The following is a 114,648-nucleotide window of genomic DNA, read 5'->3' as shown; positions in this document are numbered from 1 at the left end:
GACCCATTGCAAGGGGCGCAGTCTTTCACGCAGCAGCACCATGCCGAGCATCACGTTGATCAGCGGGTTGATGAAGTAGCCCAGGCTGGCTTCGACCATGTGGTTGTTGTTCACGGCCCAGACGTAGATCAGCCAGTTGGCGGCGATCAGCGTGCCGCTGGAGGCGAGAATGGCAAGTCGTTTGGGATTATCCCGTAGCTCCTGCCACCAGCCGGGGTGTTTCCAGACCAGCAAGAGAAGCGAGCCGGAAATGGCCGACCAGATCGCCCGATTGACGATGATTTCCAGTGAAGGAACGCTGGCCAGCACCTTGAAGTAGATCGGAAACAGTCCCCAGATGATGTAGGCGCTCAGGCCCAGAATGTACCCGCGACGCGGGTTGGCAGCTTGCATGAGTGGTCCTTCGGCAAGTTTTTTGTTGTGGTGATGGTTCTATCTTTTTCGGTAACCGAACGTCGCGCAGGCGTGGGACGTGTGGCTGACGTGTAGGAGCGTGGCTTGTCCCGCGATCGGCTGCGCAGCAGTCGTAAACCGGACGATTTAGCCTCGTCTGGTACATCGAGTGTCCGGATTGCTGCCGCTTCGCGCCAGTTCGCGGGACAAGCCACGCTCCTACAGAGTTTTCTCGCGTTCTCAGAACAGCTTCAGCGGTTCCTCGTTCAGCGCGGACAACTGCTCGCGCAGCGCCAGCACTTGATCGCCCCAATAGCGTTCGGTGCCGAACCAGGAAAAGCTGTGGGGGAACGCCGGATCGTCCCAACGACGCGCCAGCCATGCGCTGTAGTGCAGCAGGCGCAGTGCACGCAACGGTTCGATGAGCGCCAGCTCACGGGGATCGAAGTCGTGAAACTCGTTGTAGCCGTCCATCAATTCCGACAACTGACTCAGGCAATCCTGACGATCACCCGCGAGCATCATCCAGACATCCTGCACCGCCGGGCCCATGCGGCAGTCGTCGAGATCGACGATGTGGAAGATGTCGTCGCGGGTCATCATGTTGCCGGGGTGGCAATCGCCGTGCATGCGGATGTTCTGATGGGGTGTGGCGGCGTATACGTCTTCCACGCGCTTGAGCAGGTCCTTGGCAACGGACTCATAGGCCGGCAGCAGGCTGCGCGGAATCACGTTGTTGTCCAGCAGGTAGTTCAGCGAGTTGTGGCCGAAGTTCTGCACGCCAAGGGCTTCGCGGTGCTGGAATGGACGCGTGGCGCCAACGGCATGGATACGCCCCAGCAACTGGCCGAGGCGGTAGAGCTGTTCGAGATTGCCGGGCTCTGGCGCGCGGCCGCCAAGACGGGGGAAGAGCGTGAAGCGAAAGCCGGCATGCTCGAACAGGGTTTGGCCGTTATGCACGAGGGGCGCGACGACGGGAATTTCGACGTCGGCGAGCTCCGCGGTGAAGCTGTGTTCTTCGAGAATGGCGTCGTTGGTCCAGCGATCAGGCCGATAGAACTTGGCGATCAATGGCTGCTGTTCATCGATGCCAACCTGGTAGACGCGGTTTTCGTAGCTGTTGAGGGCGAGAATACGGGCGTCGGTGACAAAGCCGATGCTCTCGACGGCGTCCAGCACCAAGTCAGGTGTAAGTGTTGCGAACGGGTGGGCCATGCTAACTCCTGCGCGCAGCAGGCTGCCGCGTCGGGCCAGTCATGGTAACTCAGGCGTGTTACGCCTGACACAGTGCGTTACACCCGGTGCCTCTGACTCGCTGGATTCCCCATCCCTCCGATTGCACCCTTTCCGGGATGGGGAAGCGCTCGCGTCAGGCGCCGATCACGCCGCCATCCTCACGCGTGATCACCATTACCGAGGATCTCGGCTTGCCATTCGGCAGGTGCTCGGGGAAGGTCGAGCCGCCGTTTTCGCCGGGGTGCTGAATGCCGACGAACAGCGCTTTCTGGTCGGGCGCGAAGCTGATGCCGGTCACTTCACACCCCACCGGCCCCACCATAAATCGACGGATCTCGCCGCTGGCGGGGTCAGCGCACAGCATCTGGTTGTTGCCCATTCCGGCGAAGTCACCCGCATTGGTAGCGTCGCCATCCGTCAGAATCCACAGCCGCCCGGCAGCATCGAAACCCAGTCCATCCGGGCTGTTGAACATGTTCTGCGGGTTGATGTTGCTTGATCCCCCTTGGGGCGTTCCTGCATGAACATCCGGGTTGCCAGCGACGACAAACAAGTCCCACGCAAACTCCATCGCTGCTGCGTCCGACCCTGTTTCCTGCCAGCGCAGAATCTGCCCGTACTGGTTTTTCGCGCGGGGATTCGGCCCGCCGACCGGCTGCCCGTCATCGCCGCGCTTGATGTTGTTGGTCAGCGTGCAATAGACCTGGCCGTCCTTGGGACTGACGACGATCCACTCGGGCCGGTCCATGCGCGTCGCTTTCACCCGACTTGCCGCCAGGCGCGCATGAATCAGCACTTCAGCCTGATTGGCGAAACCACTGGCCGCATCAATACCGTTCTTGCCGTGGCTCAGCTCAATCCATTTGCCCTGGCCTTTCGGGTGGTCGGGGTTGCTGTCGCCGGCGTCGAAGTGCGCCACGTACAGCGTGCCGTGGTCGAGGATGTCGCGATTGGCTTTCGGGTTCTTGTGATCGACTTTGTCGCGGCTGATGAATTTGTAGATGAACTCGCCACGCTCGTCGTCGCCCATGTACACCACGACGCGGCCGTCTTTGGTTTCGGTCAGCGCAGCGTTTTCATGCTTGAAGCGGCCGAGCGCGGTGCGTTTGACTGGCGTGGATTTCGGGTCGAACGGGTCGATCTCTACCACCCAGCCATGGCGATTGGGTTCGTTGGGGTTTTTGGCGACGTCGAAGCGCGGGTCGTGCAGGTGCCAGTTCACTTCCTTGCTGGCAGCCGTGACGCCATAGCGTTTGGTTGCGGCGTCGAAAGTCTGTGCCGGATCGCTGCTGCCGAAACAGTCGGTGAAGTTCTCTTCGCACGTCAGGTAGGTGCCCCACGGCGTCTTGCCATTGGCGCAGTTCTGGAACGTCCCGAGTACGTTTTTGCCGGTCTTGTCGGCGGCGGTCTTCAACCACTCATGGCCGGCAGCCGGGCCGCTCAGGTGAATCGGCGTGTTGCCGTGGATGCGCCGGTTGTATTTGGAGCCTTGCACGAACGCCCACTGCTGACCTTCGCGCTTGACCTCAATCACCGAAACGCCTTCGCTGGCCTGAGCCTTGTGCACGTCTTCGGCAGACTGCGGGTCTTTGCCGTGATCGAAGAGGTAGCGGTAGTTGGTGTATTCGTTATTGATCGCCATCAGGGCGCGGCTGGCCGTCTCCGGCGTGTCGCCGGGAAAGGTGAACAGGCTCATGCCGTCATTGTTGTCGCCGAATTGCAGTTCCTGCATCTTCGCGGTGCCTTTGCCGCTGGGGTCAAACGCCGGGCCGTTGGTTTGCAGCGGCTGGCCCCAACTGATCAGGACCGAGGAGCGATAACCCGGCGGCAGACTGATGCTGTCGGCGGTGGAGGAGGGGATGCTGTCGAAGCCGAGCAGCGTGCCGTTGGCGGCGCTGACACTGGCGGCCATGGCGCTGCGGCTGAGCAGGTTGCCGCCCAGAAACATCGCCGCGCCGCACAGGGCGCCCGCGCTGATGAACCCGCGTCGGGTCAGGCCAACCATGTTTTCGAGGTCGGTGGATTGGTTATCTTTTAATAGCGTCATCACGGGCTCCCTGCGGTTTAGGGCAAAACCCTATGCAGTTCGGATGACGTTATTGTGTCGGTCAGATGACGAGTCGGGCTTCGGTGTTTCGTGCAAGCGGCGCTTACAGCGGCGTGCCGAGCAGAATATTGGAGGGCGCAAACTGAACCTTCACAGCGCCGCCGGCCTTGAGCTGCAAGGCATGCAGCCCGTCCGCGTCGACCACTGCGCAAAGGATCTGATGGCTGGGGAGGACGATTTTGACCTCGCTCGGGCCGTCATCGGCGGCGAGAATTTCCTCGATTTTACCGGTGAGGCAATTGTGTCCGATTGTTTCAGATTGGTCGGGCGTCAGTAGCTCCAGCCAGCCGGCCTTAATCAAGGCGAACACATCCGTGCCGATTTCGAGCCCCAGTCGCAAGGTGCTGTCGTGGGTGATCTGCGCCTCGATCGACAAACCGCCCGCGAGCTGCAACATGATCATGTCGTTGCGGCCTTGGGAGCGGACGCCGCTGACCTGACCATGTAGCTGATTACGCGCGCTGGTGCGTAGCATCAGGCGGCTGAGCAAGGCGAGGTCATCGGATTCCTCCGACGTTTCCAGCAGTTGGGTCTGCAACGCTTGCAAGCGCTGATAAAGCCGCAGCACGCGCTCGCCTTCGGCCGACAATTTGGCGCCGCCACCCCCTCGACCGCCGACGCTGCGCTCGACCAGCGGTTTTTGCGCCAGATTGTTCAGCTCATCGATGGCGTCCCATGTCGCCTTGTAACTGAGCCCGGCGCTCTTCGCCGCGCGGGTAATCGAACCCTGCTCGGCAATGTGCTGCAACAGTGCGATGCGGTGAGGGCGGCGAACCATGTGCTGGGTGAGGGACGGCGGTAGGGACATAGGAGTCGGATGCACTGAAAGTGATGACGCCGGAGTGTAAGCCAAAATGCCTCGCGCCCAAATGCTGCGAAGTTTTAACGTCTCGGCCGATCAGTCCCCAGGTTTTGGCGTTCTTGCCAGGCAATACACATCCACCGATTGGGCGCCGGCTTTGAGCAACAGTTCTGCCAGTGCGTTGGCCGTCGAGCCGGTGGTGAGTACGTCATCAATCAGCGCGAGGTGCTTGCCGATGATCGCCGTGGCGTCCTTCAGTGCAAACGCGGACGCCAGATTGCGCTTTCTGGCTTTTGCATCCAGACCCTGCTGCGAAGGTGTTTCTTTCACGCGGCGGATCACGCGCTCTTCAACAGGCAGTCCCAGTCGAGCACCGAGCCAGTTCGCCAACATCGCTGCCTGATTGAAGCGGCGCTGACGCAGTCGTTTTTTGGCGAGTGGCACCGGGATAAGACAGTCGGGTCGGCGCAGGCCATCATTAAAGCGATGCTGCAGGGTCTCGCCCAACAGCTCCGCCAGCAGTCGCCCAAGTGGCCATTTCCCTTGATGCTTGAAGCGCGTGACCAGCGCGTCGATCGGGAAGTCGTACAGCCACGGAGCGATGACTTCATTAAAGGCGGGAGGGTGGCGATTGCAGGCGCCGCAGGTGAGGCCGGACATCGGCATGGGCAGTGCGCAGCGATCGCACTGGTCAATCAGCCACGGGAGCTCGCGCTCACAGGGCACGCAGATCGGGGTGCTTGAATCAGTTGTTTCATCGCACAACAAACACGTCTGTACGTTTTCTAACCAGATGTAAACCTTGTGCCCGTTATATGGTTGACAGCGCATGTTGCTTCCTTAAATATGCCGAACATCCGTGTTGCGCCTGTGGGCTTTCCGGTTTTGCCGCTGGGCGAAGCCGCCCGGGTCATCGTCCAGAAAACATCAAGGAGCCGCCCATGAGCGCCAGCATCAATGCCAACCTGCGTCACGACTGGAATCTAGCCGAGGTCAAGGCGCTGTTCACACAGCCATTCAATGACCTGCTGTTTCAGGCGCAAACCGTGCACCGCGCTCACTTCGACGCCAACCGCGTGCAAGTCTCGACCCTGCTGTCGATCAAAACCGGCGCGTGCCCGGAAGACTGCAAGTACTGCCCGCAATCGGGCCACTACAACACCGGTCTGGAAAAAGAAAAGCTGATGCAGGTCCAGCAAGTGCTGGAAGAAGCCGCACGCGCCAAGGCCATTGGTTCGACCCGTTTCTGCATGGGCGCGGCGTGGAAGCACCCGTCGGCCAAAGACATGCCCTACGTGCTGGAGATGGTCAAAGGCGTCAAGGCCATGGGCCTGGAAACCTGCATGACCCTCGGCAAGCTGGATCAGGACCAGACCCGGGCGCTGGCCGACGCTGGCCTCGATTACTACAACCACAACCTCGACACGTCGCCGGATTTCTACACCAGCATCATCACCACCCGCACCTACAGCGATCGTCTGCAGACCTTGGCGTACGTGCGTGATTCAGGGATGAAGATCTGCTCGGGGGGTATTCTGGGCATGGGCGAATCCCTGGACGACCGCGCCAATCTGCTGATCCAGCTCGCCAATCTGCCGGAGCATCCAGAGTCCGTGCCGATCAACATGCTGGTGAAAGTCGCCGGCACGCCGCTGGAAAACGCCGAGGATATCGATCCGTTCGATTTCATCCGCATGCTGGCCGTCGCACGCATCCTGATGCCGCAGTCCCACGTGCGCCTGTCCGCCGGCCGCGAAGCCATGAATGACCAGATGCAGGCCCTGGCGTTCTTCGCTGGCGCCAACTCGATCTTCTACGGCGACAAACTGCTGACCACTGCCAACCCGCAGTCCGACAAGGACATGCAGCTGTTCTCGCGTCTGGGCATCCAGCCTGAAGCGCGCGAAGAGCACTCGGACGAGGTGCATCAGGCCGCTATCGAGCAGGCGCTGATCGAGCAGAAAAGCAGCGAGCTGTTTTACGACGCGGCGGTTTGAGCTTCCATAGTGGCTTGACTCGAGGCCTGCATGTCTTTTGATCTGAACGCGCGTCTCGCTGCCCGTCGTGCCGAGCACCTTTATCGTCAGCGGCCTCTGCTGCAAAGCCCGCAGGGGCCTGAAGTGATTGTCGACGGCAAGCCGCTGCTGGCGTTCTGCAACAACGATTACATGGGGCTGGCGAGTCATCCTGAGGTCATCGCTGCCTGGCAAGCCGGCGCCGAGCGTTGGGGCGTCGGCGGTGGCGCTTCGCATTTGGTGATTGGCCACAGCACGCCCCATCACGCGCTCGAAGAGGCCCTCGCCGAGTTCACCGGACGGCCCCGCGCGCTGTTGTTTTCCAACGGCTACATGGCCAATCTCGGCACGGTCACCGCGTTGGTGGGGCAGGGCGACACGGTGCTGGAAGATCGTCTCAATCACGCTTCGTTGCTCGACGCCGGCCTGCTCAGCGGTGCGCGTTTTTCCCGCTACCTGCACAACAATTGCGACAGCCTCGCCGGCCGGTTGGACAAGGCGGTCGGAGACACGCTGGTGGTCACCGACGGTGTGTTCAGCATGGACGGCGACGTCGCTGACCTGCCCGCGCTGGCCAAGGCGGCGAAAGCCAAAAACGCCTGGCTAATGGTCGACGATGCCCACGGCTTCGGCCCGCTGGGGGCGAACGGTGCAGGCATTGTCGAGCACTTCGGCCTCGGCATCGATGAGGTCCCTGTGCTGATCGGCACGCTGGGTAAATCCTTCGGCACGGCGGGCGCGTTCGTTGCGGGCAGCGAAGAACTGATCGAAACGCTGATCCAGTTTGCCCGCCCCTACATCTACACCACCAGTCAGCCGCCGGCGCTGGCGTGCGCGACGCTGAAAAGCCTCGAACTGCTGCGCACCGAACACTGGCGGCGTGAGCACCTGGCGGCACTCATCAAACAGTTTCGCGCCGGCGCTCAAGCCCTCGGCCTGGAGCTGATGGACAGTTTCACGCCCATTCAGCCGATCCTGATTGGCGACAGCGGGCGCGCGTTGCGGCTGTCGCAGTTGCTGCGAGAACGGGGCGTGATGGTCACCGCCATTCGGCCACCAACGGTGCCTGCGGGCAGCGCGCGTCTACGCGTGACATTGTCCGCCGCCCACAGCGAAGCACAGGTGCAGCTATTGTTGCAGGCACTGGAGCAGTGTTATCCGCTGCTGGGCGTAGACGAATCTTCGGAGCTGGACCATGCGTGATCAGTTGATCCTGTTGCCGGGCTGGGGCCTCGGCGTCTCGCCCCTTGAACCGCTGGCTGCAGCGCTGCGAGGGCTCGACGAACATTTGCGGGTGGTGATCGAACCCTTGCCGGACATGGACACCGACAACCTCGATGACTGGCTCGACGAGCTGGATTCGACGTTGCCCGACAACGTCTGGCTGGGCGGTTGGTCGCTGGGCGGCATGCTGGCCGCCGAACTGGCCGCGCGCCGGGGCGAGCGCTGCTGCGGACTGGCGACGTTCGCCAGCAACGCCTGCTTCGTGGCCCGCAGCGAGTGGCCCAACGCGATGCCGCAAACGGATTTCGATGCGTTCATTGCCGGTTGCAAAGCCGATCTGGACGCAACGCTCAAGCGCTTCAGTCTGCTGTGCGTGCAAGGGGCCGAGGAGCCGCGCGCGCTGTCGAGACAGCTCAAAGCCTGCGCGCCCCACGGCACCAGTGCCGGTTTGATCGAAGGCCTCAAGCTGCTCGAGCAAATGGACACGCGCAAAGCGCTGCAGGCGTTTCGCGGTCCTCAAATGCACCTGTTCGGCGGGCTTGATACGTTGGTGCCGGCAGAGGCGTCGGCGGACCTGCTGACCCTCCAGCCTGACATCGAAGTCGGCGTGATCGAGCAGGCCAGTCATGCCTTCATTCTGGAAAACCCGCACGGCGTCGCCGCTGCAGTTCATGCGTTTTTACACGAGTCCGGTGATGACTGATCTTTCCCACTGCGCGGTGCTGAAGGCCGTGAAACAGCAACAGGCATCCGGGCAGCAGGCGCTGCCGGACAAGCGTCAAGTGGCGGCGTCCTTCTCCAGGGCGGCGACCAGCTACGACAGCGTGGCCGATTTGCAGCGCGCCGTTGGTACCGAACTGATGACGCGACTGCCTGATCTGGCACCGTCCCGCTGGCTGGACCTGGGCAGCGGCACCGGTTGTTTCAGCCGCGCGCTGGCGCAGACGTTTCCGCACAGCGAAGGCATTGCGCTCGACCTTGCCGAAGGCATGCTGCGCTATGCACGGCCTTCAGGGGGTGCCGCGCATTATGTGGCAGGCGACGCGGAGAACGTGCCGCTGCGTGACGCGAGCGTCGATCTGATGTTCTCCAGCCTGGCAGTGCAATGGTGCCCGGATTTTTCTGCAGTGCTGAGCGAAGCGGGTCGCGTGCTGAAACCGGGCGGCGTGTTCGCTTTTGCCAGCCTCTGCGTCGGGACGCTGTTTGAGCTGCGCGACAGCTGGCAGGCTGTGGACGGCATGGTCCACGTCAATCGTTTCCGCGAGCGGGAAGAGTATCAACGCCTCTGCGCCGCCAGTGGTTTGAACGTGCGCAGCCTCGAAGTCCTGCCCCACGTGTTGCACTATCCCGACGTGCGCAGCCTGACCCACGAACTCAAGGCATTGGGTGCGCACAACATCAATCCGGGTCGCCCGGGAGGCCTGACCGGTCGCGCGCGAATTCAGGCTTTGATGGAGGCGTACGAAAGGTTTCGTCAGGAAAAAGGCCTGCCCGCCACGTATCAGGTGGTGTACGCCATCCTGACTAAACCCGGCATTGATTAAAGAATGATCATTTAGTCGGCGTTTTTCACACGAACGCTATAGTAAGCAGGGAATAGTTTGAAATATCTGAACGGATGGTCGCCACGATGAGCGCTGCGTATTTCATCACGGGAACCGACACCGACGTCGGCAAGACCACCATCGCCACGGGGCTTCTGTACGCGGCGCGGCAGTCGGGGTTGAGCACGGCGGCGGGCAAGCCGGTGGCTTCCGGTTGTGACGTCAAACCCAAGGGGTTGCGCAACTCGGACGCCGTCGCCTTGCGTGCCGAGTGCTCGATCCAGCTGACCTACAACGAGGTCAATCCTGTGGCCTTCGAGCCGGCAATCGCGCCCCATCTGGCCGCGCGGGAAGCGGGAGTCGCCCTGACTGTGCAGTCTCTGCTCGGGCCGATGCAGCACATCCTCGCCAAGCAGGCTGATTTCACGCTGATCGAAGGCGCTGGCGGCTGGCGTGTTCCCCTGGCCGATCAAGCCAATCTGTCCGATCTGGCCATCGCGCTGAAGCTGCCGGTGATTCTCGTGGTGGGCGTGCGCCTGGGCTGTATCAGCCATGCGTTGCTGTCAGCCGAAGCGATCGCCAACGACGGTCTGCAACTGGCGGGCTGGGTGGCGAATATTATTGATCCCAAAACGTCACGGCTTGAGGAAAACCTCGCCACGCTGGCAGAGCGTCTGCCGGCGCCGTGCTTGGGCCGCGTGCCGTTCATGAAGAAGGCAACTGCGGAAATGATTGCCGAGCATCTGCATCTGGAACTGCTGGACTAGCGGGCGACGAGTCGCCGAGTGTGAGGCCCGTCACAAGGCGCAATGCCACTAGTCGCTCTGCGAAGTAATCCAGGCGCTTTGCTGCTTTAATCGCTGTGTTCGCTATGAACAGAGGATCGTGCTCATGCAAATCTCACTGAACAACACGCTGTACCCGGGCCTCAGCGCCATGCAGGTCGGGCAGAACCGTGTCGATCAGGCTGCGACGCAACTGGCCAGCCCCGCGACCGAGGTGTCAGGGCGCAGTCAGTCTTCGGATTTCCAGCTTGAGCGTCTGCGCTCCGTCGATCGTCCGCAACGTTCCGACATGGCCACTAATGTGGTGGAACTGACCCAAGGCCGGATTCAAGTCCAGGCAGGCGTCAAAGTTGAAAAAGCCAGCGATGAAATGCTCGGCACGCTGATCGATACCTTCGCCTGATTCTCTTCGCTTCGTGCGCTACGGCGCACGTTGCTGGATGCTACGCCTCTCCTGAATAACACCTCATTCACGTGCCCATTCTCCGGGCGCTTTCGCGTTTTTTATCCCGACGTTTTCTAGACTCAACGCTGCGGTCTCAACCGCCTGGCGTCGCAACCGCGCGCCTGCGGTTTGCCCGCGTCAGGTGATGAAAGGTGCCGGGCGTCGCTTGACAAGGTATAGGCGTAAACGTATGTTTCAAACACCTGTTTGATCGCCGCGTGATCCCAAATGCCGGCGCCGGGGCAACGCCCCACAGTGACCACACGGTCATCCAATTCCAGGATTCACCAGCAGAGGTTTATCGCTATGCCTGACTACAAGGCCCCCTTGCGTGATATTCGCTTCGTCCGTGACGAGCTGCTCGGCTACGAAGCGCACTATCAGAGTCTGCCAGCATGCCAGGACGCCACGCCTGACATGGTTGACGCCATTCTCGAGGAAGGCGCCAAGTTTTGTGAGCAGGTCCTGGCCCCGCTGAACCGTGTGGGTGACACCGAAGGCTGTACCTGGAGCGAGTCCGGCGTAAAAACGCCGACCGGTTTCAAGGAAGCCTACAAACAGTTCGTCGAAGGCGGCTGGCCGAGCCTGGCCCACGACGTCGCTCATGGCGGTCAGGGTCTGCCCGAGTCGCTGGGTCTGGCGGTCAGTGAAATGGTCGGCGAAGCCAACTGGTCGTGGGGCATGTACCCAGGCCTGTCGCACGGTGCGATGAACACCATCTCCGAGCACGGCACCCCTGAGCAGCAAGACGCTTACCTGACCAAACTGGTTTCCGGCGAGTGGACCGGCACCATGTGCCTGACCGAACCTCACTGCGGTACCGACCTGGGCATGCTGCGCACCAAGGCCGAGCCTCAGGCTGACGGGTCGTACAAAGTATCCGGTACCAAGATCTTCATTTCCGCTGGCGAACACGACATGGCCGATAACATCGTCCACATCGTGCTGGCCCGCCTGCCCGATGCGCCTGCCGGCACCAAAGGCATTTCCCTGTTCATCGTGCCGAAGTTCGTGCCGGCCGCTGATGGCAGCGTCGGCGAGCGCAACGCAGTCAACTGCGGCTCGCTCGAACACAAGATGGGCATTCACGGCAACGCCACCTGCGTGATGAACTTCGACGGGGCAACCGGTTTCCTGATCGGCCCGCCGAACAAAGGCCTGAACTGCATGTTCACGTTCATGAACACCGCACGTCTGGGCACGGCGCTGCAAGGTCTGGCCCACGCCGAGATCGGTTTCCAGGGAGGCCTGAAATACGCCCGTGAGCGTCTGCAGATGCGTTCCCTGACTGGCCCGAAAGCGCCGGAGAAAGCCGCTGACCCGATCATCGTTCACCCTGACGTACGTCGCATGCTGCTGACCATGAAGGCCTTCGCCGAGGGGACTCGCGCGATGGTGTACTTCACCGCCAAGCAGGTCGACATCGCCAAGTACAGCGACGACGCCGAAGCCAAGAAGCAAGCTGACGGCCTGCTGGCCTTCATGACGCCGATCGCCAAGGCGTTCATGACCGAAGTCGGTTTTGAATCTGCCAACCACGGCGTGCAGGTCTACGGCGGCCACGGCTTCATCGCCGAGTGGGGCATGGAGCAGAACGTTCGCGACGCCCGTATCGCCATGCTGTACGAAGGCACCACGGGTATTCAGGCGCTCGACCTGCTGGGTCGTAAAGTGCTGATGACTCAGGGCGAGGCGCTCAAGGGCTTCACCAAGATCGTCCACAAGTTCTGCCAGTCGCAGGAAGGCAATGAAGCGATCAGCGAATTCGTGGCGCCGCTCGCTGCGCTGAATAAGGAGTGGGGTGAGCTGACCATGAAGGTCGGTATGGCGGCCATGAAAGACCGTGAAGAAGTCGGCGCCGCATCGGTGGACTACCTGATGTATTCCGGTTATGCCTGCCTGGCGTATTTCTGGGCTGACATGGCCCGTGTTGCAGCCGAGAAACTCGCGTCTGGCACCGGCGAAGAAGCCTTTTACACCGCCAAGCTGCAGACGGCGCGCTTCTACTTCCAGCGCATCCTGCCGCGCACTCGCACTCACGTGGCAACCATGCTGTCGGGCGCGAGCAACCTGATGGACATGAACGAAGAACACTTCGGTCTGGCTTACTAAGTCAGCCCAAGCGTTTCCCTCAAGCCGCTTGCCCCCAGGGGCAAGCGGCTTTTTTGTGCCTGGCTGATTTTTGTATCAGGGCCACGCACATTCTCTCTCATCCTATGCATGACGCGGCCGATACAGGCACAATGCCATTTAATCAGCGCTCACATCGTTCGGTGAGGAGATAGTCCTTTTGCTGCGCCCCTCTGCCGCACGGCTCAGTCATTTTTTACCCTCTCTGGCCTTGCTGGTTGCCGGACTGGCGGCCGCGTATGTGAAAGACCTCAACGTCTTCTTCACCTCACTTTTCAACGTGCTGCCCACCCTGGTGCTGTTGCTGGGTGGTGCGTACTGCGGGGTGTACAAGCGACAGCGTGAGCTGTTCCTGATGATCACCGTGTACATCGCCTATTTCCTCCTCGACACACAGACCGACTACTACCGCGATTACGGCAAGGTCCGAGAAGACGCCGCCGTGGTGTTTCATCTGTGTTGCCTCTTGCTCCCGGTCATGTTTGGTCTGTTTGCGGCCTGGGAAGAGCGGACCCATCTGTTTCAGGACTTGATTGCACGGTTGGCCGTTCTGGTCGCGGTAGGCAGCGTTGCCCTGGGTCTCGAACAGAGCTTTCCCGCCGGGCTGCTGGCCTGGCTCGCCGACATCCGCTGGCCAGCGCTTCACGGTGAATGGATGAGCCTGATCCAGCTGTCCTACGTGACGTTTTTCATCGCTTTTGCCGCATTGATCACCCAGTACCTCTATAAGCCGCGGCCGCTGCATGCGGCCCAATTGGTGGGATTGCTCGGGATGTTCTGGGCGTTACCGAAAACCTTCATCCTGCCGTTCACCCTGAACATCATGTGCAGCCAGGTGATGTTGATGATTGCGGCGGCAGTCGCCCACGAGGCCTATCAAATGGCTTTCCGCGACGAGCTGACCGGGCTGCCAGGTCGGCGTGCGCTGAATGAGCGGATGCAGCGACTGGGCCGTAATTATGTGCTGGCGATGAGCGACGTCGATCATTTCAAGAAATTCAACGACACCCATGGCCACGATGTCGGCGATCAGGTGCTGCGGCTGGTGGCGAGCAAGCTGTCGAAGATCACCAATGGCGGCGGGCGCGCCTATCGCTATGGCGGCGAAGAGTTTGCCATCGTGTTTGCCGGCAAAACCCTCGAAGAATGCATGCCGCACCTTGAGGTCATCCGCGAAACCATTGCCAGTTATCAGATTCAGTTGCGCAATCAGGACAATCGTCCGAATGATGATCTGCAAGGGCGTCAGCGTCGGGCGGGGTCCCAGGCTTCAGCGGTGTCGGTCACGGTCAGCATCGGCGTGGCGGAGCGTCTGCCGGAGCACCGCAACCCGGAAGAAGTCCTCAAATCCGCCGATCAGGCGCTCTATGCCGCCAAAGGGGCCGGGCGTAACTGCGTCATTAGTCATGCGCAAACCAGCAAGCGCGGCGCTGTGCGCATGGCTGCCGCCGGCTAGAACCGACTCTTTTCCACCCCAGGACCAACGCACACGCGGCTGTGCGCGGGCATCAGCATGACTGCCTACTGGGTGTGACCAAATCTTTGATAATAGTCACGTGTTGACCCTATGTGTCGCAAATGGTGTTCATGTACACTCGTTCCATTGACACATCGGCGCCGCACTTTCTCTGCTGTGCCGCTCCTCCCCCGAGATCTTTGCCGCTGAAACGAGGTTTGCCATGGCTGACTACAAAGCGCCCTTGCGCGATATGCGCTTCGTCCTCAATGAAGTGTTCGAGGTCTCCCGACTTTGGGCCACGCTGCCCGAATTGTCCGAAACCGTGGACGCCGAGACCGTCGAGGCGATTCTCGAAGAAGCGGGCAAAGTCACTGGCCGGTCCGTTGCACCCCTGAGTCGCGCGGCCGATGAGGAAGGCTGTCACTGGAACGACACCGTCGTCACTACCCCGGCAGGCTTCGTTCAGGCTTACAAAACGTACGCTGAAGGTGGCTGGGTTGGCGTCGGTGGCAATCCGGAGTTCGGCGGCATGGGCATGCCCAAAGCGGTGTCTGCTCAGGTCGAGGAAATGGTCAATTCCGCAAGCCTGGCGTTCGGGCTGTACCCGATGCTGACGTCCGGCGCCTGCGTCTCGATCAACACCCACGCCAGCGAGGCGTTGAAGACCAAATATCTGCCGAACATGTACGCCGGGGTATGGGCCGGTTCGATGTGCCTGACCGAAGCCCACGCCGGCACGGACCTCGGGATTATCCGCACAAAGGCGGAGCCCCAGACCGACGGGTCTTACAAGATCAGCGGCACGAAAATCTTTATCACCGGCGGCGAGCACGATCTCACCGAGAACATCATTCATCTCGTGCTGGCCAAACTGCCTGACGCACCGGCAGGGCCGAAGGGTATTTCGCTGTTCCTCGTGCCGAAGATCATGGTCAACGACGATGGCAGCCTCGGTGAGCGCAACACGGTGTTCTGCGGCTCCATTGAACACAAGATGGGCATTCAGGCCTCCGCCACCTGCGTGATGAATTTCGATCAAGCCGCAGGCTATCTGATCGGCGAGCCTAATAAAGGCCTCGCGGCGATGTTTACCATGATGAATTACGAGCGTCTGGGCGTCGGCATTCAGGGCCTGGCGTCCGGCGAGCGTTCGTATCAGAACGCGATCGAGTACGCCCGAGACCGACTGCAGAGCCGGGCTCCGACGGGCGCGCAGTCCAAAGACACCATCGCTGACCCGATCATCGTTCACCCCGATGTGCGTCGCATGCTGCTGACCATGAAGGCATTGAACGAAGGCGGTCGCGCGTTCTCCACGTACGTGGCCATGCAGCTGGACACCGCCAAGTACAGCGAAGACGCCGATGTGCGTCAGCGCGCCGATGCATTGGTCGCGCTGCTGACGCCGGTCGCCAAGGCCTTCCTCACCGACATGGGGCTGGACACCACCGTGCACGGTCAGCAGGTGTTCGGCGGTCACGGCTACATTCGCGAGTGGGGTCAGGAACAACTGGTACGTGACGTGCGCATCACCCAGATCTACGAAGGCACCAACGGCATTCAGGCACTGGACTTGATGGGCCGTAAGGTGGTCGCCAGCGGAGGGGCTTACTACAAGCTGTTCTCCGACGAAATCCGTCAATTCATCGCTTCGTCTGACAGCTCGCAGGCAGAATTCACCAAGCCGTTGGCCGCAGCCCTGACCACACTGGACGAATTGACCGACTGGGTACTGGACCGGGCTCGCAGCAACCCGAATGAAATCGGTGCTGCGTCCGTCGAGTATCTGCATGCGTTCGGATACACGGCGTACGCCTACATGTGGGCGATGATGGCAAAAGCCGCATGGGGTAAAGAGGCTCAGGAAGATTTCTACGCCAGCAAGCTGGGCACTGCGCGGTTCTATTTCGCGCGTCTGCTGCCACGCATTCAGTCCCTTTCGGCTTCCGTTAGAGCGGGCAGCGAGTCGCTGTACCTGTTGGAGGCGTCACAGTTCTGACACCCGGAAAAGGATGTAAGCATTTGCTTACATGACGTGATGGCAATCGGCTCTATCGCTCCAGTGGATCCAAGTTTAATCTACACACATGGACGTCGCGCAGGATGCGCAAACAGATAACAGGGACACGTAAGGGATTGCCTGCCAGGATGGCGGGAAGAAATGGAAGTCATGGGAAACAGTCTGGAAAACCTCGCTTAGGCGGGGTTTTCTTTTTTCTGCGTTCCGAAAAAATGCATTGCCGTCCGCCGCTTCGCTTGATGTGGCTGCAGGGAGGTCATGGCTTGATGATAGGCGCTGCGGAACCCCTATAGCGACCCAGGGTCGATTAGCTGTGCGGCCCCCATTGGGCCATTAATCAGGAGCTCCACCCATGGACATCATTCGCATCATCATCGCCATCCTGCTGCCACCCCTGGGCGTGTTCCTGCAAGTCGGCTTCGCCGGCGCTTTCTGGCTGAACATTCTGCTGACCCTGCTGGGCTACATCCCGGGGATCATCCACGCGATCTACATCATTGTCAGTCGCAAGTAACCCGACCCCGGCCAACACCACGCTTCCTGTCTCAGGTCAGCTGACATAGAGTCCGACGTTGGACTTTATGATCAGGAAGCTCAGGGATGGACGTTGTTTTGGGATTGCTCGCCGCTCTGTTCTGGGGCGGCACAGATGTTCGGGTAGGGCTCAACGCCTTCCTGCGACTTGTAGGACCGGCTTTAGCCGGGAAGGCTTCAATCGCCACACCGCAAATTGATCGTTGCATCCACCGACCTCTTCCCGGCTGAAGCCGGTCCTACCAGGCGACTGCCTACACCTGTGAAGCTGGCGATGCCCCACAGAAATGTAGCGTGTATCGCAATACCCCGTGGGAGCGAGCTTGCTCGCGAAGCGGCCAGGACTTTTTGAAGGGGACTGATTTATTTACAACGCTTGACGACTTTTTGAAGGGGACTGATTTATTTACAACGCTTCACCGTAAATTAATCTGTCCCCGTATCAGCTCACTGGCCAATTCCCGGCTAAAGCCCGTCCTACCGGAATCCGCGGGAGCTGAACAACCTCAAATCACCCATCAATAACCTTCCGGTAAAACGCCCACTCGGTTTCCAGTGCATGGGCCAGGTTGGCGGCTTTGCGGAAGCCGTGGCGTTCGTCGGGGTAGAAGTGCCCTTCCGCCGGGATGCCGTTTTCCAGTAGCGCATTGAGCATGTCGCGGGTCTGGGCGGGGACGACGACTGCGTCGAGTTCGCCCTGAAAAAAGATCACCGGGACCTTTATCTGGTCGGCATGCAGCAGCGGCGTGCGCTCCCGGTAGCGCGCCATGTCGACGTCGGGGTCACCGATCAGCCAGTCCAGATAATCCGCCTCGAACTTGTGCGTGGCTTCCGCCAGCGCCAGCGGGTCGCTGACTCCGTAAAGGCTTGCCCCTGCGCGGAACACATCCTTGAATGCCAGTGCGCACAGCGTCGTATAGCCACCTGCACTGCCGCCTCGGATGAACGCATTTGCCGGATCGACCAGGCCCTGATTGCCTAGGTATTCAACCACTGCACAGGCGTCTTCGACATCGACGACGCCCCATTCCAGAAACAGTGCCTGGCGATAGGCGCGGCCATAACCGGTGCTGCCGCGATAGTTGAGGTCGGCTACGGCGAAGCCCCGCTGCGTCCAGAACTGAATGCGCGGGTCCAGCGCGGGGTAGCAGGCGGAGGTCGGGCCGCCGTGTATAAACACCACGAGCGGCGGCTTGTCGTCGCCATTCATGGCCGGGTAGAAATACCCGTGCGCCTCGCCGGCCCCACTTGGATAACGCAAGGTCTGCGGCTGGCTGATGCGCTCGACGGGAAGGGGGCTGACCCCGCCGGCCAGCACCTGAACGCACTTGTCAGCACGACCGATGGCAATGACAGCAGAAGGGCTGACGGGCGACGCCGCGATGCAATAGATATAGTTCGCGTCAACCGCCAGGCTTCTGAAACGGCTGTAATCGCCGCTGAAATCTTCAACTGAACCCTGTGCCGAACGCACGCCGAGCAGGCCTTTACCGTCCTCGAACCAGGCGGCGAGGTACGCGCCCTCGCTCAGCGGCGCCCAGGTCGACGCGCCCAGTTGCCACGGCGCCGAAGCGTGGTCGGCAGCGGCGGCGGGCAGCGCTTCAAAACCGTCCGGCGTCTCAACCCACGGCTGCCAGAACCCGGCGCGGTCAGTCAGGCAATACAAGCGGCCCGCGTCATCGAAGCGGGGTTGCTGCAACGATTCCAGTCCCAACCCGCCCGCGAGACAGTGCGGCCGGCCCCACGCGAGATCGGCCTGGCGTTCGACGCTCATCAGTCGTGAGGACGTCCAGGGCTGATGGGGCCGCCACCACTCGATCCACACCAGGCGATTGCCATCCGGACTGATGGAGGGCGATGCGTAAAAATCCGCGCCTTCGGCCAGTACGTGGCGGCGACCGTCGGCGACGTCGATCGCGACCAGCCGGTGAGTGCTCTTATCCTCCTCAACCGCCAGAATCTGCCCACGCGCAGAACGGACATCTCCGAAGAGCTTGTCGCCCTGGGTCAGGGGGTGAGGGGTTTGGGAGTCGAAGGACTGGAGGTAAATCTGCTGGTCCGCTTCGTTGACGAACACCACGGCATCGTCAGTCAGGCAGAACGAACCGCCGCCGTATTCATACACCCGGCTGCGCACGCTGAAACCCTCGGGGGTCAGGCAAGCGGCCGCGCCGTCGTGCCAGCGCCATATGCGCGTCGCGGCATCCTGCGGGCGGAATTCACTCCAGAAAAGCCCCGCAGGGCTCACGGCGAGTTCGGCGAAATCGGTGCCTGCCGCCACAGCCTGGGCGGCGGAAAGGAGGTCAGGACTTGGCGATGAGGCGTGAGTTTCGTTCATTGCGGAAGGCCAGTTGCTCGATAGTCTGGCTAGCATACTCGGCTTCATCACGGGCCTGGGTGATCAAGTGATGCTGCGGCGACTTGCTGCACACCGGGTCCGTGTTGCTCGCATCGCCGGTCAGCATGAACGCCTGACAACGGCAGCCCCCGAAGTCTTTTTCCTTCTCGTCGCAGGAGCGGCAAGGCTCTGGCATCCACTCGTAACCGCGAAAGCGATTGAAGCCGAACGACTCATACCAGATGTGCTGCATCGTGTGATCGCGCACATTGGGGAACTGGATCGGCATCTGCCGCGCCCCATGGCACGGCAGCGCAGTGCCATCCGGCGTCACGGTCAGGAACAGATTGCCCCAGCCGTTCATGCAGGCTTTTGGACGATCTTCGTAGTAATCGGGGGTGACGAAGATCAGCTTCACCGGGTGATTTTCAGCGGCGAGCTTGGCCCGATACTCGTTGGTGATGCGTTCGGCGCGCACAAGTTGGTCTTTGGTCGGCAGCAAGCCCACCCGATTCAAGTGTGCCCAGCCGTAGAACTGACAGGTCGCCAGCTCCACGAAATCCGCTTCCAGTGCCACGCAGAGCTCGATGATCTTGTCGATCTTGTCGATGTTGTGCCGGTGGGTCACGAAGTTGAGGACCATTGGATAGCCATGCTTTTTCACGGCGCGGGCCATTTCCAGCTTCTGCGCGAAGGCCTTTTTCGAGCCGGCGAGCATGTTGTTCACTTGCTCGTCGCTGGCCTGGAAACTGATCTGGATGTGGTCCAGCCCGGCTTCCTTGAAGTCGATAATCTTCTGCTCGGTCAGGCCGATGCCGGAGGTAATCAGGTTGGTGTAGAAGCCCAGCCGTCGCGCTTCGGCGATCAGCTCGGCCAGATCCTGACGCACCAATGGCTCGCCACCCGAGAAGCCGATCTGCGCCGCGCCCATTTGCCGGGCTTCGGCCATGACTTTGAACCACTGCTCGGTGCTCAATTCCTGACCCTGCTTGGCGAAATCCAGCGGGTTGGAGCAATACGGGCATTGCAACGGGCAGCGATAGGTCAGCTCGGCGAGCAGCCACAGCGGCAGCCCGACCGGGGGCGTGGGCGGGATGTAGACATCGGACTGAGCGTTCACTGAGTCAGGCAAATTCGATCCAGAGCTCTGCACGGGCGACCTCCATGAATTGCTCGACGTCAGTGCCGAGCTCGGGAACGCCGGGGAATTTTTCGTCAAGCAGCGCAATGATGGCGCCGACGCTGCGCTGACCGTCAATCAGGCCGCCAATCGCGCTTGCGCTGTCGTTGAGCTTGATCATGCCCTCGGGGTAGAGCAGCACGTGACCGTTTTGCGCGGGTTCGAACTGGAAACGATAACCGCGGCGCCAGCTGGGCACCTGCTCACGATTGAAGCTCATAGGGCGATTCCTTTGTGCCAGACGCGTTGGTCGGTCACGCTGTGATAGGGCGGGCGGTTCAGCTCGTAGGCCATGCTCATGGCATCAAGCATGCTCCACAAAATATCGAGTTTGAACTGCAGAATTTCCAGCATGCGCTCCTGGCCTTCCCGCGTGGTGTAGTGCTGCAGCGTGATCGCCAGACCATGCTCGACGTCGCGGCGCGCCTGACCCAGGCGGGTGCGGAAGTATTCGTAACCGGTCGGGTCGATCCATGGGTAGTGCTGCGGCCAGCTGTCCAAACGCGACTGATGGATCTGCGGCGCGAACAGCTCGGTCAGCGAACTGCTCGCCGCTTCCTGCCAATTGGCGCGACGGGCGAAGTTGACGTAGGCATCGACGGCAAATCGTACGCCGGGCAGAACGAGTTCCTGCGAGCGCAGCTGGTCAGGATCCAGGCCCACGGCTTGACCCAGACGCAACCAGGCTTCGATGCCGCCGTCTTCGCCGGGTGCGCCGTCATGGTCGAGCAAGCGCTGAATCCACTCGCGGCGGATTTCCCGGTCCGGGCAGTTGGCCAGGATCGCAGCGTCCTTCAGCGGGATGTTCACCTGATAGTAAAACCGGTTGGCGACCCAGCCCTGAATCTGCTCGCGGGTCGCGCGCCCTTCGTACATCGCCACATGGAAAGGGTGATAGATGTGGTAATACGCGCCCTTGGCGCGCAGGGCCTGTTCGAATTCAGCAGGGGACAGCGGCGTTGCATCGTTCATGTCGGCAGTTCTCGTCAAGAATTTCCGCAGATCCCGTGGGAGTGAGCTTGCTCACGAGTGCGATCTACCTGTGCCGGATAGGCTGGCTGACCTGACACCTTCATGAGCAAACCTGGCCCCACAGTCGGCTAATTAGCGTTTTAAAGCTCGATGCTCATCCCATCGAACGCCACTTCAACGTTCCGCCGCGCCAGTTCAGCGCGCTCGGGCGAGTCTTCGTCGAGGATCGGGTTGGTGTTGTTGATGTGGATAAGCACCTTGCGCTGATGCGGCAGCTTTTCCAGCACTTCGAGCATGCCGCCGGGGCCGTTTTGCGCCAGATGACCCATCTCCGTGCCTTTACGGGTGCCGACGCCACGACGCTGCATTTCATCGTCATCCCACATTGTGCCGTCAACCAAAAGGCAGTCGGCGCCACTCATTTTCTCCATGAGGGCATCATCGACTTTGCCCAGGCCCGGCGCGTAGAACAGTTTGCCGCCCGTGCTCAGGTCCTCGACCATCAAGCCGATGTTATCGCCCGGGTGTGGGTCGAATCGGTGAGGCGAGTAGGGCGGTGCCGCACTGCGCAGTGGAAATGGCGTAAAGCGCAGATTCGGGCAGGCCGGAATCACAAAGCTGCCTTCCAGCTCGATGCGATTCCAGGCCAGGCCGCCGTTCCAGTGTTTGAGCATGTTGAACAGTGGGAAACCCGTGCTCAGGTCCTCGTGGACCATGTCCGTGCACCAGACCTGATGCGGGCAGCCTTCACGCAGGCTCAGCAGACCGGTGGTGTGGTCGATCTGGCTGTCCATCAGAATGATCGCGCTGATCCCGGTATCGCGCAGGCCGCGATTGGGCTGCATCGGCGCGAACCCCTGGAGCTGGGCGCGGATGTCGGGAGAGGCGTTGCACAAGATCCAGTTCACGCCGTCGTCCGACAGCGCGATGGACGACTGGGTGCGCGCGTGGGCCCGCAAGCTGCCATCGCGAAAGCCAGCGCAATTGGCGCAGTTGCAGTTCCACTGAGGGAAACCACCGCCGGCGGCGGAACCGAGAATCTGGATGTGCATGTAAACCCCGTAGCGACGGGCCAGGCCGGCCCTGAAATCAGAATCGCGTTAATAAAAAAGCCCCGGCGAACCGAGGCTTCTCACCGCGCAACAATCAACGGCTTGCGAAGTACATGGTGACTTCAAAGCCGATACGCAGATCAGTGTAAGCAGGTTTAGTCCACATAATTGACTCCTTCTGGGTTAGTGCAGCGGTGGGTGAGTACATTCTTTAGTGCTCCTGCGAGCGGAGACGTTCAAATGCTTAGGGGGCTATGTTACTAAAATTATCGGAAGGCCAATGATGAAATATCCGATAAAGATCCTTGCACCGCAGGCAATGATCAACTGTTTGCAGCCCGCGGCCGGGGCGGGCTAGAACGGGCCAGGGCGGTTGGAGAGGCAGAGCCGGGCGCTGTCTGGTTGTGCCAGCCGATGAGCGGCTTCGAGCAAAGCAACGTGTTGAAGATGTGCAAGCGAATGTTGCAGGCGTGCACTGTAGTCGCTGCCGTGTCCTGCCAGATGCGCTTGCCAGAGCTGCTCGGCGGCTTGTGAGTGTTCCATGTCAGCCGTTTCAAGTTGCGCCTGCAGGTTTTTTACCTGCGCGGGTAAGTCTGCGGCGTTGATGAGAGTCGGCAGATCCTCGATGAACGCCTCGATATGCGCCACGAGCTGTGTCGCGTTCGCACTGGGCGATTGCACACCGAATAGAAGACCGGCCGCGCCTGCGACGTGTCTGAAACCGCTGAAAACGGCGTAGCCCAACTGCATTTCGACCCGTAGGCGCTGGTAGAACGGCGCCTGCATCAGCTGTGCGAACAGTCGCCACGTAGCTTCGTCATCGAGAGCGTGGGAGGGTGTTGGATAGAACATCAGTAGCGCAACTTCGGCAGACTCCGACGGCTCGATTTCCCACCGTGTGCCCGTAGCCAGAGGTGTTGCGTGCGCTGAAAGCTCCGGGAGACCGGGGATGCGCCGAGCGGCGTGACTCAACACGTTTCGCGCTGAGGGTGTGAAGCCCGTGGCAAACCCCGTCCAGAGCGCCTCTGCCCAGACCTGCGGCAGATCGTCAGTCTGCTGGGTGACGACGTTGTTCAAATAATGATCAGGTAACGTCTTCAGCAGCTGACGTATCGGGATGAGGGCCGGATCGTTAGCGGGTGCACCGTAGCGCGCCAGGGTTTGCGCATCCGGCTGGACGAAAAGGCTCAGCGCCTGTTCCAGCACGATGGGCAACGGCTCCGCCAAGCCGGAGATCTTTAGCTGCCAGAATCTGCCGTATGCACTGAAGGCCAGCGTGACCCCCGCTTGACTGGCTTGGGCCATCAGCGGTTTCAGGCTGTCTTCCAGCATCCGGGCAAGCATTGGTTGCGCAGCGGCGAGCGTCCATCGCAGGCATAAGGTCGCCTCGCCGTGTGCTGGCAGCGCCTCGCTGAATGTCAGCCCAGGCAGGTCCGAGCTCGTCGCCGCAACTGGCGTTGTCTGCTTCAAAAACGGATTGGCTTCGGGCAGGCGCCAATCGACGCTTGAAGCGTTGTACGGCGGGGACTCGGCCTCTGCCTGCAACATCGTCAACGGCGTAAATTGGTTCAGCAGCGCATCGACTGTGTCGTTAGGCAGGCCTGCCTGATCAGTTTCAGCGCTGAAATGCCTGGCCAGCGACAGCGCACCACTGACGGCCAGGCGCCGCTGTTCAAGCCGCGAGTATTCGTCGAACAACGGGCGGTAACGGGAGTTGAAGAAGGCGAGCCAACTGAACACCATTGATGACACGTGGGATGACGCGACGGGTGTCATCGTGGCCAATGCGATCTCAATGTCGATGACTGCCTGGCCGGCAAACTCATACATCACCTCGGCCTTCAGCGATTCAATCAATCTTCGTTCACGAAGCTCCGCCACCAGACCGCCCGCTTGCCCGTCATTCATCCAGGTACAAAGGAACGCCGCGGCCTGCTCCTGCCCTGGCGGTAAGCCTTCGCACGCGAACGTCAGATGCATCCGACGCTGGTCAGGTTCGCCGACTGGCTTCGGTGCATCAGTGAGCAGCGCAGGCGGACGATGCTGTTCGACACGGCTGCCTCGAGCGAAATACCCGCCAGACTGCGTTGCCAGCTCCTCCAGTTCCTCCAGCGACTGAGGCCCTGCGAGGCTCAGCGTCATCTGCCCGGCCTGATAAAACCGTCGATAGAAATTCTGCAGCGCATCCTGAAATGCCTGACGCGGAACCGGAAGACTGAAGCGATTCCCTGCATGAAACCCGCGCAGGGGATGCAAATCCGACAAGGGCTGCAGGCGTTTCAGCCGATCACGGGAGGCATTGTCCCGCGACCAGGCAATGAATTCCGCGTGCAGCACCTCTCGTTCTCGCAGCTGATCGGGAATCGTCATGCGTGGATGGGCGAGCATTTCGCACAGCCGCTCAAGACCGTCGGGAAACACGGCGCGGGGCAGTTCGATGAAGAAGTCGGTGGTGCGCTCGCGTGTGCTGGCGTTCACTTGCCCGCCATGGCGCTGCACGAACGCCATCAGTTTTTCGTCGGCCGTAAAGCGCTCGGTGCCGAGGAAGAACAGGTGCTCGAGAAAATGCGCCAGCCCCGGCCAGCGGGCCGACACATCATGACTGCCTGCCGCCACCCGCAATGCCGCAGCGCAACGCTTCAAACGTGGTGCCGAAACAAGCACCACGTTCAAGCCATTGGGCAGGGTCAGGGATCGCTGGCGGATGGGGTTGGGCATGGCGCTTGTGATGTTTGCTGACTGAGCGGCCATGCTAGCGGATAACGGGCGCTCAGGTGTGGGACGTGCGCAGTGGCGACGCTGGGCAATTACCCTACGGTTTACCCAGACCGGCATAGAACCCCGGCCGGCGATCCTTGAAATACGTATTGATCGCCTGCGATTCGCTCATCGCTTCCCGATCCAGGTCCGCGATCACCAGCGCCTCATCCCGACCGGCAAGCCCGATTTGCCGACCGTCTGGCGCGCTGATGCTGCTCAAACCGCAGTAATGGATCTGGTCCTCACTGCCGCAGTAATTGGCATAAACCAGGTAGCACTGGTTCTCGAAGGCGCGGGCCCGCACGGTGACTTCCGCGACGAAATCGTAGGGCGCCATGTTTGCTGTCGGTACCAGAATCAGGTCTGCGCCGGCCAGGGCCAGACGCCGCGTGTTCTCGGGAAACTCGACGTCGTAGCAGATCAAAAAGCCGAGCCTCCAGCCGCCGAAGTCCACCACCGGGAAGTGCTCATCGCCCGCGCTGAACATCGCGTTGTCCAGGTCGCCATACAGATGGGTCTTACGGTAATTGCAGAGCCGAACACCTTGCGCGTCGATTAACTGCACGGCGTTGTAAACCTGATCGTCGCCGCTTAACTCCGGGTAGCCGTACAGAATCGCGACGCCCGTGGCCTGGGCTATCTCGGCGATCTTCAGCGCAGCCGGGCCGTCGCTCGTTTGCGCCAACTCCCGCGCCGCCTGGGCACCGATGTTGTAGCCGCTGAGAAACATCTCGGGGAAGACCAGCAGCGCCGCCCCCTGCGCCGATGCCTCGATCGCTTGGGCTTCCAGTCGCATGAGGTTGGCGCTGACGTCCAGCGGCAGCGGCGGGCATTGGTAGAGGGCGACGCGCATTTGTGGCTTCCTTATTCCGGCAAAACGATCGGGCCGATCTCGTGAAACACGTCACCCGGGCCCGGGTTCTCGGCGTGAGTCTTGCCGCCGAAGTGGGTCATGATGCCCCACACCGCGTTCAGCGAGGTCTGTACTGCGCCTTCGACCCAGGCGGGTGTCCAGGACACATCGTCACCGGCGATGAAAATGCCGCGTTGCTCGTCAGGCATTTCTTTCTGCATGAAGTGCGCGTACATCCGCTGGTTGTAGCGGTAGTGGCCCGGCAGCGCGCCTTTGAAAGCTCCGAGGAAGTGCGGGTCCGATTCCCACGACACGGTGATCGGGTCTCCGATGACGCGCGCGGCGATATCGACCTTTGGGTAGATCTTTTTCAGCGCGCCGAGCGCCAGGCTGACGCGCTTTTCCACGGGATGCGGCAGCATTTTCAGCGCGTCGCTCATCCACGAGTACGACAGGCAAATCACCCCCGGTTTCTCGACGCCGTTGGAATAGGTGCCGTTGTCGAACAGATAAGTGCCACGGGTCAGGCGATCCGTCAGGGTCATGCTCATGAGGTCGCGGCCGGTCTCAGGGTCTTTGTCCTTCCAGAACGGCCGGTCGACCATGACGAAGGTTTTCGACGACTGCATGTAGCGCGTGCGGTCCAGCGCCATCCACATCTTCTGTGAGAACAGCGACTCTTCGCACTCGATCTGGGTGGTCAGCAGCCAGCTCTGGCACGTGGCCAGAACCGCATCGTAATGGCGGACGTCGCCCAAGTTGTCGGTGACCGCGAACTGACCGTTGGCGGCGCGGCTGATGCCCTTGACGCCCGTGCGCGGGGCGCCCCGGTGCAGCGTCGACAGGCTGGTGCCTTCTGGCCAATGGGCGCAACGTTCAGGGGCATGGCGCCAGATGCCGATAGGGACTTGCGCGACGCCGCCGACGATCAGGTGTTGGTGATCATCGCAGTTGGTCATGACCACGCGGAAGATCTCCAGCATCGAGTTCGGGAAGTCCGAGTCCCAGCCACCGGTGCCAAAGCCGACCTGACCAAACACTTCGCGGTGATAGAACGACAGCTTGGCGAAGGCTTTGGAGGTGGCGACAAAATCATAGAACGTGCGGTCGTCCCACAGCGGCACCAGCTTGTCCCACAGCTCCTTGAGCCGAGGCACGTCGCGGTCGCGGATGGCTTGTTGAATGTCGGCGAACTGCGAGCCGTCCTCCAGCGCGTCGGCCCAGGCGTCGGCGACTTCCTGAAACAGCGCAGGCAAGTCCGACAGTTTCTGTGCGTAGTGAGTGCTGCCTTCCAGGTCAATCACCGTGCTGCCGGACGCCGCCGTGAGCGGGTTGGGGAAGGGCTTGGATTCCAGGCCGAGCTTGTCGACGTAGTGATAAAAAGCGGTGGATGACACCGGGAAGCGCATGCCGCCCAGCTCGGCAATGATGCCTTCGGCGCCTTCGAACTGTTGTGAGCGCAGACGGCCGCCCATTTTGGAGGCTTCATAAACGACGGGCTTGAGGCCCAGCTTCATCAGCTCATATGCCGCCACCAGCCCCGCGATGCCGGCGCCGACGATGGCCACCTCTTTTCCAAGGTTTTCCGTAGGAATGCTGCCCAGGCCTGCCGGGTGCTCAATCCAGTCATCGAAGGCGAACGGGAAGTCCGGGCCGAAAATCGTGATCGGTTTTTTTCCGTCGGCGGGGTGGCGATTGTTCTTCATGACTGACCTTGTTCGACTGGGGCGAGAAAGTGGACAAGTCTAGATAACAGTTGGGACGTTAATAAGACGCAGAGTGTCGTCGTTGTGTCGAGAATGCCGTCAAAGTGACGGGTTAGCTCGTCACATTGTTATAAGTTGCTCATTCAGGATGGCTGCCCGCGGTCGATCTTGCTGCTCAGGATGATCGATGTGGTGGTCTTCTCGACGCCATCGACACTCCCGATCAGATCGAGCAACTGGTCCAGCTGCTCCGGCGAGTCCGTGCGCAGCCACGCGACGTAATCGAACTCGCCACTCACGGCGCACAACTGTTGCACCTGCGCGAGCGCACTCAGCCGCCGCAACACTTCCTTGCCAGAGCGAGGCTGCACGGTGATCCCGACATAGGCCTGCAGCCCGCCATCCACCAGCCGCTGACCCAGACGCACGCCATAGCCGGTGATGATTTTGGCTTTCTCCAGGCGCGCCAGTCGCGAGGTCACGGTCGTGCGCGCGATGCCCAATTGCCGGGCCAGATTTGCGACCGGTTCCCGGGCATTGATTTGCAGCGCTGCGATCAGTTTGCGATCGATGTCATCGAGCGCTGGGGGGCGGGTGTCAGGCAAGGCGGATCTCCTTCGGCAAGCGGGGCATGTTAGGAGATTCCTTAGGGGTTTGGGTGATATTCGAATCCCAAAGCGACGCGAAACCCTAGGCATTCTGCGTCGATCGTCCATCGGGGATGGGCGTCAGAGAACCTGCGTCGGTCATGTAGGACTTTTCTGCGCTGTAAGGCTTTTGTCATTCTTCTGTCACCCCCGGCATGCCTAAATTCTCTCCCCATCCCTTTGAATCAACGCCGGGAGCCTCGTCATGACTCTGGATTTCTCCGAAACCGCCCGCTACATCCAGGCCGATATCCTCGACAGCTTCGACGAAGAACTGGAAATGGAGTACGACGACGCGCGCCTGGACGGCTTGTTGGCTGACTTGGGTGAGGAGGTGCCCAAAGGGATTGATCGCCGCCTGTACTTCCGTGAACTGCTGCGCCTGCAAGGCGAGTTGGTGAAACTGCAGGACTGGGTGGTGAGCCAGAAGCTCAAGGTGGTCGTGCTGTTCGAAGGCCGGGATGCGGCAGGCAAGGGCGGTGCGATCAAGCGCATCACTCAGCGCCTCAACCCGCGGGTCTGTCGCGTGGCTGCACTGACCGCGCCAAGTGAACGCGAGCGCACGCAGTGGTACTTCCAGCGCTATGTCGCGCACCTCCCAGCCGCTGGCGAAATGGTGCTGTTCGACCGCAGTTGGTACAACCGGGCCGGGGTCGAGCGGGTCATGGGCTTCTGCAATGACGAGGAGTACGAAGAGTTTTTCCGCACCGTCCCCGAGTTCGAAAAAATGCTGGTGCGCTCGGGCATCATCCTGATCAAGTACTGGTTCTCCATCACCGACGACGAGCAGTACCGGCGCTTTCTGATGCGCATTCATGACCCGCTGAAACAGTGGAAGCTCTCGCCTATGGACCTTGAGTCCCGGCGTCGCTGGGAGGACTACACCAACGCGAAAGAAGAAATGCTCACCCGTTCCCACACTGACGTCGCGCCATGGTGGATCGTCGAGGCCGACGACAAGAAACGCGCCCGCCTGAACTGTATTCATCACCTGCTGGAGCAGATCCCGCGCGGGGATACCGAGACACCGCAAGTGGTGCTGCCGGAGCGCGAGTACAACGCCAATTACCTGCGCGCCCCAGTACCGCGTGAGATGGTTGTTCCGCCGGTTTATTGATCCTCCACCGGTTTTTGATCACCGTGCTGGCGTGGTTCAGATTTTCCACGCCGGCGCAGTTTTCGCCAGTCGTTGCTGCAGGCTTTCAAGATTCTGCGTGAACTGGCGGGTCATCAGCTGATAACCGAGCACCTCGGTAGAGGCGGTTGGAACGTCGGGCCCGACGGTCAAGCTCTCGGTCGGGCGCTGCAAACGCTCGGTCGCACCGGTCTGCAGCGCGCGGGCCATGCCGATCAACATGCGACGAATCCGCCGTTGCTCCGCCGTCACGCCCGTGCTGCCAGCATCTGCCGGACGCAGATTCGACAGAATCTCGAGGATGCTCAGGCACATGCGGAAATGGCTCTGAATGGCGTCCAACTCAACGATCGAAATTTTCACTTCCTTGGACACCGACGGCATCAGCGAACGCAACTGCAACAGCGTTGCGCCCATTCGCGCGGTCAGCTTCACATGCTCATCTGCGGTCATGGACTGCCCGCTGGCGATCCGGTCGTAGGCCAGGGCACAGTCACGCAATCCATTCGCCAAGTTGTAGCGCCACGAATACACGGCGTACAGCGGGAGTGCGAACGAGAACGCCAGGGCGAGGGCGATGCCGATCAGGATGTCCACTGTTCGCCACAACCCGTCCGTGATCGGGTTGTCACCGTGGCCCGCCACGATGAACAGCGTGATCGCCGACAACAGCGCCGTGTAACCGCCCTTGCCGATGGCGTGATACGCAAAAAAGCCGCAGATCAGCGACATAACCACGTACGTCAGCAACGGCATGCCCAGATAGCTTTCCTGCGCCACCATCGCCAGGCCCAGCGCCGCGCCAATTAATGTCCCGTACGCGCGCTCCACCGATTTTTTGCCGATATTGCCGTGGTGCTGCAACCCGCCAATCACGATCAGCATGGTCACCGACGCCCACTCACCGTGGGGCAGATGAAAACCTGTCGTCAGAAGAATCGACACCAGCAGTCCGACCACGATTCGGCCGGCGTGAATGTAGCGCGCATGGCGATAGCGGCGGTATGGATCCAGAAGCGGACGCAGGGCGCGGCGAAGCCAGGAGGGTAGGGAGGCTGAGTTCATGGGATTACTGACCATGGAGAAGATGAATATATCCGAAGCCTGGCAAATGCTGCGCGTCACCTCCGGTGTGCACTCATTCACAAAGTCATCACATGTGAGATGTTGCGTATCCGGATGCTTGCGCGTAGGGTGCGTTGCTATCACATGTGATGTTCGGGAAGACTTCAATGGCTCGGAAAACTTCAACCGACTACATGCGCGAGATGCGCGCTCGGCTGACAGCTGCCGGGTACGTGAAACGAGAGCTGTACGTGCTTCCCGAAAACGCGGAAGTATTGAGAGATATCGAAAAAGTGCTGCGCCAGCCCTACTTGGGTAACCGGATCAAACTGGAGGGATTCATGACTGAGAACACCAATTGGACGATCAACACACTTCACTCGGCGTTCGCCGAGCTGGACGTTGTGAAAGACAAAGATATCGAGCTGACCCTCATTCAAGGCGCCGAGCCAAGTCTGAGCCTGGTGATGAACCAGTTCGGCGGCTTGCCCATCATCATTGCCATTGCGGGCGACCAGATCCTGGTTGATTCCGTGCTGGTGTACGCCTCCGAGGTGAAAGACCCGGCGGCTTTTAACGACGCCGTGTTGCGTAGCCGGGAGCTGTTCCCGCTGTCGTCGATCGGCATCGAGACCCTGCCGAACGGCGAAACCTTCTACAACATGTTTGGCGCACTGAGCGCAGCCTCTTCGTTGACGGTCGTCGTCCATGAGGTGCTCACCCTGGCAGAAAACGTGATTCATGCGGCCGACGCCTACGAAGATTTTCTTAAAGTTGATTCACAGTAATCGGGAGACACATCAATGAGCCTTTGGAAAAAAATGGTCACAGCGTTGCGTGGTGGGGCTTCCGAGGTGGGTGAAGCCATCGTCGATGCCCAGGCACTGCGAATCCTCGATCAGGAAATCCGTGACGCCGACGCCTCCATGCTCGCGGCGCGCAACCAACTGATCCAGATCAAAGCCAAGCACAAGCTCTCGCTCCAGCGCGTTGAAGAGCACGACAAGAACATCGCCAACTGGGAGCAGAAAGCGCTCGCGGCGATGAACAAAGGCGAAGAAGCCCTTGCCCTCGAGTGTGCCGAGAAAGTGGCCGAGCTGACGGCTCTGCGCGATCAGGAGAAACTGGCGGCCGATCAGTTTGGCGTCCACGTGGCGAAACTGACCGCACAGGTCATCAAAGCCGAAAGCCAGATCAAAGGCCTGCGTCAGCAGACCGACATGGCCAAGGCCCGCGACAGCGTGCAAAAGGCACAGATCAACGCGGCGGCTGCGACCGGTGGTGCCAATGGCCGACTCGAAACCGCAGTGGGTTCGCTGGCACGTATCAAGCAGCGTCAGGATGAACAGGACGCGAGACTTGAAGCGGCCGATGAGCTGGCCGAGGCTGCCAATGGCGGCGATCTGGAGCGTCGTCTTCAGGATGCCGGGATCGGCGCTAAAACAGGCGGCGCAGCGGACGTCTTGGCCCGCTTGAAAGCGCAAAGCCAGAGCGGTAACGCTGGGCAATAATCACCGTTAAACAGAGGCAGCCGGGTATCCGGCTGCCTTTTTTCGGTTTCGATTTTTCGGGTTTCAGCGGTGTGCGGATGAATATCGGAAACGGACTACGGACGATATTCTGCCTTGCCGCTTTGATGATCGTTGTGCAGATGGTTAACTCCCTGACCGCCAACAGCCTGCTGTCCCACGGCCTGGTGCCTAGAACGTTTTCCGGACTGCAAGGCATCCTGTTTTCTCCGTTTCTGCATGGTTCGGTCCGTCACCTGCTGAGCAATCTCCTGCCTTTTGTGGTGCTGAGCTGGCTGGTCGCAACCGAGGGGCTTCAGCGTTACATTCGCGTTGCACTGCTCATCACTGTGCTGGGAGGCCTGATGGTTTGGGTGATTGGCAGACCTGTCATCCATGTGGGCGCCAGCGGCCTGATATTTGGCTTGTGGGCTTATTTGCTGGCCCGCGGCTGGTATCAGCGCAGTCTGGCGAGTTTCGCGATCGCACTGGTGACCCTGCTGGGCTACAGCGGATTGATTTTCGGCTTCATTCCGGTGCCGGGCGTATCGATTGAGTCACACCTGTGTGGCGCGCTTGCCGGTATCGTGACGGCCTGGTTAATGCACTCACGGCAGCTTCTTGAGCGAAGCCCCGTGAAGTGAAGGGCAGAACTTTTTCAGATCGCCTCGGCGCGAATTCAAGGAGATGAAACATGAGCTGGATCAAACGCGCATTAGGCCTGGAGTCGCCCATTCCACCGGCCGGCTCCAATCCCCTCGGCAATTCGGCCTTGGCTAATCCGTTCGGGCTGGCTACCGGGCGGATGATGGACCTCGACGACTCGCTCAAGCTGATGCTCGACGGCCATTCGGAGCTGGTGGTCCCCAACGAAGAAGTGGTCTGGTCAGTGGGGCAGGTAGACCTGGGGCAATCGGTCCGTCTGGTGCGCTTCTACTTCGAGGACGAAGATTACTGGCTGCAGGTCATGATGAACGGGCCTGCCGCTGAAGACGTCCAGGACATCATCCTGTTCGGCTACAGCAGCGCCGTCACGATCAACAGCGAGGCGGAGCTCAAGCGTCTGGTGGGGCCTGCGTCCAAAGTCGGTCTGCCGATATTCGAGCATGACGGCTGGGAATACGGACGTCAGTGGGGCACGGAAGAGGGTCAGACCGAGCTCACGCCCATGGACGAGCAGGTTGTCAGTCCTGACGGTGCTTACCGGATCAAGCACCTGAGCATGTTGTACGCGCGGGACACCGGGTTGGTGGATCGTCGCGAGTTTCTGCTGCTGTCGGTCGAGGAAGACGAGGAGGGCGTTGTTTCCTTCACCACGTCGGTCGGCGTGACCCTGCAGTCCACTGATTTCACCGTCATTTAAAAGGAAGTAAAAAATGCTTGAAGCGCTTCGTATGTCCGTCAGCGTCCAGTCGTTGCTGAGTTTTGTGGTCTACATCATTGTGGCCGGCGGGTTGTTCGCGTTGTTTCAGATGGCCTACACGCGTCTGACCCCGCACAAGGAATTCGCCCTGATTCGTGAGGGCAATGTTGCCGCGGCGGTCGCCCTCGGCGGTGCGCTGATCGGTTTTGCCCTGCCTGCCAGCAACGTCATCACCTACAGCATCAGCGTACTGGACGTGGTGATCTGGGCAGTAATCGCAGCAGTCGTACAGCTGCTGGCCTTCACCGCCACCAGCATGGTGCTCAAGGATCTTTCCGCACGCATTACCCGAGGCGAGCTAGCCGCGGCCATCTACGCCGCCAGCGTCTCGATCAGTGTCGGTTTTCTCAACTCGGCCTGCATGACGCCGTCGACCTGATCGCCCGTTATCGAAAGGAGTTATCGATGAGACGTAGTTCCCTCAAGCTGGTCCTGGCCAGCACCCTGCCGCTGGCGATCAGCGCGTGCAGCAAATCCGACACCGTCGAAGTTTCCGCGCAGCAGACCTATCCATCGGTTCAAGCCTGTGTGGATCAGAAAGTCCCGGTCGACATCTGCTCGGACGCCTACATGAGCGCGCTGGCGGAGCACCGCCGCGTAGCCCCGACCTATGACGACAAGACGGCTTGCGAAGCAGATTTCGTCCCTGATTACTGCCAGCAGAATGCCGATGGCAAGTTCACGCCCAAGCTCGGCGGTTTCCAGCTGGAAGTTTCCGGGGAGCTTCCCAAGTCTCAGGTCGACGCAGCGAAGGCACAGGCTGACCAGTCCGGCGGCGGCGGTGGCGGTGGCGGTGGCGGCGGCTTTGGTTCCGGGGTGAACGGATTCCTGATGGGCATGCTGGTCAGCAACATGGTTAACGGATTCACCGGTGGCGGCGGTCGTTACTACGCCCAGCCCATCTATCAGGAGCGTGACTCGCGGGGTGGATATGGGTATTCCACACTGTCGCGCCAGATCGAACGGGGCAAAACCTTCGGCAACTCTACCCAGGCGCGAAGCAGCTCGACCGGGACTTACAGCAAAAGCACCCTTGGTCGTAACTCCTCCGTCTCGTCGTCGGTTTCCCGTGGCGGTTTCGGCAGCCAGGCCACTGCTCGCAGCGGTTGGGGTGGCAAAAGCAGCGGCTCAAGCTTCGGCGGATAACAGGGACGTTACCCATGAAAAGGATCAGCATCCAGGAACGTCCTGACTGGCGCCAGACAGCCGAGCGTGAAGGGTTCAACTTTCACACCATCGACGGTGAGCGCTATTGGGATGAGCGGGCCTACTACCAGTTCACCGAAGCGCAGATCACGCGCGACATCGAAGCGCCGACCCAGGAGCTTCATGCCATGTGCCTGGACGTCGTGGAAAAGGTCGTCGAGAGTGAAGAACTGCTGACCCGGCTGGCCATTCCACAGGCGTTCTTCGATCTGGTCCGCACCTCGTGGAAGGAAGGCCACCCGCATTTATACGGACGTTTTGATTTCAGCTATGACGGTGTGAACTCGGCCAAGCTGCTGGAAGCCAACATGGACACCCCTACGTCAGCATATGAAGCGGGCGCGTTCCAGCTCATCTGGCTTGAAGAGCAGATCCAGCGCGGCGTATTGCCAGCCCACGCTTCGCAGTTCAACTCGATGGCGGAGGACCTGGTACGGGCGTTTGCGGCGATCAGGGAGGGCGGGCCTTTCTACTTTTCCTGCATGTCAGGCTCTATCGAAGACAGGGGCACGACTGAGTTCCTGCGCAAAATGGCCGAGCACGCCGGCATCGAAACCCGCCACATCGACATCGAAGACATCGGCCTGAACGCCAACGGCCGATTTGTCGACCTTGACGGCCGCTGGATCGAACGCATCTTCAAGCTGCATGCCTGGGAGCATGTCTTCCATGAGCCCCACGGCCAGGCCATCCCGCAGTGCGACACACAGTTCATCGAACCGGCCTGGAAGGCGATCATTTCGAACAAAGGCATCCTGCCGTTGCTGTGGGAATTCAACGAAGGGCACCCCAATCTGCTGCCGTCTTTCGTCGACCAGAACCCGCAATCCGCAGTGCCGAAGGGCTGGGTGCGCAAGCCGTACTTTTCCCGCGAAGGCGCCAACATCGAAATCCGCACCCCGACAAACCAGGTCATTTTCGAAGACGGCCCTTACAACGATGCCCCCTACATCCTGCAGGCGTTCGCGCCGTTGCCTCGTTTTGGCGACAGCTACACGCTGATCGGATCGTGGGTGGTGGGGGATACGGCTTCGGGGATTGGGATTCGTGAAGATGACAGTTTGATCACCAAGGACAGCAGCCGGTTTTTGCCGCATGTGGTGATTGATTGAGGTTTTGATGAGCCCGGCGGTGGGTGCCGCGCCAGAACGAAAAAAGCCGCGCAATGCGCGGCTTTCTATTTGGTGGGCCCACACGGACTCGAACCGTGGACCAAGGGATTATGAGTTGCTGGGCGACACTATAAGTCCAGCAAAAGCAAGCATAGCTTTCCGTAGGTGCAGGAAGCTTTAAGTGTTTCAATATCATGGGTTTAGCGTAATTCTGCGAAGTCTATGAAACATCGGCATTGTACTGCTACTGTACCGTTTCCTTCCACCATCACGATAGTTGTGGCGCTTCATGCGGTGGCGCAGCTCGGCAGTAGATACTTTCCGCCGGTATCTGTCCGCAGACTTCTCAGGTAGCCCCAAAGCGCCTCATTCACAGTCTCCAATGGGTTCGCCGCTGTGCGGCCAAACGAGATGCTGATAGCCATGTCGACATCCGGCCGGGCCCGGACCTTGTCCGAGACATGCTGAAAATCTATATGCTTCAAAACAAGCCACATTGCCTCTTCCAGGCAGATTAAATGGGCCCAAAGAGCATCCACTGTTGGCACGTCATCAACCTTGGAAAGAGCCACATAGGCCCGTTTGTCTCCGCTCAGCAGTTCTGCCTCGTTGCCGTATAACGCAGCGAACAATGTTGCCTCTCCGCTATCAATATCGGGCCGATTGAGTAGCAATAGTGGATTTGCTGATTGGGCCACGACCTGAACCTCGCATGCCGCTGCCACCAGTTGTCGTGCGAGATCAACTGCTTCCTGGGTGCCAAGCTTTGCGAGGGCCTTGTCATCTTTGGTTAGCTTCAGCTGGAATTTGAGCTGCGGTAGCACCGCGAAATCGCATAAGGCGCAATTTAGCGCTCCGGCCAGTTCGTGGAGAAGGTGGTATTGGCAGATCTTTTTGGCGGCATCACTATCTAGCAGATACAAGAACGGGTTACCTCGCAAATCCCTGCATGGTGAAAAGGTGGTCAGCACCTTCCTCGGTTATCGCTGACAGGTCAGCATTTTTTATGAACCTGTCTCGCAGTAACTCAATTGCTCCAATGTCTTGCGGCACGAAACCCATCGCTTGGTTCGCCCTGATCCAGTCATCATGCTCCTTTGCATAGGACATGATCAGATGCCCGAGATCTATACCGTGAGTTAGGCCAAGCTTCATTGCTGCGGCGGCGAGTGTCGCAGCAGATGCTTGGCGGGGGATCTGCCGGATGATATCTATTTGGCCGTGCCTGATTAGACTGAGCGCAAAAGCATCTGCCTCCCGTTCTTGCGCATCGCGCCGGACCTGAGCCCGCCCCTCAAGTCCCTCGCTGACGTCCGCTATATCCTCATCGACCAGCGCACCATTTGTTTGGACGTGCTCGCACAAGATGTGCGCTAGCTCATGAGCCAGCACAAACAACTGCTTTGAGTGCACTGCATAGTTGAAGCCAAGTAATATCGAGGGGCGGCCATCCAACATGACAGCCATGCCGGTCATTCGTTTGGTGTTTTTAGGCATGTCCTTTAAGAACAGGACTGGAATGCCATGCATCCAGCACAAGTCCAACAAACCTTCGAAATCAACACATGCTTTGCCAGTGCTTTTGCGTACCAATTCATAAATTGCCAGTGGATCTGCAGGCAACGCACGGTAAGCTTCGCGAGTGGCAAAAACCGCTACGCGCGCCAATGCGATGCCGAGGCTCGCCGCGACATTTAATTCATCGGCATCAGTTCCTGCCCGATGCTTGAAATTGGCACGAGCTGCCCGTGGCTCGATCGCCAGATCACCGTCGTGCCCAAAACTTACGTCCAGGCCTAACCGCTGCTTCAGGATCAGGGCGAACTGGAACGCCCCTGCACTGGTTTTCAGAAGGCTGTTGTCCCACCAATCAGGCAGGAGTTTCGTGACATACGCACGCGGGTAGCCAGCAGCCTTGAGGCTTTCGAACGCAGTTTTAACGGTTATCGGAGTCTTTGCGTCATGCATATGCAACCTCCTATAACGCTGTTCCTAGGTACATGTTCCCACGCTGGCGCGGCTATGTGCAAAGAGTAAGTCAGCAAGTCTGCGCGCGTGATCATCAGAGCCATCCCAGATAGTGGCTAGCGCTTCCATCAGGATTTCGCTTGAGCGAGGGTCGAGTGTTTCTTCGCGTGCATCGATATTCGCAAATTTGCATAAGCGCAAATGTGTTTTTGTCACTTTTTTCGGTGCGGCAAATAAATTTCGATAGACCTGCGATTGGTTTATGCCTGTAGCCTTTGCTATAGATGAGCTCGTTCCAATGCCGTTCGCAGTGAAAAACTGCAGCAGCTCCGAGATAAGTTGATGCAGCGGTTTTGGTCGATCCATGCATTATTTATAGCATATATGCATATGTTTCGTCATCAGCTAAAATTCCTTCGTTGTGTCGGAAAAGGGACGCAGCTGACGTCTCTTTCCGGCATGATTGATGCCCCCTTGAGGAACGACCATGCGCGAAGCCGAAATAAAACTCGCTCTCACATACCATCTGGCAGCTGCGATGCCTAACGACGTCTTCCATTTCTTGGAGGAGGTTGAAATCAACGGTGGTGAGATTCGGGCGGATCTCGTGCAGGTCATGGACATGCATTGCTATGAGATAAAAAGCGCCAGTGATTCACTGAACAGACTTATTGGTCAGGGATCTCGGTATGCTCGGGCTTTCGATCAGGTGACTCTCGTTACCGCTGAATGCCACCTCAAAAAGGCAATGCCTATGCTCCCTCCTTGGTGGGGGGTAATGGTGGTGCCTAATGAGTCAGGAATGGGCTTCAAGCAGGTTCGGAAGGCTAAGGCAAACACCCGCCACAAGCCTGATGTGCTGGTAACTTTAATTAAGCGCGAAGAAGGTCTGCAGATTCTAGAAGAGCTGGGCATCACGCGTGGCTTCAAAAGCAAGAGCCTGTACGTCATACAGGCCAAGGTCGCTGAACTACTCCCCTTGAAAGATCTCAAGGAGAGGGTTCGCAAATGCCTAATCGAGCGTGCTATGGGCTGTCTCAGTACTGCTCTTTAAGTACGTACGCGATGTGGTGACTCCAGCCTTCAGTGATGTGGTAATGACCGCAGCGCTTCTTTTTCACCGGCACGGTAGGGTCTGCTCGCTCAGAAAGGATCTGATCGCCAAATGAATATGGAGCGCCTTTGAAGTCCTTGGGATAAGTGTTTACCAAGATCTCGGAAATTGCGACAGAGTCGTTGGTGGTTTTTCCATCAGCCCTCAGGATGAGCCAGTCAACACCTCTGGTGTATCGAATAGCAATGCGATTGCTGCGCCGCTCCAGAATCTCCTCAGTCCACTCCGGGGATAGAGTTCCGTAATCACCGAACCCTAACCCCAGATTCGGCACATTAGCATTCACGTCGTACCAGAATCGCCAATCGGACCGTTGGAATGTCGCGCTGCCTGTTTTGACCGAGGCTAAGCTCGCGGGGTAGGCGCCAGAGACAAGATGCATCGATTGGTAGCCGATAGCGGCTAAAGAATTCAGGTCGTGGCCAAAGCTAGTGACCTGCGCGGGCGACCACTCCTTTGGGCTTACGCCCAGATCGACAATCAAAGTCGTGTTGATGCCTGCGGCTTTAAGGTACGCGTAGGCCCCTTTAGCAAGTTGCAGCTTATCGTTAGGGACTGCTAGCGCCCCTAAGCGCAAGCGAATACCCACACCTGGCAACGATGCGGCCAGTTTCAGGAACTTCGCTCCCATATTTGAAACGTAGGCTGGCCCGATTACCGGGGAAGCGGGGATTTTCTGCTGAACCGCATGTTGCATGAAGTCCAGGAGCTCGCTCTGTCGGACGTGGCTCAAAAGTCCACTGGGGTTTGAGTAGTCAACAAGTACGTCGTGTGGCCAGACAGTCTGAAGTTTGCTTAGAAGATTCAGGTGCTGCTTGGAAGTACGTACCTCAATACAGGGGCGCATACGAGGTCTGAGTTCGGCATCTACCTTTTCGAGGGCGCGCTGCTCCCAAGATTGCCATTTTATGACCGGGATATACTGCGGATGCTTCGGAAATTTAGCCATGGACCCTCCTTGGTGTTCTTGATATGAGCATCTATAGCACTTTGCCATGAGCGCGCGCAATCCGACCTGCGTCCCATTGCCGTGAGCACCACATCTATTACGACGCCTGCTGGTGTTGGTGTATGCGGGAGTAATGATGCGCTGGCAGGCCCCTAACTCAGCATTCATGCTCCACCGGAGGTGCATTCACTCCCGGCCCCTCTGGTGGGTATGTTCCAGCCCATCCTCAGGCGTCTGCCTGAGGTTCCAGCGTTCAATGCTGGCGCGAATTGCCCGACTAACCTTTTCTGTATGGTTGTCGATGATTCTGCTCAGCGCCTCAATCCGCTCGGCTGTAACCGGCTCATATCCGCCTTCGTTCATGCGGCGGGCGATCTGGTTGAGATTTCGTCCTAGAGCCAAAAGCTGATAGTTCGATTCACCTAATGCATCAATTTCATCCATGCCGAACTGTGGCTCGAGGGTCAAACCGATCCGGATGGCGTCGACGATCCAACGCCTCATGGAACACCGCTCTATCTGAGCTCGCTCGTTGATAGCTGCTTTTTCCGAAGCAGTCAGCAGGATTTCAAAGCGTTGCATGGGACCGCGTGTCGTCGTCTCTTCGACCTGCTGGTAAGGTTTTAGCGCTGGGTTCGCTGCTGATTGCGCCAGTTGTTGCTCAATCGCAGCTTTGATTGCTGCTCCAGGAGATTTACCCAAAGCGAGGCAATAATCCGCCCAGCGGGCTTTTAGGTCTGCTCCAAGGTGAACGTTCAAGGCTCGGCTTGAGCTCTCCATAAACACTCCAGTCAACGATAACGAAACTTGCAAAGCCATGCTCTGCTAAATGTGTGCGCACATTAGCCGGCGGTTAGCCTATCCTGCACTAGTATTTCGCGACAATGAAAACTTCGTCATGACGAAGAATTAGGAGCTTATTATTCGACGGTTGAGCCAAAGTTATATAGTTGGTCTGCCAATATATAGTGTTTTGGTTTTAGCTGATGCGTCACTAGCTTTTGGGCAGAGAAAAACTTCGTCATGACGAAATTTCCTGGACGGTCGGTACTTCAGGTCATAGCACCATAATGAGATAATTGTTTCGCCAAAATACTGTTTTTTGGTTTCTGAAACGAACGCTGAAACCGCCTCGCTGATGCTGCTTGCATTATGGGCGCGGCCCTTAAAAGACGGGGCCTACACCGGGTAAGACTGGCGCATAGTCACCCCAAGAACGGCAACGCCGTGCCGGGTGCGATTCCTAAACAGATCGACAGGCCGGACAGACGGTCCAGCGCTCACCATTTCTAATGGAGAGGTGACTATGGATCTGTTTAAGTTTCTGGCTCGTATGGGCGTGCAGCCGCTTCGTATTGCAGCCGCATTTTCATCGTTGATGTGCGCACAGCAGTGCTTTGCACAAATTCCTGTAACGGTTACCAGCCAGGTAACCGAATCCCCGATGACCATCGCTGAGTTTGCTTCTAACTCCACCCGTTGGAGTCAGCAGGTCCAACAGATGGCTTCTCAGATTGACCAGATGAAGCAGCAGTACGGGGCGATCACTGGCTCGCGAGGGCTCGGAAGAGTGTTCGATGATCCCCAGCTCCGAGAGTATCTGCCTCAAGAATGGCAATCGGTCTATGACTCAGTGAAACGCGGCGGATATTCAGGCCTGGATGGCCGTGCCGAGATGATCTATGCAGATAACAAGGTGTTCGATGCATGCCAAAGTTTCGCTCAGGATGAGCAACGGGCTGCCTGTCAGGCGCAGGCTGTAAAGCCATCGCAGGACAAAGCGTTCGCATTGGACGCCTACGATCAAGCCAAGGGTAGGCTGCGTCAGCTTGATCAGCTCATGGGGCAAATTGATAAAACCCAAGATCCCAAAGGCATCGCCGAGCTACAGGGGCGCATTGCTGCAGAGCAAGCAATGATTCAAAACGAGCAGACCAAGTTGCAGATGTTCCAAATGGTGGCTCAGGCAGAGGACAAGGTACAGGAGCAGAGGCAGCGTGAATTGAATGCCCAGATTCTTGATAAGCGAGGATTCAAAACTCGCACCATGCTGAACCTGGGGGGAAATTGAAATGGTTTCGTACGCTCACATCCTCCCGATCATCGTTTGCTTCTTCATTCTCACGTCATTGCGTAGATTCTGGTTGTGTATCGGCCGGTTCGGCGCTCTGAAAGAGGTATCGCGGCGTGCCCCAGAACTGATTCAGAGTGATCTGCTCGCCGCCGCTACGGCAGTGATGCCATTCCTCTTGGCGCTTGCTGATTGGCTCCAGATAGTCCCGCCTCGAGCAACAGTCCCGATTTCATCAACGCTTGCAGTTTTGATTTCATTCGCCTGCGCCCTTGCCTCGGCTTTTTTGGTTTCGAAGGCCGAAGCTCGCATTGCTGGTAGTTGGGCTGGCACAAGAGAAAGTGCCCTGCGCACGCTTGCCGCTTTGCAGATTATCGATGCTGCCGAACTCGCTTATTCCCTTAAATACGCAGAACAGTTTCGAGCTAAGGCGCGTTGCGCATCGCCCCGGAAGCTGAGCATTGTCGAGCGGGAGGATCAGGAATGATTACCTCTCGTTGGTTGGTTTTGTTTCCCGTACTGCTCGCAGGGTGCGGAGCGGATGAAGCTGTCCGCTCTGTCGATTGGTACAAGGCTCATAACGCGGAAAGGGCGATTCATATTTCGGAATGTGAGCGTGATCCGGGAAGGCTTGCGTTGACGCCGAATTGCGTCAATGCCAAGCAGGCCGAGAATGAGCTGCGGCTTGCCGAGCGAGGGTTCCGTAAGCGCGAGACTTTAGATTTGAAGGAGCCGTGACCATGGAATCCAATTTCTACGAATGGGTAGGTGGATCTATCGATGTCGTATTGAACGACTACGTCCAGCTCATGGCGCAGACTGTCATTGGCGATTTCTCCGTTTTGCTCGCTTTGGGTGGCGCGCTATTTTTCATGACGATGGGACTATTGTCTGTCGGCGGCTTTATTGAGCAACCTCTACCACATCTCTTCAAAATCGCAATTAAATGGGCGTTCATTGGCGCTCTGGCATTAAACGCGAACACATACCTTGGGTGGGTTGTGGAAGCGATTCGTGGCCTGGAAGTTGGGTTGGCTGATGCGTTTTCCCCCAATGGTAAGGGTGCTACGGCGACGTCTGTCTATCAGGTAATCGACAGGGCTATGACTGATGGTTTCAAAATTGCCTCTGATCTCCTTGCCCGCGCAGGGAGGCGAGGTGTAACGGAGATAGGCATGATGTGCTATGACTTGCTCATGGCTGGCACGATGCTCGTCGCAACATTTCTGATCACGCTGCCTGCTGGTGCCATGATCATTACCGCCAAGGTGCTGATGTCGTTTCTGCTGGGGTGTGGCCCGATCTTCATCGCAATGCTGCTCTTCGGCCAAATGACCGGCAAGTGGTTCGACCAATGGTTTGCGCAGGTGATGAACTACATTATGCAGAGCGCGGCGATAACGTCCGTGCTGACGCTAGGTATGAAGTTTTTCACTACGATGTTGACGGACATCCAGCCGACTGCGGGGAATGGCCCCGCGACCGATATGTTGGAGGTCTTGGCGCTGAGTGGGATAGTTCTCTACATGGTCTATCAAGCCAGCTCCTTGGGAAGTCAACTTGCGGGTGGTTTATCGTCCAGCGCGATTACACTGAGGCAGATGGCCCAAGCCGCGATAAATCCCGCGAAGGCGGTTTATAACGCTGTTAATCCCATGACAACACGGCGCGATCTTCAGTCAGGCATGATGACCAGCGCGAGGGCTGCCAATCACTGGGTCGCGGGCAACACTGCTTGGAACCCGGCTTATCGGCAGCACGTGATGCAAAACCTTGGACGTAACTGGGGTAAGGCAAGGGGAGGGAAGGTAAGTAGCTAGCAGATCAAAACGGCAGTGCAGTGAATCGCGCTGCGCGCCCTCGCGGGCTTACCCAAAGGGGCTCTGCCCCTCTGGACTTCCCGCCCTCGCCGGTAGCAGGGGCCGCTGGGAAAAGCGCCCAGCAGCCCCCGCAGATAGGATGTGGATTGCATTGCGTCAAGGGTTCGCTTCGCCGTCATCCTCGCCCGGTCCCGCTTCGCGTGCTGCGGCCTCCGGTGACGCCCTTGACCCTCCCTCTGCCGATGTAGCGCTGAAATTGTCTTGTTTTTAATCATTGAATACTTGGAGGGCCCATGAATACTCCAGACATCATCGACGTTTCGGATGCGGAAATGCTTCGTCGTCAAAAAGCAGTTGATTACGCTCGCGCGTCGCTTGCGCTTGAGGGTTTTGTAATCTGCAACGATGAAGAGCAACGTGCCCAGGCCTTCGTGAACGGCAAGCTGACCCTTGCTGAGTTTATCTCTGTAGAAATCGCTCAATAGGTGGAAGCTGGGTCAAGGGCATCACCGCAGGCCGCAGCGGAGCGGAGCCCGAAGGGCGAGCACCGAACGGGTGAGGATGATGGGCAAAGCCTTTACCCTTGATGCAGCTGTAAGCGACCAAGCCTAGCGACAGGGGGAGGAACAAGGCGAAGCCGCCGGACCTGCCCCTGCCGCCCGTCCGGCAAGGATAGGACGCGGAATGCAACCGAAGGGGTTGCCCAAGCGAAGCGCGGAGTTTTGATAAAATATTCGACATACTTGCTTGGAATGAGCAACGCTTTGGAAATGAGGGATAGATTTCGACCAATAGCGGCCTCTGAAGAGCGTCTGCGTCTGCAATCGAGCTGGCACTGCCGATTGAGTCTCCGAGCAACGAGTGGTGGCGTCAGGCGTCACTCAGTGGTGAATCGCAAACCCCAGGACTCATAAGCGCAATCCGCGCAATTATCGCTCGGGTATCCTCACCTCCGAGCGCGTGGTCTGTTACCCAAGTCATTCCCACGGGAGGTGCGCGTTGCATGTCCATGAAAATTAGGGCCAGCCTGCAACGCTGGACGAATGTGAATGCAAGCATCAGGCAATCTGCTACTGTCGAACCTCGCGACTCGCTTGCCAAGGACTGCATGTATGCACCTCTCTAAGGTTTCCCTCGTCAACTACCGGAATTTCGAGTTCGCGAAATTCGTATTCAAGCCGGGCGTGAATACGATTATCGGGGAAAACGGTTCAGGAAAGAGCAATCTGTTTAGAGCTATTAGACTGCTCCTTGACTCCAATATTTACAGGGCAGCACACGAACTCTCTGAAGGCGACTTCTTTAGAAAAAAGACCTCATGGAAGGGACACTGGATAGTTATCAGTCTCGAGTTTGACGACATTAGCACCGACGAATCCATTCAATCGTTGTTTGTCCATCACGGGGCAATTGTCTCCGGCAGCGCGGTCAACAAGGCCACATACAATCTGATTTTTCGCCCGAATTCGCACATCAGAAGCAAGTTGGCAGCTCTCTCAGCGGGTGACAAAGCTGGACTCGTCACGTTGCAAGAGTCAATGACCGTTGACGACTATGAAGTGTGGTTTACAGGACGAAGCGACGTTGACTTCACCGACCCTGCGCGTTACCAGGAGATTGTCGGTGACTTTGACAGCGTCTGGTTTCCTGCTCTCGATTCCAAGCTGATCGGCAGCAAGATTCCTCACCAGCTTTCGGTCGCCAAGGAGGTGTCGTTCACTTTCGTCAAGGCGTTGAGGGATGTAGTGTCCGACTTCAATGGTAACCGTCAAAACCCGCTTCTCAACCTGCTGACACGCAAAAGCCAAGAAATTGATAAATCCAAATATGAGACAATTACCAATACCGTCAAATCATTGAACTTAGATATTGAGGCCCTCCAAGATGTACAAGATGTGAGGGGTGATATCAGGACGACAATAAGCGAAACCGCCGGTGACGCTTACGCACCGACTAGCCTGCATATTAGATCGGATTTACCAAGCGAAGCAGAGAAACTACTTCAGTCATTGAAGCTTTTTGTCGGCGAAGCAGATGAAAACTATGCCGGGGACATTTCAGAGCTGAGCCTAGGCGGCGCCAACCTGATCTATCTGACCCTAAAACTACTGGAGTTCAAATATCAGAAGCAGCGTGAAACCGCCGCCAATTTTCTACTGGTTGAAGAGCCGGAAGCCCATATTCATACACACATTCAGAAAACCCTTTTTGACAACATAAACTACAGCAACACCCAAATCATCTACTCTACTCACTCCACCCAAATATCTGAAGTCAGTAACATCGAAAGTGTGAATATCTTGGCCCGTAAGGGCGTTCGTTGCGAATCCTACCAGCCTTCAGTTTCACTCACTCGCCCAGAAATTGTCCATCTTCAACGTTATCTTGACGCTACGCGTAGCAGCCTCCTTTTTGCCCGCGGGGTGATATTGATTGAGGGCGATGCCGAGGAGTTTATGATTCCGGCTTTAGTGAAGAAGGTCATCGGCATCAGCCTCGACGAGCTGGGCATAAGCTTGATTAACATCCGCAGCACAGGCTTTGAAAATATTGCCTGCGTGTTTCACCCCTCACGGATCCGGCGCAAATGCAGCATAGTTACTGATCTAGACATGGCTATCACTAGGACTGACATCCTTGAGACCGACAGTGACATTGTTAGGGCATACAAATCGAAGATAGCGGGATCAGCAGAATCAGGTCGCGCGAGAAGGACACGTCTAGAAAATTTCTGCCGATGCAATCCCTACGTCAACACATACTACGCACAACACACCTTTGAAGTCGATTTACTGATGGCTGACAACACCCACGAGATTAAAAGTGTTGTCGATAGTGTGTATACCGACTTGCCTACGCGTCGCACTGCGAAAGCCGAGCTTGAGGATGCCGACATTGGGGTGGCGGGCAAAAGAATCCTGACGATGGCCAATCACCTTGGCAAAGGTTGGTTCGCCATATTGTTAGCGGACAATATTAGCCGGGCAACGAATATTCCTGAGTATATTCTCGAGTCTGTGTTGGGTGCGTGTGAAGAACTGCCGCGCAAGACAAAGCTCAAGATCCTCAGGCACCGAATCGTCACCTTAACCACAGAAGAGTGCTACGAGGAGTTTTATAACCATGCCCTTCAAGCTCAGGATCTACTAGTCAATTATGAAAACGCCAGTCTGTCGTTTTCTACTTTGATGGACTCACTTGGCGATCTGCTGAGTGAGGATTCAGTCTTGGCAACTTTCTTGGGCATTTAACATGGTGGATCTTTCAACGGCGGGCCTTGATGACAAACAGCTTGCGGCCATTAACCACCCTGGAAGCGTCTTTTTAACCGCATGCCCAGGTAGCGGAAAGACCAAAACACTTACCTATAAGGTTGCCGCAGAACTATGGAAAATTGAAGACCATCGCAAATTCGTAGTGGCCATCACCTATACCCACCGAGCTGCAGACGAGATCTTGGAGCGCGTGGAGCGGCTGGGCCTACCGACTGCGCAACTCTGGATTGGGACAATACACTCGTTTTGCCTAGAATGGATTATCCGGCCTTATGCGATCTATGAACCCCGGCTGGAGAGTGGATTCACAATCATCAACCAGCCCGACACAGAGGCCTTGTTGGAGGAGCTGTGTAAGTCTACAAGCTATCCAAAAATCAAACCGTATGACTGTGGTTACCACTTCATTAACGGAAAAATATCGCTTTTATGCTCTGATAGCAAAAAGCACGCCAACATACGCGGCGTGCTAAAACGTTACTTTGCAACTTTGAAGCAAGAAAGAAAAATTGATTTTGAGCTAATTTTGTTTTTTGCGCATAAGTTAATTTCAAACTTCCCTGTAATCGCCAAGCACTTGAGCAACTTATTCAGCATTGTATTGCTCGATGAGTACCAAGACACTAAAGAAATACAATATCTCATTTTGTTCTGTATTTTCTCTTCTCACCCTGACCACACACGAGCGTTTATTGTGGGCGATCAAGATCAAGCCATTTTCAATAGTCTCGGCGGATACGCCATTTCTTTCGATGAGTTTAAAACTAAATCGCACCTCTCAATTGAGAGTCTTTCGCTTTCCTACAATTACCGTTCATCGACAAGAATCGTTGAGTATTTTGGCAATTACAGATTGCACCCTAGCCCGATAACTACCTATTCGGAGCACAAGGAGTATCAAAGCTTAATCTGCTATGACCGCAATACACCAGCGAACCATCTGGAGGACGAGGTTGAGCGGTTGATTCGTCATAGCCTGTATGTGCAAGGGATTCGCCCCGAGGAAATCTGTATTATCGGTCCGCAATGGCCTTCATTGGCAGCCCTCACCCGCCGGTTGATGAGCAGGCTTCCGGAGTGTAGTTTCGATGGTCCGGGCATGATTCCGTTCGGTAGGGAGCTTGACAACTTTTGGTACAAAGTGAGCCGTTTATGTTTGTCAGACCCGGCACCGGATATGTATCTAAGAAGGGTCCGTTGGGCCACAGAAGTTATAGAGGCCCTCGATGACGGTGGAATCAAGTGCAATCACACTCCGAAAAGCCTGCTAAAGGAGCTGAACGCTATTCAGTTGACAGAGCAGAATGGGATGCAATATCTCGAGCTGTATTTCAGTAAATTTCTTCAGCTTATACGAATACCTACAATTGATACCTATCCAAGTCTGCACAATCATTATCTGTGTTTTTTTGAAACAGCCCATAGAAAGATAGCACGTGCCAAAAATGACGGCTTACAGTTGATTGAGGGTATTGATAACTTCAAACGTGCTTTCCGACCTAGATCGGGCATTACAATTTCAACGATCCATGGTATCAAAGGCGCTGAATTTGACAACGTCATCGCCTTTTCCTTACTTGATGGAATGGTTCCCCATTGGGCAGATCCCAAGCCGCTTGACAGCGCAAAAAAGCTGCTTTATGTAATATGTTCTAGGGCTCGGAAGAATCTATTTTTAATATCTGAGACAGCACGAGGAAAAGCAGCCACTGGCGAACTGGCAAGGACTAATTACTTATATGATACCGTGCCCGAACGTTGAACTTATCGATCGCTGATCGTTGTCGGCATCGCTATAGAAAAGGGTCGTATGGGTGGCGGAATTTCCACTGGGTTCTTTGACGGGCTGACCGGCAGCTTTGAGTTGAGAGTAGTCTTTCACTACTAGCATCTTTTGGCCGATTCTTTCCCCTTCTTGGCCACGTCAAGAAATTGCTTTCAGACGGCAGTTTAGCTTGCCCCGCCGCCGAATACTTTCAATCTTGCCATCTGTGGCAGGAAGGCTGCCACCTTAGGTCGCTCGCTCTCGAATATTTGAGTTCGTTGATTTTTGGCTGGAACGTCTGCCAAGCTAACCACACACCGCTATTAGCATGGACAGGAACGTCTTGTGGACTCCGAAGAAAATACTCCATCTCAAAGTACCTCTATTCCTGAGAGCACGTTCAAAGTAACGAGCGAAATGTGCGAACGTTTAGTGCGTTCTGAACGTAAGCACAGACGGAGAGAGCGTTGGATTCGTAGATGGGAACTCAATCGATTTTTCTGGTTTCTGGATGAATTTCCAAGCCAAGAAATTTACAGGCCGTTCAGCGAAGACCGCAGGAACACGCGCCAGGAGATGGCTTACCATCGCCTCCGCCAAGTAACGAGCTGGACGTATTGGTCTCATATGAAGTCCGTCACAGGCCTTAAATTTGCGGCTGCTGGCGGATTGATAAGTGCTTTTTTCCAGGCAGCACTGGGCTTGAAGCCAGCACAAGCAGCGTCTGAACCTTTGGGATGGCTACTTATCGCTGCCTTGCTATACGTAATGGCTGTGTTGTGGTTCGAATTTCGTTGCCCAAATCTGCTCAAGCGGACGCTGAACAAGGATGAAGGCTACTTGGGTATTGAGGGGCGTCGTTGGCTGCTGGCACTCGTGGAGGACGAGCTGAGACGATGGTGGGCGGTTACGCCTTATTGGCCGAACGTAAGAGATTTAGACCCTGATTCGAGTGCCGACCAAACGGTGCTTGGGATTATGGGGGGATACGGAGTACCCGCATTCTCAGGCTTCAGCGTACAAGCCTGTGCCCATATCGAAAAAGCGCTTTATGAATATGCCCTAGTGACTAGTTCAACTATATGGCGCCGGGACGACTTCCCAACTCGGTTTGCCCGCTTGTCACCCAGCTATATCATGCCGTCAGGTAGAAGACCGTTGATGCATCGGTTACACATCAGTCGTCTTTCTGACCTAGATGTAAATGACGTTGAAGGTGCGAAAGAGGGGGAGTTGGTTCTTAGGTGGTTCAAGTCCTCTGTAGGAATCCAGCATAAGTTACGCAAGCCTAAGAATGTGGATATGAGATGGGAGGCAGAGGGCATAGCACGTCTGTTCGAGAGAGATGAGTCGGCATTGGCATTCACAAAGATAATTGCGTCATGGCAGAACACGATGCGTCCTTGGAGCCGGCTGCTTCTGATGCTTCTGTTCCTTGCCAGTGCAGGATCGTTTTGTTGGTTCGTCTATCTTCAGGTGCGTTTCATGATTCCCACGCTGATGTAGGTGAGTGACCAAAACAATACTGCAACTGATCGTACTGTTAACCAGCGGAGCGGGTATTCCCTTCTGCGGTTGCTGCTCTATCGCGAGCACAAGCTAGACTGCACTCTTGGGTGAAGGGTCGCTAATAGCATTCAGCGCAAATCCACTGACATAGGCGCACCGACAGCGCTAGGGAGAGTCGTCCACCCTTGAATCTTTAAAGTTCAACGGCACCGCATTGCGTGCTGTTATCTGATGTGCAGCATGCTTAACATTTCTACCGACGATATGCTCGCCTTCAAACTGACAGCAGTTCGAGCCTGACCATCTCGCGCCAGACCTGATTTTTGCTAAGGAGCCTTGGTTGTCGATTTCCAAGGCCCTGGCTTCTGATCGAAGGGGCTCGGCGATAACTGATGAAGCGGCCGTTACCTCATGAAATACATGCTTATAGTTAGCCGTGGTCTGACGTGTCACGCCCGCTTCTTTCGCAACAGTACCCACACGCAGCTGGTCGCCCCGCTCGTGAAGAACGCGGCAGGCATCACGAATCTTGGACTCCGTTGCCTTTTGGCGAACTGCGTGAGTGCGTGCCGCTGCAAGGCTTTGTCGCCGTTTTAGGGGCAACAATCTGTCTAGCGCCATCACTCCACGACAGGCACTCGCGGTCCCCCGATATTTGTCCCACGTCCAGCGGCTGACAGACCTAACAGTGGCACGGAGTGAAGACAAGGGTAGGTTTCCAGTCTTGAACCCCTGACGGCTGAAATTGTTGATGTTTGCGGCATAGGTATCGAGCAACCGACAGAACGACTCGAAATTTCCTTCCTCACGCTGTCGGCCGACCACGCTGTATGCGTAGTAGCGCAACTTCTCAAATAAAATTACGTGCCTGGATTCAGGCAGGTCTTCAAGTCTCGATGCCTTGCTCCAAGACGAAACCTGCGTGTCCACATAATCAGCCAGATCAGCAAGCTCGTAGATGCTGTCATGTAGCTCCGTCGTAAGCCACCAAGGGTGGCCTGGTGTCTTGGCTACTGGTCCGCTGCTGTAGTCCGGGTCTGCCTTGAGAAGCAACGCAAAGGCAGAGTAAACCGCTTTCATATACTGAATCGGTTTGTCTCTGGCCTTCTCTGACGTGCATACGGGGGAGATGGCATAGTACAGATGGGAATGCCCGTTTACGCGGTTACGCACTATCAGATTGGGTTGCGGGAGGCCTAGATCATCCCAGATCAAGGAGTTCGCGTGATCGAGGTCAAAGATCAACCACGACACCATTTCGCGCCGGTTGATCTGCATGTAGGGGAATCGAATCGCATGCTCACGAGGTCGAACCAGCGCGGCGGTTTTGTTATCACTACAACGCGCGAGGTAAGGCGATTCAGTAAGAATTCTGTTGAGGGCGGTCCCCTCTTCAAAGTAGCGGCTTGGGGCCGCTTTAGCCTTGCTTGTTTGTTTTTTGCTTTGTGCGCTATCGGTAACGGATGCCGAGGTCAAAGCATTTGAAAATGCGTCCATGTTCCCGCCATTCGGCGGTAAGATGATTAAAACTGGTTTCTTCGACTTGTGCGAAGTCGAGGTGCCAGCCATAATCAGCTCACCTTCTTATGTAAATCGAGGGGGATTAGAAGCAGGTTTCTACCGTCGAAAGAGAAAACCTGTTCTAACTACTCCAAAAGGCCCGGCTACACGCCGGGCCTTTTGGTTTCTGCTTTTTGATTACTGCACCATGGGGCATGCTGCCTAGGTCTTTAACGGCAAGCCTGATAGTTCTCTAGTGGAAGTAACTTGGCGTAACCCTTTCCGAAACCTCCGATTTGACTGGCTAGGGCTGTCCAGATCTAGTCGTCGGCGCGGATAGTCACTCCACTATTGCATCTAAGCCTAGGGCGTCATTGACTTGGATCGTGCGGAAAAATACCCGGCGTCCAACCCTTACCACGGTCGGCTTTAGCTTTCGAGACAAGTCTGAGTCCGTGTACATTGCGACCCTGAAGCCGTCTGGAGACCTATCCAGCAAGTCCGCGACTTGGGCCATGCTCATCAAAGGACCGAATCGGTCCAGAAGATATTCTTCAGCGGTCATGAAGTCTCCGTACTGGTCGTCTGTCATTGTGACCATGTTGGTAGCAGTTGAGCGTATCTTTGAGTAGTTATAGGCACCCGTCAAATAGGTAAGTCTTGATTCTCGACCAAGGTGTATTAGTTTGGATTAGCGGAGTTACTTATCTGCATTTGCCAATTTATATAGTCTTGGTCGTGCTTTTTGGTGTTAGGTCTAGGATTTATAGGGTGTTGATTGAAATCTATTGATTTTGAGCATTTGATATAATTTATTTTCACTTATTTTTTTCCTTCAAGCGGTCAAGCCTCTCAACCAGATCTTCCGCCCGAAGATGCGTGTAACGCTTGAGCATCTGCATCGACTTATGACCACTGATGGCGGAAACCTCTTGATCAGATAACCCGCCTTCCACGAGCCTACTCACTGCCTCATGACGCAGATCGTGAAACCTAAAGTCAGGTAGATCGAGCTTCTTCTTGAGCTGTCCCCAAATCTTGGTGAAGGTATACGGCCGACGCTTCCCGTCCTTTCCAGGCTCGCCGAAAAACACCAGATTGCAGTCAATTGGTCGCACCGGGTTGTCCATCGCAGCTTTGAAAACTTCAGTGGCGTGCTTGCTGAGAGGCACGGTGCGCGAGCCGTCGTTCTTTGTGTCTGAGAGGCGTATGACGCGCTTTGCCAAATCCACTTGCGAGCGACGTAGGGATGAGATCTCAGACGAGCGCATACCTGTTTCCAGAGCGATGCAAACAATCCAGCCCAGCATAGGGTTGCTATGTCGATTCACTGCCGCGAGCAGAAGGCGTTCTTCCTCCGGCGATAACCTTCGGTCACGGCCATCCCCAGGGCTCGGCTTACGGATGTTCAGCACTGGGTTGAACGTCAGACCTAAACCCCACTCTTGAATCGCTACCGTGTACAGGTGGCTCAACAGTGCCAGTTCAAGGCGCACGGTGTTGTTGCTGATGGTCCCACCACGGCTGGGCTCGTTCAGGCGCTTGTCGCGATAGCCAGCGATGATTTCAGCGGAGAGGGCAGCCAGTGAGTATTTGCCCAGGTGCTCAATGAGCTTCTTGGCTTTCGAGGTTTCGCCACGCTGAGTGGTGGGCTTCTTGGTGGGGGTGATGTCGCTCAAGTAGCGCTTGAGGGCCGCTTTCAGCGTCATGCGCTCGGAGCCGCTGCGCTGGATATACACACCTCTGACCATTTCGTCTTCGGTACGTCGCGACCAGTCCTCCGCATCACGCTTGGTGCGGAAGGTTTTGGCGACTGTTGGCCAGCCGGTTTTGCGGATCAAAGCCTTCCAGGTGCCGGAAGGAGTTTTGACTAATGTTGCCATCTGAAAGGACTCCAAAGGTGTACTGGCTAACCAGCACTGTACCGATTTTGTACCTTTGGACCATAGGACTGTATTTGTGGAGAACCACCCAGAAACACGAAAGCCGCGCAATGCGCGGCTTTGAGTATGGTGGGCCCACACGGACTCGAACCGTGGACCAAAGGATTATGAGTCCCCTGCTCTAACCAACTGAGCTATAGGCCCTCAGTAGGCCGCGGATTATAACGACGGTTTACGCGCTGTGCTATCCGAAACGTCTGAAACCGTTGCACGAAGAAACGTCTTGCAGAATTCCTCCGCGCGCAGGGGCAGGCTGACGAGGTAGCCCTGGATTTGTTCGCAGCCTTCTTCCGCCAGAAATTGCTGTTGCTCAAGCGTCTCGACGCCTTCTGCGATGACTGTCAGTTGCATGCTGCGGCCCAGCGCGATGATGGCGCGTACAATCGCCGCATCATGGGGGTCATCAGGCAAGCCGCGCACAAACGATTGATCGATCTTGAGGATGTCCAGCGGCAGGCGTTTGAGGTAACTGAGCGAGGAGTAGCCGGTGCCGAAGTCGTCGATCGCCAGCTGCACGCCGAGTTTCTTCAGGCGATGCAGCACTGATAGCGCTTCTTCGGTCTGCGACATGATGAAGTTCTCGGTGATCTCCAGCTGCAGGCAGCCTGGCTGTAACTGGTGCTGGAGCAGCAGACGCTCGATCCTGTTGACCAGGTTGGGCTGACGCAGCTGTGCACCGGCAAGGTTCACTGACAAGGGCCCAAACACGTCGTAGCGCTGGTTCCACTCGTGCAACTGCTGGCAGGCCGTATCGAGCACCCATTCGCCGATCTGCAGGATCATGCCGTTTTCTTCTGCCAGCGGAATAAACCGCTCGGGTGGGATGTGGCCGAAAGTGGGGTGGAACCAGCGTATCAGCGCCTCGGCCCCGACCAGGCGTTGTGTCAGCAAGCTGATCTTGGGCTGGTAGGACAGGGTGAACTCGTTACGCTCGATGGCGCGCCGCAGCTCGTGCTCCAGGGCAATCCGCTCGCTGGCCTGAGCGGTCAGATCGCGCGTGTAATGCTCTACGCGGTTGCGCCCCTTGGCCTTCGAGCGATACATCGCTGCGTCAGCATTCTTGATCAGCGTGGCCACATCTGCGCCATCGGTGGGAAACAGCGCGCTGCCGATGCTGGTGCTCATGAAGAATTCGTGTTCGCCCGCCTGGAACGGCGACGAAAAACTGTTGAGCAGCTTGGTGGCGACCGCTTCGGCGTCGCTCGGGTTTTGCAGGCCGGGCAACAGAATGATGAATTCATCACCGCCGAGTCGCGCGACGGTGTCGATGTCGCGCAGGTTCTCCTTCAGGCGTACCGCTATGCTTTTCAGCAGCAGGTCACCGACCGGGTGGCCGAGGCTGTCGTTGATGTGCTTGAAGCGGTCCAGGTCCAGAAACAACACCGCGCCAAGGCTGTAAGCCGCTCTGGAGTGAGCCAGCGCGGCGTGCAGTCGGCTTTCGAACAGCGTGCGGTTGGGCAGACCGGTCAGCGGGTCGTGGTGTGCCTGGTAATCCAGCCGGGCCTGAGCCTGCTTCAGGCTGGAAATATCAGCGAACACTGCAACGAAGTGGGTGATGAATTTATCGCGATTGCGCACGGCACTGATGGTCAGCCAGCTCGGATAGATCTCGCCATTTTTGCGCCGGTTGCTGATCTCGCCCTGCCAATGACCCTCTGCCGTCAGTTGGTACCACATGGCGGCGTAGAACGCGCTGTCGTGGAGTCCGGACGCCAACAAGCTTGGCGTGTTACCGAGCGCTTCGAGTTCGCTGTAGCCAGTGATCTCGCTGAAGGCGCGGTTCACGGCATTGATTCGCTGCCGGGTGTCGGTGATCAGTACGCCTTCCGCTGTGCTCTCGAATACCGTTGCGGCCAGTTGCAGCTTTTCCTGCATCTGGTGGCGGTCGGTGATGTCGCGCGCGATGGTGAGCATGCAGTCTTCACCGGCAATCAGAAGCGGTCGCGCGGAAATCTCGCACAGACGGATCTGACCATCCCTGCGACGGATGTGGCTGGTAAAGTCCTTCACGAAACCGTCACGTCTTAGTTGCTCAAGCAGTTGCTGTCGCTCGTTCAAGTCTACCCAGATGCCCAGGTCAAGGGTGGTGCGGTCCAGCGACAACGAGCTGTGATAGCCGGTGATGCGGCTGAAGCCGTCGTTCACCTCCACCAGCAGCCCGTCGTTTTGCCGCGTAATCAGCAGGCCGTCAGGGGAGGAGTGGAACGCTTTGGCAAATTTCTCTTCGGACATCTGCAGCTGTTGCTGGGCCTCCTTGAGTGGCGTGATGTCCCTCACCACCAGAACCACTGCCGCCGTGGAGTCCAGATCAAAAGGCTCGGCTGACAGAAGCCCGGTGAACAGCCGACCATCACTGCGCCGAAACGGCATTTCCAGATTGCGGATGCTACCCTTCTGAAGGCGTTGCAGCAGGCTGTGGCCGATGTCGGGAATACCCCAGATGTTCAGCTCGGCAGGCACGCGCCCAACGACTTCAGCAGGGCTGACGCCGATCTGCTCCAGAAATGCTGGATTCGCCTCCAGAAAGCAGCCGTCCGAAAGACGCGCGATGACCAGCATGTCAGGACACTGCGCAAACACCGAGGCGAACTTCCCTTCCGAAAGACGCAGCGCCTCTTCGGTTTGCTTGGCTTCGCTGATGTCGATCATCAGCCCCCGCATCACAGGCTCTCGGCCATAGCCGATCATGCTTACGATGTCTCGAATCCAGACCACCCTGCCGTCGGCGCTCAGGACTCGATAATCGACGCTGTGATCGTTGCCTTCCGCCACCTCCCGGTCGCAATAGGCCTGGGCGTAGTCGACGTCCTCCGGATGAACGATACTCCGCCAGAATCCGGGCCTTCGCCATTGGTGCAGCGGATACCCCAACAAATCCTGCGCGTGGGGCGAGACATAGTTGTAGGAATAGTCGTGGGTATTGGCTTCCCACGCGATGGCCGAGAGGCTCTCGATCATCCCGCGATAGTGATACTCGCTGCTGCGCAGTTCTTGTTCCAGGGCGATTCGGCGGGAGATCTCCGAACTGAGACGACGGTTGATCCGCACCACGATGGCCAGTACCGTCGTCAGAAACAGCAATCCGGGCAGTCCGATGAGCAGAAATTCGTGCCAGAGCTTGCTGCGCTCACTGGAGTGAGTGGCCGCCTGCGAGGCGGAGGGCGAATCGTCCAGTCCGCTGAATTGTTCGGGTTGGCGACTTTGATCGATACCCGCAAATCGGTCGCTGATCAAGTCAGTGGGCAGATGAAGACTTATACCGGGTGCATTCCCGGGTGCATTCCCGGGTTCAGTATCCTCGCTGGGCAGCCACTCCTGATGCATCCCTTGCCCGTTTTCCCCGTCGTGAAGCGATGCCTGGGCGGTGACAGCAGCGGGGGCGAGCACGCATAAGAGAGCAATGGCCGGCATCCAAATCATGGCAGCCTCGGTGATTCATGGGTGAGAATCAACCGAGTGTAGTCGGGCTGGACAACAGTGGCACTCTGCCGGAAATTTATTCCTTAAAACGCAAAACCCCCAGCAATGCCGGGGGTTTTGGTACGACGTGTCGCTTACTCGTCGAGGAACGAGCGCAGGTGTTCGCTTCGCGTCGGGTGACGCAGCTTGCGCAACGCCTTGGCTTCTATCTGACGGATACGTTCACGGGTAACATCGAACTGCTTACCGACTTCCTCGAGGGTGTGGTCGGTGTTCATGTCGATACCGAAACGCATACGCAGGACCTTGGCTTCACGAGCGGTGAGGCCCGACAGCACTTCGCGCGTCGCTTCTTTCAAGCTCTCTACCGTGGCGACATCGATTGGCGACTGCATGGTCGAGTCTTCGATGAAGTCACCCAGGTGCGAGTCTTCGTCGTCACCGATCGGGGTTTCCATGGAGATCGGCTCTTTAGCGATCTTCAATACCTTGCGGATCTTGTCCTCGGGCATTTCCATGCGTTCGCCCAGCTCTTCCGGCGTCGGTTCGCGACCCATTTCCTGCAACATCTGACGGGAAATGCGGTTGAGCTTGTTGATCGTCTCGATCATGTGCACCGGGATACGGATGGTGCGTGCCTGGTCAGCGATCGAGCGAGTGATTGCCTGACGAATCCACCAGGTGGCGTACGTCGAGAACTTGTAACCGCGACGGTATTCGAACTTGTCCACCGCCTTCATCAGACCGATGTTGCCTTCCTGGATCAGATCGAGGAATTGCAGGCCACGGTTGGTGTACTTCTTGGCGATCGAGATCACCAGACGCAGGTTGGCTTCAACCATTTCTTTCTTCGCGCGGCGGGCCTTGGCCTCACCGATCGACATCCGACGGTTGATGTCCTTGATTTCCAGGATGGTCAGGCCGGTTTCTTCTTCCAGCGCGGTCAGCTTTTGCTGGCAACGTTGAATGTCGGCCTGAAGGCGACCAATGGCTTCAGCGTATTTGCTTTTGCCTTTGGCCAGCCCGTCTGTCCAGCTCTGGTCAACTTCATTGCCCGGGAACTGGCGAAGGAAGTCGGCGCGCGGCATGCGTGCATCACGAACACACAGCTGCATGATGGCGCGCTCTTGCGCACGCAGACGCTCAAGGGCACCGCGAACACGCTCAACCAGACCTTCAAACTGTTTCGGAACCAGCTTGATCGGCATGAACAGCTCGGCCAGAGCCAGCAGTTCAGCGTTGGCCTGCTTGCTGCCGCGGCCGTGCTTTTTCAGGGCCTTGAGGGCAATGGCCATCTGGTCTGAAACGGCACCGAAGCGCTGGGCGGCGATGACTGGGTCCGGTCCGCTTTCGACCTCGTCCTCTTCATCGTCGGAAGCGTCTTCTTCTTCGTCGTCAGCACCTTCGGCTTTCTCGGCCTTCGGGTCGACTGGCGGCGGGACTTCGGCTGGCGGCGCGATGCCGTCGTCCGGGTCGATATAGCCGCTCAGGACGTCGGACAGTCGACCGCCTTCGGTAGTGACGCGAGTGTACTCGGAGAGAATATGCTCAACCGTGCCAGGGAAGTGCGCGATCGCGCCCATCACTTCACGGATGCCTTCTTCGATACGCTTGGCGATTTCGATTTCGCCTTCACGCGTCAGAAGCTCGACCGTACCCATTTCACGCATGTACATGCGCACTGGGTCAGTCGTGCGACCGATGTCGGTCTCGACCGCAGCCAACGCTGCAGCGGCTTCTTCAGCGGCTGCCTCGTCAGTGTCGGCGTCGGCCAACATAAGGGCGTCCGCATCCGGAGCACTCTCGTGTACGGGGATCCCCATGTCGTTGATCATGCGGATGATGTCTTCCACCTGCTCAGGATCTGAAATATCCTCAGGCAGGTGGTCGTTGACCTCTGCGTAAGTCAGATACTTCTGCTCACGACCCAGGGTGATCAACTCTTTGATACGAGACTGCTGTTGCGCTTTTCCGGACATAACACCCTATCCACTGAAGGTCTTGGCGGGCAAAAAACAAGCCGGGGATTATACCCGAGCTATGACCTCACACGCCAGTTGAGGTCGGGGTTTGTGCAGGAACTTTGCGATTTAACAGGTTGAGCAGCTGAACTTTTTCTTCTGCGCTCAGGCCTGACTGCCGTTCCTTCCTGATCAATTGCTCCAGATGTCGCTCGCGTTGGCGGGCAGACAAGCTAGTTATAGTGTCGAAAAACTGTTGTTCAAGGTTATCGGCCGATATCAGCCATTCCTTTTCCGCCAGTTGACGCAATAATCGTCCTTGATCGGTGCCATGCCAGCGGGCGATCAACTGCATCGTGCGCAGCTTCGGATTTTTCTGTGTAGCGTCAATCAGTGCCACGAGAAGCTGCGAATAAACGTTTTCTTCATCGGCGAACGTACTGGCGTTGGCGACCTGTGCCGACAGCTCAGGGTGGTGCAGTAGCGTTCTGAGTGCTGTCAGCGCCGGTGGCTCTACCGTCGCCGGTGTGCGTGGACCGCGAGGTTCGACATCAGGACGCTTGCCGTTCTTGTCCCATTTCTTGCCTTTGTCCCACGGCTTCTTGTCCCATTTCTTCTGCTGACCGCCCGGCGCGTTCGGTGTCCATTCCTGCTGCGCCTGATAGTCGTGCTGCTGGTAATCGCCGTAATCCGGCACGGCCTCGTAATCGAAGCCGGGATCGTAGCTGGGCTGAGCTTCCGCCGGCGCAGACTGCATCAACTGGTTGACCGCAGCGGTGTCCAGCCCGGTGATTTCTTTCAGGCGCCGACGCATCAATTCGCGCAAATTGGCGCCCGGCACTTTTTCGATCAGCGGCGCGGCCAGCGTCACCATATGCGCCTTGCCTTCCAGGGAGCGCGGATCGGCCTCCTTGGTCAGTTGCTCGAAAAAATAGTCGGCCAGCGGTTGTGCGTGCTGGTTGATTCGCGCCTTGAACGCGTCAGTGCCTTCGGCGCGCACCAAGGTGTCGGGATCTTCCCCTTCGGGCAGAAACAGAAACCTCGCGCGCCTGCCATCCTGCAAGCCGGGAATCGTTGCTTCCAGTGCACGCCAGGCGGCATTTCGGCCAGCCTGGTCGCCGTCGAAGCAGAACAGCACGTTCGGTACCACACGAAACAGCCGCTTCAAATGCTCTTCACTGGTCGCCGTACCCAGTGTCGCAACGGCATTGCGCAAGCCTTGTTGGGCCAGTGCAATGACGTCCATGTAACCTTCGACGACGATAATCTCGTCCAGGTTACGGTTAAATTTGCGAGCTTCGAATAAACCGTACAACTCCTGACCCTTATGAAACACCGGGGTTTCAGGAGAGTTCAGGTATTTGGGCTTGTCGTCGCCCAGTACCCGCCCGCCAAATGCGATCACACGGCCGCGGCTGTCGCGAATGGGGAACATCACCCGGTCGCGAAAACGGTCGTAGCGTTTGCCGGTTTCGGCGTTTTCGATCAGCAAGCCAGCGTCGATCATCGCCTTCTGCTGAAGGGTGTCGCTGCTTAAGTGCTTGTAGAGGTTATCCCAGCCAGGAGGGGCGAAGCCCAGTCCGAAGTCGCGGGCGATCTCGCCTGACAGGCCACGGCCTTTCAGGTATTCCACCGCGGATTTTCGCGTTGGATGGCTTTTCAGCGCAGCCCGGTAAAAGTCGGCGGCGGCGGTTAGCAGAGGGTAAAGCGGCGAATCAGTAGGCTGGCGGGGCTTTTGCCCTTTTACGCCTTGTTCGCGAGGGACTTCCATCCCGGCGGCTTTGGCCAGGTCTTCGACGGCCTGGGGGAAATCCAAGTTGTCGTGGTCCATGATGAAGCCGAGGGCATTGCCACCCGCGCCACAACCGAAGCAGTAATAAAACTGTTTGTCCGGGCTGACGCTGAACGACGGTGTCTTCTCTTTATGGAAAGGACAACAGGCGCTGAAGTTCTTGCCGGTCTTTTTTAATTGAACGCGTGAGCTGACAACATCGACGATGTCGGTGCGGTTCAGGAGGTCGTCAATAAAACCTTGGGGAATCAGTCCGGCCATGGCGTTCTCATCATCAGGCGCCCCGCCAGAAAGATCGTGGCGAATCCAAACCGTAACGACGGTTGCTTGGTCAGTGTAGACGGGTCAACGCGGCCTGAATCAGGCTGGAAGAAATCGACGGGGTTTGTCTCGGTCGCATCTGCGGCGTCAACAGCCTCTGTCTTGTGTTGCTTGAACGGTGTTGCTTGAGGCTAGAACTGCAACTGCCGACAGCCCGGCTTTGAAGGCCGGGCAAGGCAGAAGCTTGCGTCAGACGTCTGTATTAATACAGACGAACGGCGCGGCGCTGTTCGCGCTGTACTTTCTTGGCGTGACGCTTAACAGCAGCTGCTGCTTTACGCTTACGCTCAGAAGTCGGCTTCTCGTAAAATTCGCGGCTACGAACTTCAGCCAGAACACCGGCTTTTTCGCAGGAGCGCTTGAAACGACGCAGAGCTACGTCGAAGGGTTCGTTCTCTTTAACTTTGACGGCTGGCATCCAGAGCTACCTTCATTCATTACCGGGGTCAACGCTTACTGCAACGCTTGCACTAAGTACGTCGGTTTTTAAGGGTTGCGGATGTTAACCCCTTGCTTCGCGGAATGCAAAGCCTCTGATCGAAAAGCACTGGTCGCAGGCATGAGCGGCGACTATTATGCGCGCCTTCGAATTCAGCCTCCACAAGGCGTACCCCATGCTAGTACTGGGAATGGAAACTTCCTGCGATGAGACCGGTGTCGCGCTGTACGACAGCGAACGCGGGCTGCTTGCCGATGCATTATTCAGCCAGATTGACCTGCACCGCGTCTATGGCGGCGTGGTCCCGGAGCTTGCCTCGCGTGACCACGTAAAACGCATGCTGCCCTTGATTCGTCAGGTGTTGGCCGAGGCCGGCTGCGCCGTGACCGAGATCGATGCCATTGCCTATACCGCTGGCCCCGGGCTGGTCGGGGCCCTGCTGGTGGGTGCCTCGTGCGCACAGGCTCTGGCGTTCGCGTGGGACATCCCGGCACTGGGTGTTCACCACATGGAAGGGCATTTGCTCGCACCGATGCTGGAGGAAAATCCTCCTGAGTTTCCGTTCGTCGCTTTGTTGGTTTCCGGCGGCCATACGCAGCTGGTTCGCGTCGATGGCATTGGTCTTTATGAGCTGCTGGGTGAGACCCTGGACGACGCCGCCGGCGAAGCCTTCGACAAAACCGCGAAAATGATGGGCCTGAATTACCCTGGCGGTCCGGAGATTTCCCGTCTGGCGCAATCCGGTGTGGCCGGGCGTTTTGTCTTTCCGCGTCCGATGACGGATCGTCCCGGGCTGGATTTCAGCTTCAGCGGCCTGAAAACCTTCTCCCTGAACACCTGGCAGCAGTGCCAGAGCGCCGGGGACGACAGCGAGCAAACCCGTTGCGACATCTCACTGGCCTTCCAGCAGGCGGTGGTGGACACTTTGACCATCAAGTGCAAACGCGCGCTGAAGCAGACCGGGTTGAAACGTCTGGTCATTGCCGGCGGCGTGAGCGCAAACAAGGCGTTGCGCCTGTCGCTGGAACAGATGCTCGAAGGCCTGGGCGGAAATGTCTATTACGCGAGGCCCGAGTTCTGCACCGACAACGGCGCGATGATCGCCTTTGCCGGCTGCCAGCGATTGCAGGCAGGGCAGAGGGAAAGTCTGAGCATTACCGTGCAGGCGCGCTGGCCAATGGAGCAGCTGCCAGGTCTTGAATGGCAAGGCAGCGCAAGCCACGGGTTGGGCCTCTGACAGGTGTCGTTTCAGAAATGCCGTTCGCGCCCCGCAAACAGGTCGCGTAGATTGCCCCGATGGCGCCAGACGATGAGCAGCGTCAGTACGCTCATCGGCAGCAAGGCGTGGGGTTCCTGCCAGGCAAGCAGCGGCAGCGTCAGCGGCGTGGCGATCAACGACGCCAGTGAGCTGGTGCGAGTGAGGTAGAACGTCAGCAGCCAGGCGCCGATGGCGAGCAGGGCAGCTGGCGGATACAAGGCCAGCAACATGCCGGCGGCCGTGGCCACGCCCTTGCCGCCGCGGAAACGAAAGTAAAGCGGGAACAGATGCCCCAGGACGGCGCACAGACCGATCCAGGCTTGCAGGCGTGGGTCGAGGCTCAGAGCTCTGGCGATCAGCACCGGGATCATGCCTTTGCAGACGTCGCCAACCAAGGTCAGCACCGCGAGCTTCTTGCCGGCCACGCGCAGCATGTTGGTGGCGCCGGCGTTGCCCGACCCACTGGCGCGCGGGTCCGGGCGACCGGTTATGCGGCTGATCAGGATGGCGAAGGACAGTGAGCCGAGCAGGTAGGCGAGGACCGCCAGTAACCAAAACATGCTAACCATTCCGGGCGAGGTTGCCTTGATTCTAACGGCGCATTGCGCCCTTGTCGTGCAGCGGAGAGATAGGCTTGGACAGAGTTTTCATTGAAGGTCTGGAGGTCGATACCGTCATCGGCGCCTACGACTGGGAGCGTGGCATTCGCCAGTGCCTGCGTCTGGACCTGAGTTTTGCCTGGGACAATCGGCCTGCAGCCGCAGGCGATGACCTGAGCAAAGCGCTCGATTACGCCAGTGTGTCCGCGCGGATTCAGGCGTTCGCCGAAGTCTCTCAATTCCAACTGGTTGAAACCTTTGCCGAGCGTCTGGCCGAAGTGCTCATGAGCGAGTTCAACATTCCTTGGCTGCACCTCAAATTGACCAAGCCGGGAGCCGTGCCAGCGGCGAAGGGCGTTGGGGTGGAGATCGAGCGCGGATGTCGCTGACACGGATTTTTCTGGGACTGGGCAGCAATATCGAGCGGGAGCGCCATCTGTGCGCCGGCCTCGACGCCCTTGCCGGCTTCCTCACCGAGATGACCTGCTCGCCGGTGTTCGAAAGTCATCCGGTGGGGATCAAGAGCGGGCCGTTTTTCAATCTGGTGGTTTCGGCACTGACGGATCTGCCGCTGACTGAACTGGACCGCCGCCTCAAATTCATCGAAGCCGATAACGGGCGTTATGCCCCTGATCGCAAAGGTTTGCCGCTGGATATTGATGTCTTGCTGTATGGCGAACAGGTCGGCAACTTCGACGGCCTGATTCTGCCCCGCGCCGAAATCCTCAAAAATGCGTTCGTGCTGTGGCCGTTGTCGCTGATCGCGCCGCAACGCCTGCACCCTGAGGCCGGCGTCTCGTTTGCCCAGCTTTGGGCCGACGCGAACATCGATCAGAAACTCTGGCCGGTTGCCTTCGAATGGCGTGGCGAGCCACTCACCCCGGCCCTCCTGCTGGCTGCGGTGTAAACAGGCGGCTGAGAGGGCGCCGACTGAGCCGCAGCCAGCTCAGCGGCTTAGCGCTGATAAGACGCCTTGTACACTTTCAGCGTATCCAGCCGCTCTCGCTTGAGCGCTTCGCCTAATTGCTGGCCCTGAAAACCTTTCTCCAGCAGCGGCTGTACGGCCACTTGCCGGGCCGCCTCAGCCGCGCCGCGCAGATATTCGGCCTGCGGGTACGTGCGCTCCTCGAAACCCTTGCGGCCTCGGGCGTCCATTTCGCAGGCGGCGATGAATTCCTCGAAACGCTGCGGTCGGCGATACACGTCAAAGCTCTGCAGCAAATCCAGCAATGTCGACGGCTTCAGCTCCAGCGCGCGATGGCCATGGGTGTGATACTCGCCCACTAGCAGCGCCAGTTCCTGACAGTCCCTTGGCACTTTGAAACGCTGGTTCACCGCCTTGATCGCTTTGAGCCCTTTGTGCTCGTGGGCGATGTGGCGGGGCCATTCCTCTTGCGGCGTGAGTCCCTTGCCCAAATCGTGCAGCAAGCACGCCCAGCGCACGCTTAGCGGCTGCCGGTGCACGGCAGACTGATGCAACACGCTGAGGACGTGCACGCCGGTGTCGATCTCAGGGTGATGGGCTTCCGGCTGAGGCACGCCAAACAGCGCGTCGACTTCTGGCATGAGTATTTTCAGGGCACCACATTCACGCAGGACCTCGATGAACACCTGGGGCTCTTTTTCCATCAGCGCGCGGGAAATTTCCTTCCAGCTGCGTTCCGGTGTCAGCGCTTCCAGTTCACCCGAACCGCTCAGCTGACCCATGAGTTCGAGGGTTTCCGGAGCAATGGTGAAACCGTCGGGGGCATAGCGCGCGGCGAAACGGGCCACACGCAGGACGCGCAAGGGATCTTCGGCGAACGCGGGGGAAACGTGACGCAACACTCGGGCTTCGAGGTCCTGCTGGCCATGATAGGGATCAGTCAGCTGGCCGTTCTTGTCTTCGGCAATAGCATTGATGGTCAGGTCGCGGCGGATCAGATCTTGCTCCAGCGTGACGTCCGGGTGGGCGTGAAAAACAAAGCCGCCGTATCCCTTGCCGGTCTTGCGCTCGGTGCGAGCCAGTGCGTATTCCTCACCGGTGAGCGGATGCAGGAAGACGGGAAAATCCGTTCCCACCGGGCGGTAGCCCTTCACCAGCATCTCTTCAGTCGATGCACCCACTACCACCCAGTCGATGTCAGTGACCGGTTTGCCAAGCAGGCGATCGCGTACTGCGCCGCCAACTTTATAAATCTGCATAAAAAAGCCTCCGTGAGGGCGACAGGATAAACCTTAAGTCGCGATCGCGGAGGCTGGAAACGCTCATGGTTTATAAGTGGACGACCGCCAGGTCCAGCCGGGGATATTCACTTTCAGCGTGTTCGCTTCTCGGCGGCACATGGTGGACTTTCATGACCTGGTCGCCCTGCAGCGTCTCCAGATGGATATCAAAACCCCACAGCCGGTGCAGGTGCTTCAGCACTTCGTCCGTCGAATCGCCAAGGGGTTTGCGGTCGTGCTGTTGATGACGCAGGGTCAGGGAGCGGTCGCCGCGACGGTCGATGCTGTAGATCTGCACGTTGGGTTCGCGGTTGCCGAGGTTGTATTGCGCGGCGAGGGTTTCACGAATCACCTTGTAGCCGGTTTCATCGTGGATGGCGGGCACTAGGAGATCGTCCTTCTGATCATCGTCCAGGATGCTGAACAGCTTCAGGTCACGAATCACCTTGGGCGACAGGTACTGCAGGATGAAGCTCTCGTCCTTGAAGCTGCTCATCGCAAACTTCACCGCCGTCAGCCAGTCGGTGCCGGCCAGATCAGGAAACCAGTGACGGTCTTCTTCGGTCGGGTGCTCGCACATGCGCCGGATGTCCTGATACATCGCAAACCCCAGCGTGTAGGGATTGATACCGCTGTAGTAAGGACTGTCGAAGCCCGGCTGATAGACAACACTGGTGTGGGAAGTCAGGAATTCCAGCATGAAGCCATCAGTCACCAGCCCTTCGTCGTACAGATCATTCATCAGCGTGTAATGCCAAAACGTCGCCCATCCCTCGTTCATCACCTGGGTCTGACGCTGCGGGTAAAAATACTGGGCGATTTTGCGCACGATGCGCACGACTTCACGCTGCCAGGGCTCCAGCAACGGCGCGTGTTTTTCGATGAAGTAAAGGATGTTTTCCTGAGGTTCGGCGGGGAAACGCGAGAAATCCTCTTTGTCGTTCTTGCTCGCGCTTTTCGGAATCGTGCGCCACAGATCGTTGATCTGTTTCTGCAGGTGCTCCTCCCGGTCCTTCATGCGGCGCCGTTCTTCCTCAGCCGAAATGGGGTAGGGCCGCTTGTAGCGATCCACGCCGTAGTTCATCAGCGCGTGGCAGGAATCGAGCAGATCCTCGACCGCATCGATCCCGTGGCGCTCTTCACACTGCATGATGTACTGCTTGGCGAAGACCAGGTAATCAATGATCGAGCTGGCGTCGGTCCAGGTGCGGAACAGGTAGTTGCCTTTGAAAAAGCTGTTATGCCCGTAGCAGGCATGGGCCACCACCAGCGCCTGCATGCAGATGGTGTTCTCTTCCATCAGATAGGCGATACACGGGTCGGAGTTGATGACGATCTCGTACGCCAGACCCATCTGCCCGCGCGAGTAGGATTTCTCCGTGCTGAGGAAGTGCTTGCCGTAGGACCAATGGTGATAACCCAGCGGCATGCCGACGGACGCATAGGCGTCCATCATTTGCTCGGCGGTGATCACCTCGATCTGATTGGGGTAAGTGTCCAGCGCGTACCGTTCGGCGATGCGGCTGATCTCCCGGTCGTATGCCTGGATCAGTTCGAACGTCCACTCTGAACCCGTGGAGAGGGGTTGGCGCTTCTGCTCTCTAGCGGTCATGTCACTAACCTGCGCTGGAAGAGTTCACGGAACACCGGATAGATATCACCGGCAGAGACCAGCTGCTGCTGGGCGAACGTGTCGGCGAAGGCTTCGCCGATGCGCTCGTATTCGAACCACAGCGCCTGATGTTCGCGCGGGGTGATTTCGACGTAGGTGTAGTACTGCACGAACGGCATGATCTGTTTGATCAGGATGTCGCGGCAAATGGGTGAGTCGTCGTTCCAGTTGTCGCCGTCCGAGGCCTGGGCTGCGTAAATATTCCATTCATTGGTGGGGTAGCGCTCGGCCATGATCTCCTGCATCAGCTTCAATGCGCTGGACACGATGGTGCCGCCGGTTTCCCGAGAATAGAAAAACTCCTCTTCGTCGACTTCGCGCGCGCTCGTGTGGTGGCGGATGAAGACCACTTCGATCTTGTCGTAGTTACGTTTGAGGAACAGGTACAGCAGGATGAAAAAGCGCTTGGCAATGTCCTTGGTCGCCTGGGTCATCGACCCGGAAACGTCCATCAGGCAGAACATCACGGCTTTGGAGCTGGGGTTGGGCTGTTTGACCAGCAGGTTGTATTTGAGGTCGAAGGTGTCCAGGTACGGGACACGGCGGATGCGTGCCTGAAGTTTCGCGGCCTCGATTTCCAGTTCCTGAATGTCACCGAAGTTATCCGGCTCCTCGATCCTCAGGCGCTCCAGTTCGGCCTGCACCTGCCGCAGCTTGGCCCGGCTGCTGCCGGACAGCGCGATACGCCGCGCATGTGCCGAGCGCAACGTGCGGATGATGTTAATCCGTGAAGGGTTGCCTTCGTTGCTGATGCCGGCGCGAACGGTTTTGAAAGTGTCAGTGCCACTCAGGTTGCGCTTGACCAGATTGGGCAGCTCCAGGTCCTCGAACATGAATTCGAGAAACTCTTCCTGGGTGATCTGGAACACGAACTCATCCATGCCGTCGCCGGAATTGCCCGCCTTGCCAGGCCCTTTGCCACCGCCACCCCCTTGGGGGCGTGCGATGTGCTCACCAGTGGTGAACTCCTTGTTACCCGGATGAACCACCGTTTGCTTGCCGCCGCGACCATGGTGAAGCACCGGCTCGTCGATATCCCGCCCCGGGATACTGATCTGTTCGCCGTGCTCCATGTCAGTAATGGAGCGCCGGCTGACGGCTTCTTCAACTGCCTTCTTGATGTGATCACGGTAACGACGCAGAAACCGCTGCCGATTTACCGTGCTCTTGTTCTTGCCATTGAGACGTCGGTCGATCACATAGCTCATAGGCCCCTCCGGGGAGCTTCAAGTGGTGAGCTGCAAGCTGCAAGTAGAAGCGGCTATCCGGGTAGCAGATTTGACGCGCTTTCTTCCTGCAGCTTGTTGCTTGACGCTTGCAGCTGCCTTACTGCGATTTCCGGACCCGCAGGTACCATTCGGAAAGAAGCCTTACCTGTTTATCGGTGTAGCCCCGCTCGACCATTCGTGTGACGAAGTCGTTGTGCTTCTGCTGATCCTCTTTACTGGCCTTCGCGTTGAAACTGATGACCGGCAGCAGGTCTTCGGTATTCGAGAACATCTTCTTCTCGATCACCACCCGCAGCTTCTCGTAGCTCAGCCAAGTCGGGTTCTTGCCATTGTTGTTGGCGCGGGCGCGCAGCACGAAGTTGACGATCTCGTTGCGGAAGTCTTTCGGGTTGCTGATACCTGCCGGTTTCTCGATCTTTTCCAGTTCCTCGTTCAACGCGACGCGATTGAGGATCTCGCCGGTTTCCGGATCGCGATATTCCTGGTCCTGAATCCAGAAGTCTGCGTACAGCACATAGCGGTCGAAAATGTTCTGACCGTACTCGCTGTAGGACTCGAGGTAGGCGGTCTGGATTTCCTTGCCGATGAACTCGATGTAGCGCGGCGCCAGGTATTCCTTGATGAAGCGCAGATAACGCTCGCGGGTTTCGGCCTGAAACTGCTCCTGCTCGATCTGCTGCTCCAGGACGTACAGCAAGTGAACCGGGTTGGCGGCGATTTCGTGAGGATCGAAGTTGAAGACCTTCGACAGGATCTTGAACGCGAATCGGGTAGAGAGACCGTTCATGCCTTCGTCGACACCGGCGCTGTCGCGGTACTCCTGAATCGACTTGGCTTTCGGGTCGGTGTCCTTGAGGTTCTCGCCGTCGTACACCCTCATCTTCGAATAGATGTTGGAGTTGTCCGGCTCCTTGAGCCGCGACAGCACGGTGAACTGCGCGAGCATTTTCAGGGTATCCGGCGCGCAATGGGCTTTGGCCAGGGAGCTGTTGAACAGCAACTTGTCGTAAATCTTGATCTCGTCATTAACGCGCAGGCAGTACGGCACCTTCACGATGTAAATCCGGTCGATGAACGCTTCGTTGTTCTTGTTGTTGCGGAAGCTGTGCCATTCCGATTCGTTGGAGTGGGCCAGCAAAATACCGGTGAACGGAATCGCGCCCAGGCCTTCGGTACTGTTGTAGTTACCTTCCTGAGTGGCGGTCAGCAGCGGGTGGAGCACCTTGATTGGCGCCTTGAACATTTCCACGAATTCCATCAGGCCCTGGTTGGCCCGGCACAGTGCGCCCGAATAGCTGTAAGCGTCGGCGTCGTTCTGCGGGTATTCCTCGAGCTTGCGGATATCGACCTTACCCACCAGCGCCGAAATGTCCTGGTTGTTCTCGTCACCGGGCTCGGTTTTGGCGACGGCAATCTGGTTAAGGATGGAAGGGTAGAGCTTCACCACTTTGAATTGACTGATGTCGCCGCCGAACTCGGCCAGCCGTTTGGTCGCCCATGGCGACATGATGGTGTTCAGGTAGCGGCGCGGGATGCCGTAGTCCTCTTCGAGGATCGTCCCGTCTTCGGTGGGTTTGAACAGGCCCAAAGGGGATTCGAAAACCGGTGACCCTTTGATGGCGTAGAACGGTACTTTTTCAACCAGAGATTTGAGTTTTTCAGCCAGGGACGATTTACCACCGCCTACCGGGCCGAGCAGGTAAAGGATCTGTTTCTTCTCTTCAAGGCCTTGGGCGGCGTGGCGGAAGTACGAGACGATTTGCTCGATGCAGTCTTCCATGCCGTGGAATTCTTCGAACGCGGGATAGCGCCGAATGACCTTGTTGGAGAAGATTCTGGACAGCCTGGAATTGGTCGACGTGTCGAACAACTCAGGCTCACCGATGGCCATCAGCAGACGTTCTGCGGCGGAAGCGTATGCGCTGCGGTCGGTTTTGCAGAGCTCCAGATACTCCTGTAGCGAGAGCTCTTCCTGCCGTGTCGATTCAAAGCGTTGTTGGAAGTGGCTAAAAATACTCATGACGTCACCTCGCTCGATACGTGGAGCCGGCGGCGGATCGTCAGTTGATGCTGGATGGCAGCCGATCACGCGGCTGCCATTACCCCCCAAACACCATAAAAGTAGCGACCGATGACCCACGCGCCGGTGTACCGGCTCTCCCCTGATTCGGATGGCCTGAGGCTAAGAGTAGTTCGGATTCGGGCACAGAAAGAAGCGATGGGTATGAAGAGGGCATACCCGTTCGTCAGAAGAGGGCGCGAGCCCGCGTAGGACGCGGGATAGCGGCCAGCAAAAATATTTTTCGATCAGCCTTGTGCGGTTTCTTCGGGAAATTTGGTTTTCCACAACTCGAAACCGCCATCCATGCTGTAGACCTCGGAGAAGCCCTGACCTACAAGATAGGCTGCTGCGCTCTGGCTCGAATTGCCGTGATAGCAGAGGACGACCAACGGTTTGTCCAGATCGGCCTGACGGATGAAGTCGGCGATGGAATGGTTGTCGAGGTGATGGGAGTCCGGAATGTGCTGGGTCGCGTAGGTCTGCGCGTCCCGTACGTCCACCAGCACCGCGCCTTGTTCGCGCAGGGCATGGACTTGTTCGGGTGAAATGCGTTTGAAGTCAGTCATGGCTCGGGCTCCTGGGCCGTCGGGTCCTCGAACGGTCGAGAACGTAGGGGAAATTACTGGTGCAGCGGAATTGGCTCGTTGACGGAGGATGTCGCAGGAGCGGGTGCCTTTGCGTTGCCACGCTCGTCGCATTCGCAACGAATCAGCACGCGGGTGTCGACGTTGAGCAGCGTCATCGCGCCGCCCCAGACACAGCCCGTGTCCAGCGCATAAACCCCGGGCTCGTCACATTGGCCTTCAAGTGCGGCCCAGTGGCCGAAAATGATACCCACGCCTTTGGTCTTGCGCTCTTTGTGCTTGAACCACGGCGCGTAGCCCGCCGGCGCACTGTCGAGACCTTCCTTGCTTTTGAGATCAAGCTTGCCGTCGCTGGTGCAAAAACGCATGCGCGTGAAGTAGTTGGTAATGACCCGCAGCCGGGTGACGCCCTGCAAATCCTTGTCCCACTTCGCAGGTTCATTGCCATACATGCCGTCGAGAAAAGGCTCGAAGCGATTGTCATCGCGCAGCGCCTGCTCGACTTCTTCGGCGCAGCGCAGCGCTTTTTTCAGCGTCCATTGCGGCGGGATTCCGGCATGCACCAGTGCGATATCGCGTTCGGCGTCGTAATGCATCAGCTTCTGTTGGCGCAGCCAGTCGAGCAGCACGACGGCGTCCGGCGCTTCCAGAATCTCCCGCAGCGTGTCGCCTTTCTTCAGGCGCTCTATATTGCGGCCGGCAGCCAGCAGGTGCAGGTCATGATTGCCCAGCACGCAGACGACCGAGTCGCGCATGGCATAGAGATAACGCAGGGTTTCCAGTGACTGCGGGCCTCGGTTGACGAGGTCGCCGACCAGCCAGAGCGTGTCTTTGCCGGGCTCGAATGCAACGCGTTCGAGCAGGCACTTCAGCGGTTCAAGGCAGCCTTGCAGGTCACCGACTGCGTAGACCGCCATCAGTGAAGCGCCCCCGGTACGGCCAGACGGAAGGGAGCGATGACAGCGTCGAAGCGCTTGCCGTCTTCTCCGAGCATTTGATAAGTGCCCTGCATGTTGCCCACCTTGGTGGTCATCACGGTGCCGCTGGTGTAGGTGTGGCTTTGTCCTGGCTGGATCAGCGGTTGCTGGCCCACGACGCCGTCGCCGCGAACCTCTTCAACCTGACCGTCACCGTCGGTGATCACCCAGTGGCGTGACAGCAGCTTGGCTGGCAGTTCGCCGTTGTTGTGCACGGTGATGGTGTAGGCGAAGGCGAAGCGGTTGTGCTCAGGCTGCGATTGTTCCGCCAGGAAACGGGTCTCGACGCTGACGTCGACCTGGTAACGAGAATCAGACATGCAAGAGGCCTTAAAAGCGAAAGCGGAGAAAGCCGGAAGTGGCCAGGTTGGAAATCAGTCTAGGACATGTCACGGATAAGCAAGTACTCAGGCTTTGACCGGACATGTCCCCAGAAGGTCAGGCGACGACAGGCTTTTCGCTGAGCGTGTCGGCCAGGCGAACAAACGCCGCCAGGTCCAGCTGCTCTGGACGCAGGCTGCCATCGACGCCGGCTTCAGTGATTTCCTCGCTGGTCAGCAGGGCCTTCAACGTGTTGCGCAGGGTCTTGCGGCGCTGGTTGAACGCTTCGCGGACGACCCGCTCAAGGACGCGGTGATCCTTGGCCGGGTGCGGCAGGGTCTCGTGCGGCACAAGACGAACGATGGCCGAATCCACTTTCGGCGGCGGGTTGAACGCGCCCGGGCCGACGTTGAACAGATGCTCCACGCGGCAGTGGTACTGAACCATGATCGACAGGCGACCCCAATCCCCGCCGCCAGGACCTGCCGCGAGACGCTCGACCACTTCTTTCTGCAGCATGAAATGCATGTCGCGGATCAGGTGGGCGTTCTGCAGCAGATGGAAAATCAGCGGCGTCGAGATGTTGTACGGCAGGTTGCCGACGACGCGCAGGCTGTTGGGTGCGGCATTCAGGCTGGTGAAGTCGAATTTCAGCGCGTCACCCTGATGCAGGCTGAAATTTGGCTTGCTGCCGAACTGATGCATGAGGATCGGCACGAGGTCTTTGTCGAGCTCGACGACGTCCAGTTGCGCGCCGCTGTTCAGCAGGCCTTGGGTCAGGGCGCCTTGTCCCGGGCCGATTTCCAGCATGCGGTCTTCGGCCTTGGCACGGATGGAGCGCAGGATCTTGTCGATCACGCCAGCGTCATGCAGGAAGTTTTGGCCAAAACGCTTGCGCGCCTTGTGTTGGTATTGCTCGTTCATGAATGGGTCTCGGCCATCTGATAGGCGGTTTCCAGAGCGACCCTGAGGCTGCCGGTGTCAATCTTGCCGGTGCCCGCCAGATCCAGCGCCGTGCCGTGGTCCACGGAGGTGCGAATGATCGGCAGGCCCAGCGTGATGTTGACGGCGGCGCCGAAGCCTTTGTACTTCAGCACGGGCAGGCCCTGGTCGTGGTACATCGCCAGCACTGCGTCGCAGTGCTCCAGATATTTGGGGGTAAAGAGCGTGTCGGCGGGCAGCGGGCCATATAGATCCAGGCCCTCGCTGCGCAGAAGCGCCAGAGTAGGTTCGATGATGTCGATTTCTTCGCGGCCCAGATGCCCGCTTTCGCCGGCATGGGGGTTGAGGCCACAGACCAGAATCCGCGGGTGGGCGATGCCGAATTTGTTGACCAGATCCGCGTGCAGGATGCGTGTTACACGCTCCAGCCGTTCAGCAGTGATCGCATCGGCAACGTCACGCAGGGGCAGGTGAGTGGTCACCAGCGCCACGCGCAGATCTCCGGTCGCCAGCATCATCACCACCTGTTCGGTGTGGGTCAGCTCAGCAAGGAATTCAGTATGGCCGGAGAACGGGATGCCACTGTCGTTGATCACGCCCTTGTGCACCGGCGCTGTGATCATGCCCGCGAAGTGGCCATCGATGCAGCCCTGGCCTGCCCGGATCAGGGTTTCGAGCACGAAACCACCGTTGGCCTTGTCGAGCTGGCCGGCAACGACTGGCGCCTGAATCGGCGTGTCCCAGACATACAGACTGCCAGCGGGGGCGGGGGCATCAGGCCATGCGGCGGGTGTGACGGGGATCAGGCTGACAGCCACGCCCAGCTGGGCGGCCCGCTCGGTGAGCAGGTCGCAGCTGGTAATGGCAATCAGGGGATGGGGCTGGGACTGCGCGGCGAGGAGCAGGCAAAGGTCAGGGCCTATGCCGGCCGGCTCGCCGGGTGTCAGGGCGAAACGCTGTGGTTTCACTTGGCCGCCTGATCAGCTCCGGGGAGCTTGATCTCGACGTAGGCTTCATCACGGATCTGACGCAACCAGGTTTGCAGTTCTTCGTCGTACTTGCGGTTACGCAGCACGGTCATCGCCTGTTGCTCACGCGCCTGACTGGTACTGTCAGTCGAGCGACGGCCGAGGACTTCCAGAACGTGCCAGCCGAATTGGGTCTCGAACGGCTTGGACACGACACCCTGAGCGGTCTCGTTCATGACGTCGCGGAACTCCGGAACCAGCGAGCGCGGGTCAACCCAGTTCATGTCGCCGCCGTTAAGCGCCGAACCCGGGTCTTCGGAGAAGGCCTTCGCCAGTTCGCCGAAGTCTTCGCCATTCTGGATGCGGTCGTAGATACGTTGAGCCAGCAACTTGGTTTCAGCCGGGCTGCGGATTTCGCTTGGCTTGATCAGGATGTGACGAACGTGAACCTCGTCGCGCATCTGGGTCTGAGTCTCGCCACCGCGTTTTTCCACCAGTTTGAGAATGATGAAGCCGCCCGGTGTACGCGCAGGAGGGGTAACCTCTCCCGGACGCATCGACGACAGCATGTCGCCGAACGGAGGCGGCAGCTGAGCGGCTTTACGCCAGCCCATGTCACCACCGTCCAGAGCACTTTCACTGGCCGATGACGCGATCGCCATCTGCTCGAAGTTCGCGCCTTGTTGCAGCTTGCCGTAGAGGTCCTTGGCTTTGGCTGCAGCGGCCTGAATCTGGTCCGACGTCGCGCTGTCCGGCGTCGGGATCAAGATGTTGGCCAGGTGGAACTCTTCGGAGAACTGAGCTTTGCCCAGATCGGAGGCCAGAAAGTTCTTCACTTCCTGCTCCGAGACCTGGATGCGTTCGGCAACCCGGCGCTGACGCACACGGCTGATGATCATTTCCCGACGGATCTGCTCACGTGCGCTGGTATAGGACAGCCCGTCGTGGGTCAGTGCAGCCTTGAACTGGTCAACACTCATGTTGTTGCGTTGAGCGATGGTGGCAACTGCCTGGTTCAGCTCTTCATCGCTGATGCGAATGCCGGAGCGTTCGCCGATCTGGATCTGCAGGTTTTCCAGGATCAGACGATCCAGGACCTGAGACTCCAGTGCGCTGGCAGGCGGAACACCTTGCCCGCGCTTGGCGATGGTTTGCTGAACCTCACGGGTGCGCTGGTCGAGCTGGCTTTGCATGACCACGTCGTTGTCGACGATGGCAACTACCTTGTCGATGGTGCGCACTTCAGCGTGCGCAACAGTACCGATAAGCAGCGCGCCCAGCATCAGCGGGCGCAGACAATCAGAAAGCTTGGTCTTCACGTTCACGATAACCTTGGATGCCTTTGTCGAGGAAGCTTTCAACTTTTTGGCCAACGACGCCGCCAAGTCCCTTCAACACGATTTGTAGGAAGACGCCGCGGTCGCCTTTCTCGTTCTGCGGTATCTCTTGGGTGGACTCGTCATAGTCGACCCAGTACCGGTTGATCAGACGCAGCTTCCAGCAGCAGTTGTCATATTCAAAACCACCAAAGGCTTCGAGGGTACGGTCACGGTTGTAGTCGTACTGCCAGCGGGCGATTGCGCTCCACTGCGGAACCACAGGCCAGATGACCGAGAAGTCATGTTGCTGAATCTTGTAGTAGTCCTTGATGACCCTGCCATCCGGGTAGGTGTAATCACCCCCGCCTACGCTCCAGCGACCTGTAGTCTGGTCGTAACGGACCTGGTCGTTGCGATAGCGATACCCGGCGTTGATGACCTTGCCCGGCTCGTCTTCAGGCTGGTAGTGGAACATTGCGCTGCCGGAGCGTGTGCTGCGGCTGTCCGGGTCCCAGTTGAAGTCCGACGTGGCACGCCAGTCGCGGTTGAAGCGGTATTCGTACTCAAGCGCATACGGAGACACGTCGGACTGCGCGTCCTTGCGGTCTTCGTAGGCGATGCCCGGCAGTTGCACCTTGCGATCTGCGAAGTACACCGCCTGACCGATGCTCACGCGCTGACGTTCGAAACCGTTGTCTTCGATCCAGCGGTTGGTCACGCCCAGCGACAGTTTGTTTTCGTCACCGATACGGTCGGAGCCGACGAAGCGGTTGTCGCGGAACAGTGAGCTGTAGTTAAACGTCGTTTCCGCACTGTCGAAGATCGGGATGTCGTTCTGATCTTTCTCAGGGACATAGAGGTAGTACAGGCGTGGTTCCAGTGTCTGACGGTAGTCTTTACCGAACCAGTTGGTGTTGCGATCAAAATACAGGCCGCTGTCGACGTTGAAGATCGGGACGGCGCGGTTTTCGCTGCTGTGGTAGGACTCATCAGCCAATAACGTGCGCTTGCCTTGGGCATCCAAGTCAAGATCGTACTGGGTGTAAACATACTTTAACTTGGGCGTCACATAACCGTAGCTGGCAGTCAGCGGCAGGCTGATGGACGGTGCGAGGTTTAGGCGATCGCCGTTGGCGCGCGCCAGACCCGACACGTTCTGGTCAAGACGTCGAGAAGCAATGCCGTCTTCATCGACGAAGTTTCCGGTTCTCAGATCGCGATCAAAGCGAACCAGCTCAGTGTCGTAGTCAAACTTCAAACCTGCTGGTTGGAACGGCAGCGTGCCAGTCAACGTCAGTTGAGGCAGGCGTGCATACGGCGTGATCTGAGTGACCGTGGTCAGCTGATACTTCTGCGCATTAAGCGTCGCGGTGTAATTGTCACCGCGGTAGTAAACAGCGCCCTGCTGGTTCAGGAAGTCATGAGTACTGACGCCTTCCTGGCCGCTTTTCAGATCTTTGAAGTAATACGGATCACTGACCTTGGTGTAGTCGATCCTGCTGCTCAGACGCGAATCCAGGCCACTGCGATCCTGCCAGTTGACCAGCCAGCGGGTGTCTTTGTAGTCCGACTGCAGCTTGCGATCGTCGTCGTCGTCGTTCAGGTAGGCCGCACCGAACTGACCTTCGCTGGTCTTGGTCAGGTAGCGGAACTCGCCTTCCAGCAACATGCCACGCTTGGCCATGTAGGTCGGATACAGCGTGGCGTCGTAGTTCGGCGCCAGGTTGAAATAGTACGGGGTGAGCAACGAGAAGCCGGTTTCTGTGCCGGTACCGATGGTCGGTGGCAGGAAGCCGGACTGGCGACGGTCGTCGATCGGGAAATAGATGTAAGGCGTGTACAGGATCGGAATGTCATGAACGCGCAGTGTGGCGTTGGTGGCAGTACCGAAACCGGTGGCCGGATTCAGGGTGATGTTGTTGCCCTTCACGGCCCACGCGTTGCTGTTCGGTTCGCACGTGGTGTACGTGCCGTCCTTCAAGCGGATGATCGCGTTCTCGGCACGACGAGCGTACAGGGCGTTACCGCGAACGTTGTTTTTGTGCAGCACGTACTCGGCGTTTTCGACTTTGGCTTCGCCGGTGTCGAGCTGGACTTCAGCGTGGTCACCGACGATCAGGGCGCCGTTGTCGCGCAGACGGACATCGCCGTTCAGCTCGCCACGGTTCTCGGCCTGGTGCAGGCTGGCTTCGTCAGCCTCGACCTGCATGCTGCCCTGACGCAGGACAACGTCACCGGCCAGGGTCGCAACCTGCTCTTCCTGCTGATAACGCGAAGCCTTGGCGCCGATGAACGTCGGTGCGTCGCTCTTCGGCGTCTTGTCGTCCATGCCCGGACGGATCGGTTCGATGTAGGCGCCCGAGCAGTACGGACCGGTCTCAGCCAGTTGGGCTGCGGTCAGTTTCTCGCGCGGAACCCAGTCCAGGTGGCTGTAATCGGCGCTGCGCGATTTCAGGCCACGGCCCTTGGCCTCGGTGACCAGCATCGTTTTGGGCACGACTTCGCCGTCGGAAGTGGTGGTCGTCTGAGCGCCATCTGCCGTGCTGCTGTTGGACGAAACACTGTTGGCGTCGTGCACGGGGCGCGGAGGCAACTGGGCTGCGTTGGTTTTCGGAGAGCAATCCCATGCACCTGTTGCAGACACCGAGCAGTCATACTGTTCGGCGGCAACCACGTACGGGACGGCCAGGGGTTGCATCGCCAGCAAACTGCCGGTTACGAGCAACGGAAATTTTTTACGAAACGCGGGGGATTTCAATGCCATCTTATTAGTCCGGGCTTCCTGCGCGCCATCTGCCCGCGGGGGGGCCGCACGCCTCTCGATGGGCTGAAAAAGATGTCGGATAATAAAGCATGACCCGCTTGACGGCTAGCGCCGTCGGAGACCCTTGCAATGCCAGATCAAGATGTACGCCTGCAACACCTGAAAGTTTGGCTCGATGAGCAGCTCCCGCGTTTATTTGAGGCCCAGGGCTGGGGGCCAATCCCCCCGGCCACGTTGACTGCCGCCAGTAGCGATGCCAGTTTCCGGCGCTACTTCCGCTGGGAGGGGGAGGGCCGCACTTTTATTGTCATGGACGCGCCGCCCCCCCAGGAAAACTGCAAACCCTTCGTGGATATCGCTCATTTATTGAGCGGGTCGGGCATTAATGTTCCGAAAATTTATGCCGAAGACCTGAGTCAGGGCTTCCTTTTGTTGAATGACCTGGGTCGTCAGACCTACCTGGATGTGATCGACGAGCGAAACGCCGATCAGCTGTTCATTGACGCAATCGACGCACTGCTCGCCTACCAGCAACTGCCGATGGACGCGCCGTTGCCGAGTTACGACGTGGCACTTCTGCGCCGCGAGCTGGAACTGTTCCCCGAGTGGTACGTGAAGCGTCATCTGGGCGTGGAGTTCGATCAGGCGCAGCAGGCCAGTTGGCAGGCCGTCAGCGATCTGCTGATCGAGAGCGCGCTGGCCCAGCCGAAGGTGCTGGTGCACCGCGATTACATGCCGCGCAACTTGATGCTCAGCGAACCGAACCCTGGCGTGCTGGATTTTCAGGACGCGGTGTACGGCCCGGTTACCTACGACATCACCTGCCTGTTCAAGGATGCATTCCTGAGCTGGCCGGAGGCGCGCGTAGCCGGCTGGCTTGAGCTGTATTGGAACAAGGCCGTCGCGGCGGGCATCCCGGTGCAGGACGAATTCGATGAATTCCGTCGTGCCAGTGATTTGATGGGCGTGCAGCGGCATTTGAAAGTGATCGGTATTTTCGCCCGTATCTGCCACCGTGACGGCAAACCACGCTACCTAGCCGATGTGCCGCGCTTCTTCTCCTATATAGAAGCGGTGTTGGCGCGACGCCCGGAGTTGGTTGAGTTGAGTAATCTGTTGACCAGCCTTGGCCATACAAAACCGACACAGGCAAAACCAGCATCTGTCGGGTAATGGGATGGACTGCCATTGAAGAGGGACTGCACGTGAAGATTGTCTTGATGAGGGCCGCATGAAAGCGATGATTCTGGCGGCGGGCAAAGGCGAGCGCCTGCGCCCGTTGACCCTGCACACGCCCAAACCGCTGGTGCGAGCCGGCGGCGTTCCACTGATTGAATACCACTTGCGCGCGATCAAAGCGGCCGGCGTTGAAGACGTTGTGATCAACCATGCGTGGTTGGGCCAGCACATCGAAGATCATCTCGGCGACGGTCGCCTGTGGGGTTTGAATATCCGTTACTCCCCTGAGGGCGAGCCCCTTGAGACGGGCGGCGGGATCTTCCGTGCGCTGCCGCTGCTGGGCGACGAGCCTTTTATCGTCGTCAACGGTGACATCTGGGTCGACTTCGATTTCAGTTCATTGACGAAACCGCTCAAAGGGCTTGCCCATCTGGTGCTGGTGGACAATCCGCCGCATCACCCCGCGGGCGATTTCGCGTTGGTCGACGGGCAGGTGCACGACGACGCAGCTCGGCCGCGCCTGACCTACAGCGGCATCGCGGTCCTGCACCCGCAACTCTTCGCGAAATGCAGCGGGGGCGCATTCAAGCTGGCGCCCTTATTGCGTGACGCCATGGCGATAGGCCTGGTGACCGGCGAACGTTTTGCCGGCCGCTGGGTGGATGTCGGTACCCATGAGCGACTGGCCGAAGTCGAGCAGATGCTTGCGGTGAAGCCCTAGATGCTGTGGCCATTCACGGTGGTCGGCGGTGGCGTCGGGTATCTGATTGCCAGCATTCCGGGTGCCATGCTCGGTGCACTTCTGGGACAGGCGCTTGATCGGCGGCTGCATTTCCGGAGCTGGGCGGAGATGCGCGAGCGTGCCAGCGGCCGCACCGTACCGCGCGATGACGAGCTCATTTTCATTCTGCTGGGTCGTCTGGCGAAGAGCGAAGGTCGGGTGGTCGACGGGCATATACAGCAGGCGCGCGTTGAAATGCGCCGACTGGACCTCAGCGACGCGGCGCAACGGCGGGCGATTCAGGCGTTCAATCGGGGCAAGGACGGGCGCGACAATTTGCGCGTCCACCTCACGCGCCTGAAAAGCCAGCCCCACGCGGCAGAAGGTTTGTTGCGCGCCTGTTGGCGCATGGCGTGGGCGGATGGCAGGGCGTCGCGCACCGAACGCGAGTTGATCGTGCTGTGGGGCAAATGGCTGGGCTGGGCTGCGGGCAAAGTCGAAGGGTTGTCATCGACCGAAGACGAACAACGTTCGAGGGGCGCTCCCGCCAGCAGTGGCGGCGAGTTTCAGGACGCGTTGCGTCTGTTGGGGGTGAAAGCGGATGCCGAACCTGCGCAGATCAAGCGCGCCTACCGTCGATTGCTGAGTCGTCACCACCCGGACAAGATCGCCGGCAGTGGCGCCAATCAACTACAGGTCCGTGATGCCACCGAGAAAACCCGCGAGCTGCATCATGCCTATGCAGTGATTCGCGATCGGCGCGGGTTCCGCTGACGCTTCCTTTTGAAGGCTGCCCCGCCCACGGGCAGCGTCGAAGGCGGTAATCGCTACTTTGCTGCGTCCCCTTCCAGCCAACCCCGGACGCGGCGAAACAGTTGATCCTGCTCCATCGCCGGATTCCCGGGAATCGCACTCAACGCCACTTGGGTAAATCGAGCGTTTTTAGTTCGTTTGCTAACGTCCAGTCGGTCTTGTGCCTGCTGACGTGGCACCGGACGATCCTTGTTGACGAAGTCTGCTGTCGGGACTTTCAGCGTCGGCAGCAGCTCCATCAGCCCTGGCGTTTCCTTTCCGGTGTCCACGGCCGTGACCATGACCAAGCGTTGAATAGCCGGCGAGGGGCGCTCGCTCATGTATCGCGCTGCCCAGTAAGCGCCGCTGCCATGGCCGAGGAGGACGATGCTGCGGGCCTTGTTCTGCTGGGCGAACGCCACGGCGCTGTCGATCCTGGCGAAGATTTTCTCGGCGTTGGCCTTGGCCACTTCCGCCTGGGCAGATGCCTGCTCGGCAGCCGCTGCAGCTTCCGCTTCGGCTGTGGCCGCAGGGTCGGGGGCTTTCACCGCAGCGTCTTTGGCTTTATCGCCGCCACCCGCCGCTGCCGGGGCATCCGCCGCACGGGCAAAAATACCGTCGTTGTGAGCGTCCGGCATGCTCAGACTGAGGCTGGACCACCCGACGTCCGGCAGCTTGCGCCGCAGCGGTGCGACCGCAATCGGCCAATCCGCTGACTCATCGGCGCCCGGCACGATGATCACTGCGCCTTTGGGCTCATCGACGTTCGCCGGTTTCCACAACGCCAGAAAGGTCTCGTCGCCCGCCTGCAATTGCTGTTGCTCGACCTGCGGCACCTGACGCTCAAGCGCCAGGGTGTCTTCTTCGGTGCGTGACGGCAATGCGGCCCGCTCGACCGGCGCTTCAGCCGACTTGGCGTCTTTATCCGGCGCCGGGTCCGCGGCCATGACGAGCGGCGAGCAAGGTAGTATCAGTGTCAGGCACAGCGCAGGAAATAGTGCGCGAAGGGTGTAGGGCATCGAGTATTCCAAAGGCCGGAAACAATTCCGGCAGACTAATGGGTTGACGGCTGTTTGTCAGGCCAGGCAATCGCCGCGCTTCAGCGAGCGACAGGCACAGCGCATGATCGGCATGGAATTCAGAGAAATGGAGACGACAGTTTGAGAATCCGTGCGCTGTGCCTTCGGGTTATCGGCGATACCCGCGCGCTCTTGATCGGCCTGATGCTGATCGTGCTGCCGATGTCGCACCATGCCGTCGCCTCACCCACCCAGGCCGACCCCTTGAGCCGCGAGCAGCGGGAATGGCTGACCCAGCGCGGGCCATTGCGCGTCGGGCTCGTCCTGCAAACACCCTACGCCCAGCTCGATCGTCGCGCCCAGCAGTTATCCGGCGCCAACGTCGACCTCATCAATCTCATGGCAAAGACCCTCCGGGTGGAGCTGCTGTGGCGCAGCTATGCCGATCAGGCCGAGCTTGAAAAAGCCCTCGCCGATGGGCAGATCGACTTCGCCCCGGGCCTGACCCAGACGCCTGCCGGCTTGCGCCTGTGGCTGTATTCCGATCCGTACATGCGCGTGCCGCAGTTGATCGTCGGCGAACGTGACGGCGCCGGCGCGGTGGATCTGGAAAAGCTCGACAGCCAGGTGCGCGTTGCCGTGCGCATGCCTAGCACCACGGCTGACTACCTGCGCAGCAATTACACTCACCTCAATCTGCAAGGCGTGCCTCTGGAACGTCAGGCTTTGCAGCTCTTGCTCAGCCAGCAGGCGCGCTACGCGGTCATTGATGAAGCGCAGCTCAGCCGTTTGTCCCGCGAGGCCGAGTTTGTCGGGCTTGCCGTGGTCGGTGACATCGGCTTTCCGCAGTTGCTGCGCGTGGCATCCCGAAGGGACACGCCGCAGCTCGCCGAAATCATCAGCCAGGCATTGAGCTCCATTCCGGCCCGGGATCTCGAGCAGTTGCACACACAGTGGCTGCAGCCCAAATACCCGCAGATCAGTGAATCGCCGGGGCTGTGGAAGAACATCGCGCTGCTGCTGTTGGTCCTGCTCCTGGCCAGCGCGGCGATTGTTTACTGGCAGCGCAAACAACAGCAGCAACTGGAGAAGCAGCTGCTCACTGCGCGGGATGACATTGCCAAGCGACTGGCAGGGGAGGAGGCATTGCGGCTGGCGCAGTTCTCCATCGATCAGAGCACCGTCGGCATTCTCTGGGTCAACTGGGACAGCCATGTGCGCTACGCCAATCAGGCCGCCGAAACCATGCTGGGTTATGCGCCGGGTGGGGTGGTGGACCGGCCGCTGATTGATTTCGAGCCGGGGCTGAACATGGATCGCTGGCTCAATCTGTGGAAAACCGCTCGCTCCAGCGAGGAAGGGCCGCAGAACTACGAAAGCAATTGCGTGCGCGCCGATGGCAGCATCCTGCCTGCCGATGTGTCGCTGAGCTTTCTGCGCTTTCGCGATTCCGAGTATCTGGTGGTGTTCATCACCGATGTGACCGACCGGCGCCGTTCCCTGGCCGCGCTGCAAGAAAGTGAAGCGCGCTTGCAGGTGCTGGCCGAGCAGTTGCGCGAGCTGTCGGCGCACCTTGAAACCGTGCGCGAAGAAGAAAAGGCGCGCATCGCCAGGGAGGTTCACGACGAGCTGGGTCAGATGCTGACCGTGCTCAAGCTCGAAACGTCCATGTGTGAACTGGCCTACGCTGATCTCGACCCTGGCCTGCGGGATCGCTTGAACAGCATGAAGCGCCTGATTGCTCAGTTGTTCCAGTTGGTGAGGGACGTGGCGACCGCGCTGCGACCACCGATTCTCGATGCAGGCATTGCCTCGGCCATTGAGTGGCAGGCCCGACGCTTTGAAGCGCGCACCCAGATCCCCTGCCTGGTGCAGGTGCCGGACAATCTGCCGAGCCTTCCGGATGCAACGGCCATCGGGCTGTTCCGCATCCTTCAGGAGTCGCTGACCAACGTCATGCGCCACGCCGAAGCGCACACGGTCGAGCTGAGCCTGACGCTGAGCGACAGCGTGCTGTGCCTGCGCATCGCCGATGACGGCAAGGGCTTCGATCTGGGCGCCGAGCGTCCGGCCTCGTTCGGACTGGTGGGCATGCGCGAGCGGGTTCTGATCATGGGCGGGCAATTGCATCTGGACACCTTGCCCGGAGAAGGCACAACCTTGCGCATCCACATTCCGCTGGACCCGATCGCTGAGGAGCACGTGCATTGATTCGCGTATTGGTTGCCGAAGATCACACGATTGTCCGAGAGGGCATCAAACAGCTGATCGGCCTGGCAAAGGATCTGCAAGTGGTCGGGGAGGCCGGCAATGGCGAGCAGTTGCTGGAGGCGTTGCGTCACATCCCGTGCGAAGTCGTGCTGCTGGATATCTCCATGCCAGGGGTCAACGGCCTGGAGGCGATCCCGCGAATCCGCGCGCTGAGCAATCCCCCTGCCATTCTGGTGCTGTCGATGCACGATGAGGCGCAAATGGCCGCGCGGGCCCTGAAGGTCGGCGCCGCCGGGTACGCCACCAAAGACAGCGACCCCGCGTTGCTGCTGACAGCGATCCGGCGAGTGGCCGCAGGCGGGCGCTATATCGACCCGGACCTGGCTGATCGCATGGTGTTTGAAGTCGGGCTCACGGACAGCCGGCCGTTGCACTCATTGTTGTCCGAACGCGAGTTTTCAGTGTTCGAACGCCTGGCCCAGGGCGCCAACGTCAACGACATCGCCCAGCAACTGGCGCTGAGCAGTAAGACCATCAGTACCCACAAGGCGCGCCTGATGCAAAAGCTGAAAATCAACTCGCTGGCCGAGCTGGTGAAGTATGCGATGGAGCACAAGCTGGTCTGAGATCACCGGTCTGAAAACGACCAGTCAGAAGACCTTTATTAACGCCCTCGTGGCCAGGTGCGCTCCGGCAAAATGACCGCAATCCCTTGTAGGAGCGAGCTCGCTCGCGAAGACGCTATTTCAAGCGCCGAATTACTTTCAGGCAGCGTACCTATCCCCGCCATCCCTGTAGGGCAATCCCTACCCGAAACCTTCCATCCCACCTAGGCCATTCTCTCTCACGCCCCGATTTGCGTGGCCTTCAGCCTCATCTAGGCTTGATCCCTACGGTGGATCAAACAAAGGTGTGGGCAATGAGCAACGTCGATTCAAGCGCTGGGGCGAGTGATGTTCTGGTCAGCTTTCGCGGTGTGCAAAAGAGCTACGACGGCGAAGCCCTGATCGTCAAAGACCTCAACCTGGATATTTGCAAAGGCGAATTCCTCACCCTGCTCGGGCCATCCGGTTCCGGCAAAACCACCAGCCTGATGATGCTCGCCGGCTTCGAGACACCGACTGCTGGCGAGATCCTGCTGGCCGGCCGTTCGATCAACAACGTGCCGCCGCACAAGCGCGACATCGGCATGGTGTTCCAGAATTACGCGCTGTTCCCGCACATGACCGTCGCTGAAAACCTGGCGTTTCCGCTGTCGGTGCGCGGCATGAGCAAGACCGACGTGGCCGAAAAGGTCAAACGCGCCCTCGACATGGTGCAGCTCGGCACCTTCGCCCATCGTTACCCCGCGCAGCTGTCGGGTGGTCAGCAGCAACGTGTCGCGCTGGCCCGGGCGCTGGTGTTCGAACCGCAGCTGGTGCTGATGGACGAACCCCTCGGGGCACTCGACAAACAGCTGCGCGAACACATGCAGATGGAGATCAAGCACCTGCACCAGCGCCTGGGCGTGACCGTCGTCTACGTCACCCACGATCAGGGCGAAGCGCTGACGATGTCGGACCGCGTCGCGGTGTTCCATCAGGGCGAAATCCAGCAGATCGCCCCACCGCGCACCCTCTACGAAGAGCCGAAAAACACCTTCGTCGCCAACTTCATCGGCGAGAACAACCGCATCAGCGGCACCTTGCTCAGCCAGAGCGGCGACCGCTGCGTGGTGGGCCTGGCGCGCGGCGAAAAAGTCGAAGCGCTGGCGATCAACGTCGGTGCCACCGGGAGCCCGGTCACGCTTTCCATTCGTCCCGAGCGCGTGAACCTCAACGGCCGCAGCGAGAGTTGCGTCAACCGCTTCTCCGGCCGCGTTGCCGAATTCATCTACCTGGGCGACCACGTGCGGGTGCGTCTGGAAGTGGCCGGGAAAACCGATTTCTTCGTCAAGCAGCCCATCGCCGAGCTTGATCCGGCGTTGAGCGTTGGCGATGTCGTGCCCATTGGATGGCAGGTCGAGCACGCGCGCGCCCTGGACCCGTTGCTGGATGCACATTGATACACCCGCGTGACGCGTCAACCGAAGAACCCAGAGGCGAGCCAATCGCCCCCATCGCTTAACCAACATTGTTCGTGGAGAGAAAAACTGATGCTCAAGACATTGAAGCTCACCGCCTTATCGGTCGGCATGATGTGCGCCGCGCAAGCCATGGCAGCGGACCTGACGGTCATTTCCTTCGGTGGCGCGAACAAGGCGGCCCAGGAAAAGGCCTTCTACGCGCCGTGGGAAAAGGCCGGCAACGGCAAGATCATCGCGGGCGAGTACAACGGTGAGATGGCCAAGGTCAAAGCCATGGTCGACACCAAGAGCGTGACCTGGGATCTGGTTGAAGTGGAATCGCCAGAGCTGTCCCGCGGCTGTGACGAAGACATGTTCGAGTCGCTGGCGTCGGTCGATCTCGGCAACAAAGACAACTACGTAAAGGGCGCAATTTCCGAGTGCGGCGTGGGCTTTTTCGTCTGGTCCACCGTGCTGGCCTACAACGCCGACAAGCTGAAATCCGCACCGACCGGCTGGGCTGATTTCTGGGACACCGAGAAATTCCCGGGCAAGCGTGGCCTGCGCAAGGGCGCCAAATACACCCTGGAATTCGCGCTGATGGCTGACGGCGTTGCGCCGAAAGACGTCTACAAGGTGCTAGGGACCAAGGAAGGCCAGGATCGCGCCTTCAAGATGCTCGACAAGCTCAAGCCAAGCATTCAGTGGTGGGAAGCAGGCGCACAGCCGCCTCAGTATCTGCAGTCGGGCGACGTCGTGATGAGCTCGGCCTACAACGGTCGGATCGCTGCCGTGCAGAAAGAGAGCAACTTGAAAGTGGTCTGGACCGGCGGCGTGTATGACTTCGACGCATGGGCCATTCCGAAGGGCGCGAAAAACGCTGAAGAAGCGAAGAAGTTCATCGCTTACTCCCTCAAGCCAGAGCAGCAAAAAACCTATTCCGAAAACATCGCTTACGGCCCGGCCAACACCGGTGCGGTCCCGTTGCTGAGTGCTGAAACCCTGAAAAATATGCCGACCACCCCTGAGAACATCAAGGATCAGGTGCAGATCGACGTGAAATTCTGGGCCGACTTCGGTGAGTCGCTGGAACAGCGCTTCAACTCTTGGGCCGCCAAATAAGCGCACTGCCCAGTAAGCACTTGGTTGTGAGTTAGATCCGGGTGCGTCGTCTGAACTGTCTGAAAGCAGAGCAGGGGACGCGCTCTTTGTTGAGAGATTTCGGAGTTCACTATGGCCACCGCCGTGCCCCTGACTGAAGGCGCCAGCCCGACCCTGAAGCAACGCCTGGCCCGTGCCGAGCGCGTCAATCGTTGGAAGGCTCAGGCGTTGATCGCGCCATTGGTGATCTTCCTGCTGCTGGTGTTTCTCGTGCCGATTGCGGCGCTGCTCTACAAAAGCGTCAGTAACCCGGAAGTGGTGGGTGGCATGCCGCTCACGGTGGTGGAAGTGGCGAAATGGGACGGCAAGGGGCTGCCGCCTGACGCGGTCTACAAAGCCGCGAGCCAGGACCTGGCCGAAGCGCGCAAGAATCAGACCCTGGGCGATCTGTCCAAACGCTTGAACCAAGAGCTGGCGGGCTACCGCAGCCTGTTGGCGAAAACGGCCCGCGCCATGCCATTCAAGGAAGAGCCGGCTTCTTATAAAGAGGCCCTGGAAGCCATCGATGAACGCTGGGGCGATCCCGCGTATTGGCAGGCGATCCGCCGCAACACCTCAAGTTTCACCCCCTATTACCTGCTGGCCGCTGTCGACCACCGCATCGATGACCTCGGTGAACTGGCACCGGCCACACCCGATCAGGCGATTTACATGGACATCTTTGCCCGCACCTTCTGGATGGGCCTGGTGATCACCGTGATCTGCCTGCTGCTGGCCTACCCGCTGGCGTACCTGTTGGCCAATCTGCCTGCGCGGCAGAGCAACCTGTTGATGATTCTGGTCCTGCTGCCGTTCTGGACGTCGATCCTGGTGCGAGTCGCCGCCTGGATCGTGTTGCTGCAATCGAGCGGCCTGATCAATGGCGCGCTGATGGCCATGGGCATCATCGATAAACCGCTGGAACTGGTGTTCAACCGGGTCGGTGTTTACATCTCGATGGTGCACATCATGCTGCCGTTCATGATCCTGCCTATCTACAGCGTGATGAAAGGCATCTCGCCGACCTACATGCGCGCGGCGATCTCCCTGGGCTGCAACCCGTTCGCCAGTTTCTGGCGCGTGTACTTCCCGCAGACCTACGCCGGTGTGGGCGCGGGCTGTCTGTTGGTGTTCATCCTTGCCATCGGCTACTACATCACCCCGGCGCTGCTCGGCAGCCCGAACGATCAGATGGTCAGTTATTTCGTGGCGTTCTACACCAATACCAGCATCAACTGGGGCATGGCGACGGCGCTGGGCGGGTTGCTGCTGCTGGCGACCGTTGTGCTGTACCTGATCTACAACTGGCTGGTCGGCGCCAGCCGCCTGCGTCTGAGCTGAGGAGAACGACCATGTTGAGCCCTTATTCCTCGCCGATCGAGCGGGTCTGGCATTACACGCTGCGCACGTTATGCGGGTTGATTTTGTTGTTTCTGGTGCTGCCGGTGCTGGTGATCGTGCCGCTGTCGTTCAACTCCGGGAGTTTTCTGGTCTACCCGCTGCAGGGCTTTTCGCTGCACTGGTATCAGGACTTTTTCGGCTCGGCCGAGTGGATGCGCGCGCTGAAGAACAGCCTGATTGTCGCTCCGGCTGCCACGGTGCTGGCGATGGGTTTCGGGACGTTGGCGGCCATCGGGCTGACGCGCAGTAACTTCCCTGGCAAGGCGCTGGTGATGGCGCTGGTGATTTCGCCGATGGTGGTCCCGGTGGTGATTGTCGGGGTGGCGAGTTACCTGTTTTTTGCCCCGCTGGGTCTGGGCAATAGCTATATCTCGCTGATCCTGGTGCACGCCGTATTGGGTGTGCCGTTTGTGATCATCACCGTGTCTGCCACGTTGCAGGGCTTCAATTACAACCTGGTGCGCGCAGCGGCCAGCCTGGGTGCTTCGCCGACGACGGCGTTTCGGCGTGTGACCCTGCCGCTGATTGCGCCGGGGGTGATCTCCGGAGCGCTGTTTGCTTTCGCGACCTCGTTCGATGAAGTGGTCGTCACGCTGTTTCTCGCCGGTCCGGGCCAGGCGACCTTGCCCCGGCAGATGTTCAGCGGCATCCGCGAAAACCTCAGCCCGACCATCGCAGCCGCGGCAACCCTGCTCATCGGATTCTCCGTGGTGCTGCTGCTGGTGCTGGAATGGCTGCGCGGCCGGAGCGAGAAACTGCGCACGGCGGTGGAGTGATCAAAACCCACCGGAGGAACTGGCTGAAACGAGAATGGTAGGACCGGCTTTAGCCGGGAAGACGTCAGGTGGCACACCGCAGATTGATAGCGCACACCGAGGGATCTTCCCGCACCACAAAACTGACGCCCCGCACGATCCGGTCTATGTTTGACTCAGCGCATGCCAATCCTGCCTTGTAAAAGAGCCACGGCTCCAACAGCAACATAAAGGACGAGCCCGATGAGTGTTTCTGCTTTCAAGATCGCCAACAAACTGATCACCGGCCCCGCCGCGATTGAGCAGTTGTCCGCCGAGCTGACCCGGCTCAACGTCCAAAACCCGCTCATCGTCACCGACGCGATACTGGTTAAGTCCGGAACGGTCGACCTCGCACTGGCGCAATTGGGCGGCCGTCGTTATGGCCTGTTTGATCGGGTCAAACCCGAGCCCGAAATCTCTATCGTCGAGGACTGCACCCGGGCCTACCGAGAGGGCGGTCACGACGGCCTGATCGGTGTGGGCGGCGGCAGTGCCATCGACATCGCCAAAGGCGTCGCCGCGTTCGCGAGTCACGAAGGGCCTCTGGCCGAGTTGTTCGGCGTTGATCTGGTCAAACGCAAAGGCCCCCCGCTGATTGCCATCCCGACCACCGCAGGCACCGGTTCGGAAGTCACCAACGTGGCGATCTTTTCAGACAAGCAGGCACAGCTGAAAAAAGGCATCGTCAGCGATTACCTGTTACCCGACGTTGCGCTGGTCAGCCCATTGATGACTCTGACCTGTCCGCGCAGCGTCACGGCAGCCAGTGGGGTGGACGCCCTGGTTCATGCCATCGAAGCCTACCTTTCAGTCAATGCCTCGCCGATCACCGACGCCATCGCGCTGGGCGCCATCAAACTGATCGTCAAGGCGTTGCCCAAGGCCTACGCCAATCCTTCAAGCCTGCAAGCGCGAGAAGACATGGCCACCGCCAGCCTCATGGCCGGCATGGCGTTCGGTAATGCCGGGGTTGGCGCAGTGCATGCGTTGGCGTATCCATTGGGAGGGCGGTTCAACATCGCTCATGGCGTGAGCAACGCGCTGTTGCTGCCGTATGTGATGGAGTGGAACAAGCTGGCCTGCGTCGAACGGATGCGCGACATCGCCGATGCGATGGGGATTCGCGTCGCGCACTTGAGCGACAGGGACGCCGCAGACCTGGCAGTCAAAGCAATGGTCGACTTGTGCGCAGCGGTGGAAATCCCGTCCGGGCTGCGCAGCTTCAACGTGCCCGAAGACGCCATTCCCGCGATGGCCGAGGAGGCCAGCAGGATCGAACGCCTGATGCGCAACAATCCACGGAAGCTGACCGCCGCCGACATCGAGAAAATCTACCGCGCGGCGTATTGATCAGGCTGGTCAGGCCATGAACCTCTCTTGCCCCTAGGGCTGAGTTTCAGTGATTCTCGCTGACCCGTATGGGTCAGCCACACCCCTAGCGTAAAACCCGGCCGTCACCCCATGAAGGTGACTACGCCCCCGCCCCACTGGCGCACCACTCAGCGTTTGCTGTTGCCCTGACTGGCGAACAGGTTTCGCTCCCTCGCCCAGACGATGGCTTCCGCCCGGCTGTGCACGTCGAGCTTTGAATACACCGTCGCGACGTGGTTACGAATGGTGTTGAGCGCCAGGTTCAATCGCGCAGCGATTTCCTTGTCCGCCAGCCCTTCACAGATCAGCCCCAGTACATCCCGCTCGCGAGCGGTGAGGTCGGTGAACGAGGCGCTGGGCAGATGCCGGGCATTGACACGCTTGGCATTGGCCAGCTTTTCGATCAGCGTCTGACTGAACCACGAGGCGTCCTGCATCACCGTCTCAATGGCCTCGACCAGCTCAAGCTCGGATCGCTTGCGCTCGGTGATGTCCATCAGCACGAAGAGGTAGCAGGCATTGTCTTGAATGGTCACGGTGTCAGCGGCCAGCACGCAATCCATCGACTCGCTGCCTTTCTTGCGGACCTTCAGATCGAGCCCGTCGACGCGACCGTTGGTTTCCAGAACGTTGAACAGCCCGTCCATCACAGCGCCATCTTCGATGAAGCCCAGCTCGGCAACTGTCCGGCCGATCAGCTCCTGGGGTGTGTAGCCCAAGGTGTTGAAGAAAGCCTCGTTGGCTTCGACGATCTGTTGCCGATCCGCCGTGCACACCAGCGTGGGCACCGGTGTCAGCCTGAATGCCTTGGCAAACCGCTCTTCGCTCTGGCGCAGTGCGGTTTCGGCTTTGCGTCTGGGCTCAAGGTCAGTGAACGAGAACAGCATGCAATCTTCTTCGTTCATGTCCAGCGGCTGCCCGGCGACGATGACCAGTTTGGTACCGCCCTCCGGCAGCTTCAGCTCGGCCTGCATCTGCGGGATGGTCGCGCCCTGATTCAGTCGCTCGATGGCGAGGTCCTTGCGCTCGGCGTTTTCCAGCACGTCCACCTCGTAGACCGAGCGGCCAATGACGTCCTCCCGCGAGTGCCCGGTCATTTCCAGAAAGCCCTGATTGACCTTGATGAAGCGCAGGTCGCTCAGGCGGCAAATGACGGCGGGAGCGGGATTGGCATTGAAGGTTTTCTCGAAACGCTGCTCGGCGCCGGCCCACTCCGTGGCGTCGGCCAGAATCAGCACCAGCGATTCAGGTGAGCCGGTGCTGTCTTCGAGCACCATGCTGCGAACGCGATGCACCCAGCTGCGCTCATCTGCTTCGCCGGTCCTGCTGATCTCGATGAGCACATCGCTGAACACCTCACCTGCCGCCACGCGGCTGATCGGATATTGATCAACGTCTAGCGGGTGATTATTGCGATAACGCAGGGAGAACTTCTCCCGATAAGCCTCGCCGTTGGCGCCCAGTTCGCTAATCTCCTCGACCCCGTGCATCAGCAGCGCCGCTTCGTTGGCCCAGATGATGGTCTGATCGACCTCCACCAGCATCACCCCGTCCGACAGACCCGAGATGATCTGCTGCAACTGGCGGCGGTTGGTTTCTCTGGCGAGGATGGCCTCTGACATGCTTGCTCTCCTGACGTCTCAATGCGGTCGGGCTTCGGTCAGCCGGGCGCTCCACGCTATCCGACCGGCTGGCAAAAGCTTAGTGCTGCAGCTTAGTGCAGCCGTGTCGGCGAGGGTCGGTGCGAATGCACCAGATGAAGCGGTGCAAATGCGCCATCACAGCCCTTCGCGCGCTGATCAAACTGATGCCACGTCGCATGAGACGCGGCGAGTCAGCCCTCGCAGGCTCGCCCTTATCAACGCAGGTGGTGCATTTGCACTGACACCTCGATTGCACGCTTGATCTGCATCCCCTGCACCAGAGGAAATTTTCATGGCTTCGACTTACGCAACATCTGCCGCATTGGGCAACGCTTCGCCATTCCGTGTGTCGTGGGGATCGGTGTTTGCCGGTGCGGCAATCACGTTGGTGACCTACCTGGTGCTGAGCGTGCTTGGCACGGCGATCGGCGCGGGCGCGCTGGATCCGATGGCCCAGGGCAACCCGCTGAGCGGCTTCGGCAGGGGCGCCGGCGCCTGGTTGTTCATCAGTACCCTGGTGGCCATTGCCGCCGGTGCCTGGGTGTCGGGGCGCACCGCGCCGGACCGCGGCGGTCTGCATGGTTTGCTCAGCTGGACGGTCAGCACGTTGCTGACCACCTGGCTCATCGCGTCGCTGGCGGGATCGCTGGTCGGCACTGCCGGCAACATCGCAGGCAAGGGCCTTTCCCTGGCGGCCGATGGCGTGGCCGCTGCCGCACCGGGTGTGGGTCAGAGCATCAAGCAACAGCTGGATAAGAACGGCATCAGCCTGGATTGGGACAGCCTGAAATCACAGCTGGACACCACCCTGAAGCAGTCCGGCAAGCCAGAGCTGGATCCCTCGAAGCTGGATCAGAAAGCTGACGTGGCGGGCGCCGATGCCAGGCAAACGGCAGAGCAGGCCTCCACCGATCCAACCCAGGCCGGCGATCAGTTGAAGCAATGGTTTGATCGCGTCCAGAAAGCGGGCGAACCGGCTTTGAATGCCGCCGACAAAGACGCGCTGGTCAACATCGTGGCGGCCCGCACCGGTAAGAGCAAAGCTGAGGCGCAGCAGATCGTCGACAACTATGCCCAGGCCTATCAGCAAGCAGCTGCGAAAGTCGCAGAGCTGAAGGTGCAGGCTGAGCAACAAGCCCGTGAAGCGGCGGATGTCGCGGCCAAACAGGTCTCCAAAGCGGCGTGGGGCACGTTCTTCATGCTGATCATCGGTGCTGCGTTGAGCTTTGGTCTGGCTCGGTACGCCCTGAGCTCACGTCCTCGTCTGCTGCTCGAGACCGTTTAAGGGGGCAGCAATCGGCTGGCGTTGCCGATTCTCAACCGCTGAACCAAGCCAAGGCCCGGTGCGCAATGCTGTGGCACCGGGCGTTGTGCCTTTAACGGCGCCGTTCACGCCACCGGAATCGAGCCTCTCGACCAACACGCTTGCGACCCAACGCACGTTTCAAACTCTTGGAGTACAATGCGCGCCACCGTGATTTCGCTCATAAAAGGTGCGTCATGCAGCCCTTCGCTATTGCTCCTTCGATTCTGTCCGCCGATTTCGCCCGTCTGGGAGAGGAAGTCGACAACGTCCTGGCCGCTGGCGCCGACATCGTCCACTTCGACGTCATGGACAACCACTACGTCCCCAACCTGACGATCGGACCTATGGTCTGTGCGGCATTGCGCAAATACGGCATCACCGCGCCTATCGACGTTCACCTGATGGTCAGCCCGGTGGATCGCATCATCGGCGACTTCATCGAAGCCGGCGCCACTTACATCACCTTCCACCCGGAAGCGACCCAGCACATCGACCGCTCCCTGCAACTGATCCGCGAAGGCGGCTGCAAGGCAGGTCTGGTGTTCAACCCGGCGACCCCGCTGAACCTGCTCGAATACGTCATGGACAAGGTCGACATGATCCTGCTCATGAGCGTCAACCCAGGCTTCGGTGGCCAGAAATTCATCCCCGGCACGCTCAACAAGCTGCGCGAGGCTCGTGCGCTGATCGATGCGTCCGGTCGCGACATCCGTCTGGAGATCGACGGCGGCGTCAACGTCAACAACATCCGTGAGATCGCCGCAGCCGGTGCTGACACCTTCGTCGCGGGCTCGGCCATTTTCAATGCGCCTGATTACCGCGAAGTCATTGCGAAGATGCACGCAGAACTGGCGTTGGCCCGTTGACCAGCGGCTTCGAACAGCTGTTTCCGGGACGTCTGCCCAGGCTGATCATGTTCGACCTCGACGGCACACTGATCGACTCGGTGCCGGATCTGGCCGCAGCGGTGGACAAGACCCTGATCCAGCTCGGCCGGCCGCCGGCGGGCATCGAACGGGTACGTGACTGGATCGGCAACGGCGTACGCGTGCTGGTTCGCCGCGCCTTGGCGAACGGCATGGATCACACCGCCGTGGACGAAGAGTCCACCGAGGCTGCGCTGGCGATTTTCATGGAGGCCTACAGCGGCAGCCATGCCCTGACCAAGGTCTACCCCGGCGTGCGCGAAACCCTGAAATGGCTGCAGAAGATGGGCGTCGAGATGGCGCTGATCACCAACAAGCCGGAACGCTTCGTTGCCCCCTTGCTGGATGACCTCAAGCTCGGGCGATTCTTTCGCTGGATCGTCGGCGGCGACACGCTGCCGCAGCAGAAGCCCGACCCGGCCGCGCTGTTTTTTGTCATGAAAATGGCCGGTATACCGGGGTCTCAGTCGCTGTTCGTGGGTGACTCGCGCAACGACGTGCTGGCGGCCAAAGCGGCGGGTGTCGCCTGTGTGGCATTGAGTTACGGCTACAACCACGGCCGTCCTATCGCAGAAGAGTCACCGGCGCTGGTGATCGATGATTTGCGCATGCTGATTCCGGGCAGTTCTGCCGGTTGCTTAGCGCAGGGCGCTGAGATAACGTTGCCCGACATCAAGTCTCCCTCCTTTAGAGAATCCATCGTGGTGGTCACTCGCAAACTCTGGATGAAAGTCATCAAGGCCCTGGCCCGCTGGCGTTGGCGCGCCTGACTTGAACCTGGCCGGAGCCCCGGCGCGTTTGCATCCCTGACCGTTTTCCCTCAGACCACGAGGCTGATATGACCCGCGAAGAATTCCTGCGTTTGGCCGCTGAAGGCTACAACCGCATTCCCCTTGCCTACGAAACCCTGGCTGACTTCGACACGCCGCTGTCGATCTATCTGAAGCTTGCTGACGAGCCCAATTCCTACCTGCTTGAGTCCGTGCAGGGCGGGGAGAAGTGGGGGCGTTACTCGATCATCGGACTGCCGTGCCGCACGGTCATGCGTGTGCATGACCACACCGTCAGCGTGACCCACGACGGTGTCGAGATCGAGCGCCTGGAAGCCGAAGACCCGCTGGACTTCGTCGAGACCTTCAAGGCCCGCTACAACGTCCCGACCATCGCCGGTCTGCCACGCTTCAACGGCGGTCTGGTGGGGTATTTCGGTTATGACTGCGTGCGTTATGTAGAGCCGCGTCTGGGCGCATGCCCGAATCCTGATCCACTGGGCGTGCCGGATATTCTGTTGATGGTGTCGGATGCCGTCGTGGTGTTCGATAACCTGGCCGGCAAGATGCACGCGATCGTGCTGGTCGATCCGGCTCAGCCTGAAGCCTATGAAGGTGGCCTGGCGCGACTCGAAGCGTTGATGGAGAAACTGCGTCAGCCGATCACGCCCCGCCGCGGTCTGGACCTGACCCGTCCGCAGGCGGCGGACCCGGTGTTCCGTTCAAGCTTCACCCAGTCGGATTATGAAAAAGCCGTCGACACGATCAAGGAATACATCCTCGCAGGCGACTGCATGCAGGTCGTGCCGTCGCAGCGCATGTCCATCGACTTCAAGGCCGCACCGATCGACCTGTACCGCGCGTTGCGGTGTTTCAATCCGACGCCTTATATGTACTTCTTCAACTTCGGCGACTTCCACGTCGTCGGCAGTTCGCCGGAAGTGCTGGTGCGGGTCGAAGACAATCTGATCACCGTCCGCCCGATTGCCGGGACGCGTCCCCGTGGCGCCACCGAGGAAGAAGACCACGCGCTGGAAGTCGACTTGCTCTCTGACGACAAAGAGATTGCCGAGCACCTGATGCTCATCGATCTGGGACGAAACGACACCGGGCGGGTTTCGGAAGTCGGTTCGGTGAAGCTCACCGAGAAGATGGTCATCGAGCGTTATTCAAACGTCATGCACATCGTGTCGAACGTCACCGGCCAGCTGAAGAGTGGCCTGACGGCGATGGATGCGCTGCGGGCCATCCTGCCGGCGGGCACTTTGTCGGGCGCGCCGAAGATTCGTGCGATGGAAATCATCGACGAACTGGAGCCGGTCAAGCGCGGTGTGTACGGCGGCGCAGTGGGCTACTTTGCCTGGAACGGCAACATGGACACCGCGATCGCTATTCGTACCGCGGTGATCAAGAACGGCGAGCTGCACGTGCAGGCTGGTGGCGGCATTGTCGCGGATTCTGTGCCGGCGCTGGAGTGGGAAGAAACCCTCAACAAGCGCCGCGCGATGTTCCGCGCCGTGGCGCTGGCGCAGCAGACGCCAGAGGCTTGAAGATTTAGAAGTCCCTGTGGGAGCGCCACCCCGGTCGCTCCCACATGCCTGGTAGCTTCAGAAATCCAGACTCACCGCCAGATTCACCCCTTGCTGGGTCACGTCATCATTCTTGCGCCAGTTATAGCCGGCACGCAGTGTGAGGTCGGGCGCCAGCTTCTGGCTCAGGCCCACGCTTGCGCGATTCAAACTGCGCTGGGGGTCATAGCCTTTCAGATCAAAATCCAGGCCGGGCACGCTGTTCAGCGCGATGGTCACGTCCTGCTGGTCGGTCTCGAACTCACGCTCATGGGCCACTTCGCCAAACACCTGGGTCTGCGGCGTGACGTCCAACTTCCCTTGAAGCCCCGCGCCTAGCCGCTTTGACTTGCGCGTCTGGTCGTCGTAATTGAGTGCGGTCGCGCGAGCACTGTCCTCCGAGTAGCCATCGACGTTGACGTGGGAATAGTCGGCGCTGATGAACGGCGAGAAATGCCAGCGACTGCGCTGTTCGGCCAGGTCGAAGCCCACGCGCCCACTGACCGCCCACAGGTCGCCGTCGGTGTCGCCTTTCTCCGCGCCTTCGCTGATGCCCAGCGCGAACTTGCGCTTGAGGTTGTCGTAGTCGAGTTTTCCGCCTGAGGCCGCCAGTTCTGCCCACCAGTGCTGCGCCTGATACTGCACGAATGCGGTCGCGATATAGCTGTTGAGTTTGTAGTCCGAATCCTTGGCGCCGGCTTCGAGTGTTTGCCGGTAAGCACCTGCAACCAGCCCGGCTCTCCAGTCTTCAGCGAAGCGATAGCTGCCGCCCACCGTGAGGTTGTAGCCGTGACCGTCGCCGCTGGCGGAATTGCCTTGCGCGTCGAAATCCAGTTTCTGACCGCCACCGGCGACGATGGCGCGCCATTCACCGACGTTCTGCCAATTGCCCCAATCCGCCAGCCACTGACTGCGCAGTTCATCCTGCTGCGCGCGCAACGTTCCGTTGGCCATTTCCGGCAGCAGCGTGATTTCCCACGGTGCGGACAGAATCGAATACCCGTAGTCGGCGATCAGACGCTGACCCGCGACGGTCGGGTGCACGCCGTCGTTGAACAGCAGTTTGGTCGGATCAGGCGTCAGGCCGCCAATCCCGTAAACGCTGTTGGCGGTGCAGTTGTTGCCGTTGAAACAGGTGCCGACCAGGTTCTGATCGGCCGCCAGCCCATAGCGCGCCGGCTCGGTCAGTACATCGCGTATGAGCCCCGGCACATTGAGCGGAATGATCTCGGCATCGATTTGCCCCAGCCGATTGATCAACTGCTGGTTGAACACCCCGCTCAGCAACGACGATGGCCCCTGCAATGGCGTGCCGAATACAGCAGGCGTGCGGCCGATGTCAGGCAGCAGCCAGACCATGATGTAACGCGCACCGGCCTGGGACAGGATTTGTGCGCCGTTCGCCAGGTTGTTCGCCGCGTTGACTGCCTGTCCCGCGCTCAGCACCCGGCCCTGAAGGAAGTCATTGCCGCCCCCGGTCAGGTAGTAAAGGGCGTTGGGGTCAGCCCGCGAGCTGTTTTCAACCAGATAACCGGGTCGCGTCCGGAACACCGTTGTCACGCCGGTCGAGGCGTCAGTATTGGCAATCTGAGATTGGGTGGTGATCGCCGCGAGAATCTGATCGGTCCGGTCGCCACCCACAGCCCAGTTGTTGCCATCCGGCAACCCTTGCGCCGCGCGGACGGGGGAGGTCGATGCCTGCAAATCCCCGGGCGCCACGCCAAGCATTTCGCCCAGCAGCGTCGATGAGTTCAGACCGAATGCCTCGCCGCTGCCGTTCAGGTATGTCGGGCCGGTGCGGTTAGTGAAACGCAAGGTGGCGCCGGGTGGTCCGCCGGCATCGGGAAACTGCCCGGCGTCGGCGAGGCTGTCGCCAAATACGATCATCGTTGAATAGGGGGAAGAGGCGGCCAGGGCCGAGGAACAGGCGAGCGAGAGCAGGCAAGCCGCGAACGGCCAGCGCAGTGTGGCTTTGATCATGGGGGCATCCCTTATTGTTTTAGTGCTGTACGAGAAGGTAGCAGCCGCGACACAAATCGCCCACGATGCCGTGGCATTCACGGCAAATATTCTGTACCGGCCTTCAGGCTGCGATCTGCACCTTGCGGGCATTCAAATCCTGCCAATCGGCCGCTGCCCCGCGCCATCCGGGCACTGCGATATTGCGCGCCCTGCGGCGGTACGCTACTGTGCGGCAACGTATGAACGAGACCTTTCCTGTGTCGATTGTCAGCAGCTTCTTGATGCGCGTTATCAAGGGCCACGCCCGTTGGCGTTGGCGCGCCTGACTATTTCCCCCGCCGGCTCCGCCGGATCTGTATTGATATGCCTTCTGATGCCTCGGTTTTGCAGTGACTCGCCGGAACCCTTCCCGCGACCCTCTGCGCGCAACTGCGGTCAGAAAACGGAAGGCCACGTTAAAAGTCAGTCATTCAAAAGGTTAAGCACCATGCTGCTGATGATCGATAACTACGACTCCTTCACCTACAACGTCGTGCAGTACTTGGGCGAGCTGGGTGCCGACGTCAAAGTGATTCGCAACGACGAAATGACCGTCGCCGAAATCGAAGCCCTGAACCCCGAACGTATCGTCGTTTCCCCCGGCCCGTGCACGCCGAACGAAGCAGGCGTGTCCATCGACGTGATCAAACACTTCGCTGGCAAGCTGCCCGTGCTCGGCGTCTGCCTGGGTCATCAGTCGATTGGCCAGGCGTTTGGCGGCGACGTGGTGCGTGCGCGCCAGGTCATGCACGGCAAGACCAGCGAGCTGATCCACGAAGACAAAGGTGTTTTCGAAGGCCTCAAGCATCCGCTGACCGTGACCCGCTATCACTCGCTGGTGGTCAAGCGCGAAACACTCCCGGAGTGCCTGGAGTTGACCGCCTGGACCCAGCGCGAAGATGGGTCCGTTGATGAAATCATGGGCCTGCGTCACAAAACCCTTAACGTCGAGGGCGTACAGTTTCACCCTGAGTCGATTCTTTCCGAGCAGGGCCACGAGCTGTTCGCCAACTTCCTCAAGCAGACCGGCGGCACCCGTCAGGGTTAAGGACACATCGACATGGCAATGGATATCAAAACGGCGCTGGGCCGGGTTGTGAATCAACTGGACCTGAGCACCGATGAAATGCGCGAGGTCATGCGCGAAATCATGACAGGCCAGTGCACCCAGGCGCAGATCGGCGCATTTCTGATGGGCATGCGCATGAAAAGCGAAAGCATTGACGAGATCGTTGGTGCAGTGTCGGTCATGCGTGAGCTGGCGGATCAGGTTCAACTCAAAACCCTCGACGGCGTGGTCGACATCGTCGGCACCGGCGGTGATGGCGCAAACATATTCAACGTCTCGACCGCTGCCTCGTTCGTGATCGCGGCGGCCGGTTGCACAGTCGCCAAGCACGGCAATCGCGCGGTCTCCGGCAAGAGTGGCAGCGCCGATCTACTGGAAGCGGCAGGCGTTTACCTGAACCTGACCCCGGTGCAAGTGGCGCGCTGCATCGACAGCGTCGGCATCGGTTTCATGTTCGCGCAAACCCACCACGGCGCGATGAAACACGCCGCAGGGCCACGCAAGGAACTGGGCCTGCGCACACTGTTCAACATGCTCGGTCCACTGACTAACCCGGCCGGCGTCAAGCACCAGGTGGTCGGCGTATTCAGTCAGGCGCTGTGCCGGCCATTGGCCGAGGTGCTGCTGCGCATGGGCAGCAAACACGTGCTGGTGGTGCATTCCCAGGATGGCCTGGACGAATTCAGCATCGCCGCGCCGACCTTTGTCGCGGAACTGAAGAACGGCGAAGTGACCGAATACTGGGTACAGCCGGAAGATCTGGGCATGAATAGCCAGAGCCTGTTCGGTCTGGTGGTCGACAGCCCGGCGCAGTCGCTGGAATTGATTCGTGACGCGCTGGGTCGGCGCAAGTCCGAGCACGGCCAGAAAGCCGCCGAAATGATCGTGCTGAACGCCGGCGCAGCGCTTTACGCGGCTGATCATGCTTCGTCATTGAAAGAAGGCGTGGCGTTGGCCCACGACGCATTACACACGGGCCTGGCCCGCGAAAAGCTGGAAGAACTGGGTGCCTTTACCGCGGTATTCAAGCAGGAGAATGAAGAATGAGTGTGCCGACGGTTTTGGAAAAGATTCTGGCCCGAAAGGTCGAGGAAGTCGCTGCGCGCCGTGCCAGTGTCAGCCTCGCCGAATTGGAAACTCTGGCGAAAGCAGCCGATGCACCGCGTGGGTTTGCTGCCGCGATGATTGCCCAGGCCAAGCGCAAGCAGCCGGCCGTCATTGCAGAAATCAAGAAGGCGTCGCCGAGCAAGGGCGTGATCCGCGAAAACTTTCATCCTGCGGAGATTGCCACTAGCTACGAAGCAGGCGGGGCCACCTGCCTTTCTGTGCTGACCGACGTCGATTTCTTCCAGGGCGCTGATGAGTATTTGAAGCAGGCCCGGGCGACGTGTTCGCTGCCGGTGATCCGCAAGGACTTCATGATCGACCCTTATCAGATCGTCGAAGCGCGGGCATTGGGGGCCGACTGCATCCTGCTGATCGTTTCGGCGCTGGATGATGTGAAGATGGCCGAGCTGGCCTCAGTCGCCAAAGGTGTCGGCCTCGATGTGCTGGTAGAAGTCCACGATGGCGACGAGCTGGAGCGGGCATTGAAAACCCTCGACACTCCGCTGGTGGGCGTCAACAACCGCAATCTGCACACGTTCGACGTCAGTCTGGAAACCACGCTCGATCTGCTGCCGCGCATCCCCCGTGATCGCCTGGTCATCACGGAAAGCGGGATTCTCAACCGCGCGGATGTCGAGCTGATGGAGATCAACGACGTTTATTCCTTCTTGGTGGGCGAGGCATTCATGCGCGCCGAGAAGCCGGGTGTGGAATTGCAGCGACTGTTCTTCCCGGAGAAAGGCACTGCGATCAAGTCCGGCGGTTTGGACTGATCCACCGTTGTAGGCCAGAAAGCCGTCGCCACTCACGTCAGGAGGCAGCATGACCCTTCAGCTCTTGGCAACGTGCGTTGAAGCCGGCCTCAAGGCCGAGCAGGATCTGCTGGCGTCAGTGTGTGATGGGCACGCCGAGAGCGGTTTGCTGCTCTGGCGGCCTACCGACCGCGCGCTGGTCATGCCAAGGCGGTTGAGCCGTCTTCCTGGCTTCACTGAAGCCAGCGAAACGCTCGCCGACAGTGGCTGGCCTGTGCTGTTGCGTGAAAGTGGCGGCGAGCCCGTGCCGCAATCGCCCTCGACGGTCAACGTGGCGCTTGTGTATGTGCAGCCGGATACCGATCTGGATCGCGACCGCATCGAGAACGCCTACATGCGCCTGTGTCAGCCGATCCTCGATACGCTGAGTGAGCTGGGTGGCGCTGCATCCTTGGGCGAAGTCGAAGGGGCCTTCTGCGATGGCCGTTTCAACGTCAACCTCAACGCTCGCAAGATGGTGGGTACTGCGCAGCGCTGGCGGCAGAGTCAGGGTGGCAAGCGGCCGGTGGTGTTGGCCCATGCCGCGATGCTGCTGGATGACGAGCGCGTTGAGATGGTCAACGCAGTCAATCGCTTCAATGAAACCTGTGAACTCGATGTGCGGTGCGAAGCGCAAAGCCATATCGCTCTGCATGAGCTGTTCGACGCGCCGGATTTTCTTGGCCGTATGAGTGAACGCTATACACGCCTGCTGGCCGGAATCTGACTCACCTGCCAATACCCGGTGCGTGTGTTAACGGGTGCCGAAAACCACCATGGTTTTGCCCCGGACATGCACCAGGTTTTGCTCCTCAAGCGATTTGAGCACACGACCAACCATCTCCCGCGAACACCCCACGATACGGCCAATCTCCTGGCGGGTGATTTTGATCTGCATGCCATCGGGGTGGGTCATCGCGTCAGGCTGCTTGCACAGATCGAGCAGGCTGCGGGCAACGCGGCCAGTGACGTCCAGAAACGCCAGATCGCCGACCTTGCGGGTGGTGTTGCGCAGACGCTCGGCGATTTGCGCACCGATGGCGTACATCAATTCGGGATCCTGCTGACTGAGCTCGCGGAACTTGGCGTAGCTGATCTCGGCCACTTCACATTCGGTTTTGGCGCGCACCCAGGCGCTGCGGTGGGCACCGGCGGCCGTCTGCTCGAAAAGTCCCAGTTCGCCAAAAAAGTCCCCCGTATTGAGATAGGCCACGATCATCTCGCGACCTTCGTTGTCTTCGATCAGGATCGTCACCGAGCCCTTGATGAGCAGGTACAGCGAATCCGACTCCTCGCCTGCGCAGAGAATATTGGTCTTCGCCAGGCATCGCCGCCGCTGGGCGTGCGGCAGCAGTTTGTCGGCGATTTTCATCTTGTTCGGAGGCTGCACGGCGAGCATGGCTGTATCCCGTAAAAAACTGCGCCCTTAGGCATTCTTAGAGGTATCGGCAGTAGTTGCCATTTGACGCAGTTCAACAGCGGCAATTAGCCAATTTTTCAGACACTTCCTACATTTCGGTCGTGGCCGGGCATGTCCCGTCCACTCAGCGACGGCAGGGCCCTGTGCTAAGCTGGCCGCCATTTTTCAAGCATTGGAGTCCGGTGATGAAAGCGCGTATTCAATGGGCGGGTGAGGCGATGTTCCTCGGTGAGTCCGGCAGCGGCCATGTGGTTGTGATGGATGGCCCGCCAGAAAGCGGCGGTCGCAATCTGGGTGTTCGCCCGATGGAAATGGTGCTGATTGGCCTGGGTGGCTGCAGCAATTACGACGTGGTCAGCATTCTCAAGAAAGCCCGTCAGCCCATCGAGAGTTGTGAGGCGTTCCTAAAAGCCGAGCGCGCCAACGAAGATCCCAAGGTGTTCACCAAGATCCATTTGCACTTCGTGGTTAAAGGGCGCGGCCTCAAAGAGACGCAGGTCAAACGTGCGATCGAGCTGTCCGCCGAGAAATACTGCTCGGCGTCGATCATGCTGGGTAATGCCGGCGTCGAAATCACCCACGACTACGAGATCATCGAACTGGGTTGAGCAACGCTCAATTTTCACAAAAGCGGTGCAGGCTATGGCATGCGACTTCTGACGTCTGCATAATGCGCCCCTTTTTCAGGGCGCGACCGCCGGGTAGCCGGCTCGCCTCCGACCAGACAACCAAAATCGCCAACGCGAAGAGGTGTTAACCGTCCTACGCAGCTGAGCCGGGCTCAGTTGACGGGCATGCTTGATCACGCGGCCAGCGCCGCACCCATATAGAGAGTTTTTAACGGTGAAAAGCAAACTCAAGCTCCACGGGTTCAATAACCTGACCAAGACCTTGAGCTTCAACATCTATGACATCTGCTATGCGGAAACCCCGCAGGACCAGCAGGCCTACGTCGAGTACATCAACAGTGTGTACGATGCCGAACGCCTGACGCGGATTCTCACCGATGTCGTCGATATCATTGGCGCGAACATCCTGAACATCGCGCGTCAGGACTACGATCCACAAGGCGCCAGTGTGACCATTCTGATCTCCGAGCAGCCGGTCACGCCGACTGACAGCCAGATCGAAGAATCGCCGGGTCCGCTGCCGGAAACCATTCTCGCGCACCTGGACAAGAGCCACATCACGGTTCATACCTATCCTGAAATCCACCCCGTTGACGGCATCGCCACGTTCCGTGTGGACATCGATGTGTCGACCTGCGGCGTGATTTCCCCGTTGAAAGCGCTGAATTACCTGATCCACAAGTTTGAGTCCGACATCGTGACCGTCGACTATCGCGTGCGCGGCTTCACCCGTGACGTTGAAGGCAAGAAGCATTTCATCGACCACGAGATCAACTCGATCCAGAATTACCTTTCCGACGACACGCGCGACAGCTACCAGATGACTGACGTGAACGTGTATCAGGAAAACCTGTTCCACACCAAAATGCTGCTCAAGCAGTTCGAGCTGGACAACTACCTGTTCGGCGACGCCACCAGCAATCTCTCCGCTGAACAGCGCGAGCAGGTGACCGGCCGCGTGAAGCACGAGATGCTCGAAATCTTCTACGGCCGCAACATGCCGGTCTAAGGTCTCAGTGATACAAAAAAAGGCGCCTGTTCAGGCGCCTTCTTTGTTTCCGGTCTTTCGCGGCAGCTTTGTTCGCTGATAAAGGCCGGCCGACCGCAGATTCGATCAGATCCTGTAGGTGGTTTTGGTCATGATTTTTGCCAACAGGCTCATGCCGAACTTCACCGGCGCCGGGAAGCGGAAACCGCCTGCCTCGATCGCGCTTTCTGCGTGATGCTCCTCGTCGGCGCGCATCTGTTCGAGAATCGCCCGCGACTTCTCATCCTCGACTGGCAATTGCTCCAAATGCTCATTCAAGTGTTTGCACACCTGATCTTCCGTCGCGGCAACGAAGCCCAGGCTGATTCGATCGCTGATCAAGCCAGCCACTGCGCCGATGCCAAACGAAGCACCGTAGAACAATGGGTTGAGCACACTGGTATGACTGCCCAACTGATGAATGCGTTGCTCGCACCACACCAGATGGTCGATTTCTTCCTCGGCGGCGTGCTCCATGGCTTTGCGCACCTGAGGCAGTTTCGCGGTGAGTGCCTGCCCCTGATACAACGCCTGAGCACAGACTTCGCCAGTGTGATTGATGCGCATGAGCCCTGCGACATGCCGGGTGTCGGACTCATTCATCTTGACGTCGGGTTGAACGATGGCAGGCGAAGGACGATGTGCGTGCGCGCTGACGGGCAGCAGCGTCTTCATCGCTGCGTCGGCTTGAAGCAGGAAACGGTCGATAGGGGAGTAGTGACGTTCGGTAGCCATGGGCGCCTCCGGGTAAATCCACGGCGGTCAGTCTACCTCAAACGGTGTAACCGGGCTTGTCCGGTGTCAGCCCGCCGGGGCGTTGGCGCGCACCTGGCAGGTCGACGAAGACCGGAGAGGATGACTCAGCCCGGCGGCCAGTTCATCTGGCGCTGACCCAGCACGTGCATGTGGATGTGATAGACGGTCTGACCGCCTTTTTCGTTGGTGTTCATGACCACGCGGAAGCCGTCCTCGCAACCCAGTTCTTTTGCCAGGCGCTGGGCCGTGAACAGAATGTGGCCCAGCAGGCCCTTATCGTCTTCAGTCACGTCGTTGAGGGTGGCAATCGGCTTCTTCGGGATAACCAGAAAATGCACAGGCGCCTGGGGGGCGATGTCGTGAAAGGCCAGCACTTGATCATCTTCGTAGATGATCTTCGCCGGGATTTCCCGATTGATGATCTTGGTAAACAAAGTATCCACAGCCTTCTTGCTCCGTTTCGAGGGGGATGAAGGCAGTGTACTGAGCGTCCCGGTTCACGCCCAGACGTTTGTTGCGATGTGCCCCGTCAGACTGACGTACGAGATTTGAGCATCGAGCCCCAGAGCTTTCGCGTCATCCAGCGACTGGCAAAGCGCGGCAGGCGTGTCAGTAGCCTGTTTCGCCAACCCGGGATGATCACCGCACGGTTCTTGTCGAGCGCGCGAACCGTGTACAGCGCGACCTCCTCGGCGGTCATGTGGTCGTCGTGCGTAAACTTGCCGGCATCCAGTTGTGCGGTGCGGAAAAACGCTGTGCGTGTCGGCCCGGGGCACAACACCGAAATCTTCACGCCGGTCTTGTGCAGCTCCTCGCGAAGCCCTTCGGAAAAATGCAGGACGTACGCTTTGCTCGCCGCGTAGGTGCTCATCCATGGTCCCGGCTGAAAGCCCATGATCGACGCAACGTTGAGTATCTGGCCGCCGCCTTGCACCGCCATCAGGTTGCCAACCGTGTGACAGAGACGCGTCAACGCGAGCACATTAAGGTCGAGCAGGTCCTGCTCTTGCGCCCACTCTTGAGCGAGAAAGGGCCCGCTGTTGCCGATGCCAGCGCAGTTAACCAGCAAGTCGATGCTTCGCGAGCCTTCCTCGAGTTCAAGCAGAAAGCCCGAGAGGCGCAGCGGCTCACCCAGATCGCAGGCACGGAACAGCACCTCGACACCAAAGCGTTGGGTGAACTCGATGGCGATGCTCTCGAGCATCTCCCGGTGCCTGGCCACCAGAATAAGGTTGCGACCCCGGCGGGCGAGGGCTTCGGCCATCGCCAGGCCAATACCGCTGGATGCACCTGTGACCATGGCATAACGGGTCATGCAATTCTCCAGTGTTTGCAGCTTGTATTGAGACAGCGTCCTTGCTGCCAGATAGTTATTGGTCGTCGTTGCTGTCGGACGAGTCACCACTATCGACAGGATCAACGGGAACGACCGGTTGTTCCGCGTCATCGTCGTAAGGCAGCGCTTGCTCGTATTCGCTGGTGGTGGCTTCGACCTGCTCCTGAACAGTGTTCAGACCACCCATCATCCCGGCCACTACGGCCAGCGCCAGCACCGCGAGCCACAGGATGGCGAGGACCTTGACGCGCGGTGTGTTGCCAGGCGGCGGCGGACCATACCGATTCGGGCCCGTGTTGCCAGGGACGGCCATCATCACGATCGGAAAGAAGCTGCCCACCACCGGTACGAGATTCAGCAACAGCAACCAGGCTGACCAACCGGCATCGTGCAACCGCTGGGCGCCGATCTGGATGCTGACAACCACGAACGCAACGAGGGCAACGGTGCCGAGCAGTCCGCCCGCCACCAGCGAAACGCTGAGAACGCCGACGCATAGGGCGGCGACCAGCAGGCCAACGGCCACCAGCGCCAGGCTCCACGCCAGATAGCGCAAACGGCCGATTCGCCCCTGAATGGAGAACACCTTCAATTCGCCCACGGCGGGCCAGTCTTGTCTGGCCGGCGTGCGCGGCGGTGCGTAGGGCGAGGCCGCAGGTTCGAAAGCCGGACGCTGTGGAGTGTCTTCGACCACGTCCTCAAGCCTCAATGACACGGGCTCCTCGGGCTCGATACGGCCCTCGACACCTGCATCGTTCAACGCCGCGAGATAACGCTGCGCGTCGTCCCGCGTCAGGCTTCGCTTGATGGTCACGGGTTTGCCGGTGAAGAGACGATCAACGCCGGACACCTCAGTCTTGAACAGTTGCGCTAGGTTCTGGCGCGCTGTCTCCAGCTCAACGCCTGTTCGCAGCTGTCCCTCGAAAACGATCTTGAAGTGCTCCGCCATGCTGGCTTCCTTGTCTTGAGTTCATACGATATGAGCAATGCGCGTCAGAACGGTTTGACGACGACCAGAATGACCACCGCCAGCAAGATCAACACGGGTACCTCGTTGAACCAGCGATAGAACACATGGCTGCGACCAGGTTCGCCGCGCGCGAAGCGTTTGACCTGCGCGCCGCACACGTGGTGGTAACCAATCAACAGGACAACGAGGGTGAGCTTGGCATGCAACCAGCCTTGCTGCAGGAAACCCGGTGCGAGAACGATCAGCCAGATACCGAATACCAGGGTAGCGATCATCGAGGGCATCATGATCCCGCGGTACAACTTGCGTTCCATGGTGCAGAAACGCTCGCGGCTTACGGAGTCTTCGCTCATGGCGTGATAGACGAACAATCGCGGCAGATAGAACAGGGCGGCGAACCAGCACACCATTGCAATGATGTGCAGCGCTTTAATCCAGAGATAGAGCATTTTGGTTTGTTTCCAGGGACACGGTGCCAAATAGTAGTGGCTTCCGCGCCCGTACGTCACGTTCGCGGTTGTCCCATCGGCAATCGACCCATATGATCAGCGGCTTTCCACTGGTTTGGTTGAGGGGCAGGTTATGGTCAAGGTCGGTATCGTCGGCGGTACGGGTTACACCGGCGTCGAGTTGCTGCGTCTTCTGGCGCAACACCCAGAGGCTGAAGTGGTTGCGATCACCTCGCGCTCCGAAGCAGGTTTGCCTGTCGCTGACATGTATCCCAACCTGCGTGGTCACTATGACGGCCTGGCGTTCAGCGTGCCGGACGTCAAAGTGCTGGGCGCGTGCGATGTGGTGTTCTTCGCAACGCCCCACGGTGTCGCACATGCGCTGGCGGGCGAGTTGCTCGCCGCGGGCACCAAGGTCATCGACCTCTCCGCTGACTTCCGTCTGCAAGACCCGGTCGAGTGGGCCAAGTGGTACAACCAGCCCCACGGCGCGCCCGAATTGCTCGACGAAGCGGTTTACGGCCTGCCGGAAGTCAATCGCGAGCACATCAAGGGCGCGCGCCTGATTGCAGTGCCTGGCTGCTATCCGACCGCCACTCAGTTGGGTTTTCTGCCACTGCTCGAAGCGGGCCTTGCTGATCCATTGCGCCTGATCGCGGACTGCAAATCGGGTGTCAGTGGTGCAGGTCGCGGCGCCAGTGTGGGCTCGCTGTATTCCGAAACCAGCGAGAGCTTCAAGGCCTATGCCGTTAAAGGCCATCGCCATCTCCCCGAAATCACTCAAGGGCTACGCCGTGCTGCAGGTGGCGATATCGGGCTGACGTTCGTGCCGCACCTGACGCCGATGATCCGTGGGATTCACGCCACGTTGTACGCAACCGTCGTGGACAAGTCGGTCGATCTGCAGGCGTTGTTCGAAAAGCGCTATGCCAATGAGCCTTTCGTCGACGTGATGCCCGCCGGAAGCCATCCGGAAACCCGGAGCGTACGTGGCGCCAATGTGTGCCGCATGGCCGTGCATCGGCCTCAGGACGGGGATTTGGTAGTGGTGCTGTCGGTCATCGACAATCTGGTCAAAGGCGCTTCGGGCCAGGCCGTGCAGAACATGAACATCATGTTTGGCCTTGATGAACGCCTAGGCCTGTCCCATGCGGGGATGTTGCCGTAATAGCGGCTTCAGGCCTCAAGCGGCAAGTCTCAACTCGCTGGTGATAGCGGCTGTTTTTTGCGGCTTGTCGCTTGCGAGCTGTGGCTGCCGTCACAATAGTTGACCAATTTTCTAGGAGAAGCGGATAATGCGCGTCATTACGCATTATGACGGCTTAGCGCCGGGAGATTTTGAACATGAGCGTTGAATCCTTTACCCCAGTGGCTTTGGAATTCACCCACGGTGCCGCGCACAAGGTGAAAACTCTGGTCGATGAAGAGGGTAATGATCGCCTGAAGCTCCGTGTCTTCGTGACCGGTGGCGGTTGTTCCGGTTTCCAGTACGGCTTCACCTTTGACGAAGACGTCGCCGATGATGACACCATTGTCGAGCGCGAGGGCGTCAGTCTGGTGGTCGACCCTATGAGCTTCCAGTACCTGGCAGGTGCGGAGGTGGATTATCAGGAGGGGCTGGAAGGCTCTCGCTTCGTGATCAAGAACCCCAATGCCGCGACTACCTGTGGCTGTGGCTCTTCGTTCTCGATCTGATCCAGGCGATACACACAAAAACGCCGCGCATTTGCGCGGCGTTTTGCATGGTGGGCGTTGGGTCAGGCCGGGTAGATCGCGCCCAGCACTCGCAGGCCTTTGGCCCCCGTCACGCTTGGACGGTTGGCGGGTACGCTCTCCAGCGCGCAATGGGCAAGCCAGGCAAACGCCATCGCTTCGACCCAATCAGGATCAACGCCGAACTCTGCAGTGCTAGAAACCTTTGTTGCCGGCAGTAGCGCCGCCAGCCGATCCATCAACGCCTTGTTGTGAGCGCCGCCGCCGCAGACCAGCAGTTCTTTGGTCTGCGCCTGTGCCGATTGCAGGGACTCGGTAATGCTCAATGCGGTGACTTCGAGCAGTGTTGCTTGCACATCTTCGGGTCTCAGCGTTGGCATCTGGAACAGATGGTGGTGAACCCAGCCAAGGTTGAATACTTCACGACCCGTGCTCTTAGGCCCCTTCGTTTGAAAGAACTGATCACTGAGCATGGACTTCAGCAGCGCATCATTGACTGTCCCGCTCGCGCCCCACGCGCCATCGCGGTCATAGCTCACGCCCCGCTGTGCCTGAATCCAGGCGTCCAGCAGCACATTGCCTGGCCCTGAGTCGAAGCCGGAAACCGGTTTGTCGATTTCGATCAGGCTGAGGTTGCTGAAACCACCGACATTGAGCACGGCGCGGTAGTCTTTGTTATCGTCGAACAACGCTTCATGGAAGGCGGGAACCAGCGGCGCCCCCTGGCCACCCGCAGCGATATCGCGCTTGCGGAAGTCGCTGACCACGGTAATGCCCGTTAGCTCGGCGAGCAGGGCAGGGTTGCCAATCTGGATGGTGAAGCCGCGGGCCGGTTCATGACGAATCGTCTGGCCGTGGCTGCCGATCGCGCGGATTTCACCGGCTGACACGCTCTGCTGGTCCAGCAGGGCCAGTACGCCTTGAGCCGCGAGACGAACCCATTTCTGCTCGGCGATGCCGGCACGGGCCAACTCGTCCGGGCCGCTGGCGCAGAGCCCCAGCAGTTCGGCGCGAAGGTCGTCCGGCATGGGAATGTAGTAGGTGCCGAGCAAACGTGGTCGGTCATCCTGTTCTACCAGCGCGAAGTCGAGTCCATCCAGACTGCTTCCGGACATTACACCTACATATAAAGTCATGGGTCAGCGCTTACTCGAGGCCAGCATGGTGGCCTTTTCCTGGTCCATGCGAGCCATCAAAGGTTGGCTCTCCTGCATGAACCGCTGTTTTTCGGACTTGGCGATCGGATCAGCCATCGGCAGCTTCTGCCCCAGCGGGTCGACATGAACGCCATTTACCTGGAACTCGTAATGAACATGAGGACCCGTGGACAGGCCGGTGGTTCCAATATAGCCAATGACCTGGCCCTGCTTGACGCTGGATCCGGACTGAATGCCCTTGGCAAAACCCTGCATGTGGCCGTACAGCGTCCGGTAGGTTTCACCGTGCTGAATGATCACAGTGTTGCCGTAACCGCCGCGCCGACCGGCAAGGATGACTTTGCCATCGCCAGTGGCTTTGATTGGGGTGCCACGAGGTGCAGCGTAGTCGATGCCTTGGTGGGCGCGAATCTTGTTCAGGATCGGGTGTTTGCGACCGGATGAGAACAGTGAGCTGATGCGGGCGAATTCGACCGGCGTACGGATGAACGCCTTACGCATGCTGTTGCCGTCCGCAGTGTAATAGTTGGTGTTGCCCTGTTTGTTCGTATACCGCACAGCGGTGTAGGTTTTGCCACGGTTTACGAAGCGAGCCGAAAGGATATTCCCTGTACTGACCGTCTTGCCGTTGACAACCTTCTGCTCGTAAATCACATCGAATTCGTCGCCCTTGCGGATATCCTGGGTGAAGTCGACGTCGTACCCGAAGATGTTTGCCATCTCCATTGTCATCGTATGGCTGAGGCCTGCGCGCTGGGCGGATTGCGACAGTGAGTTGTTGATCGTGCCATGCACATAGGCCGTGCGTACATTAGGTTTGCTCACGTCACGGGTAAACGTATAGCCCTTGTCCGTGCGAGACAAACTGATGCTTTCTGTCTCGCTCAGCTTGCTGTGCAACTGCTTGAGATTGCCCTCAGGCGAGAGCTCGAATTGTAGCACCTGGCCATTTTTCAGCTGACTGAACTGCTTGGCTTGTTTGTCGCTGGCAATAACGTCGTGCACCGCCGTCGCAGGCAGGCCGACTTTGCTGAACAACGTCGACAGCGTATCGCCCTTTGAGACCACCACTTCCCGGTGGGTCGGGCCTTTGGCAGTAGCAACCTCTTTCGGAGCGGCCTTGGTGCCACTTGCTGTCTTGGCGGCATCAGCCGGTTCAGCCGCATCGCCTTCGATCTGGGCGAAGGGAGAATCTACGGGTGCCTCTGTGGCTTGAGTCTGTTCTTGAGCGTCTTGTTCTTGCTTGATCTGGTCGGCAGGTGTGTCCAGTTCCAGAGCAAGGTTGGTTCGTTTGGCTTCGACGTCGCTGGATGGGAATACGAGGAGAGCCAGGCTAAGCAGTGCGGCGATGCCGCTGGCTGCGAGCAGGTGGCTCTTCGGATAAAGCGGTGGCGCTTTAGGCGGAGTGTCGGTCATAGGTAATTTTGACTTTGAAAAAGATGAAATGGAAAAGATGAATGACATGATGAAGATGAAATAACTGTATAAAATATAACCAAATCTCGCCTGAGGCAAGCTTGCGATCGGCTCGCTCCGCGATTCGTCGCGCTCCTATTGTCAGAACTTGTATTTGGGCGCTGATCTTGTATGGTTGTTTCCCTTTGAAATACGGCATTACGGGGCGGTTATGAAGTCGGTTGAAGAGCAGCTAGCGCTGATCAAGCGTGGTGCAGATGAACTCCTGGTCGAGGCCGAGCTGGTCACAAAGCTCAAGCGTGGGCAGCCACTTCGCATCAAGGCCGGTTTTGATCCGACCGCGCCCGACCTTCACCTCGGGCACACGGTGCTTATTAATAAGCTGCGTCAATTCCAGGATCTTGGTCATCAGGTGATTTTCCTGATCGGCGACTTCACCGGCATGATTGGTGATCCGAGTGGCAAGAGTGCCACCCGTCCCCCGCTTACCCGCGAGCAAGTGCTCGACTACGCCGAGACCTACAAGGCTCAGGTGTTCAAGATTCTTGATCCGGCCAAAACCGAGGTGGCGTTCAATTCCACCTGGATGGATCAACTCAGTCCTGCAGACTTCATCCGACTCTCTTCCCAGTACACCGTAGCGCGCATGCTGGAGCGTGATGACTTCGACAAACGTTACAAGTCGAACCAGTCCATCGCCATCCACGAATTCCTTTATCCGCTGGTCCAGGGTTACGACTCGGTTGCTTTGCGCGCCGACGTTGAGCTGGGCGGGACCGATCAGAAATTCAACTTGCTGATGGGGCGCGAGCTGCAGCGTGCATATGGTCAGGAGGCTCAGTGTGTTCTGACGATGCCATTGCTGGAAGGATTGGACGGCGTCAAGAAGATGTCCAAGTCGTTGGGTAACTACGTAGGTATCCAAGAAGCGCCCGGCATTATGTACAGCAAGCTCGTCTCCATCCCTGATGCGCTGATGTGGCGTTACTTTGAGCTGCTGAGCTTCCGCTCCATGGAAGAGATCGCTGCTTTTAAAGCGGATTGCGAAGCGGGCGCCAATCCACGTGACATCAAGATCAAGCTGGCCGAAGAGATCGTTGCGCGCTTCCATGGTGAGGAAGCTGCGGCTTCTGCCCATCGTTCTGCTGGAAACCGTATGAAGGATGGAGAGCTTCCGGAGGATCTCCCGGAGATTGATGTCGCTGCAGCCGAAGACATGCCGATTGCTGCCGTCCTTAATAAGGCGGGGCTGGTTAAGAACGCTGCGGTCGCTCGCGACCTGTTGGCATCTGGCGGCGTGCGTATAGATGGTGAAGTTGTGGGTCGCGGGTTTGTATTCAGGTTGGGCGCGACCCATGTATGTCAGGCCGGCAAGAAGGCGTTCGGCCGGATTACACTTCGTTCGGAATAAAGTTCAAATAAGTGCTTGACGCCCCTCTGGATCTGTCTATAATTCGCCCCACTTCCGGCGCAGACGAAACGGAAAACTCCTTGATAATCAAAGAGTTGGACGAAGTAAGC

At 58.8% G+C, this 114,648-nt stretch carries 102 protein-coding genes, 1 tRNA gene and 1 pseudogene (1 of these 104 only partly in view); 53 read left to right on the top strand and 51 right to left on the bottom strand.

Translation table 11 applies throughout. The features are described from left to right. From rarD to SLW74_RS20500, 5 genes are all read right to left on the bottom strand, one after another. Nucleotides 1-393: the 5' end (the start) of an EamA family transporter RarD gene (gene rarD / locus SLW74_RS20520; RefSeq protein ID WP_065991295.1), read on the bottom strand. The gene continues 501 nt to the left of window position 1, outside the view; 393 of the gene's 894 nt are visible here — the first part of the coding sequence; the start codon lies at nt 391-393; its stop codon lies beyond the left edge, outside the window. A 240-nt stretch (nt 394-633) separates the two neighbouring features. Next, nucleotides 634-1,608: a serine/threonine protein kinase gene (locus SLW74_RS20515; RefSeq protein ID WP_410929918.1), complete on the bottom strand. Its 975-nt coding sequence runs from the start codon at nt 1,606-1,608 to the stop codon at nt 634-636. Between the two features lie 154 nt (nt 1,609-1,762). Further along, nucleotides 1,763-3,676, bottom strand: a complete 1,914-nt coding sequence (locus tag SLW74_RS20510) for a PhoX family protein (protein ID WP_410929917.1) — start codon at nt 3,674-3,676, stop codon at nt 1,763-1,765. Between the two features lie 103 nt (nt 3,677-3,779). Beyond that, the gene (locus tag SLW74_RS20505; RefSeq protein WP_410929916.1) at nt 3,780-4,544 is read right to left on the bottom strand and encodes a TOBE domain-containing protein; all 765 of its coding nucleotides are present in this window, start codon (nt 4,542-4,544) and stop codon (nt 3,780-3,782) included. Between the two features lie 90 nt (nt 4,545-4,634). Beyond that, on the bottom strand, nt 4,635-5,369 hold the full coding sequence (locus SLW74_RS20500; protein WP_410929915.1) for a phosphoribosyltransferase family protein: 735 nt from the start codon (nt 5,367-5,369) through the stop codon (nt 4,635-4,637). A 110-nt stretch (nt 5,370-5,479) separates the two neighbouring features. Between SLW74_RS20500 and bioB the strand changes: the two genes are divergently transcribed. The 10 genes from bioB to SLW74_RS20450 all read left to right on the top strand — a co-directional run bounded on the left by bioB (nt 5,480) and on the right by SLW74_RS20450 (nt 16,674). Further along, the gene (gene bioB / locus SLW74_RS20495; protein ID WP_065991300.1) at nt 5,480-6,535 is read left to right on the top strand and encodes a biotin synthase BioB; all 1,056 of its coding nucleotides are present in this window, start codon (nt 5,480-5,482) and stop codon (nt 6,533-6,535) included. Between the two features lie 30 nt (nt 6,536-6,565). After that, nucleotides 6,566-7,756 (top strand): 8-amino-7-oxononanoate synthase, encoded by a 1,191-nt coding sequence (bioF, locus tag SLW74_RS20490; protein WP_065991301.1) that lies wholly within the window; start codon nt 6,566-6,568, stop codon nt 7,754-7,756. Continuing rightward, entirely contained in the window at nt 7,749-8,480 is a 732-nt protein-coding gene (locus SLW74_RS20485) for an alpha/beta fold hydrolase (protein WP_410929914.1), read from the top strand. The genes bioF and SLW74_RS20485 overlap by 8 nt, the downstream gene beginning before the upstream one ends. Beyond that, nucleotides 8,473-9,321, top strand: a complete 849-nt coding sequence (gene bioC / locus SLW74_RS20480) for a malonyl-ACP O-methyltransferase BioC (protein ID WP_296311317.1) — start codon at nt 8,473-8,475, stop codon at nt 9,319-9,321. The genes SLW74_RS20485 and bioC overlap by 8 nt, the downstream gene beginning before the upstream one ends. 86 nt (nt 9,322-9,407) lie before the next feature. Continuing rightward, nucleotides 9,408-10,088, top strand: coding sequence for a dethiobiotin synthase (gene bioD / locus SLW74_RS20475; protein ID WP_065991381.1), 681 nt, complete (start codon nt 9,408-9,410; stop codon nt 10,086-10,088). 124 nt (nt 10,089-10,212) lie between these two features. Then, nucleotides 10,213-10,509: a pyrroloquinoline quinone biosynthesis protein PqqE gene (locus SLW74_RS20470; protein WP_065991303.1), complete on the top strand. Its 297-nt coding sequence runs from the start codon at nt 10,213-10,215 to the stop codon at nt 10,507-10,509. Nucleotides 10,510-10,857: 348 nt separating this feature from the next. Then, nucleotides 10,858-12,663: a phenylacyl-CoA dehydrogenase gene (locus SLW74_RS20465; protein ID WP_192134928.1), complete on the top strand. Its 1,806-nt coding sequence runs from the start codon at nt 10,858-10,860 to the stop codon at nt 12,661-12,663. Between the two features lie 178 nt (nt 12,664-12,841). After that, nucleotides 12,842-14,137: a GGDEF domain-containing protein gene (locus SLW74_RS20460; RefSeq protein WP_410929913.1), complete on the top strand. Its 1,296-nt coding sequence runs from the start codon at nt 12,842-12,844 to the stop codon at nt 14,135-14,137. 223 nt (nt 14,138-14,360) lie between these two features. Further along, complete coding sequence (locus SLW74_RS20455; RefSeq protein WP_410929912.1) at nt 14,361-16,139, top strand: acyl-CoA dehydrogenase C-terminal domain-containing protein; 1,779 nt, start codon at nt 14,361-14,363, stop codon at nt 16,137-16,139. Between the two features lie 373 nt (nt 16,140-16,512). Beyond that, nucleotides 16,513-16,674 carry a YqaE/Pmp3 family membrane protein gene (locus SLW74_RS20450; protein WP_037019089.1) on the top strand — a complete coding sequence of 54 codons (162 nt, stop codon included), beginning with the start codon at nt 16,513-16,515 and terminating at the stop codon, nt 16,672-16,674. A gap of 531 nt (nt 16,675-17,205) precedes the next feature. Here the strand turns inward: SLW74_RS20450 and SLW74_RS20445 are convergent. The 10 genes from SLW74_RS20445 to SLW74_RS20400 all read right to left on the bottom strand — a co-directional run bounded on the left by SLW74_RS20445 (nt 17,206) and on the right by SLW74_RS20400 (nt 28,160). Next, the gene (locus tag SLW74_RS20445; protein WP_410929911.1) at nt 17,206-19,032 is read right to left on the bottom strand and encodes a S9 family peptidase; all 1,827 of its coding nucleotides are present in this window, start codon (nt 19,030-19,032) and stop codon (nt 17,206-17,208) included. Continuing rightward, nucleotides 18,998-20,185 carry a pyrroloquinoline quinone biosynthesis protein PqqE gene (pqqE, locus tag SLW74_RS20440; RefSeq protein WP_410929910.1) on the bottom strand — a complete coding sequence of 396 codons (1,188 nt, stop codon included), beginning with the start codon at nt 20,183-20,185 and terminating at the stop codon, nt 18,998-19,000. Before pqqE ends, SLW74_RS20445 begins: the two co-directional genes overlap by 35 nt. Continuing rightward, nucleotides 20,157-20,432 (bottom strand): pyrroloquinoline quinone biosynthesis peptide chaperone PqqD, encoded by a 276-nt coding sequence (gene pqqD / locus SLW74_RS20435; RefSeq protein ID WP_065991309.1) that lies wholly within the window; start codon nt 20,430-20,432, stop codon nt 20,157-20,159. The genes pqqE and pqqD overlap by 29 nt, the downstream gene beginning before the upstream one ends. Further along, the gene (pqqC, locus tag SLW74_RS20430; protein ID WP_065991310.1) at nt 20,429-21,184 is read right to left on the bottom strand and encodes a pyrroloquinoline-quinone synthase PqqC; all 756 of its coding nucleotides are present in this window, start codon (nt 21,182-21,184) and stop codon (nt 20,429-20,431) included. The genes pqqD and pqqC overlap by 4 nt, the downstream gene beginning before the upstream one ends. 140 nt (nt 21,185-21,324) lie before the next feature. Then, nucleotides 21,325-22,236, bottom strand: a complete 912-nt coding sequence (gene pqqB / locus SLW74_RS20425; protein ID WP_410929909.1) for a pyrroloquinoline quinone biosynthesis protein PqqB — start codon at nt 22,234-22,236, stop codon at nt 21,325-21,327. Nucleotides 22,237-22,330: 94 nt separating this feature from the next. Continuing rightward, nucleotides 22,331-22,402, bottom strand: a complete 72-nt coding sequence (gene pqqA / locus SLW74_RS20420; protein WP_008365141.1) for a pyrroloquinoline quinone precursor peptide PqqA — start codon at nt 22,400-22,402, stop codon at nt 22,331-22,333. Between the two features lie 188 nt (nt 22,403-22,590). Then, nucleotides 22,591-24,954 carry a pyrroloquinoline quinone biosynthesis protein PqqF gene (pqqF, locus tag SLW74_RS20415; RefSeq protein ID WP_410929908.1) on the bottom strand — a complete coding sequence of 788 codons (2,364 nt, stop codon included), beginning with the start codon at nt 24,952-24,954 and terminating at the stop codon, nt 22,591-22,593. 94 nt (nt 24,955-25,048) lie between these two features. Beyond that, a complete protein-coding gene (locus SLW74_RS20410) occupies nt 25,049-25,849 on the bottom strand; it encodes a carbon-nitrogen hydrolase family protein (protein ID WP_410929907.1) in 801 nt (266 codons plus the stop codon). An 11-nt stretch (nt 25,850-25,860) separates the two neighbouring features. Next, on the bottom strand, nt 25,861-27,555 hold the full coding sequence (locus tag SLW74_RS20405) for a flavin monoamine oxidase family protein (RefSeq protein ID WP_065991313.1): 1,695 nt from the start codon (nt 27,553-27,555) through the stop codon (nt 25,861-25,863). 143 nt (nt 27,556-27,698) lie between these two features. Further along, nucleotides 27,699-28,160, bottom strand: a complete 462-nt coding sequence (locus SLW74_RS20400; RefSeq protein WP_065991314.1) for an Lrp/AsnC family transcriptional regulator — start codon at nt 28,158-28,160, stop codon at nt 27,699-27,701. Nucleotides 28,161-28,407: 247 nt separating this feature from the next. On the opposite strand from SLW74_RS20400, the gene ppk2 reads away from it, so the two are divergent. Next, on the top strand, nt 28,408-29,319 hold the full coding sequence (gene ppk2 / locus SLW74_RS20395; protein ID WP_074886916.1) for a polyphosphate kinase 2: 912 nt from the start codon (nt 28,408-28,410) through the stop codon (nt 29,317-29,319). A gap of 36 nt (nt 29,320-29,355) precedes the next feature. On the opposite strand, the gene SLW74_RS20390 is transcribed toward ppk2, so the two are convergent. After that, a complete protein-coding gene (locus tag SLW74_RS20390; RefSeq protein ID WP_065991316.1) occupies nt 29,356-30,402 on the bottom strand; it encodes an FUSC family protein in 1,047 nt (348 codons plus the stop codon). 167 nt (nt 30,403-30,569) lie between these two features. Here SLW74_RS20390 and SLW74_RS20385 point away from each other — a divergent pair, with 167 nt between their 5' ends. From SLW74_RS20385 to SLW74_RS20355, 7 genes are all read left to right on the top strand, one after another. Further along, nucleotides 30,570-31,190, top strand: a complete 621-nt coding sequence (locus tag SLW74_RS20385) for a YjfI family protein (protein WP_083233191.1) — start codon at nt 30,570-30,572, stop codon at nt 31,188-31,190. A gap of 15 nt (nt 31,191-31,205) precedes the next feature. After that, the gene (locus SLW74_RS20380) at nt 31,206-31,913 is read left to right on the top strand and encodes a PspA/IM30 family protein (protein WP_065991318.1); all 708 of its coding nucleotides are present in this window, start codon (nt 31,206-31,208) and stop codon (nt 31,911-31,913) included. A gap of 77 nt (nt 31,914-31,990) precedes the next feature. After that, the gene (locus SLW74_RS20375; RefSeq protein ID WP_410929906.1) at nt 31,991-32,554 is read left to right on the top strand and encodes a rhomboid family intramembrane serine protease; all 564 of its coding nucleotides are present in this window, start codon (nt 31,991-31,993) and stop codon (nt 32,552-32,554) included. A gap of 50 nt (nt 32,555-32,604) precedes the next feature. Next, on the top strand, nt 32,605-33,273 hold the full coding sequence (locus SLW74_RS20370) for a DUF2491 family protein (protein ID WP_065991320.1): 669 nt from the start codon (nt 32,605-32,607) through the stop codon (nt 33,271-33,273). A gap of 13 nt (nt 33,274-33,286) precedes the next feature. Next, a complete protein-coding gene (locus tag SLW74_RS20365; RefSeq protein WP_065991321.1) occupies nt 33,287-33,712 on the top strand; it encodes a DUF350 domain-containing protein in 426 nt (141 codons plus the stop codon). Between the two features lie 26 nt (nt 33,713-33,738). Next, nucleotides 33,739-34,479: a DUF1190 domain-containing protein gene (locus SLW74_RS20360; protein WP_410929905.1), complete on the top strand. Its 741-nt coding sequence runs from the start codon at nt 33,739-33,741 to the stop codon at nt 34,477-34,479. A gap of 14 nt (nt 34,480-34,493) precedes the next feature. Then, complete coding sequence (locus SLW74_RS20355; protein ID WP_065991323.1) at nt 34,494-35,651, top strand: glutathionylspermidine synthase family protein; 1,158 nt, start codon at nt 34,494-34,496, stop codon at nt 35,649-35,651. A gap of 287 nt (nt 35,652-35,938) precedes the next feature. Here the strand turns inward: SLW74_RS20355 and SLW74_RS20350 are convergent, their stop codons facing one another. Genes SLW74_RS20350 through SLW74_RS20340 form a run of 3 tightly spaced genes read right to left on the bottom strand, consistent with a single transcriptional unit; the run spans nt 35,939 to nt 37,985 of the window. Continuing rightward, complete coding sequence (locus tag SLW74_RS20350; RefSeq protein ID WP_410929904.1) at nt 35,939-36,574, bottom strand: hypothetical protein; 636 nt, start codon at nt 36,572-36,574, stop codon at nt 35,939-35,941. A 7-nt stretch (nt 36,575-36,581) separates the two neighbouring features. Then, nucleotides 36,582-37,619, bottom strand: coding sequence for an ImmA/IrrE family metallo-endopeptidase (locus SLW74_RS20345; protein WP_410929903.1), 1,038 nt, complete (start codon nt 37,617-37,619; stop codon nt 36,582-36,584). 24 nt (nt 37,620-37,643) lie between these two features. Then, the gene (locus tag SLW74_RS20340) at nt 37,644-37,985 is read right to left on the bottom strand and encodes a hypothetical protein (protein WP_410929902.1); all 342 of its coding nucleotides are present in this window, start codon (nt 37,983-37,985) and stop codon (nt 37,644-37,646) included. A 121-nt stretch (nt 37,986-38,106) separates the two neighbouring features. Between SLW74_RS20340 and SLW74_RS20335 the strand changes: the two genes are divergently transcribed. Beyond that, nucleotides 38,107-38,673 (top strand): sce7726 family protein, encoded by a 567-nt coding sequence (locus SLW74_RS20335; RefSeq protein WP_058418997.1) that lies wholly within the window; start codon nt 38,107-38,109, stop codon nt 38,671-38,673. Here the strand turns inward: SLW74_RS20335 and SLW74_RS20330 are convergent. Beyond that, nucleotides 38,657-39,682 carry a beta family protein gene (locus SLW74_RS20330; RefSeq protein ID WP_410929901.1) on the bottom strand — a complete coding sequence of 342 codons (1,026 nt, stop codon included), beginning with the start codon at nt 39,680-39,682 and terminating at the stop codon, nt 38,657-38,659. The two genes, SLW74_RS20335 and SLW74_RS20330, sit on opposite strands and share 17 nt — an antisense overlap. A gap of 186 nt (nt 39,683-39,868) precedes the next feature. Then, nucleotides 39,869-40,462: a plasmid mobilization relaxosome protein MobC gene (gene mobC, locus SLW74_RS20325; protein ID WP_410929900.1), complete on the bottom strand. Its 594-nt coding sequence runs from the start codon at nt 40,460-40,462 to the stop codon at nt 39,869-39,871. Nucleotides 40,463-40,988: 526 nt separating this feature from the next. On the opposite strand from mobC, the gene virB5 reads away from it, so the two are divergent. The 8 genes from virB5 (at nt 40,989) to SLW74_RS20285 (ending at nt 50,119) form a co-directional block, all read left to right on the top strand. Further along, a complete protein-coding gene (virB5, locus tag SLW74_RS20320; RefSeq protein WP_410929899.1) occupies nt 40,989-41,753 on the top strand; it encodes a P-type DNA transfer protein VirB5 in 765 nt (254 codons plus the stop codon). A 1-nt stretch (nt 41,754) separates the two neighbouring features. Continuing rightward, a complete protein-coding gene (locus tag SLW74_RS20315) occupies nt 41,755-42,240 on the top strand; it encodes a hypothetical protein (RefSeq protein WP_410929898.1) in 486 nt (161 codons plus the stop codon). Next, nucleotides 42,237-42,491, top strand: coding sequence for an EexN family lipoprotein (locus SLW74_RS20310; RefSeq protein ID WP_410929897.1), 255 nt, complete (start codon nt 42,237-42,239; stop codon nt 42,489-42,491). Before SLW74_RS20315 ends, SLW74_RS20310 begins: the two co-directional genes overlap by 4 nt. 2 nt (nt 42,492-42,493) lie before the next feature. Further along, nucleotides 42,494-43,573 carry a type IV secretion system protein gene (locus SLW74_RS20305; protein ID WP_057445562.1) on the top strand — a complete coding sequence of 360 codons (1,080 nt, stop codon included), beginning with the start codon at nt 42,494-42,496 and terminating at the stop codon, nt 43,571-43,573. 293 nt (nt 43,574-43,866) lie between these two features. Beyond that, the gene (locus SLW74_RS20300) at nt 43,867-44,058 is read left to right on the top strand and encodes an antitoxin VbhA family protein (protein ID WP_410929896.1); all 192 of its coding nucleotides are present in this window, start codon (nt 43,867-43,869) and stop codon (nt 44,056-44,058) included. Nucleotides 44,059-44,685: 627 nt separating this feature from the next. Beyond that, nucleotides 44,686-46,824 (top strand): ATP-dependent nuclease, encoded by a 2,139-nt coding sequence (locus SLW74_RS20295; RefSeq protein WP_410929895.1) that lies wholly within the window; start codon nt 44,686-44,688, stop codon nt 46,822-46,824. A 1-nt stretch (nt 46,825) separates the two neighbouring features. Further along, on the top strand, nt 46,826-48,610 hold the full coding sequence (locus SLW74_RS20290; RefSeq protein WP_410929894.1) for a UvrD-helicase domain-containing protein: 1,785 nt from the start codon (nt 46,826-46,828) through the stop codon (nt 48,608-48,610). 348 nt (nt 48,611-48,958) lie between these two features. After that, a complete protein-coding gene (locus SLW74_RS20285) occupies nt 48,959-50,119 on the top strand; it encodes a hypothetical protein (RefSeq protein WP_410929893.1) in 1,161 nt (386 codons plus the stop codon). 168 nt (nt 50,120-50,287) lie between these two features. Here SLW74_RS20285 and SLW74_RS20280 read toward each other — a convergent pair whose 3' ends face one another. From SLW74_RS20280 to rpsU, 7 genes and pseudogenes are all read right to left on the bottom strand, one after another. Further along, nucleotides 50,288-51,691, bottom strand: a complete 1,404-nt coding sequence (locus SLW74_RS20280) for a replication initiation protein (protein WP_410929892.1) — start codon at nt 51,689-51,691, stop codon at nt 50,288-50,290. Nucleotides 51,692-52,440: 749 nt separating this feature from the next. Further along, complete coding sequence (locus tag SLW74_RS20275) at nt 52,441-53,505, bottom strand: tyrosine-type recombinase/integrase (protein WP_410929891.1); 1,065 nt, start codon at nt 53,503-53,505, stop codon at nt 52,441-52,443. A gap of 127 nt (nt 53,506-53,632) precedes the next feature. Then, a tRNA-Ile gene (locus SLW74_RS20270) sits at nt 53,633-53,709 on the bottom strand. 15 nt (nt 53,710-53,724) lie between these two features. Beyond that, nucleotides 53,725-56,667 (bottom strand): annotated as a pseudogene (locus SLW74_RS20265) (EAL domain-containing protein); the annotation flags it as partial. Between the two features lie 452 nt (nt 56,668-57,119). Continuing rightward, nucleotides 57,120-58,964, bottom strand: coding sequence for an RNA polymerase sigma factor RpoD (gene rpoD, locus SLW74_RS20260; RefSeq protein ID WP_065991324.1), 1,845 nt, complete (start codon nt 58,962-58,964; stop codon nt 57,120-57,122). A gap of 67 nt (nt 58,965-59,031) precedes the next feature. Further along, nucleotides 59,032-60,999 carry a DNA primase gene (gene dnaG, locus SLW74_RS20255; RefSeq protein WP_410929890.1) on the bottom strand — a complete coding sequence of 656 codons (1,968 nt, stop codon included), beginning with the start codon at nt 60,997-60,999 and terminating at the stop codon, nt 59,032-59,034. A gap of 262 nt (nt 61,000-61,261) precedes the next feature. After that, the gene (gene rpsU, locus SLW74_RS20250) at nt 61,262-61,477 is read right to left on the bottom strand and encodes a 30S ribosomal protein S21 (protein ID WP_002551877.1); all 216 of its coding nucleotides are present in this window, start codon (nt 61,475-61,477) and stop codon (nt 61,262-61,264) included. Nucleotides 61,478-61,673: 196 nt separating this feature from the next. Between rpsU and tsaD the strand changes: the two genes are divergently transcribed. Continuing rightward, nucleotides 61,674-62,735 carry a tRNA (adenosine(37)-N6)-threonylcarbamoyltransferase complex transferase subunit TsaD gene (gene tsaD / locus SLW74_RS20245; protein WP_410929889.1) on the top strand — a complete coding sequence of 354 codons (1,062 nt, stop codon included), beginning with the start codon at nt 61,674-61,676 and terminating at the stop codon, nt 62,733-62,735. An 11-nt stretch (nt 62,736-62,746) separates the two neighbouring features. On the opposite strand, the gene plsY is transcribed toward tsaD, so the two are convergent. Next, nucleotides 62,747-63,316 carry a glycerol-3-phosphate 1-O-acyltransferase PlsY gene (plsY, locus tag SLW74_RS20240; RefSeq protein WP_065991326.1) on the bottom strand — a complete coding sequence of 190 codons (570 nt, stop codon included), beginning with the start codon at nt 63,314-63,316 and terminating at the stop codon, nt 62,747-62,749. Nucleotides 63,317-63,390: 74 nt separating this feature from the next. Between plsY and folB the strand changes: the two genes are divergently transcribed. Beyond that, the gene (gene folB, locus SLW74_RS20235; RefSeq protein WP_065991327.1) at nt 63,391-63,744 is read left to right on the top strand and encodes a dihydroneopterin aldolase; all 354 of its coding nucleotides are present in this window, start codon (nt 63,391-63,393) and stop codon (nt 63,742-63,744) included. Continuing rightward, a complete protein-coding gene (folK, locus tag SLW74_RS20230) occupies nt 63,735-64,262 on the top strand; it encodes a 2-amino-4-hydroxy-6-hydroxymethyldihydropteridine diphosphokinase (RefSeq protein ID WP_296309170.1) in 528 nt (175 codons plus the stop codon). The genes folB and folK overlap by 10 nt, the downstream gene beginning before the upstream one ends. Before the next feature lie 47 nt (nt 64,263-64,309). Here folK and SLW74_RS20225 read toward each other — a convergent pair whose 3' ends face one another. The 11 genes from SLW74_RS20225 to SLW74_RS20175 form a co-directional block, all read right to left on the bottom strand. Next, nucleotides 64,310-65,539 (bottom strand): multifunctional CCA addition/repair protein, encoded by a 1,230-nt coding sequence (locus SLW74_RS20225; protein WP_410929888.1) that lies wholly within the window; start codon nt 65,537-65,539, stop codon nt 64,310-64,312. 70 nt (nt 65,540-65,609) lie between these two features. Beyond that, nucleotides 65,610-67,172, bottom strand: coding sequence for a SpoVR family protein (locus SLW74_RS20220; RefSeq protein WP_410929887.1), 1,563 nt, complete (start codon nt 67,170-67,172; stop codon nt 65,610-65,612). Then, complete coding sequence (locus tag SLW74_RS20215) at nt 67,169-68,440, bottom strand: YeaH/YhbH family protein (RefSeq protein WP_410929886.1); 1,272 nt, start codon at nt 68,438-68,440, stop codon at nt 67,169-67,171. Before SLW74_RS20215 ends, SLW74_RS20220 begins: the two co-directional genes overlap by 4 nt. A gap of 118 nt (nt 68,441-68,558) precedes the next feature. Continuing rightward, nucleotides 68,559-70,481 carry a PrkA family serine protein kinase gene (locus tag SLW74_RS20210; protein WP_065991332.1) on the bottom strand — a complete coding sequence of 641 codons (1,923 nt, stop codon included), beginning with the start codon at nt 70,479-70,481 and terminating at the stop codon, nt 68,559-68,561. A gap of 287 nt (nt 70,482-70,768) precedes the next feature. After that, the gene (glpE, locus tag SLW74_RS20205; protein ID WP_065991333.1) at nt 70,769-71,089 is read right to left on the bottom strand and encodes a thiosulfate sulfurtransferase GlpE; all 321 of its coding nucleotides are present in this window, start codon (nt 71,087-71,089) and stop codon (nt 70,769-70,771) included. Between the two features lie 53 nt (nt 71,090-71,142). Further along, nucleotides 71,143-72,024 carry a symmetrical bis(5'-nucleosyl)-tetraphosphatase gene (locus tag SLW74_RS20200; protein ID WP_065991334.1) on the bottom strand — a complete coding sequence of 294 codons (882 nt, stop codon included), beginning with the start codon at nt 72,022-72,024 and terminating at the stop codon, nt 71,143-71,145. Next, nucleotides 72,024-72,404, bottom strand: a complete 381-nt coding sequence (gene apaG / locus SLW74_RS20195) for a Co2+/Mg2+ efflux protein ApaG (protein ID WP_065991335.1) — start codon at nt 72,402-72,404, stop codon at nt 72,024-72,026. Before apaG ends, SLW74_RS20200 begins: the two co-directional genes overlap by 1 nt. Before the next feature lie 118 nt (nt 72,405-72,522). Further along, nucleotides 72,523-73,329: a 16S rRNA (adenine(1518)-N(6)/adenine(1519)-N(6))-dimethyltransferase RsmA gene (gene rsmA / locus SLW74_RS20190; RefSeq protein ID WP_065991336.1), complete on the bottom strand. Its 807-nt coding sequence runs from the start codon at nt 73,327-73,329 to the stop codon at nt 72,523-72,525. Further along, nucleotides 73,326-74,315, bottom strand: a complete 990-nt coding sequence (pdxA, locus tag SLW74_RS20185) for a 4-hydroxythreonine-4-phosphate dehydrogenase PdxA (protein WP_410929885.1) — start codon at nt 74,313-74,315, stop codon at nt 73,326-73,328. Before pdxA ends, rsmA begins: the two co-directional genes overlap by 4 nt. Further along, on the bottom strand, nt 74,312-75,634 hold the full coding sequence (locus SLW74_RS20180; protein WP_065991384.1) for a peptidylprolyl isomerase: 1,323 nt from the start codon (nt 75,632-75,634) through the stop codon (nt 74,312-74,314). Before SLW74_RS20180 ends, pdxA begins: the two co-directional genes overlap by 4 nt. Next, a complete protein-coding gene (locus SLW74_RS20175; RefSeq protein WP_410929884.1) occupies nt 75,615-78,398 on the bottom strand; it encodes an LPS-assembly protein LptD in 2,784 nt (927 codons plus the stop codon). The genes SLW74_RS20180 and SLW74_RS20175 overlap by 20 nt, the downstream gene beginning before the upstream one ends. Nucleotides 78,399-78,527: 129 nt before the next feature. Between SLW74_RS20175 and SLW74_RS20170 the strand changes: the two genes are divergently transcribed. Genes SLW74_RS20170 through SLW74_RS20160 form a run of 3 tightly spaced genes read left to right on the top strand, consistent with a single transcriptional unit; the run spans nt 78,528 to nt 81,072 of the window. After that, complete coding sequence (locus SLW74_RS20170; protein ID WP_065991339.1) at nt 78,528-79,571, top strand: aminoglycoside phosphotransferase family protein; 1,044 nt, start codon at nt 78,528-78,530, stop codon at nt 79,569-79,571. A gap of 58 nt (nt 79,572-79,629) precedes the next feature. Continuing rightward, nucleotides 79,630-80,298, top strand: coding sequence for an N-acetylmuramate alpha-1-phosphate uridylyltransferase MurU (murU, locus tag SLW74_RS20165; protein WP_410929883.1), 669 nt, complete (start codon nt 79,630-79,632; stop codon nt 80,296-80,298). Beyond that, nucleotides 80,299-81,072 carry a DnaJ domain-containing protein gene (locus SLW74_RS20160; RefSeq protein ID WP_410929882.1) on the top strand — a complete coding sequence of 258 codons (774 nt, stop codon included), beginning with the start codon at nt 80,299-80,301 and terminating at the stop codon, nt 81,070-81,072. A 53-nt stretch (nt 81,073-81,125) separates the two neighbouring features. Here the strand turns inward: SLW74_RS20160 and SLW74_RS20155 are convergent, their stop codons facing one another. Then, entirely contained in the window at nt 81,126-82,109 is a 984-nt protein-coding gene (locus tag SLW74_RS20155; RefSeq protein WP_410929881.1) for an alpha/beta hydrolase family protein, read from the bottom strand. Nucleotides 82,110-82,331: 222 nt separating this feature from the next. On the opposite strand from SLW74_RS20155, the gene SLW74_RS20150 reads away from it, so the two are divergent. The 7 genes from SLW74_RS20150 (at nt 82,332) to SLW74_RS20120 (ending at nt 91,052) form a co-directional block, all read left to right on the top strand. Continuing rightward, nucleotides 82,332-84,320: a histidine kinase gene (locus SLW74_RS20150; protein WP_410929937.1), complete on the top strand. Its 1,989-nt coding sequence runs from the start codon at nt 82,332-82,334 to the stop codon at nt 84,318-84,320. Further along, nucleotides 84,317-84,946: a response regulator transcription factor gene (locus SLW74_RS20145; RefSeq protein WP_065991344.1), complete on the top strand. Its 630-nt coding sequence runs from the start codon at nt 84,317-84,319 to the stop codon at nt 84,944-84,946. The genes SLW74_RS20150 and SLW74_RS20145 overlap by 4 nt, the downstream gene beginning before the upstream one ends. A gap of 293 nt (nt 84,947-85,239) precedes the next feature. Beyond that, nucleotides 85,240-86,364, top strand: coding sequence for an ABC transporter ATP-binding protein (locus SLW74_RS20140; protein WP_065991345.1), 1,125 nt, complete (start codon nt 85,240-85,242; stop codon nt 86,362-86,364). A gap of 90 nt (nt 86,365-86,454) precedes the next feature. Beyond that, the gene (locus SLW74_RS20135; protein WP_192134871.1) at nt 86,455-87,486 is read left to right on the top strand and encodes a polyamine ABC transporter substrate-binding protein; all 1,032 of its coding nucleotides are present in this window, start codon (nt 86,455-86,457) and stop codon (nt 87,484-87,486) included. Nucleotides 87,487-87,597: 111 nt separating this feature from the next. Beyond that, a complete protein-coding gene (locus SLW74_RS20130; protein ID WP_065991347.1) occupies nt 87,598-88,845 on the top strand; it encodes an ABC transporter permease in 1,248 nt (415 codons plus the stop codon). Between the two features lie 11 nt (nt 88,846-88,856). Further along, nucleotides 88,857-89,681, top strand: a complete 825-nt coding sequence (locus SLW74_RS20125; RefSeq protein ID WP_065991348.1) for an ABC transporter permease — start codon at nt 88,857-88,859, stop codon at nt 89,679-89,681. Between the two features lie 222 nt (nt 89,682-89,903). Then, a complete protein-coding gene (locus SLW74_RS20120) occupies nt 89,904-91,052 on the top strand; it encodes an iron-containing alcohol dehydrogenase (protein WP_410929880.1) in 1,149 nt (382 codons plus the stop codon). A 149-nt stretch (nt 91,053-91,201) separates the two neighbouring features. On the opposite strand, the gene SLW74_RS20115 is transcribed toward SLW74_RS20120, so the two are convergent. Then, nucleotides 91,202-92,695 carry a helix-turn-helix transcriptional regulator gene (locus SLW74_RS20115; protein ID WP_410929879.1) on the bottom strand — a complete coding sequence of 498 codons (1,494 nt, stop codon included), beginning with the start codon at nt 92,693-92,695 and terminating at the stop codon, nt 91,202-91,204. Between the two features lie 313 nt (nt 92,696-93,008). Here SLW74_RS20115 and SLW74_RS20110 point away from each other — a divergent pair, with 313 nt between their 5' ends. The 4 genes from SLW74_RS20110 to trpE all read left to right on the top strand — a co-directional run bounded on the left by SLW74_RS20110 (nt 93,009) and on the right by trpE (nt 97,268). Beyond that, nucleotides 93,009-94,001, top strand: a complete 993-nt coding sequence (locus SLW74_RS20110) for a hypothetical protein (protein ID WP_410929878.1) — start codon at nt 93,009-93,011, stop codon at nt 93,999-94,001. Nucleotides 94,002-94,216: 215 nt separating this feature from the next. Beyond that, the gene (gene rpe / locus SLW74_RS20105) at nt 94,217-94,888 is read left to right on the top strand and encodes a ribulose-phosphate 3-epimerase (RefSeq protein WP_192134865.1); all 672 of its coding nucleotides are present in this window, start codon (nt 94,217-94,219) and stop codon (nt 94,886-94,888) included. A gap of 47 nt (nt 94,889-94,935) precedes the next feature. Then, nucleotides 94,936-95,718, top strand: coding sequence for a phosphoglycolate phosphatase (locus SLW74_RS20100; protein ID WP_065991385.1), 783 nt, complete (start codon nt 94,936-94,938; stop codon nt 95,716-95,718). A 68-nt stretch (nt 95,719-95,786) separates the two neighbouring features. After that, complete coding sequence (gene trpE, locus SLW74_RS20095) at nt 95,787-97,268, top strand: anthranilate synthase component I (protein WP_065991353.1); 1,482 nt, start codon at nt 95,787-95,789, stop codon at nt 97,266-97,268. A 57-nt stretch (nt 97,269-97,325) separates the two neighbouring features. Here trpE and estP read toward each other — a convergent pair whose 3' ends face one another. Further along, nucleotides 97,326-99,266 carry an esterase EstP gene (estP, locus tag SLW74_RS20090; protein ID WP_410929877.1) on the bottom strand — a complete coding sequence of 647 codons (1,941 nt, stop codon included), beginning with the start codon at nt 99,264-99,266 and terminating at the stop codon, nt 97,326-97,328. Nucleotides 99,267-99,735: 469 nt separating this feature from the next. Between estP and SLW74_RS20085 the strand changes: the two genes are divergently transcribed. From SLW74_RS20085 to SLW74_RS20070, 4 genes are read left to right on the top strand one after another with little or no spacing between them, the layout of a single operon-like run. Beyond that, nucleotides 99,736-100,335 (top strand): aminodeoxychorismate/anthranilate synthase component II, encoded by a 600-nt coding sequence (locus SLW74_RS20085; protein ID WP_074887043.1) that lies wholly within the window; start codon nt 99,736-99,738, stop codon nt 100,333-100,335. An 18-nt stretch (nt 100,336-100,353) separates the two neighbouring features. Next, a complete protein-coding gene (gene trpD, locus SLW74_RS20080; RefSeq protein WP_065991386.1) occupies nt 100,354-101,403 on the top strand; it encodes an anthranilate phosphoribosyltransferase in 1,050 nt (349 codons plus the stop codon). Beyond that, entirely contained in the window at nt 101,400-102,236 is an 837-nt protein-coding gene (gene trpC, locus SLW74_RS20075; protein ID WP_065991356.1) for an indole-3-glycerol phosphate synthase TrpC, read from the top strand. Before trpD ends, trpC begins: the two co-directional genes overlap by 4 nt. A 49-nt stretch (nt 102,237-102,285) precedes the next feature. Further along, complete coding sequence (locus SLW74_RS20070; protein WP_410929876.1) at nt 102,286-102,981, top strand: biotin/lipoate A/B protein ligase family protein; 696 nt, start codon at nt 102,286-102,288, stop codon at nt 102,979-102,981. Nucleotides 102,982-103,008: 27 nt separating this feature from the next. Here the strand turns inward: SLW74_RS20070 and crp are convergent, their stop codons facing one another. Next, nucleotides 103,009-103,653 (bottom strand): cAMP-activated global transcriptional regulator CRP, encoded by a 645-nt coding sequence (gene crp / locus SLW74_RS20065; protein WP_065991358.1) that lies wholly within the window; start codon nt 103,651-103,653, stop codon nt 103,009-103,011. A 206-nt stretch (nt 103,654-103,859) separates the two neighbouring features. Between crp and SLW74_RS20060 the strand changes: the two genes are divergently transcribed. Both SLW74_RS20060 and speD read left to right on the top strand, forming a co-directional pair. Next, entirely contained in the window at nt 103,860-104,282 is a 423-nt protein-coding gene (locus SLW74_RS20060; RefSeq protein ID WP_410929875.1) for an OsmC family protein, read from the top strand. A gap of 235 nt (nt 104,283-104,517) precedes the next feature. After that, nucleotides 104,518-105,312 carry an adenosylmethionine decarboxylase gene (speD, locus tag SLW74_RS20055; protein ID WP_037019204.1) on the top strand — a complete coding sequence of 265 codons (795 nt, stop codon included), beginning with the start codon at nt 104,518-104,520 and terminating at the stop codon, nt 105,310-105,312. Nucleotides 105,313-105,417: 105 nt separating this feature from the next. Here speD and coq7 read toward each other — a convergent pair whose 3' ends face one another. From coq7 to hemJ, 5 genes are all read right to left on the bottom strand, one after another. Continuing rightward, nucleotides 105,418-106,065 carry a 2-polyprenyl-3-methyl-6-methoxy-1,4-benzoquinone monooxygenase gene (gene coq7, locus SLW74_RS20050; RefSeq protein WP_065991360.1) on the bottom strand — a complete coding sequence of 216 codons (648 nt, stop codon included), beginning with the start codon at nt 106,063-106,065 and terminating at the stop codon, nt 105,418-105,420. A 125-nt stretch (nt 106,066-106,190) separates the two neighbouring features. After that, the gene (locus tag SLW74_RS20045; protein ID WP_065991361.1) at nt 106,191-106,529 is read right to left on the bottom strand and encodes a histidine triad nucleotide-binding protein; all 339 of its coding nucleotides are present in this window, start codon (nt 106,527-106,529) and stop codon (nt 106,191-106,193) included. Between the two features lie 86 nt (nt 106,530-106,615). Further along, nucleotides 106,616-107,401 (bottom strand): SDR family NAD(P)-dependent oxidoreductase, encoded by a 786-nt coding sequence (locus SLW74_RS20040; RefSeq protein WP_065991362.1) that lies wholly within the window; start codon nt 107,399-107,401, stop codon nt 106,616-106,618. 55 nt (nt 107,402-107,456) lie between these two features. After that, nucleotides 107,457-108,371, bottom strand: a complete 915-nt coding sequence (locus SLW74_RS20035; protein ID WP_410929874.1) for a DUF805 domain-containing protein — start codon at nt 108,369-108,371, stop codon at nt 107,457-107,459. Nucleotides 108,372-108,415: 44 nt separating this feature from the next. Further along, complete coding sequence (gene hemJ / locus SLW74_RS20030; protein ID WP_065991364.1) at nt 108,416-108,841, bottom strand: protoporphyrinogen oxidase HemJ; 426 nt, start codon at nt 108,839-108,841, stop codon at nt 108,416-108,418. 133 nt (nt 108,842-108,974) lie between these two features. Here hemJ and argC point away from each other — a divergent pair, with 133 nt between their 5' ends. Next, on the top strand, nt 108,975-110,009 hold the full coding sequence (argC, locus tag SLW74_RS20025) for an N-acetyl-gamma-glutamyl-phosphate reductase (RefSeq protein ID WP_192134848.1): 1,035 nt from the start codon (nt 108,975-108,977) through the stop codon (nt 110,007-110,009). A gap of 176 nt (nt 110,010-110,185) precedes the next feature. After that, nucleotides 110,186-110,536, top strand: coding sequence for an iron-sulfur cluster insertion protein ErpA (erpA, locus tag SLW74_RS20020; protein ID WP_065991366.1), 351 nt, complete (start codon nt 110,186-110,188; stop codon nt 110,534-110,536). Between the two features lie 62 nt (nt 110,537-110,598). On the opposite strand, the gene SLW74_RS20015 is transcribed toward erpA, so the two are convergent. Together SLW74_RS20015 and SLW74_RS20010 are read right to left on the bottom strand one after the other, a co-directional pair. After that, nucleotides 110,599-111,690, bottom strand: a complete 1,092-nt coding sequence (locus tag SLW74_RS20015) for an anhydro-N-acetylmuramic acid kinase (protein WP_065991367.1) — start codon at nt 111,688-111,690, stop codon at nt 110,599-110,601. A gap of 3 nt (nt 111,691-111,693) precedes the next feature. After that, nucleotides 111,694-113,127, bottom strand: a complete 1,434-nt coding sequence (locus SLW74_RS20010) for a peptidoglycan DD-metalloendopeptidase family protein (protein WP_410929936.1) — start codon at nt 113,125-113,127, stop codon at nt 111,694-111,696. Between the two features lie 211 nt (nt 113,128-113,338). On the opposite strand from SLW74_RS20010, the gene tyrS reads away from it, so the two are divergent. After that, nucleotides 113,339-114,538: a tyrosine--tRNA ligase gene (gene tyrS, locus SLW74_RS20005; protein WP_410929873.1), complete on the top strand. Its 1,200-nt coding sequence runs from the start codon at nt 113,339-113,341 to the stop codon at nt 114,536-114,538. Nucleotides 114,539-114,648: the final 110 nt, after the last annotated feature.

Origin of the sequence: Pseudomonas sp. W5-36 (assembly GCF_046540455.1) — a bacterium.
Lineage (GTDB): Bacteria > Pseudomonadota > Gammaproteobacteria > Pseudomonadales > Pseudomonadaceae > Aquipseudomonas > Aquipseudomonas graminis_B.
This window is presented reverse-complemented; position numbering and strand designations above follow the sequence as displayed.

What these genes read in the sequence shown, in the direction of transcription:
- SLW74_RS20515 (WP_410929918.1), bottom strand. Translation starts at nt 1,608, where the DNA reads ATGGCCCACCCGTTCGCAACACTTACACCTGACTTGGTGCTGGACGCC.
- SLW74_RS20510 (WP_410929917.1), bottom strand. Translation starts at nt 3,676, where the DNA reads ATGACGCTATTAAAAGATAACCAATCCACCGACCTCGAAAACATGGTT.
- SLW74_RS20505 (WP_410929916.1), bottom strand. Translation starts at nt 4,544, where the DNA reads ATGTCCCTACCGCCGTCCCTCACCCAGCACATGGTTCGCCGCCCTCAC.
- SLW74_RS20500 (WP_410929915.1), bottom strand. Translation starts at nt 5,369, where the DNA reads ATGCGCTGTCAACCATATAACGGGCACAAGGTTTACATCTGGTTAGAA.
- bioB (WP_065991300.1), top strand. Translation starts at nt 5,480, where the DNA reads ATGAGCGCCAGCATCAATGCCAACCTGCGTCACGACTGGAATCTAGCC.
- bioF (WP_065991301.1), top strand. Translation starts at nt 6,566, where the DNA reads ATGTCTTTTGATCTGAACGCGCGTCTCGCTGCCCGTCGTGCCGAGCAC.
- SLW74_RS20485 (WP_410929914.1), top strand. Translation starts at nt 7,749, where the DNA reads ATGCGTGATCAGTTGATCCTGTTGCCGGGCTGGGGCCTCGGCGTCTCG.
- bioC (WP_296311317.1), top strand. Translation starts at nt 8,473, where the DNA reads ATGACTGATCTTTCCCACTGCGCGGTGCTGAAGGCCGTGAAACAGCAA.
- bioD (WP_065991381.1), top strand. Translation starts at nt 9,408, where the DNA reads ATGAGCGCTGCGTATTTCATCACGGGAACCGACACCGACGTCGGCAAG.
- SLW74_RS20470 (WP_065991303.1), top strand. Translation starts at nt 10,213, where the DNA reads ATGCAAATCTCACTGAACAACACGCTGTACCCGGGCCTCAGCGCCATG.
- SLW74_RS20465 (WP_192134928.1), top strand. Translation starts at nt 10,858, where the DNA reads ATGCCTGACTACAAGGCCCCCTTGCGTGATATTCGCTTCGTCCGTGAC.
- SLW74_RS20455 (WP_410929912.1), top strand. Translation starts at nt 14,361, where the DNA reads ATGGCTGACTACAAAGCGCCCTTGCGCGATATGCGCTTCGTCCTCAAT.
- SLW74_RS20450 (WP_037019089.1), top strand. Translation starts at nt 16,513, where the DNA reads ATGGACATCATTCGCATCATCATCGCCATCCTGCTGCCACCCCTGGGC.
- SLW74_RS20445 (WP_410929911.1), bottom strand. Translation starts at nt 19,032, where the DNA reads ATGAACGAAACTCACGCCTCATCGCCAAGTCCTGACCTCCTTTCCGCC.
- pqqD (WP_065991309.1), bottom strand. Translation starts at nt 20,432, where the DNA reads ATGAGCTTCAATCGTGAGCAGGTGCCCAGCTGGCGCCGCGGTTATCGT.
- pqqC (WP_065991310.1), bottom strand. Translation starts at nt 21,184, where the DNA reads ATGAACGATGCAACGCCGCTGTCCCCTGCTGAATTCGAACAGGCCCTG.
- pqqB (WP_410929909.1), bottom strand. Translation starts at nt 22,236, where the DNA reads ATGCACATCCAGATTCTCGGTTCCGCCGCCGGCGGTGGTTTCCCTCAG.
- pqqF (WP_410929908.1), bottom strand. Translation starts at nt 24,954, where the DNA reads ATGCCCAACCCCATCCGCCAGCGATCCCTGACCCTGCCCAATGGCTTG.
- SLW74_RS20410 (WP_410929907.1), bottom strand. Translation starts at nt 25,849, where the DNA reads ATGCGCGTCGCCCTCTACCAATGCCCGCCGCTGCCGCTGGACGTCAGC.
- SLW74_RS20405 (WP_065991313.1), bottom strand. Translation starts at nt 27,555, where the DNA reads ATGAAGAACAATCGCCACCCCGCCGACGGAAAAAAACCGATCACGATT.
- ppk2 (WP_074886916.1), top strand. Translation starts at nt 28,408, where the DNA reads ATGACTCTGGATTTCTCCGAAACCGCCCGCTACATCCAGGCCGATATC.
- SLW74_RS20390 (WP_065991316.1), bottom strand. Translation starts at nt 30,402, where the DNA reads ATGAACTCAGCCTCCCTACCCTCCTGGCTTCGCCGCGCCCTGCGTCCG.
- SLW74_RS20385 (WP_083233191.1), top strand. Translation starts at nt 30,570, where the DNA reads ATGGCTCGGAAAACTTCAACCGACTACATGCGCGAGATGCGCGCTCGG.
- SLW74_RS20380 (WP_065991318.1), top strand. Translation starts at nt 31,206, where the DNA reads ATGAGCCTTTGGAAAAAAATGGTCACAGCGTTGCGTGGTGGGGCTTCC.
- SLW74_RS20375 (WP_410929906.1), top strand. Translation starts at nt 31,991, where the DNA reads ATGAATATCGGAAACGGACTACGGACGATATTCTGCCTTGCCGCTTTG.
- SLW74_RS20370 (WP_065991320.1), top strand. Translation starts at nt 32,605, where the DNA reads ATGAGCTGGATCAAACGCGCATTAGGCCTGGAGTCGCCCATTCCACCG.
- SLW74_RS20365 (WP_065991321.1), top strand. Translation starts at nt 33,287, where the DNA reads ATGCTTGAAGCGCTTCGTATGTCCGTCAGCGTCCAGTCGTTGCTGAGT.
- SLW74_RS20360 (WP_410929905.1), top strand. Translation starts at nt 33,739, where the DNA reads ATGAGACGTAGTTCCCTCAAGCTGGTCCTGGCCAGCACCCTGCCGCTG.
- SLW74_RS20355 (WP_065991323.1), top strand. Translation starts at nt 34,494, where the DNA reads ATGAAAAGGATCAGCATCCAGGAACGTCCTGACTGGCGCCAGACAGCC.
- SLW74_RS20345 (WP_410929903.1), bottom strand. Translation starts at nt 37,619, where the DNA reads ATGCATGACGCAAAGACTCCGATAACCGTTAAAACTGCGTTCGAAAGC.
- SLW74_RS20340 (WP_410929902.1), bottom strand. Translation starts at nt 37,985, where the DNA reads ATGGATCGACCAAAACCGCTGCATCAACTTATCTCGGAGCTGCTGCAG.
- SLW74_RS20335 (WP_058418997.1), top strand. Translation starts at nt 38,107, where the DNA reads ATGCGCGAAGCCGAAATAAAACTCGCTCTCACATACCATCTGGCAGCT.
- SLW74_RS20330 (WP_410929901.1), bottom strand. Translation starts at nt 39,682, where the DNA reads ATGGCTAAATTTCCGAAGCATCCGCAGTATATCCCGGTCATAAAATGG.
- mobC (WP_410929900.1), bottom strand. Translation starts at nt 40,462, where the DNA reads ATGGAGAGCTCAAGCCGAGCCTTGAACGTTCACCTTGGAGCAGACCTA.
- virB5 (WP_410929899.1), top strand. Translation starts at nt 40,989, where the DNA reads ATGGATCTGTTTAAGTTTCTGGCTCGTATGGGCGTGCAGCCGCTTCGT.
- SLW74_RS20315 (WP_410929898.1), top strand. Translation starts at nt 41,755, where the DNA reads ATGGTTTCGTACGCTCACATCCTCCCGATCATCGTTTGCTTCTTCATT.
- SLW74_RS20310 (WP_410929897.1), top strand. Translation starts at nt 42,237, where the DNA reads ATGATTACCTCTCGTTGGTTGGTTTTGTTTCCCGTACTGCTCGCAGGG.
- SLW74_RS20305 (WP_057445562.1), top strand. Translation starts at nt 42,494, where the DNA reads ATGGAATCCAATTTCTACGAATGGGTAGGTGGATCTATCGATGTCGTA.
- SLW74_RS20300 (WP_410929896.1), top strand. Translation starts at nt 43,867, where the DNA reads ATGAATACTCCAGACATCATCGACGTTTCGGATGCGGAAATGCTTCGT.
- SLW74_RS20295 (WP_410929895.1), top strand. Translation starts at nt 44,686, where the DNA reads ATGCACCTCTCTAAGGTTTCCCTCGTCAACTACCGGAATTTCGAGTTC.
- SLW74_RS20290 (WP_410929894.1), top strand. Translation starts at nt 46,826, where the DNA reads ATGGTGGATCTTTCAACGGCGGGCCTTGATGACAAACAGCTTGCGGCC.
- SLW74_RS20280 (WP_410929892.1), bottom strand. Translation starts at nt 51,691, where the DNA reads ATGGCTGGCACCTCGACTTCGCACAAGTCGAAGAAACCAGTTTTAATC.
- SLW74_RS20275 (WP_410929891.1), bottom strand. Translation starts at nt 53,505, where the DNA reads ATGGCAACATTAGTCAAAACTCCTTCCGGCACCTGGAAGGCTTTGATC.
- rpoD (WP_065991324.1), bottom strand. Translation starts at nt 58,964, where the DNA reads ATGTCCGGAAAAGCGCAACAGCAGTCTCGTATCAAAGAGTTGATCACC.
- dnaG (WP_410929890.1), bottom strand. Translation starts at nt 60,999, where the DNA reads ATGGCCGGACTGATTCCCCAAGGTTTTATTGACGACCTCCTGAACCGC.
- rpsU (WP_002551877.1), bottom strand. Translation starts at nt 61,477, where the DNA reads ATGCCAGCCGTCAAAGTTAAAGAGAACGAACCCTTCGACGTAGCTCTG.
- tsaD (WP_410929889.1), top strand. Translation starts at nt 61,674, where the DNA reads ATGCTAGTACTGGGAATGGAAACTTCCTGCGATGAGACCGGTGTCGCG.
- plsY (WP_065991326.1), bottom strand. Translation starts at nt 63,316, where the DNA reads ATGTTTTGGTTACTGGCGGTCCTCGCCTACCTGCTCGGCTCACTGTCC.
- folK (WP_296309170.1), top strand. Translation starts at nt 63,735, where the DNA reads ATGTCGCTGACACGGATTTTTCTGGGACTGGGCAGCAATATCGAGCGG.
- SLW74_RS20225 (WP_410929888.1), bottom strand. Translation starts at nt 65,539, where the DNA reads ATGCAGATTTATAAAGTTGGCGGCGCAGTACGCGATCGCCTGCTTGGC.
- SLW74_RS20220 (WP_410929887.1), bottom strand. Translation starts at nt 67,172, where the DNA reads ATGACCGCTAGAGAGCAGAAGCGCCAACCCCTCTCCACGGGTTCAGAG.
- SLW74_RS20215 (WP_410929886.1), bottom strand. Translation starts at nt 68,440, where the DNA reads ATGAGCTATGTGATCGACCGACGTCTCAATGGCAAGAACAAGAGCACG.
- SLW74_RS20210 (WP_065991332.1), bottom strand. Translation starts at nt 70,481, where the DNA reads ATGAGTATTTTTAGCCACTTCCAACAACGCTTTGAATCGACACGGCAG.
- glpE (WP_065991333.1), bottom strand. Translation starts at nt 71,089, where the DNA reads ATGACTGACTTCAAACGCATTTCACCCGAACAAGTCCATGCCCTGCGC.
- SLW74_RS20200 (WP_065991334.1), bottom strand. Translation starts at nt 72,024, where the DNA reads ATGGCGGTCTACGCAGTCGGTGACCTGCAAGGCTGCCTTGAACCGCTG.
- apaG (WP_065991335.1), bottom strand. Translation starts at nt 72,404, where the DNA reads ATGTCTGATTCTCGTTACCAGGTCGACGTCAGCGTCGAGACCCGTTTC.
- rsmA (WP_065991336.1), bottom strand. Translation starts at nt 73,329, where the DNA reads ATGAACGAGCAATACCAACACAAGGCGCGCAAGCGTTTTGGCCAAAAC.
- SLW74_RS20175 (WP_410929884.1), bottom strand. Translation starts at nt 78,398, where the DNA reads ATGGCATTGAAATCCCCCGCGTTTCGTAAAAAATTTCCGTTGCTCGTA.
- SLW74_RS20170 (WP_065991339.1), top strand. Translation starts at nt 78,528, where the DNA reads ATGCCAGATCAAGATGTACGCCTGCAACACCTGAAAGTTTGGCTCGAT.
- murU (WP_410929883.1), top strand. Translation starts at nt 79,630, where the DNA reads ATGAAAGCGATGATTCTGGCGGCGGGCAAAGGCGAGCGCCTGCGCCCG.
- SLW74_RS20160 (WP_410929882.1), top strand. Translation starts at nt 80,299, where the DNA reads ATGCTGTGGCCATTCACGGTGGTCGGCGGTGGCGTCGGGTATCTGATT.
- SLW74_RS20155 (WP_410929881.1), bottom strand. Translation starts at nt 82,109, where the DNA reads ATGCCCTACACCCTTCGCGCACTATTTCCTGCGCTGTGCCTGACACTG.
- SLW74_RS20150 (WP_410929937.1), top strand. Translation starts at nt 82,332, where the DNA reads ATGTCGCACCATGCCGTCGCCTCACCCACCCAGGCCGACCCCTTGAGC.
- SLW74_RS20140 (WP_065991345.1), top strand. Translation starts at nt 85,240, where the DNA reads ATGAGCAACGTCGATTCAAGCGCTGGGGCGAGTGATGTTCTGGTCAGC.
- SLW74_RS20135 (WP_192134871.1), top strand. Translation starts at nt 86,455, where the DNA reads ATGCTCAAGACATTGAAGCTCACCGCCTTATCGGTCGGCATGATGTGC.
- SLW74_RS20130 (WP_065991347.1), top strand. Translation starts at nt 87,598, where the DNA reads ATGGCCACCGCCGTGCCCCTGACTGAAGGCGCCAGCCCGACCCTGAAG.
- SLW74_RS20125 (WP_065991348.1), top strand. Translation starts at nt 88,857, where the DNA reads ATGTTGAGCCCTTATTCCTCGCCGATCGAGCGGGTCTGGCATTACACG.
- SLW74_RS20120 (WP_410929880.1), top strand. Translation starts at nt 89,904, where the DNA reads ATGAGTGTTTCTGCTTTCAAGATCGCCAACAAACTGATCACCGGCCCC.
- SLW74_RS20115 (WP_410929879.1), bottom strand. Translation starts at nt 92,695, where the DNA reads ATGTCAGAGGCCATCCTCGCCAGAGAAACCAACCGCCGCCAGTTGCAG.
- SLW74_RS20110 (WP_410929878.1), top strand. Translation starts at nt 93,009, where the DNA reads ATGGCTTCGACTTACGCAACATCTGCCGCATTGGGCAACGCTTCGCCA.
- rpe (WP_192134865.1), top strand. Translation starts at nt 94,217, where the DNA reads ATGCAGCCCTTCGCTATTGCTCCTTCGATTCTGTCCGCCGATTTCGCC.
- SLW74_RS20100 (WP_065991385.1), top strand. Translation starts at nt 94,936, where the DNA reads ATGTTCGACCTCGACGGCACACTGATCGACTCGGTGCCGGATCTGGCC.
- trpE (WP_065991353.1), top strand. Translation starts at nt 95,787, where the DNA reads ATGACCCGCGAAGAATTCCTGCGTTTGGCCGCTGAAGGCTACAACCGC.
- estP (WP_410929877.1), bottom strand. Translation starts at nt 99,266, where the DNA reads ATGATCAAAGCCACACTGCGCTGGCCGTTCGCGGCTTGCCTGCTCTCG.
- SLW74_RS20085 (WP_074887043.1), top strand. Translation starts at nt 99,736, where the DNA reads ATGCTGCTGATGATCGATAACTACGACTCCTTCACCTACAACGTCGTG.
- trpD (WP_065991386.1), top strand. Translation starts at nt 100,354, where the DNA reads ATGGATATCAAAACGGCGCTGGGCCGGGTTGTGAATCAACTGGACCTG.
- trpC (WP_065991356.1), top strand. Translation starts at nt 101,400, where the DNA reads ATGAGTGTGCCGACGGTTTTGGAAAAGATTCTGGCCCGAAAGGTCGAG.
- SLW74_RS20070 (WP_410929876.1), top strand. Translation starts at nt 102,286, where the DNA reads ATGACCCTTCAGCTCTTGGCAACGTGCGTTGAAGCCGGCCTCAAGGCC.
- crp (WP_065991358.1), bottom strand. Translation starts at nt 103,653, where the DNA reads ATGCTCGCCGTGCAGCCTCCGAACAAGATGAAAATCGCCGACAAACTG.
- SLW74_RS20060 (WP_410929875.1), top strand. Translation starts at nt 103,860, where the DNA reads ATGAAAGCGCGTATTCAATGGGCGGGTGAGGCGATGTTCCTCGGTGAG.
- coq7 (WP_065991360.1), bottom strand. Translation starts at nt 106,065, where the DNA reads ATGGCTACCGAACGTCACTACTCCCCTATCGACCGTTTCCTGCTTCAA.
- SLW74_RS20040 (WP_065991362.1), bottom strand. Translation starts at nt 107,401, where the DNA reads ATGACCCGTTATGCCATGGTCACAGGTGCATCCAGCGGTATTGGCCTG.
- SLW74_RS20035 (WP_410929874.1), bottom strand. Translation starts at nt 108,371, where the DNA reads ATGGCGGAGCACTTCAAGATCGTTTTCGAGGGACAGCTGCGAACAGGC.
- hemJ (WP_065991364.1), bottom strand. Translation starts at nt 108,841, where the DNA reads ATGCTCTATCTCTGGATTAAAGCGCTGCACATCATTGCAATGGTGTGC.
- argC (WP_192134848.1), top strand. Translation starts at nt 108,975, where the DNA reads ATGGTCAAGGTCGGTATCGTCGGCGGTACGGGTTACACCGGCGTCGAG.
- erpA (WP_065991366.1), top strand. Translation starts at nt 110,186, where the DNA reads ATGAGCGTTGAATCCTTTACCCCAGTGGCTTTGGAATTCACCCACGGT.
- SLW74_RS20015 (WP_065991367.1), bottom strand. Translation starts at nt 111,690, where the DNA reads ATGACTTTATATGTAGGTGTAATGTCCGGAAGCAGTCTGGATGGACTC.
- SLW74_RS20010 (WP_410929936.1), bottom strand. Translation starts at nt 113,127, where the DNA reads ATGACCGACACTCCGCCTAAAGCGCCACCGCTTTATCCGAAGAGCCAC.
- tyrS (WP_410929873.1), top strand. Translation starts at nt 113,339, where the DNA reads ATGAAGTCGGTTGAAGAGCAGCTAGCGCTGATCAAGCGTGGTGCAGAT.